General features: G+C 45.1%; 117 protein-coding genes, 1 tRNA gene, 1 pseudogene and 1 riboswitch (2 of these 120 only partly in view). Of the genes and pseudogenes, 77 read left to right on the top strand and 42 right to left on the bottom strand.

The annotated features are described in order from the left end of the window. The 6 genes and pseudogenes from rnpA to mnmC all read left to right on the top strand — a co-directional run. Positions 1-125, top strand: partial view of a ribonuclease P protein component gene (gene rnpA, locus AOC21_RS10090; RefSeq protein ID WP_251371513.1) — the 3' portion only. It extends 130 nt beyond the left edge of the window; 125 of the gene's 255 nt are visible here — the last part of the coding sequence; its start codon lies beyond the left edge, outside the window; its stop codon occupies positions 123-125. Beyond that, positions 22-360 carry a membrane protein insertion efficiency factor YidD gene (gene yidD / locus AOC21_RS10175; RefSeq protein WP_256437820.1) on the top strand — a complete coding sequence of 113 codons (339 nt, stop codon included), beginning with the start codon at positions 22-24 and terminating at the stop codon, positions 358-360. Before rnpA ends, yidD begins: the two co-directional genes overlap by 104 nt. Positions 361-375: 15 nt before the next feature. After that, positions 376-2046 (top strand): membrane protein insertase YidC, encoded by a 1671-nt coding sequence (gene yidC, locus AOC21_RS10080; RefSeq protein WP_215391834.1) that lies wholly within the window; start codon positions 376-378, stop codon positions 2044-2046. Positions 2047-2088: 42 nt separating this feature from the next. Continuing rightward, entirely contained in the window at positions 2089-3450 is a 1362-nt protein-coding gene (gene mnmE / locus AOC21_RS10075) for a tRNA uridine-5-carboxymethylaminomethyl(34) synthesis GTPase MnmE (protein ID WP_215392819.1), read from the top strand. An 89-nt stretch (positions 3451-3539) separates the two neighbouring features. Continuing rightward, positions 3540-5405 carry a phosphoenolpyruvate carboxykinase (GTP) gene (locus tag AOC21_RS10070; protein ID WP_215391833.1) on the top strand — a complete coding sequence of 622 codons (1866 nt, stop codon included), beginning with the start codon at positions 3540-3542 and terminating at the stop codon, positions 5403-5405. A 38-nt stretch (positions 5406-5443) separates the two neighbouring features. Further along, positions 5444-6532, top strand: a pseudogene (mnmC, locus tag AOC21_RS10165) (FAD-dependent 5-carboxymethylaminomethyl-2-thiouridine(34) oxidoreductase MnmC); the annotation flags it as partial. Here the strand turns inward: mnmC and AOC21_RS10065 are convergent. Both AOC21_RS10065 and dprA read right to left on the bottom strand, forming a co-directional pair. Then, the gene (locus AOC21_RS10065) at positions 6505-9177 is read right to left on the bottom strand and encodes a DNA topoisomerase III (RefSeq protein WP_251371511.1); all 2673 of its coding nucleotides are present in this window, start codon (positions 9175-9177) and stop codon (positions 6505-6507) included. The pseudogene mnmC and the gene AOC21_RS10065 overlap by 28 nt on opposite strands. A 221-nt stretch (positions 9178-9398) precedes the next feature. Beyond that, on the bottom strand, positions 9399-10073 hold the full coding sequence (gene dprA / locus AOC21_RS10060; RefSeq protein ID WP_215391832.1) for a DNA-processing protein DprA: 675 nt from the start codon (positions 10071-10073) through the stop codon (positions 9399-9401). 71 nt (positions 10074-10144) lie between these two features. On the opposite strand from dprA, the gene def reads away from it, so the two are divergent. From def to AOC21_RS09965, 19 genes are all read left to right on the top strand, one after another. Next, entirely contained in the window at positions 10145-10660 is a 516-nt protein-coding gene (gene def, locus AOC21_RS10055) for a peptide deformylase (protein WP_215391831.1), read from the top strand. 8 nt (positions 10661-10668) lie between these two features. After that, positions 10669-11667, top strand: a complete 999-nt coding sequence (gene fmt / locus AOC21_RS10050; RefSeq protein WP_215391830.1) for a methionyl-tRNA formyltransferase — start codon at positions 10669-10671, stop codon at positions 11665-11667. A 2-nt stretch (positions 11668-11669) separates the two neighbouring features. Then, on the top strand, positions 11670-12536 hold the full coding sequence (gene htpX / locus AOC21_RS10045) for a zinc metalloprotease HtpX (RefSeq protein ID WP_215391829.1): 867 nt from the start codon (positions 11670-11672) through the stop codon (positions 12534-12536). Position 12537: 1 nt separating this feature from the next. Beyond that, positions 12538-13854, top strand: coding sequence for a 16S rRNA (cytosine(967)-C(5))-methyltransferase RsmB (rsmB, locus tag AOC21_RS10040; protein ID WP_215391828.1), 1317 nt, complete (start codon positions 12538-12540; stop codon positions 13852-13854). Then, the gene (locus AOC21_RS10035) at positions 13851-14432 is read left to right on the top strand and encodes a DUF4390 domain-containing protein (RefSeq protein ID WP_251371509.1); all 582 of its coding nucleotides are present in this window, start codon (positions 13851-13853) and stop codon (positions 14430-14432) included. The genes rsmB and AOC21_RS10035 overlap by 4 nt, the downstream gene beginning before the upstream one ends. Positions 14433-14437: 5 nt before the next feature. Continuing rightward, positions 14438-16735, top strand: coding sequence for an ATP-binding protein (locus AOC21_RS10030; protein ID WP_251371508.1), 2298 nt, complete (start codon positions 14438-14440; stop codon positions 16733-16735). A gap of 2 nt (positions 16736-16737) precedes the next feature. Further along, positions 16738-17421 (top strand): response regulator, encoded by a 684-nt coding sequence (locus tag AOC21_RS10025; protein WP_215391826.1) that lies wholly within the window; start codon positions 16738-16740, stop codon positions 17419-17421. An 87-nt stretch (positions 17422-17508) separates the two neighbouring features. Then, positions 17509-18468 carry a tripartite tricarboxylate transporter substrate binding protein gene (locus AOC21_RS10020; protein WP_215391825.1) on the top strand — a complete coding sequence of 320 codons (960 nt, stop codon included), beginning with the start codon at positions 17509-17511 and terminating at the stop codon, positions 18466-18468. A 112-nt stretch (positions 18469-18580) separates the two neighbouring features. Further along, positions 18581-18656 (top strand) — tRNA-Phe (locus tag AOC21_RS10015). 191 nt (positions 18657-18847) lie between these two features. Beyond that, complete coding sequence (locus tag AOC21_RS10010) at positions 18848-19228, top strand: hypothetical protein (protein WP_215391824.1); 381 nt, start codon at positions 18848-18850, stop codon at positions 19226-19228. 531 nt (positions 19229-19759) lie between these two features. Next, positions 19760-20725, top strand: coding sequence for a tripartite tricarboxylate transporter substrate binding protein (locus tag AOC21_RS10005; protein ID WP_215391823.1), 966 nt, complete (start codon positions 19760-19762; stop codon positions 20723-20725). A gap of 136 nt (positions 20726-20861) precedes the next feature. Next, on the top strand, positions 20862-22319 hold the full coding sequence (locus AOC21_RS10000; protein WP_215391822.1) for an alkaline phosphatase: 1458 nt from the start codon (positions 20862-20864) through the stop codon (positions 22317-22319). Positions 22320-22462: 143 nt separating this feature from the next. Continuing rightward, positions 22463-22852, top strand: coding sequence for a tautomerase family protein (locus AOC21_RS09995; protein ID WP_215391821.1), 390 nt, complete (start codon positions 22463-22465; stop codon positions 22850-22852). Next, the gene (locus AOC21_RS09990; RefSeq protein ID WP_215391820.1) at positions 22836-23528 is read left to right on the top strand and encodes a DUF2461 domain-containing protein; all 693 of its coding nucleotides are present in this window, start codon (positions 22836-22838) and stop codon (positions 23526-23528) included. The genes AOC21_RS09995 and AOC21_RS09990 overlap by 17 nt, the downstream gene beginning before the upstream one ends. A gap of 143 nt (positions 23529-23671) precedes the next feature. Then, positions 23672-24631 carry a tripartite tricarboxylate transporter substrate binding protein gene (locus AOC21_RS09985; protein WP_215391819.1) on the top strand — a complete coding sequence of 320 codons (960 nt, stop codon included), beginning with the start codon at positions 23672-23674 and terminating at the stop codon, positions 24629-24631. 27 nt (positions 24632-24658) lie between these two features. Then, positions 24659-25324 (top strand): RraA family protein, encoded by a 666-nt coding sequence (locus AOC21_RS09980; protein WP_215391818.1) that lies wholly within the window; start codon positions 24659-24661, stop codon positions 25322-25324. 314 nt (positions 25325-25638) lie between these two features. Continuing rightward, positions 25639-26322 (top strand): haloacid dehalogenase type II, encoded by a 684-nt coding sequence (locus AOC21_RS09975; protein WP_215391817.1) that lies wholly within the window; start codon positions 25639-25641, stop codon positions 26320-26322. Between the two features lie 10 nt (positions 26323-26332). Then, entirely contained in the window at positions 26333-26731 is a 399-nt protein-coding gene (locus AOC21_RS09970) for an MAPEG family protein (RefSeq protein ID WP_215391816.1), read from the top strand. A 34-nt stretch (positions 26732-26765) separates the two neighbouring features. Then, positions 26766-27500 carry a sulfite exporter TauE/SafE family protein gene (locus tag AOC21_RS09965; protein ID WP_215391815.1) on the top strand — a complete coding sequence of 245 codons (735 nt, stop codon included), beginning with the start codon at positions 26766-26768 and terminating at the stop codon, positions 27498-27500. Between the two features lie 27 nt (positions 27501-27527). On the opposite strand, the gene AOC21_RS09960 is transcribed toward AOC21_RS09965, so the two are convergent. The 4 genes from AOC21_RS09960 to AOC21_RS09945 are packed head-to-tail and all read right to left on the bottom strand — an operon-like array spanning position 27528 to position 29899. Further along, on the bottom strand, positions 27528-28301 hold the full coding sequence (locus AOC21_RS09960; RefSeq protein WP_215391814.1) for a MipA/OmpV family protein: 774 nt from the start codon (positions 28299-28301) through the stop codon (positions 27528-27530). A gap of 16 nt (positions 28302-28317) precedes the next feature. After that, positions 28318-28962 carry a histidine phosphatase family protein gene (locus tag AOC21_RS09955; RefSeq protein ID WP_215391813.1) on the bottom strand — a complete coding sequence of 215 codons (645 nt, stop codon included), beginning with the start codon at positions 28960-28962 and terminating at the stop codon, positions 28318-28320. A 21-nt stretch (positions 28963-28983) separates the two neighbouring features. After that, on the bottom strand, positions 28984-29379 hold the full coding sequence (locus AOC21_RS09950; protein ID WP_215391812.1) for a GNAT family N-acetyltransferase: 396 nt from the start codon (positions 29377-29379) through the stop codon (positions 28984-28986). A 1-nt stretch (position 29380) separates the two neighbouring features. Beyond that, positions 29381-29899, bottom strand: a complete 519-nt coding sequence (locus AOC21_RS09945) for an MOSC domain-containing protein (RefSeq protein ID WP_251371507.1) — start codon at positions 29897-29899, stop codon at positions 29381-29383. A gap of 62 nt (positions 29900-29961) precedes the next feature. Here AOC21_RS09945 and AOC21_RS09940 point away from each other — a divergent pair, with 62 nt between their 5' ends. Then, positions 29962-30834 carry a DMT family transporter gene (locus AOC21_RS09940; protein ID WP_251371506.1) on the top strand — a complete coding sequence of 291 codons (873 nt, stop codon included), beginning with the start codon at positions 29962-29964 and terminating at the stop codon, positions 30832-30834. A gap of 369 nt (positions 30835-31203) precedes the next feature. Beyond that, the gene (locus tag AOC21_RS09935) at positions 31204-31440 is read left to right on the top strand and encodes a DUF2798 domain-containing protein (protein WP_215391811.1); all 237 of its coding nucleotides are present in this window, start codon (positions 31204-31206) and stop codon (positions 31438-31440) included. A gap of 266 nt (positions 31441-31706) precedes the next feature. Here the strand turns inward: AOC21_RS09935 and AOC21_RS09930 are convergent, their stop codons facing one another. Both AOC21_RS09930 and AOC21_RS09925 read right to left on the bottom strand, forming a co-directional pair. Continuing rightward, positions 31707-33335 (bottom strand): peptide chain release factor 3, encoded by a 1629-nt coding sequence (locus AOC21_RS09930; RefSeq protein ID WP_215392814.1) that lies wholly within the window; start codon positions 33333-33335, stop codon positions 31707-31709. 57 nt (positions 33336-33392) lie between these two features. Next, positions 33393-34130, bottom strand: coding sequence for a pseudouridine synthase (locus tag AOC21_RS09925; RefSeq protein ID WP_215392813.1), 738 nt, complete (start codon positions 34128-34130; stop codon positions 33393-33395). A gap of 335 nt (positions 34131-34465) precedes the next feature. Between AOC21_RS09925 and AOC21_RS09920 the strand changes: the two genes are divergently transcribed. Beyond that, entirely contained in the window at positions 34466-35089 is a 624-nt protein-coding gene (locus AOC21_RS09920) for a carboxymuconolactone decarboxylase family protein (RefSeq protein ID WP_251371505.1), read from the top strand. A 3-nt stretch (positions 35090-35092) separates the two neighbouring features. Here AOC21_RS09920 and AOC21_RS09915 read toward each other — a convergent pair whose 3' ends face one another. The 4 genes from AOC21_RS09915 to can are packed head-to-tail and all read right to left on the bottom strand — an operon-like array spanning position 35093 to position 38867. Continuing rightward, a complete protein-coding gene (locus AOC21_RS09915; RefSeq protein WP_215391810.1) occupies positions 35093-36511 on the bottom strand; it encodes a protein kinase in 1419 nt (472 codons plus the stop codon). A gap of 5 nt (positions 36512-36516) precedes the next feature. After that, positions 36517-37269, bottom strand: coding sequence for a metallophosphoesterase (locus tag AOC21_RS09910; RefSeq protein WP_215391809.1), 753 nt, complete (start codon positions 37267-37269; stop codon positions 36517-36519). Between the two features lie 25 nt (positions 37270-37294). Then, positions 37295-38194: a lipid A biosynthesis acyltransferase gene (locus tag AOC21_RS09905; protein WP_215391808.1), complete on the bottom strand. Its 900-nt coding sequence runs from the start codon at positions 38192-38194 to the stop codon at positions 37295-37297. Position 38195: 1 nt separating this feature from the next. Continuing rightward, a complete protein-coding gene (gene can, locus AOC21_RS09900) occupies positions 38196-38867 on the bottom strand; it encodes a carbonate dehydratase (protein WP_215391807.1) in 672 nt (223 codons plus the stop codon). 22 nt (positions 38868-38889) lie between these two features. On the opposite strand from can, the gene AOC21_RS09895 reads away from it, so the two are divergent. Continuing rightward, positions 38890-39186, top strand: coding sequence for a DUF167 domain-containing protein (locus tag AOC21_RS09895; protein WP_256437819.1), 297 nt, complete (start codon positions 38890-38892; stop codon positions 39184-39186). Between the two features lie 15 nt (positions 39187-39201). Here the strand turns inward: AOC21_RS09895 and AOC21_RS09890 are convergent, their stop codons facing one another. Further along, a complete protein-coding gene (locus tag AOC21_RS09890; RefSeq protein WP_215392811.1) occupies positions 39202-40098 on the bottom strand; it encodes an aspartyl/asparaginyl beta-hydroxylase domain-containing protein in 897 nt (298 codons plus the stop codon). Positions 40099-40255: 157 nt separating this feature from the next. Here AOC21_RS09890 and AOC21_RS09885 point away from each other — a divergent pair, with 157 nt between their 5' ends. Further along, the gene (locus AOC21_RS09885) at positions 40256-40621 is read left to right on the top strand and encodes a hypothetical protein (RefSeq protein ID WP_215360481.1); all 366 of its coding nucleotides are present in this window, start codon (positions 40256-40258) and stop codon (positions 40619-40621) included. Positions 40622-40698: 77 nt separating this feature from the next. Then, the gene (locus tag AOC21_RS09880) at positions 40699-41019 is read left to right on the top strand and encodes an HU family DNA-binding protein (protein ID WP_150114176.1); all 321 of its coding nucleotides are present in this window, start codon (positions 40699-40701) and stop codon (positions 41017-41019) included. A 90-nt stretch (positions 41020-41109) separates the two neighbouring features. On the opposite strand, the gene rodA is transcribed toward AOC21_RS09880, so the two are convergent. From rodA to AOC21_RS09855, 5 genes are read right to left on the bottom strand one after another with little or no spacing between them, the layout of a single operon-like run. Continuing rightward, complete coding sequence (rodA, locus tag AOC21_RS09875; protein ID WP_215391805.1) at positions 41110-42261, bottom strand: rod shape-determining protein RodA; 1152 nt, start codon at positions 42259-42261, stop codon at positions 41110-41112. Continuing rightward, on the bottom strand, positions 42243-44150 hold the full coding sequence (gene mrdA, locus AOC21_RS09870) for a penicillin-binding protein 2 (protein ID WP_215391804.1): 1908 nt from the start codon (positions 44148-44150) through the stop codon (positions 42243-42245). Before mrdA ends, rodA begins: the two co-directional genes overlap by 19 nt. An 8-nt stretch (positions 44151-44158) precedes the next feature. After that, positions 44159-44683, bottom strand: coding sequence for a rod shape-determining protein MreD (mreD, locus tag AOC21_RS09865; protein ID WP_215391803.1), 525 nt, complete (start codon positions 44681-44683; stop codon positions 44159-44161). Continuing rightward, positions 44680-45612 (bottom strand): rod shape-determining protein MreC, encoded by a 933-nt coding sequence (gene mreC / locus AOC21_RS09860; protein WP_215391802.1) that lies wholly within the window; start codon positions 45610-45612, stop codon positions 44680-44682. The genes mreD and mreC overlap by 4 nt, the downstream gene beginning before the upstream one ends. Positions 45613-45636: 24 nt before the next feature. Further along, complete coding sequence (locus tag AOC21_RS09855) at positions 45637-46680, bottom strand: rod shape-determining protein (protein ID WP_068319852.1); 1044 nt, start codon at positions 46678-46680, stop codon at positions 45637-45639. Between the two features lie 59 nt (positions 46681-46739). On the opposite strand from AOC21_RS09855, the gene gatC reads away from it, so the two are divergent. The 12 genes from gatC (at position 46740) to AOC21_RS09795 (ending at position 58107) form a co-directional block, all read left to right on the top strand. Further along, entirely contained in the window at positions 46740-47033 is a 294-nt protein-coding gene (gene gatC, locus AOC21_RS09850; protein ID WP_215391801.1) for an Asp-tRNA(Asn)/Glu-tRNA(Gln) amidotransferase subunit GatC, read from the top strand. Next, entirely contained in the window at positions 47030-48547 is a 1518-nt protein-coding gene (gatA, locus tag AOC21_RS09845) for an Asp-tRNA(Asn)/Glu-tRNA(Gln) amidotransferase subunit GatA (RefSeq protein WP_215391800.1), read from the top strand. Before gatC ends, gatA begins: the two co-directional genes overlap by 4 nt. Continuing rightward, positions 48544-50016 (top strand): Asp-tRNA(Asn)/Glu-tRNA(Gln) amidotransferase subunit GatB, encoded by a 1473-nt coding sequence (gatB, locus tag AOC21_RS09840; protein WP_215391799.1) that lies wholly within the window; start codon positions 48544-48546, stop codon positions 50014-50016. The genes gatA and gatB overlap by 4 nt, the downstream gene beginning before the upstream one ends. A gap of 49 nt (positions 50017-50065) precedes the next feature. Further along, positions 50066-50740: a DUF484 family protein gene (locus AOC21_RS09835; protein ID WP_215391798.1), complete on the top strand. Its 675-nt coding sequence runs from the start codon at positions 50066-50068 to the stop codon at positions 50738-50740. Continuing rightward, a complete protein-coding gene (locus tag AOC21_RS09830; RefSeq protein WP_215391797.1) occupies positions 50721-51722 on the top strand; it encodes a tyrosine recombinase XerC in 1002 nt (333 codons plus the stop codon). Before AOC21_RS09835 ends, AOC21_RS09830 begins: the two co-directional genes overlap by 20 nt. 69 nt (positions 51723-51791) lie before the next feature. Then, the gene (locus AOC21_RS09825; protein ID WP_215391796.1) at positions 51792-52862 is read left to right on the top strand and encodes a GTP-binding protein; all 1071 of its coding nucleotides are present in this window, start codon (positions 51792-51794) and stop codon (positions 52860-52862) included. Between the two features lie 222 nt (positions 52863-53084). Further along, the gene (gene dksA, locus AOC21_RS09820; RefSeq protein WP_215392810.1) at positions 53085-53462 is read left to right on the top strand and encodes an RNA polymerase-binding protein DksA; all 378 of its coding nucleotides are present in this window, start codon (positions 53085-53087) and stop codon (positions 53460-53462) included. Positions 53463-53474: 12 nt separating this feature from the next. Next, entirely contained in the window at positions 53475-54377 is a 903-nt protein-coding gene (gene argB, locus AOC21_RS09815) for an acetylglutamate kinase (RefSeq protein ID WP_215391795.1), read from the top strand. Between the two features lie 18 nt (positions 54378-54395). Further along, a complete protein-coding gene (slmA, locus tag AOC21_RS09810; RefSeq protein ID WP_215391794.1) occupies positions 54396-55046 on the top strand; it encodes a nucleoid occlusion factor SlmA in 651 nt (216 codons plus the stop codon). Then, a complete protein-coding gene (locus tag AOC21_RS09805; RefSeq protein ID WP_215391793.1) occupies positions 55043-56182 on the top strand; it encodes a homoserine O-acetyltransferase in 1140 nt (379 codons plus the stop codon). Before slmA ends, AOC21_RS09805 begins: the two co-directional genes overlap by 4 nt. Further along, positions 56179-56772, top strand: a complete 594-nt coding sequence (gene metW, locus AOC21_RS09800) for a methionine biosynthesis protein MetW (RefSeq protein WP_215391792.1) — start codon at positions 56179-56181, stop codon at positions 56770-56772. Before AOC21_RS09805 ends, metW begins: the two co-directional genes overlap by 4 nt. A gap of 15 nt (positions 56773-56787) precedes the next feature. Continuing rightward, a complete protein-coding gene (locus tag AOC21_RS09795; protein WP_215391791.1) occupies positions 56788-58107 on the top strand; it encodes an MFS transporter in 1320 nt (439 codons plus the stop codon). A 35-nt stretch (positions 58108-58142) separates the two neighbouring features. Here AOC21_RS09795 and AOC21_RS09790 read toward each other — a convergent pair whose 3' ends face one another. Continuing rightward, positions 58143-58925, bottom strand: a complete 783-nt coding sequence (locus tag AOC21_RS09790; protein WP_215391790.1) for an exodeoxyribonuclease III — start codon at positions 58923-58925, stop codon at positions 58143-58145. An 8-nt stretch (positions 58926-58933) separates the two neighbouring features. Here AOC21_RS09790 and pyrE point away from each other — a divergent pair, with 8 nt between their 5' ends. Continuing rightward, the gene (gene pyrE / locus AOC21_RS09785) at positions 58934-59602 is read left to right on the top strand and encodes an orotate phosphoribosyltransferase (protein ID WP_215391789.1); all 669 of its coding nucleotides are present in this window, start codon (positions 58934-58936) and stop codon (positions 59600-59602) included. 12 nt (positions 59603-59614) lie between these two features. Here the strand turns inward: pyrE and dapF are convergent, their stop codons facing one another. Genes dapF through AOC21_RS09770 form a run of 3 tightly spaced genes read right to left on the bottom strand, consistent with a single transcriptional unit; the run spans position 59615 to position 62312 of the window. After that, complete coding sequence (gene dapF, locus AOC21_RS09780) at positions 59615-60469, bottom strand: diaminopimelate epimerase (protein ID WP_215392809.1); 855 nt, start codon at positions 60467-60469, stop codon at positions 59615-59617. Between the two features lie 59 nt (positions 60470-60528). After that, the gene (locus tag AOC21_RS09775) at positions 60529-61428 is read right to left on the bottom strand and encodes a lipid A biosynthesis acyltransferase (RefSeq protein WP_215391788.1); all 900 of its coding nucleotides are present in this window, start codon (positions 61426-61428) and stop codon (positions 60529-60531) included. Between the two features lie 23 nt (positions 61429-61451). Continuing rightward, positions 61452-62312 (bottom strand): lysophospholipid acyltransferase family protein, encoded by an 861-nt coding sequence (locus AOC21_RS09770; RefSeq protein ID WP_251371504.1) that lies wholly within the window; start codon positions 62310-62312, stop codon positions 61452-61454. Positions 62313-62515: 203 nt separating this feature from the next. Here AOC21_RS09770 and metK point away from each other — a divergent pair, with 203 nt between their 5' ends. The 3 genes from metK to metF all read left to right on the top strand — a co-directional run bounded on the left by metK (position 62516) and on the right by metF (position 66243). Further along, on the top strand, positions 62516-63682 hold the full coding sequence (metK, locus tag AOC21_RS09765; protein ID WP_068319810.1) for a methionine adenosyltransferase: 1167 nt from the start codon (positions 62516-62518) through the stop codon (positions 63680-63682). Between the two features lie 67 nt (positions 63683-63749). Next, a riboswitch (S-adenosyl-L-homocysteine riboswitch) is annotated at positions 63750-63862 on the top strand. 61 nt (positions 63863-63923) lie between these two features. Beyond that, positions 63924-65369 (top strand): adenosylhomocysteinase, encoded by a 1446-nt coding sequence (gene ahcY / locus AOC21_RS09760; RefSeq protein ID WP_215391787.1) that lies wholly within the window; start codon positions 63924-63926, stop codon positions 65367-65369. Positions 65370-65406: 37 nt separating this feature from the next. Then, positions 65407-66243 (top strand): methylenetetrahydrofolate reductase [NAD(P)H], encoded by an 837-nt coding sequence (metF, locus tag AOC21_RS09755; protein WP_215391786.1) that lies wholly within the window; start codon positions 65407-65409, stop codon positions 66241-66243. 9 nt (positions 66244-66252) lie between these two features. Here the strand turns inward: metF and AOC21_RS09750 are convergent, their stop codons facing one another. Further along, complete coding sequence (locus tag AOC21_RS09750) at positions 66253-66870, bottom strand: 5-formyltetrahydrofolate cyclo-ligase (RefSeq protein ID WP_251371503.1); 618 nt, start codon at positions 66868-66870, stop codon at positions 66253-66255. Between the two features lie 92 nt (positions 66871-66962). On the opposite strand from AOC21_RS09750, the gene AOC21_RS09745 reads away from it, so the two are divergent. The 3 genes from AOC21_RS09745 to AOC21_RS09735 are packed head-to-tail and all read left to right on the top strand — an operon-like array spanning position 66963 to position 70993. After that, positions 66963-68921, top strand: coding sequence for a lytic transglycosylase domain-containing protein (locus tag AOC21_RS09745; protein WP_215391784.1), 1959 nt, complete (start codon positions 66963-66965; stop codon positions 68919-68921). A gap of 33 nt (positions 68922-68954) precedes the next feature. Then, the gene (locus tag AOC21_RS09740) at positions 68955-69863 is read left to right on the top strand and encodes a complex I NDUFA9 subunit family protein (protein ID WP_215391783.1); all 909 of its coding nucleotides are present in this window, start codon (positions 68955-68957) and stop codon (positions 69861-69863) included. Then, on the top strand, positions 69863-70993 hold the full coding sequence (locus AOC21_RS09735; RefSeq protein WP_215391782.1) for a polynucleotide adenylyltransferase: 1131 nt from the start codon (positions 69863-69865) through the stop codon (positions 70991-70993). Before AOC21_RS09740 ends, AOC21_RS09735 begins: the two co-directional genes overlap by 1 nt. Positions 70994-71002: 9 nt before the next feature. Here AOC21_RS09735 and AOC21_RS09730 read toward each other — a convergent pair whose 3' ends face one another. Then, a complete protein-coding gene (locus AOC21_RS09730; RefSeq protein ID WP_215391781.1) occupies positions 71003-72190 on the bottom strand; it encodes a class I SAM-dependent methyltransferase in 1188 nt (395 codons plus the stop codon). 25 nt (positions 72191-72215) lie between these two features. Here AOC21_RS09730 and AOC21_RS09725 point away from each other — a divergent pair, with 25 nt between their 5' ends. The 5 genes from AOC21_RS09725 to glmS are packed head-to-tail and all read left to right on the top strand — an operon-like array spanning position 72216 to position 77674. Continuing rightward, on the top strand, positions 72216-73025 hold the full coding sequence (locus AOC21_RS09725; protein WP_215391780.1) for an SDR family oxidoreductase: 810 nt from the start codon (positions 72216-72218) through the stop codon (positions 73023-73025). A gap of 23 nt (positions 73026-73048) precedes the next feature. Next, positions 73049-73444 (top strand): dihydroneopterin aldolase, encoded by a 396-nt coding sequence (locus AOC21_RS09720; protein ID WP_215391779.1) that lies wholly within the window; start codon positions 73049-73051, stop codon positions 73442-73444. Positions 73445-73467: 23 nt separating this feature from the next. Further along, positions 73468-74376 (top strand): tRNA 2-thiocytidine(32) synthetase TtcA, encoded by a 909-nt coding sequence (gene ttcA, locus AOC21_RS09715; protein WP_215391778.1) that lies wholly within the window; start codon positions 73468-73470, stop codon positions 74374-74376. Continuing rightward, on the top strand, positions 74373-75842 hold the full coding sequence (gene glmU, locus AOC21_RS09710; RefSeq protein ID WP_215391777.1) for a bifunctional UDP-N-acetylglucosamine diphosphorylase/glucosamine-1-phosphate N-acetyltransferase GlmU: 1470 nt from the start codon (positions 74373-74375) through the stop codon (positions 75840-75842). The genes ttcA and glmU overlap by 4 nt, the downstream gene beginning before the upstream one ends. Next, a complete protein-coding gene (glmS, locus tag AOC21_RS09705) occupies positions 75842-77674 on the top strand; it encodes a glutamine--fructose-6-phosphate transaminase (isomerizing) (RefSeq protein ID WP_215391776.1) in 1833 nt (610 codons plus the stop codon). Before glmU ends, glmS begins: the two co-directional genes overlap by 1 nt. A 316-nt stretch (positions 77675-77990) precedes the next feature. On the opposite strand, the gene AOC21_RS09700 is transcribed toward glmS, so the two are convergent. Genes AOC21_RS09700 through AOC21_RS09690 form a run of 3 tightly spaced genes read right to left on the bottom strand, consistent with a single transcriptional unit; the run spans position 77991 to position 78841 of the window. Beyond that, entirely contained in the window at positions 77991-78311 is a 321-nt protein-coding gene (locus AOC21_RS09700; RefSeq protein ID WP_215391775.1) for a hypothetical protein, read from the bottom strand. A 13-nt stretch (positions 78312-78324) separates the two neighbouring features. Then, on the bottom strand, positions 78325-78528 hold the full coding sequence (locus AOC21_RS09695; RefSeq protein WP_215391774.1) for a hypothetical protein: 204 nt from the start codon (positions 78526-78528) through the stop codon (positions 78325-78327). Between the two features lie 16 nt (positions 78529-78544). Then, on the bottom strand, positions 78545-78841 hold the full coding sequence (locus AOC21_RS09690) for a hypothetical protein (protein ID WP_215391773.1): 297 nt from the start codon (positions 78839-78841) through the stop codon (positions 78545-78547). A 109-nt stretch (positions 78842-78950) separates the two neighbouring features. On the opposite strand from AOC21_RS09690, the gene AOC21_RS09685 reads away from it, so the two are divergent. From AOC21_RS09685 to AOC21_RS09650, 8 genes are all read left to right on the top strand, one after another. Then, positions 78951-79913, top strand: coding sequence for a YafY family protein (locus tag AOC21_RS09685; protein WP_215391772.1), 963 nt, complete (start codon positions 78951-78953; stop codon positions 79911-79913). 350 nt (positions 79914-80263) lie between these two features. Then, the gene (locus AOC21_RS09680) at positions 80264-80647 is read left to right on the top strand and encodes a hypothetical protein (protein WP_215391771.1); all 384 of its coding nucleotides are present in this window, start codon (positions 80264-80266) and stop codon (positions 80645-80647) included. Between the two features lie 10 nt (positions 80648-80657). Continuing rightward, the gene (locus tag AOC21_RS09675; protein WP_215391770.1) at positions 80658-81119 is read left to right on the top strand and encodes a hypothetical protein; all 462 of its coding nucleotides are present in this window, start codon (positions 80658-80660) and stop codon (positions 81117-81119) included. A 76-nt stretch (positions 81120-81195) separates the two neighbouring features. Beyond that, complete coding sequence (locus tag AOC21_RS09670; protein ID WP_215391769.1) at positions 81196-82110, top strand: DUF5655 domain-containing protein; 915 nt, start codon at positions 81196-81198, stop codon at positions 82108-82110. 9 nt (positions 82111-82119) lie between these two features. After that, positions 82120-82311: a hypothetical protein gene (locus AOC21_RS09665; protein WP_215391768.1), complete on the top strand. Its 192-nt coding sequence runs from the start codon at positions 82120-82122 to the stop codon at positions 82309-82311. Further along, a complete protein-coding gene (locus tag AOC21_RS09660) occupies positions 82308-82754 on the top strand; it encodes a hypothetical protein (protein WP_215391767.1) in 447 nt (148 codons plus the stop codon). Before AOC21_RS09665 ends, AOC21_RS09660 begins: the two co-directional genes overlap by 4 nt. Before the next feature lie 21 nt (positions 82755-82775). Beyond that, the gene (locus tag AOC21_RS09655; RefSeq protein WP_371817788.1) at positions 82776-83480 is read left to right on the top strand and encodes a hypothetical protein; all 705 of its coding nucleotides are present in this window, start codon (positions 82776-82778) and stop codon (positions 83478-83480) included. A gap of 85 nt (positions 83481-83565) precedes the next feature. After that, positions 83566-83850, top strand: a complete 285-nt coding sequence (locus AOC21_RS09650; protein ID WP_215391765.1) for a hypothetical protein — start codon at positions 83566-83568, stop codon at positions 83848-83850. 52 nt (positions 83851-83902) lie between these two features. On the opposite strand, the gene AOC21_RS09645 is transcribed toward AOC21_RS09650, so the two are convergent. The 7 genes from AOC21_RS09645 to AOC21_RS09615 form a co-directional block, all read right to left on the bottom strand. Beyond that, the gene (locus AOC21_RS09645; protein WP_215391764.1) at positions 83903-84082 is read right to left on the bottom strand and encodes a hypothetical protein; all 180 of its coding nucleotides are present in this window, start codon (positions 84080-84082) and stop codon (positions 83903-83905) included. 241 nt (positions 84083-84323) lie between these two features. Further along, positions 84324-84911, bottom strand: a complete 588-nt coding sequence (locus AOC21_RS09640) for a hypothetical protein (RefSeq protein ID WP_215391763.1) — start codon at positions 84909-84911, stop codon at positions 84324-84326. A 178-nt stretch (positions 84912-85089) separates the two neighbouring features. After that, on the bottom strand, positions 85090-85743 hold the full coding sequence (locus tag AOC21_RS09635; protein WP_215391762.1) for a hypothetical protein: 654 nt from the start codon (positions 85741-85743) through the stop codon (positions 85090-85092). Positions 85744-85752: 9 nt separating this feature from the next. Beyond that, the gene (locus AOC21_RS09630; protein WP_215391761.1) at positions 85753-86166 is read right to left on the bottom strand and encodes a hypothetical protein; all 414 of its coding nucleotides are present in this window, start codon (positions 86164-86166) and stop codon (positions 85753-85755) included. Beyond that, the gene (locus AOC21_RS09625; RefSeq protein WP_215391760.1) at positions 86153-86803 is read right to left on the bottom strand and encodes an AAA family ATPase; all 651 of its coding nucleotides are present in this window, start codon (positions 86801-86803) and stop codon (positions 86153-86155) included. Before AOC21_RS09625 ends, AOC21_RS09630 begins: the two co-directional genes overlap by 14 nt. A gap of 8 nt (positions 86804-86811) precedes the next feature. Continuing rightward, the gene (locus AOC21_RS09620) at positions 86812-87453 is read right to left on the bottom strand and encodes a hypothetical protein (protein ID WP_215391759.1); all 642 of its coding nucleotides are present in this window, start codon (positions 87451-87453) and stop codon (positions 86812-86814) included. Between the two features lie 128 nt (positions 87454-87581). After that, positions 87582-87887, bottom strand: coding sequence for a hypothetical protein (locus tag AOC21_RS09615; RefSeq protein ID WP_215391758.1), 306 nt, complete (start codon positions 87885-87887; stop codon positions 87582-87584). A 141-nt stretch (positions 87888-88028) separates the two neighbouring features. On the opposite strand from AOC21_RS09615, the gene AOC21_RS09610 reads away from it, so the two are divergent. Next, positions 88029-88778, top strand: a complete 750-nt coding sequence (locus AOC21_RS09610; protein WP_215391757.1) for a hypothetical protein — start codon at positions 88029-88031, stop codon at positions 88776-88778. A 22-nt stretch (positions 88779-88800) separates the two neighbouring features. On the opposite strand, the gene AOC21_RS09605 is transcribed toward AOC21_RS09610, so the two are convergent. Next, positions 88801-89253 (bottom strand): hypothetical protein, encoded by a 453-nt coding sequence (locus AOC21_RS09605; RefSeq protein ID WP_215391756.1) that lies wholly within the window; start codon positions 89251-89253, stop codon positions 88801-88803. Between the two features lie 111 nt (positions 89254-89364). Between AOC21_RS09605 and AOC21_RS09600 the strand changes: the two genes are divergently transcribed. From AOC21_RS09600 to AOC21_RS09590, 3 genes are all read left to right on the top strand, one after another. Then, positions 89365-94179, top strand: coding sequence for a type ISP restriction/modification enzyme (locus AOC21_RS09600; protein WP_215391755.1), 4815 nt, complete (start codon positions 89365-89367; stop codon positions 94177-94179). Positions 94180-94335: 156 nt separating this feature from the next. Continuing rightward, a complete protein-coding gene (locus AOC21_RS09595) occupies positions 94336-94989 on the top strand; it encodes a recombinase family protein (protein ID WP_215391754.1) in 654 nt (217 codons plus the stop codon). An 8-nt stretch (positions 94990-94997) separates the two neighbouring features. Beyond that, complete coding sequence (locus AOC21_RS09590; protein ID WP_215391753.1) at positions 94998-95285, top strand: hypothetical protein; 288 nt, start codon at positions 94998-95000, stop codon at positions 95283-95285. Here AOC21_RS09590 and AOC21_RS09585 read toward each other — a convergent pair. Then, positions 95282-95962, bottom strand: coding sequence for a hypothetical protein (locus AOC21_RS09585; protein ID WP_215391752.1), 681 nt, complete (start codon positions 95960-95962; stop codon positions 95282-95284). The genes AOC21_RS09590 and AOC21_RS09585 overlap by 4 nt on opposite strands. A gap of 70 nt (positions 95963-96032) precedes the next feature. Between AOC21_RS09585 and AOC21_RS09580 the strand changes: the two genes are divergently transcribed. From AOC21_RS09580 to AOC21_RS09565, 4 genes are all read left to right on the top strand, one after another. Continuing rightward, a complete protein-coding gene (locus AOC21_RS09580) occupies positions 96033-97757 on the top strand; it encodes a recombinase family protein (protein WP_215391751.1) in 1725 nt (574 codons plus the stop codon). Positions 97758-97886: 129 nt separating this feature from the next. Beyond that, positions 97887-99425: an efflux transporter outer membrane subunit gene (locus AOC21_RS09575; protein ID WP_215391750.1), complete on the top strand. Its 1539-nt coding sequence runs from the start codon at positions 97887-97889 to the stop codon at positions 99423-99425. 169 nt (positions 99426-99594) lie between these two features. Further along, the gene (locus AOC21_RS09570) at positions 99595-100734 is read left to right on the top strand and encodes an efflux RND transporter periplasmic adaptor subunit (protein ID WP_215392808.1); all 1140 of its coding nucleotides are present in this window, start codon (positions 99595-99597) and stop codon (positions 100732-100734) included. A 7-nt stretch (positions 100735-100741) separates the two neighbouring features. Then, entirely contained in the window at positions 100742-103777 is a 3036-nt protein-coding gene (locus AOC21_RS09565) for an efflux RND transporter permease subunit (RefSeq protein WP_215391749.1), read from the top strand. Positions 103778-103795: 18 nt separating this feature from the next. On the opposite strand, the gene AOC21_RS09560 is transcribed toward AOC21_RS09565, so the two are convergent. Genes AOC21_RS09560 through AOC21_RS09550 form a run of 3 tightly spaced genes read right to left on the bottom strand, consistent with a single transcriptional unit; the run spans position 103796 to position 105292 of the window. Continuing rightward, positions 103796-104458 carry a glutathione S-transferase family protein gene (locus AOC21_RS09560; protein WP_215391748.1) on the bottom strand — a complete coding sequence of 221 codons (663 nt, stop codon included), beginning with the start codon at positions 104456-104458 and terminating at the stop codon, positions 103796-103798. Between the two features lie 26 nt (positions 104459-104484). Next, positions 104485-104985, bottom strand: a complete 501-nt coding sequence (locus tag AOC21_RS09555; RefSeq protein ID WP_215391747.1) for a flavin reductase family protein — start codon at positions 104983-104985, stop codon at positions 104485-104487. Between the two features lie 10 nt (positions 104986-104995). Then, a complete protein-coding gene (locus AOC21_RS09550; protein WP_215391746.1) occupies positions 104996-105292 on the bottom strand; it encodes a hypothetical protein in 297 nt (98 codons plus the stop codon). Positions 105293-105379: 87 nt separating this feature from the next. Here AOC21_RS09550 and AOC21_RS09545 point away from each other — a divergent pair, with 87 nt between their 5' ends. Then, entirely contained in the window at positions 105380-106363 is a 984-nt protein-coding gene (locus AOC21_RS09545) for an MDR family oxidoreductase (protein WP_215391745.1), read from the top strand. Between the two features lie 25 nt (positions 106364-106388). Here AOC21_RS09545 and AOC21_RS09540 read toward each other — a convergent pair whose 3' ends face one another. Beyond that, positions 106389-106565 (bottom strand): DUF1289 domain-containing protein, encoded by a 177-nt coding sequence (locus tag AOC21_RS09540; RefSeq protein ID WP_215391744.1) that lies wholly within the window; start codon positions 106563-106565, stop codon positions 106389-106391. 51 nt (positions 106566-106616) lie between these two features. Here AOC21_RS09540 and AOC21_RS09535 point away from each other — a divergent pair, with 51 nt between their 5' ends. Further along, complete coding sequence (locus tag AOC21_RS09535; RefSeq protein ID WP_215391743.1) at positions 106617-107702, top strand: MBL fold metallo-hydrolase; 1086 nt, start codon at positions 106617-106619, stop codon at positions 107700-107702. Here the strand turns inward: AOC21_RS09535 and AOC21_RS09530 are convergent. Beyond that, positions 107614-108072, bottom strand: a complete 459-nt coding sequence (locus AOC21_RS09530; protein WP_072582636.1) for a PhaM family polyhydroxyalkanoate granule multifunctional regulatory protein — start codon at positions 108070-108072, stop codon at positions 107614-107616. The genes AOC21_RS09535 and AOC21_RS09530 overlap by 89 nt on opposite strands. A gap of 75 nt (positions 108073-108147) precedes the next feature. Here AOC21_RS09530 and AOC21_RS09525 point away from each other — a divergent pair, with 75 nt between their 5' ends. Both AOC21_RS09525 and metH read left to right on the top strand, forming a co-directional pair. Further along, a complete protein-coding gene (locus AOC21_RS09525; protein WP_215391742.1) occupies positions 108148-109212 on the top strand; it encodes a homocysteine S-methyltransferase family protein in 1065 nt (354 codons plus the stop codon). Continuing rightward, a complete protein-coding gene (metH, locus tag AOC21_RS09520; protein WP_215391741.1) occupies positions 109209-111959 on the top strand; it encodes a methionine synthase in 2751 nt (916 codons plus the stop codon). The genes AOC21_RS09525 and metH overlap by 4 nt, the downstream gene beginning before the upstream one ends. Here metH and AOC21_RS09515 read toward each other — a convergent pair. Then, positions 111956-112273 carry a DUF1840 domain-containing protein gene (locus AOC21_RS09515; protein WP_215391740.1) on the bottom strand — a complete coding sequence of 106 codons (318 nt, stop codon included), beginning with the start codon at positions 112271-112273 and terminating at the stop codon, positions 111956-111958. The two genes, metH and AOC21_RS09515, sit on opposite strands and share 4 nt — an antisense overlap. A 35-nt stretch (positions 112274-112308) precedes the next feature. Here AOC21_RS09515 and argS point away from each other — a divergent pair, with 35 nt between their 5' ends. Together argS and AOC21_RS09505 are read left to right on the top strand one after the other, a co-directional pair. Beyond that, complete coding sequence (gene argS / locus AOC21_RS09510; RefSeq protein WP_215391739.1) at positions 112309-114036, top strand: arginine--tRNA ligase; 1728 nt, start codon at positions 112309-112311, stop codon at positions 114034-114036. A gap of 35 nt (positions 114037-114071) precedes the next feature. Beyond that, a protein-coding gene (locus AOC21_RS09505; RefSeq protein WP_215391738.1) for an SPOR domain-containing protein crosses the window boundary here: on the top strand, positions 114072-114104 show its 5' end (the start). 561 nt of this gene lie beyond the right edge of the window; the window shows 33 of its 594 coding nt (coding positions 1-33); its start codon is at positions 114072-114074; its stop codon lies beyond the right edge, outside the window.

The raw sequence follows: 114104 nt of genomic DNA, 5'->3' as shown, positions 1-114104 counted from the left end.
AAGCCAACACATTGGATAAAGATGTCGTGGTTAAGCTCAAAAAACCAATTGGTCGCGAGACTCGTGGCAGGCTTAGAAAAAAAGAAAAAGAAACTTTGCGCTCCCAGATTTCGGGGCTGCTTTAAGGTGCGTGTTTTAAATACTGTGGCAATAAGGCTGGTAAAAATATATCAACTAACCTTAAGCCCGTATTTGGGTATGCACTGCAAATATGTGCCCAGTTGTTCGCAATATGCTTGTGACTGCTTTAGTCATTACGGATTCATTAAAAGCTTTAGGCTGACGGTGTGGCGCATTTTGCGCTGTAACCCATGGTCACACGGCGGTTATGATCCTGCGTTAAAAGATACAAAACATTAACTTAAGTGAACGTAAATGGACTTTAAAAAAACAATTCTTTGGGCAGTATTCTCGATGTCGGGTCTCATGCTCTACAACAATTGGCAGGTTCATGAAGGCAAGCCATCCTTGTTTGGCGGCGCCCCAGCGAGTGTTTCAGCGCCAGCCGACAAGGCTGCGGCAGTAAATAAGGTTGATGTCCCCGCTCAAATATCGGGCGCTCCAGTTGTAGCGGCCACGCCAGCTGTTAATAGTGGCGCAATAGAGGGCGCAGAAAAATTCACCCTACAAAACGATGTTCTCGTTTTAGAGATCAGCACAAGTGGCGCAAATGTTATTGATGCGAAATTGCTGAAAGCCTTAACCGCAGAAAATAAACCGGTTGAGCTATTTCAATACACACCAACACATAAATATTTTGCACGTTCCGGTTTGATTTCTTTAAACAGCGATCTTCCAAACCACACAAGTCCATTTAAATTAATTCAGTCTGGCAAAGATGGATCTGGTAGACCATTTGCTGTTTTTGCTAGCGAGCGCAACGGCGTGAAGTTAGAAAAAACATTCATGCTTAATCCCGGCAGCTATGTTGTGGATGTTGGGCACCGCGTAACCCAAAGCAGTAACAATCCAAATCCACTAGTTCTTTACACAGAAATTGTGCGCGATGCTTCGCAAGAGCAAAAAATTGGCCCCTTCGGCGGCGCCTTCTCCGCGAGCACCTTTACAGGGCCCGCGGCCTATACCGATAAAGAAAAATTTAATAAGCTGGAATTCACAGCAATCGATAAAAACAAGATCACCATTCCAACACAGGTTGCTGCTGGGGAGCCTGCTTGGATTGCAATGGTTCAGCACTACTTTGCAAGCGCATGGATTCCGGGCGATAAGGTTGCGCGCGATATTTATGCGGGCAGAATCGATAACAACTTGTATCGAATTGGTATGCAAACTCCGCTTGGGGTGATGGCTTCTGGCTCTACAGTTGTTGAAAAGGCTAAATTATTTGTAGGCCCACAAGAAGAGCGTGTTTTAGAAACGATTGCCCCTGGATTTGAGTTATTAAAAGACTACGGCTATTTAACTATCCTTGCTAAACCTATTTTCTGGCTCTTGGATAACATCCACTCTTACGTTGGCAACTGGGGTTGGTCAATCATTCTATTGACCATCTTGATTAAGTTGGTGTTCTTCCCCCTTTCTGCCGCTAGCTACAAATCTATGGCGCGCATGAAGGAAGTGCAGCCACGCTTGGTTGCCATGAAAGAGCAGTACAAGGGCGAGCCACAAAAACTGAATCAAGCCATGATGGAGATGTATCGCAAGGAAAAGATCAACCCATTGGGCGGTTGCTTGCCTGTAGTCATTCAGATTCCAGTATTTATTTCCCTGTATTGGGTTTTGTTGTCATCCGTTGAAATGCGTGGCGCGCCATGGGTTTTGTGGATTCACGACCTCTCAGTGCCAGACCCGTATTACATTTTGCCGGTCATCATGGCTGTTTCGATGTTTGTACAAACTAAGTTGAACCCAACACCACCGGACCCAATTCAGGCAAAAGTCATGATGTATATGCCGATTGTTTTCTCGGTCATGTTCTTCTTTTTCCCTGCCGGCTTGGTTTTGTACTGGGTGGTAAACAATCTATTGTCAATTGCACAGCAGTGGCAGATTAATCAAATGTTTGGAAAAAAGCCCGCTAAGTAATTTGCGTGCCGCATAAAAGCTTGCAATAAGAAGATAGCAATGATGACAAGAAAGCTGCCCATCATTGCTGTCGCAACTGCGCCAGGCAGGGCCGGCGTGGGCGTAATACGTATCAGCGGACAAAATTTGAGCCCTCTTGCGAGCGCCCTATTTCAAAAAAAACTTTCCCCAAGACAGGCGAATCTTTTAACGCTATGTGATGAGCATGGCCAGGCTATTGATCAGCTCATTGCAATTTACTTTGTTGGCCCCGCGTCATTTACTGGTGAAGATGTTTTAGAGCTTCAGTGTCATGGCGGCCCACAACTACTCGAGTTAGTAATGAAGCGCTGTCTCCAATTGGGGAAGGGTGAGGGTCTTGTTATTGCTGAGCCGGGTGAGTTCACTCTGCGGGCTTACTTAAACAACAAGATTGATTTGACCCAGGCCGAGGCAATCGCAGATTTAATCGATGCGCAAAGTGAGGCTGCAGTCCGTGGCGCAGCCCGTTCTTTGCAGGGCGCTTTTTCTGATGACATCAACAATTTGATAGAAGAAATCACCCAGCTAAGGATATTGGTTGAGTCGACTTTAGATTTTCCTGAAGAAGAGATTGAGTTTTTGGAAAATGCTCAGGCACGCCAGCGTTTAGCTGCTGTCAAAGAAAAATTACAAGACTTACGTGCTGGCGCCAAACAGGGAAAAATTTTGCGCGATGGCATTCAGCTGGTGCTGGCTGGTGCGCCGAACGTTGGAAAAAGCTCTTTGCTTAATCGCTTGGCTGGCGAAGAGGTGGCTATTGTTACCCCTATTGCGGGAACCACCCGAGATCGGGTCAAAGAAAGCATCACGATTGACGGCGTACCAATGCATATCATTGACACGGCAGGCCTGCGTGATACAACAGATGTCGTAGAGGCAAAAGGTATTGAGCGTTCTTGGGATTCGATCCGCCTGGCCGATTTGGTGATTTTTCTAACTGATGCCCAGTCAGACCCCCAGCAGGATGACCTAAAAACCCGGATTTTGAAAGAATTGCCCCCTAAATGTGCCGTCCTTGAGCTCGTGAATAAGGCGGATTTGCTCCAAGAGCCATCAAAAACAGTCCCTGGCGAAGCCTTATTGATTTCTGCTAAAACGGGCGCTGGAATAGAGCAGCTAAAACAGAAGATTCTGGAGCTCGTAGGTTGGGATGGCCCTCAAGAGGGCGCAATTTTGGCTCGTAGAAGGCATTTAGATTGCATAGAGCGAGCTGCCGAACATATTGAAAAATCAGAACAATTCGCCGCAAATGGCAACAATTCACTAGAATTATTCGCCGAAGAGCTTTCTTTAGCTCAAAGGCATCTTGGTGAAATTACTGGAAAACTGCTTCCAGACGATCTTTTGGGCAAAATCTTCAGTCAATTCTGTATTGGCAAGTAAAGGGTTTGTGCTGTGTGGGCCCAGGGGTAAAAATTCACCCAAAATGTTAAAATTGTCGGATTAAATATTTAATCTTCATAGGGAAATATATGACTTCAACTACCAGCGGCCAAATCAATGTAAATGCGCCGGCTTACGTAAAAAACAAGCGTTTAATTGAGTGGGTTGGCGAAGTTGCCGCTCTCACAAAGCCTGATGCGATTCGTTGGTGTGATGGTTCGCAAGCTGAGTACGATGAACTTTGTGAATTGTTGGTTAAAGCAGGTGTATTTAAGCGCCTCAATCCAGCAAAGCGTAAAAACTCATTCTTGGCTTTATCCGATCCAGATGACGTTGCGCGCGTAGAAGATCGCACATATATCTGCTCTGCCAAACAAGAAGATGCTGGCCCAACTAATAATTGGGTTGAACCAAAAGAAATGCGTGCCACTCTACAGCCATTGTTCGATGGTTCCATGCGCGGCAGAACGATGTACGTCGTACCGTTTTCTATGGGCCCGATCGGTTCACCGATTGCACACATTGGCGTTGAGTTGTCTGACAGCCCTTACGTAGCGATCAACATGCGCCTCATGACCCGCATGGGCAGAGCGGTAATTGATCAGTTGGGCGCAGATGGTGAATTTGTTCCGTGCGTTCACACAGTTGGCAAGCCTTTGACCCCGGGCGAAAAGGATATGGCTTGGCCAAACAACAAAACCAAATATATTGTTCACTACCCAGAAACTCGTGAAATTTGGTCATTTGGCTCTGGTTACGGCGGCAATGCATTGTTAGGTAAAAAATGTTTTGCCTTACGCATTGCTTCCAATATGGGACGTGAGCAAGGATGGCTCGCAGAGCATATGTTGATCTTGGGTGTTACATCACCTGAGGGAAAAAAATACCACGTAGCTGCAGCGTTCCCATCGGCTTGTGGCAAAACCAATTTCTCAATGATGATTCCACCAGCAGGATTTGACGGCTGGAAGGTAACAACCATTGGTGACGATATTGCATGGATTAAGCCGCGTAAGGACCCTGTTACAGGTAAAACCCGTTTGTTTGCGATTAACCCTGAGTCTGGTTACTTCGGCGTTGCTCCTGGAACAAACCGCCAAACAAATCCAAATTGCATCGACTCATTAAATGAAGATGTGATCTTTACAAACGTCGGCTTGACTGATGATGGTGATGTTTGGTGGGAAGGTTTGACAGATACACCGCCAGCGCATTTGATCGACTGGCAAGGTAAGGACTGGACTCCGGCTGATGGTGCTGCAGGTCGTAAAGCCGCTCATGCAAATTCTCGCTTCACAATGGCAGCCACAAATAACCCGGCTGTTGATCCTAAGTGGGATGACCCAGAAGGCGTTCCAATCGATGCATTCTTATTCGGCGGTCGTCGTTCAACGACTGTGCCCCTCGTTAGCGAAGCGCGTGATTGGGTAGAGGGTGTTTACATGGCCGCAACTATGGGTTCTGAAACCACTGCTGCTATTACAGGTCAAGTTGGTGTTGTTCGTCGTGATCCATTTGCAATGATTGCATTTGCTGGTTACAACATGAGCGACTACTTCCAGCATTGGCTCAATATTGGCAAGAAGCTTGAAGCCGAGGGCGCTGTATTGCCTAAGATCTATTGCGTGAACTGGTTCCGCAAAGGCGACGACGGCAAGTTTGTTTGGCCTGGATACGGTGAAAACATGCGCGTTCTGGCATGGATCTTGGGCCGTGCAGACGGCACTGCAAAAGGCGTTGAAACTGTATTTGGTATTTCACCAGAGCACGGTGATATGAACTGGAAGGGCTTAGACTTCTCGCTTGAGAAGTTTGAGAAAGTGATTACCGCTAAGGTAGATGACTGGAAAAACGAACTCAAGCTGCATACAGAGTTGTTTGAGCACCTTGGTGAGCGCCTGCCTAAGGAATTAGCAGAGATGCGCACCAAAATTGAAAAACGCTTGAACGCTTAAGCTTTCAGCAACACCGATATCTATCTAGATTTATTTAAATGACCAAACCCCAACACCATGAAATAGTGGTGATTGGGGCAGGCATTTGCGGAGCAACCATTGCAAATGAGTTGCTCGAGCGTGGCAAAGCAGTTTGCATTGTTGATGCCGCCGCATCCCCAGCCACAGCTTGCTCAAGTCATGCTTATGCCATTGCACATCCACATATTGGCAAGGGATCCCCTCGTTTATTGCGACTAACGCGCATAGCATTCTTGCTTGCAGAAGCCCGCTGGAAAGATATTTGGGGGCAACATGGAATATTTCAGCCAAGCAAAAAAGACAAAACGTTTGATCGCTCTGAAACGACTGGGCATCTCCATTCTTTGAATCTTGATCAAGATATGGCCATTGCTATGGATGCACAAGAGGCTAATAAGATTTGTGGAATTGAGCAAAGCGGCGTTTGGTTGCCGCGAGGCGCCGGCTTAAATTTGTTCGAAGCAAGTACGCAGTTGCTACAAGATCGCGAGGGCCTGACTTGTCTTTGGAGTGTGCGGGTTGCACGCTTAGAAGAGCGTGAGAGTCAGTGGTGTTTATTGGATGCCTCAAACCAACCCATCATTACTGCAAACAAAGTTATTGTTGCTTGTGCCATAGAGGCCAAGCCATTAATGGCTAGTGTTGGCATTCGTTTGCCTTTAAGGCCAGTAAGGGGCCAGCTCAGCATTTTCAAGGTGAACGAAGGAGATGCTTGGGTTAAAAAGTTGCCCCGGGTTGGCATCACCGGTGATGGGTATTGTCTGCCTGCCAAGCGGCTTGAAGACGGCAGCTATGAATGGATTGTAGGTTCGAGTTTTGATGAGGGTGAAGACGATCTCACTCCAAGAGAAGCAAGCGATGATTTCAATCGCGAGCAAGCGAGAGGTTTAGTGAATTATCCAGAAGGCGATCTTCGTGCATTAATAAAGACTGGAGAATTTGTTGGTGTTCGCTGTGTTGCCGGAGATCGTTTGCCAATCATTGGCGCGCTCACTCAGCGCCCAGGAATATTTCTCGCTACAGCCCTGGGCTCGAGAGGAATTTTATGGTCCGCCCTAGCGGCCAAGCTAATTACCGCTCAGCTACTAGAAGATGATTTTGCTTTGCTTGCGCGCTTTGGCTTTGCTGCTGACTTGGTCGCCGCACTAGCGCCAGCCCGCTTCTTCGCCGGAGCCGCGCCTTCAGCCTTAGGAGCTTTGGCCTCAAATTCAAAACCAATTTTGCCTGCGGAATCCAAAGCCAAATAGGCTTTAAAGCCACGCCCAGTGCGGTTCGACTTAAAGTTGGTTAGAAGATCAGTCTTACCTTCTTTTAATAATTTTTGAACTTGTTCGGCTGAAACTTCTTGTTGCAACACCACTTTTCCGGTTTTGAAATCACATGATTTACTAGGGCCGGTATTGTTTTCGCACACATAACGCATGCCATCTTCATACACTGCGCCAGAGCACTTTGGACAAACGCCCAGCGCTTGTCGACCTGTAAAATCTACCGCTTCAGTTTCATCATCTTGTGTATTACCAAAATCAAATTCGAGTTTGAAGCCAGCGTTTGGATAATCTTTATCGTCTTCTGGAATTTCGCTTAACTTAATAATGGCAGCGAATGGGCGCCCCATTTTGCTGCGGAATCCTTGTAGTGGTCCGATCGTTTTCTCGCGCAACAACTCTTCTACTTCAGGGTATTCAAATGCACGTCCACCCGGTGTTTTACTGATCGTAAAGCCACACTTCTCACAGGCAAAACGGCGATAGTTTTCTTTAACAGGACCCTTACAGTGTGGGCACGGCGTGGTCATCGTGGCGTAATCGCCTGGAATGGTATCGCTGTCATATTCTTTGGCACGCTTGACGATGCGTTGAGTCATTTGTGCAATTTCTTGCATAAACGTATCGCGATTCATCTTGCCTTGCTCGATAAGCGATAGCTTATTTTCCCAACTACCAGTTAAGTCAGGACGCGTTAATTCTTCAACATCTAGACCGCGGAGCAAAGTCATTAACTGAAAAGCTTTTGCTGTTGGTATCAGCTCGCGCGCTTCACGCACCATGTATTTTTCTGCGAGCAAGCCTTCGATGATGGCAGCGCGTGTTGCTGGCGTGCCTAAGCCTTTTTCAGCCATAGCTTCACGCATTTCATCGTCATCAACCCATTTGCCGGCGCTCTCCATTGCGGAGAGCAAAGTTGCTTCTGTATAGCGTGCAGGCGGCTTTGTTTTTAAAGGCACGGCAGCAATAGATTCCGTTTGTACCGACTCGCCCTCTTGAACTGCAACTAGCTCATCATCTGCCTGATTAGATTTGCCATAAACCGTTAACCAGCCTGGATTTACAAGGACTCGCCCTTCAGTCTTGAAGTGGTGTCCAGATACCTCGGTAATGCGAGTGGTAACGCGGAATTCTGCAGCAGGATAAAACACCGCCAAGAAACGACGTACGACTAAGTCATATAGCTTAGCCTCAGGCTCGCTTAAGCTCTTAGGCGTTTCTAATGTTGGAATGATCGCAAAGTGATCAGAAATTTTTGAGTTATCAAAAATGCGTTTGTTTGGCTTGACCCAACCGTAGCCTGCTTTAGCTTTTGGATCTTTTGGGTCGCCCTTGAGAATTTGCTTAGCAAAAGCACGATAGTCTTGCGAATTCTCAGCAAGATTCTCCATGGTCTGCTTAACAGTATCGAGGTAGTCCTCTGGCAGTGCTTTTGCATCAGTACGCGGATACGTTAATACTTTGTGGCGCTCATATAAGGCTTGTGCAAGACCCAATGTATTTTTTGCAGAGAAACCAAAGCGTGCATTTGCTTCGCGTTGCAAGCTTGTTAAATCAAACAATTGGGGGGCAAGTTGTGTTGCAGGCTTGGCTTCTTCAGAGACATTGGCTTTTTTGCCGCGACATGCAGCCACAATGCTTTGTGCTGCTGCCTCGCTCCATAAGCGATTCTCGCGAGCATCAGGTTCAGCAACATCTTTCTTAAACTTCGGATCGAACCAACGGCCTTCATAGATGCCGGCTGCAGCGATAAATTCAGCCTTCACCTCCCAATAGTCTTTGGAGATGAACTTGCGAATGAGCTCTTCACGCTCCACGACAATAGATAGTGTTGGGGTCTGTACACGACCTACAGTTGTTAAGAAGAAACCACCGCTCTTACTATTAAATGCCGTCATGGCACGCGTGCCATTGATGCCGACCAACCAGTCCGCTTCAGAGCGGCAGCGAGCCGCATCAGCGAGTGGTTTCATATCTTCATCTGTGCGTAAGTTCGTAAATCCCTCGCGAATGGCGGCCGGGGTCATCGATTGCAGCCATAAACGTTTAATCGATTGCGATGCTTTTGCATGTTGTGCAATCAAGCGGAAAATCAATTCACCTTCTCGCCCCGCGTCACAAGCATTAATCAGTGCAGTGACATCTTTACGCTTAATCAGTTTTTGCAAAACCTTGAGACGTGATTCTGTTTTGGCAATTGGGCGCAAATCAAAATAAGGAGGCACTACTGGCAAATTTGCGAAGGACCATTTGCCGCGCTTAACGTCAAATTCTTCGGGGGCGGCAATTTCTAATAAATGGCCAACCGCAGAAGAAATTAGAAATTCATCGCTCTCAAAATAATCTTCGTATTTCGTAAAGCCGCCCAAAGCCTTTGCAATGTCATTGGCAACAGAAGGCTTTTCCGCAATGATGAGCGCCTTGGGATGGTCCCCGGCGGCAGTCTTCGAGATGCTTTTTTTGGTAGTTGCTTTAGTTGCCACGCGTTTTGCCTAAATTTGAGCTAGAAATGATGTTTTTTGGGTAAAACGGATGGCCAATTTAAACCAAAATCGGGCTTGGCCAATTGCATACCCCTTTTTTATTATTAACCGATAAATTAGAAAAAGTCCAAAAACCCCTATTTTTGACTTGTTTTCGCCCGGTTAAAACCCCAAGTTTTTGAACAAAACCTCCTTTTAAGCCCCTTAAATACAGGTTTTAGTTAAAAATGCAGCTCCTCAAGGACATCATCGGGCTTAAAAGCCAGCTTTGCCCCTTGTTGGATCAATCGGTGGCAGCCAGCAGAATTGGCACTATGAATGGAGCCCGGAAGAGCAAAGACCTCTCTTCCAAGGTCTGCGGCTAAGCGAGCCGTAATCAGTGAGCCTGACCTTTCGGCCGCCTCTATCACCACTACGCCAAGTGCTAGGGCCGCAATAATCCGATTTCGCCTTGGAAAATGGCGCGCTTGGGGCCCTACCCCTAAAGGGAGCTCGGATACCAATAGGCCTTGCCGACTAATCGCCTGGGATAGGGGGATATTTTGGCGAGGGTAGACAAGGTCTATGCCCGTACCTAATACCGCCGCAGTTCGGTGCCTAGGCCCCAGCTTAATCGTTGCCTGGTGGGCGGCACTGTCGACCCCCTTTGCTAGGCCAGAAAGGATCAGAGCGCCTGCGTTTGATAATGCTTGAGCAAAGAGGGCTGCGTTCTTTAGGCCCTCCAGGCTAGCGCTTCTAGAGCCCACGATGGCGATCATCGGCATTTTCAGAAGGCTGATATCACCATCTATATAGAGTGACTCAGGGGGGTCATATAGATCATAGAGTCGAGGTGGGTAAAGGGGGCTGCCGTGATCGATTCGAGTAAAGGGGTTTAACGCGCGCGATATTTGCATAATCCAATTTTGTTCTTTAGGGGAATTGCAACAATCAGGACAGACTGATAGCTCTGTTGGATAATTCTTATATGGCTTTATTAACCGTCCTTTGCTACCCAGACCCACGCTTGCACAAGGTTGCTAAACCTGTGGCGCAGGTCGATGCCCGTATTAAAAAAATTGTTGCCGACATGGCGGACACAATGTATGAAGCACCCGGCGTTGGCCTAGCGGCAACACAGGTGGATGTTCATGAGCGCATTGTGGTGATTGATGTATCTGATGAACAAAACGAATTGATGGTTTTTATTAACCCAGAAATTATTTGGGCAAGCTCTGAAACCAAATCTTGGCGCGAGGGTTGTTTATCTGTTCCAGAGTTTTATGACGAGGTTGAAAGACCCGCACAGATTCGTGTGAAGGCCTTAGATATCGATGGCAAAGAATTTGAGATTGATGCTGATGGCTTGTTGGCAGTGTGCTTGCAACATGAGTTAGATCATTTGCAAGGAAAAGTGTTTGTTGAGTATTTATCTATTCTCAAGCGAACTCGTATCTCACAAAAAATGAAGAAGCGCGCTAAAGAATTAGTAGGTCAGCGCTAAGCGCACCAATGAAAATCGTCTTTGCTGGAACCCCTGAGTTTGCTGCGCAAGCGATGCGCGCAATCTATGACGCTGGACATGAAATCGTTTTAGCTTTAACCCAGCCCGATCGTCGCGCCGGCAGGGGAATGCACCTGCAAGCTAGCCCTGTTAAAGAGTTCGCCTTAAAACACAATATTCCGGTGCTTCAGCCCGAGACATTGAGACGCAACAGTATTGACCCACAAAAACAAGCCCAGGCACAGGCGGCTTACGAGCTTTTATCCTCTATCCAGTTTGATGCCATGGTAGTGGTTGCTTATGGGTTGATCTTGCCCCAAGAAATTTTAGATATTAGCGAGAGAACGGATAGACACGGCAGCTTCAATATTCATGCCTCATTGTTGCCTCGTTGGCGAGGTGCAGCACCGATCCAGCGAGCGATTGAAGCGGGTGATGCCAAGACGGGTGTTTGCATTATGCAAATGGATGCGGGCTTAGATACTGGAGACACCCTTTTAGTTGCTGATCTTGATATGACTAGCGATGAGACTAGTACGAGTTTGCATGATCGATTGGCGCAGCTTGGCGCAAAATCAATTGTTGATGTTTTAAATGACTTGCAACAAGGGAAATCTTTGGCTCGGGCGCCACAAGTAAACACAGGCATTACTTACGCTGAAAAAATACTGAAGACCGAAGCAGAAATTGACTGGTCATTAAGCGCTCAAGAAATTGATCGACGCATTCGTGCCTTTAACCCGTTTCCGGGGGCAGCTAGCCATCTCGATGGGCAGGCAATCAAGCTTTGGAACTCAAGGCCAGCAGCTGTGCAAGCTACTAGTTCTGTTGGCAACCCAGGCGACATCCTTGGTTTTAGTGCTAGCGGCGCATATATTCAGTGTGGCGAAGGGGTTCTTGAGGTTTTGGAAATGCAAAAACCTGGTGGTAAAAAAATAGATGCCAAAGCATGTCTGCATTCGATAGGCGTTGGTGAAAAATTGTTGCGCTTTCAAGCAAAGGAGTAGGAATGTTTAATTTTGCAAAGACTGCTGTTTTGATGGCAGCAATTACTGCCCTCTTTATTGTTGTTGGCGGCATGCTAGGCGGCGAGCAAGGCATGTTGATGGCCTTGCTGATGGCAGTTGGTATGAACTTTTTCAGCTATTGGTTTTCTGACACCATGGTGTTGAAAATGACTAATGCGCAGCAAGTTGACGAGAGATCTGCGCCCCAGTTTTACGGCGTAGTGAAAGAGTTGGCAGATAAAGCTGGCTTGCCAATGCCCAAGGTATTTTTGATTAACGAGGATGCACCCAATGCTTTTGCAACTGGGCGAAACCCAGAGAATGCTTCTGTTGCTGCAACAACTGGCATTCTAAAAATTCTCTCCAATCGTGAATTGCGTGGCGTGATGGCCCATGAGCTTGCTCATGTTCGTCATCGGGATATTTTGATTTCGACTGTTGCCGCCACCATGGCCGGAGCTATTTCGGCATTGGCAAACTTCGCTATGTTCTTTGGTGGGCGGGATTCTGAAGGCAGGCCCAATAATCCAATTGCCAGCTTAATGGTTGCAATCTTGGCCCCCATTGCAGCAAGCTTGATTCAGATGAGTATCTCTCGCGCAAGAGAATACGAGGCCGATCGTGGCGGCGCAGAAATTAGTTCTGATCCAGAAGCGCTTGCGCATGCATTGGAAAAAATTCATAACTACGCTCAAGGCATTCCGTTCCAAGCGGTTGAACAGCATCCTGAAACAGCGCAGATGATGATTCTTAACCCTTTGAGTGCTGGCGGTCTTGCACAGCTTTTTTCAACCCACCCGCCTACTGAAGAGCGGGTGGCACGCTTAATGAGTATGGCTAAAAACGGGACATATCCCGGAGTAAATTAATTTGACTGATCAAAAAACACCACGCAGCCTCCCGCTTTCTGAAGCAATTACGATTGCTGCACAAGCAATTAGCGAGGTCATGGATGGGAGATCACTCACAGAAGTTTTAGATCAACTAGAGCCTCATGAACGCCCAATTGTGCAGAGCCTTAGTTTTGATGCTCTACGTAAATGGGTGCGTTCTCATGAATTGATAAAGCAATTTATTCCAAAGACTCCGCCTCCTGAGGTTGATCATTTGTTAAGCGTTGCAATTGCCTTGTTTTTGCAAGAGACAAGCGAGAGCAAGGGTTATCCAGCGCACACGATTGTTGATCAGTCGGTAAAGGCTTGCGGTGAATATGACCCAACCATGTATGCCAAGGGTTTGGTGAATGCAGTCCTGCGTAAGGTAAGCCTCCTAGTTCAGCCACCAGAAGGTGAGAAACGCTTTCCACCTGATCCAATTCCAATGTATGTGCCCGCTTGGTGGCGAGCAAATTTGAAGCGCAATTACTCGAAGGCGTGGCAATCTATTTTGTTTCAGCAGGCCAAGCGTGCTCCGTTGATTCTGCGCGTAAACCAAAAGCAATATACGCGCGAGCAATATCAAGCTTTATTGTCTGAGGCTGGAATTTCATCTAAACCAATAGAGGCATTGGCAGGCATTCAATTGCCTTCTGCCCTTTTACTTCCAGAGGCGGTGCCGGTATCTGATCTGCCTGGTTTTTACAGTGGCGCCGTATCTGTGCAAGATGCGGGTGCACAGCTGGCAGCGGTTTTGTTAAATCCTCAGGAGGGCGAGTTAGTGCTCGATGCTTGTGCTGCTCCCGGTGGAAAAACAGCGCACCTATTAGAGCTGGCGGATTGTTCAATGCGGGCTTTGGAATTAGATGGTGAGCGAATAGGCAAAATTGGGGGCAACCTAGATCGTCTTCGCTTGCATTCTGACAAGGTTCGAGTGTTGCGTGGCGATGCCTCAAAAGCTGCATGGTGGGATGGCGTTCTGTTTGACAAGATTCTGCTCGATGCACCTTGTTCGGCTTCGGGAATCGTGTCTCGTCATCCTGACATCCCATTTCTCAGGCGAGAGGCGGATATCAAAGCCCTTCAGGAAAGACAGCGTTCGATTTTGAACCAAGCGTGGAAGATGCTCAAAGCAGGAGGTACGCTTTTGTACGTTACCTGCTCAATATTCCCCGAGGAGGGCGATGGGCAGGCAATTTGGTTTGCTGATCAACACCCCGATGCGTTACGATTAGACGCTCCAGGCCAGATTTTGCCTGGCGAACTAAATGACGGTTTTTACTATGCTTTGTTTAAGAAAAATGGGCCATGAGCCGAAGAATTAAACAATTCCTTTTTTTGTCCTTGATGGTTTTGGGAGTGCTCTCCACTACCGTTAGCGCAGAAGGTATCAAGATCAAATCCTTTGAGTTGGAGAAGGTGGATAACGACTGGCTTCTGAACGCTACCTTCCAGATTGAATTATCTCCAGGATTAGAAGACGCAGTACAAAGAGGTGTGGTCTTATATTTTCAAACTGATTTCGACTTAATTCGATCTCGTTGGTATTGGTTTGATGAAAAATCCGCGCTGGTACAAAGGCAAACACGTTTGTCTTATCAGCCGCTGACACAGCAGTATCGAATAGCTTCAGAAGGCTTTACCTTTTCCGCTAAAACTATTGCTGAGGCATTGCAGGCAGTTGGCAGTGTCGGTGGATGGCGTGTGATAGATGGCTCTCAACTAGACTCTAGCAAATCTTATACAGCAAGCATGCGTATGACCTTGGACCTTAGTAAGCTGCCCAAGCCATTTCAAGTAAACGCCTTGAATAACCGTGATTGGAATGTTTCCAGTGACTGGTATCGCTTTCCATTTACCTCAAATGGCCCCAACCTAATTAAGCGATGAGATCTATGGCAACTCTGCTGAGCTCAGACTTTTTTGCATCAAAAGCTTGGGGCAAAAAAGTAGTACCAATTACGATCGGCTTAATCGGCGCGTTCGCTTTACTGCTTTTGGTCCTGCTGGCAATTGCCTCATCCAACACAGAATTTTTTGATAACTACTTTATTTGGCTATACGCGGCCAATGTGGTGATTGGAATTTGCTTAACTTTAGTCATTCTGATTTTGGTGGCCGTTATTGCTGTCCGATGGTATCGAGGACACTTTGGTACCCGTTTGATTGCAAAGCTAGCAATGATTTTTGCTTTGGTTGGAATTGTTCCGGGCTTAATTTTGTATGGTGTTTCACTGCAGTTTGTGTCGCGCAGCATTGAGACATGGTTTGACGTCAAAGTAGAGACGGCGTTGAATTCTGGCCTAGAGCTGGGGCGCGTTACTTTGCGGGTGGCCCAAGAAGAAATTTTGGGCGAGGGAAACTTCATTGCCGAACAGATTGTGCAAATTCCTTCGGGCACGACGTCTGAGCAGGTTGCCGCCAATGTTATGAAAATTCGCAATCAATTTGGCATTCAGGAGGTCAGCCTCTTTAATATGCAGCGTAATTTGATCTTAACTAGCGAGGTAAAGCCAAAAAAATACTTCCCTGCGCCGAGCGCTGATGTCATTGCAGAAGCATTTAAGAAGAAAGGGCTTACCTTTCTGGATCAAATTGAGATGGATGGTGGACAGCGCGGCTATCGAATTAGAGCCATTGTCCCGATTATTCGGAAAAAGCCCATCAATAGCAAATTAGATTCTGGCAAAGATGTAGAAGATAAATATTTCTTGCAGTTGGTGCGCTATATCCCAACCCCATTGGCTAAGAATATCTTTGCAGTGGAATCTGCTTATAGCGAATATCAAGAGAAGGCCTTGGGGCGCACTGGTCTTCGTAAGATGTTTGTGGGTACATTAACGCTCACCCTATTCTTTGCAGTATTTGTGGCAATTACTTTGGCTCTGATGTTGGGCAGGCAGCTTGCCCGCCCTCTTTTAATGCTTCTAAGGGGCACACAAGCAGTTGCCCAGGGAGACTTGTCGCCCAAGCCTGAGCTCGACACTGGTGATGAGCTAGGCATGCTGACGCGGCAATTTAATGTCATGACCAGGCAGTTGGCTGACACCCGCACTTCTTTACAAGAGTCCAAAGCGTTCTTAGAGCGTGTATTAGGAAACCTTACTGCAGGCGTATGTATTTTTGATAAAAATTACAACGTTGTTTCCAGCAATGCGGGTGCAGACAGAATCTTTAAACAAGACCTTACTCAGCTTGATGGCAAGCCCCTGAGCAGTAATCCTGCTTTGCAGGAATTCGAGGGGGCCATTAGAGAGGGCTTTGCAACTATGAAGCTTGCGGTGCTTGATGAGGGTGGAGTTGAAAAACCTGCGCAAAATAACGCGCCGGTGTGGCAAAAACAAATTCAATTACATAGCACGAATGAATTTGAGAATGAATTGGGCGTAACTTTATTTGTGCGCGGTACTCAGCTTACTGGTGACCTGCGTATGGTTGTTTTTGATGATATTACTGACGTAGTGAGCGCACAAAGATCGATTGCATGGAGTGAGGTTGCGAGACGCCTTGCCCATGAAATTAAGAACCCCTTAACGCCAATTCAGCTCTCGGCGGAAAGATTGCAACATAAGCTTGCTGGCAAGTTGAGCCCCGAACAAGAAGAGATGATGAATCGCAGCACTGAAACCATTATTGGCCAGGTGCAGGCCATGAAAGAAATGGTGAATGATTTTAGGGATTTTGCTAAGACGCCGACACCGCAATTAAAGTCAGTGTCGATTAATACGCTTACCTCTGAAATTTTGGGTCTTTATGAGGGAAGCCCGCTAAAAACGAAGCTGGATCCAGGTTGCCCAGCAATCATGGGCGACCCTACGCAGTTAAGGCAAGTTATTCATAACTTGTTACAAAATGCTCAGGATGCCACCCTTGAGGGCCCTAATCCTGCAAGTCCAGTAGAGGTAAAAACAGAGTTAGTGCCTTATGGTGAGCACAATGGAGTAGTTCAAAACGCAGTTCGATTAACAATAAGTGATTGCGGAGTTGGATTTCCAGCTAAGATATTGGCAAGAGCCTTTGAGCCGTATGTAACAACAAAGAGCAAGGGCACGGGATTGGGTTTGGCGGTCGTGAAGAAAATAATTGACGATCACGCTGCAAAGATTGAAATCCGAAACCGTATGCAGGGTGAAGAAGTGGTTGGTGCGCAAGTATCAATATTGTTTATGAATCTAGCAAAAGAGGCAGCCTAAGCATGGCTAGTATTTTGGTTGTTGATGACGAGATGGGAATTCGTGAGCTTCTCAATGAGATTCTGACGGATGAAGGCCATACCGTATACGCTGCAGAGAGCGCAATTCAGGCGCGCACTATTCGTGAACAAATGCGACCCGATCTAGTCTTGCTAGATATTTGGATGCCCGATACCGATGGCATTACGTTATTAAAAGAATGGTCTAACACCGGCCAGCTCACAATGCCGGTAGTCATGATGTCTGGTCATGCAACGATTGATACTGCTGTTGAGGCAACCCGTATTGGCGCTCTTAACTTTTTAGAAAAGCCGATTGCTTTGCAAAAGCTTCTCAAGACAGTTAGTAAGGCCCTTGAAAGCTCGCCTAAATATGTCGAGCCAGAGCAAGAACGTGCCGTTCAGTCCAGCATAAGCTCAGCAACAACACCAAAGCAAGTCGTTGCCGAATCAGCCCCCGCTCCCGCTGAGGGCGAATACATCAGTGGTATTGCAAAAACATATTTTGATCTGCCATTAAGAGAAGCAAGAGATCTTTTTGAGAAAGCATACTTCGAGCACCAAATGCAGATCATGGGCGGTAGCATGACAAAAATTTCAGAGTACACCGGTTTAGAGCGCACACACTTGTATCGCAAACTTAAAGCATTGGGGATTGATACCTCTCGCAATAAAGGCGAAAGCTAAGCGACTATTTTTTAATGGCGCGTATCTCACAAAACTAAATCTAGCCAATAAGTATGGGGCAGTTAGTACAAACTAGAAGGGCTTAATGTGTTTAAATTTTTTGTAGCTTTATCCGTCTTGGCGGTTTCGCAAATGACATTTGCGGCCTACCCAGATCGCTCGATTCGCTTGATCGTTCCATTTGCAACCGGCGGCACCTCTGAGATCGTTGCCAGGTCTGTGGCCAATAGCCTTAGTACTAGCTTAGGGCAATCTGTTTATGTTGAAAACAAACCAGGTGGTGCAGGCAATATCGCAATGGAAGAGGCTAAGAGAGCCAATCCAGACGGCTACACCTTAATGCTTGGTCACGTTGGAACGCTGGCAGTTAATCCAGCCCTATTCGGTAAAAAACTACCTTACGACCCTAATAAAGATTTTGCTCCCGTCACGCTAGTAGCAAAAGTGCCTAATGTGATTGCTGTAAGTGAAAAGAGCCCGTATAAGACGCTTGCTGATTTAGTGATCGATGCCAAAAAGAATCCTGGAAAAATTAATTATGGTTCGGCCGGCAATGGAAGCGCCGGACATTTGGCGATGGAATATTTTTCTGCCGAAGCTGGAATTGATTTAGTTCATGTGCCATATAAAGGATCTGGCCCCATGTTGACCGATTTGATTGGCGGACAAATTCAAGCTACGTTTAATGGGCTGCCATCATTGATTGGGCAAATTAAGGGCGGCACTTTGAATCCGTTGGCTGTTGGTTCTGCGGAGCGTTCAAAAGTCTTGCCTAAAGTTCCAACATTGTCAGAGTCTGGCTATAAAGGTTTTGAAACCTCGCAGTGGTATGGAATTATTGTTCCAGCAGGAACACCACAAGCAATTATCGACAAGCTTCAAAAAGAAATTGCCAAAGGCTTAAAGTCCAAGGAAGACTCGAAGAGGATGCTTGAGGATGGCGCAGTATTGGTCGGAGATACGCCAACTCAATTTGGAGCCTTTATTAGATCAGAGCAAGTTCGCTGGGCCAAGGTGGTAGAAAAAGCAAAGATCACTGTTGATTGATTTCATGGCCCATAGCGCCACAAGCCAGAAATCAGATGGTTTCTAGCGGAGAACATGCGGTTTTTGGTAATTAGAGGGCCAAGGTGCGGTTTCATTTATAATTCCAAGTCTTGGCCTGGTAGCTCAGTCGGTAGAGCAGAGGATTGAAAATCCTTGTGTCGGTGGTTCGATTCCGCCCCGGGCCACCAAGAATCTCAATAGCCCACTTGTTGGGCTATTTTCTTTTAAGGCTTTGCAGAGGTGGGCGCCATGAGTCTTCAATATCCTCAGCATGAAGCGTCCTTTAAAGAGACGCCCCCATGTCGGTCAATATCGTATTAAATGACTAAAAGTTGATAAAAGTATTTAGAATCATCCGCATACTCGCAAACAAAAAGTCATGAATCTTAAAAAGCTTGCTGTCCTACCTCTCCTCTTATTTGCCACCTTTTGTTGTGCCGATGAGTATGCTGGCCTCGCAGAATATGATGGAGGCAAAGAGGTTGGCCTTATCTACACTTTTGATGCTTCAGATAAAGCCAATTTAAAAGGTTCCGTTCAGTTTATAAAGACTAAAAGTGTGCCCTGCCTGCATTTAAGATCTATTGACGGGTCATATATTGAGGGGGATAAGATCTACCTAACCAGCACGGTAAGTCCTGAGCTTCAGTCAATTGGATGTGGGCCCTTTAACTTAATAGGCAAAATTGATGACAATAAGATTGTGGGCTCCTTTCATCTTCATGGCGAGAAGTACCCGGTAACACTCACGAGACAATAGGCGGTAGTTTTCATTCGATGCCCATTCGCCAAGAGCGGCCGAGGATGTGTGGGGAATGGAGATTTGACGATTGCTAGCTGCAAGTTGGAAAGCAGAAAAACTTCTCACTTATCGTTTCCTCTAATGTCTGCTTGACCATCCCTTAATGCACTTTAAAGGTTTTATTTCACAAGAAATGTTCTGCAGCACACATAGTGTTTTATCAGTTGGGCCTGAGAGTGGAGTGGCATATTGAGGTTCGTTCAGCCGGCGGCTTGATACCCCTTGCTACCATGAAACACCAAAACTACCTTCGGACGGTTTTTCTTTCCTGTGCTTTAGTAATGAAGCAACTCTAACGGGTAGGCATAAGGCTCTAAATAGCCTCATAGCACCGCATATGATATTGTTGGTCGAAGCGATGCATATTTTGGGGTGATAGACGCAAAATTAGCGCAATTCAGTATCTTGTTGAAGTGAAAAAATCTTTAATAAAGTTTCATGTGCATTAAATTGACGTGAAATTTACCAATGTTTTATTTGGAAGAAATTATGAGCAATCGAAATTACTTGCGTCAGCTGGCACTCGGTTTTTTCTTAATATTTACAGCGCTGAATTTATCGGCTTCGGTTTTTCCTTCCAAGCCCATAAAAATCATCGTGCCTTTTTCGCCTGGCGGTGGCTCAGATGTTATTACAAGGTTGTTAGCAGAGAAGATGGCGGGAGATTTGGGAGTTTCCGTGCTTGTGGAAAATAAGCCTGGAGCCTCAAGCATTATCGGTACGGATGTAATGGCTAAGTCTGCGCCAGATGGTTATACGATTCTGATGACCAATCGTGCAATTACAGTTAATCCTTGGCTATTCAAGCTTCCTTACGATACGGCAAAACTAACCCCGGTAATGCAATTAGTAGGCTCCCCGCTGCTTTTAGTGTCAAGTACTAAAGCCCCGTTCAAAAATTTAAATGAACTGATTACGTATGCAAAGGCTTATCCGGGCAAGGTCAGCATTGGGAATTCAGGGGTCGGTCAATTGCCACATTTAGCCGCTGTTTTATTTGAGAAATCCAGTGGCGTAGAGTTAACAATGGTCAATTACAAGGGTAGCGGAAGCTCCACTACGGATTTAATTGGCGGCCAGATCGACCTTTCATTTGGCACTGTCCCATCTTTCATGCAGCAAATTAAGAATAAAACTCTTATACCTCTGGGCGTTTCTAGCACCACGCGAAATCCGGCCTTGCCATCCGTGCCGAGCATTAGTGAGGTACTGCCAGGATATGATTTGATAAGCTGGTTTGGATTCTTTGCTCCACCAAGCACACCAAAACCTATTGTTGATAAGCTTTATCAATCAATTAGTAGAGCTTTAGCAAGTCCCGATTTAAAAGCAAGACTGAATGACGAGGGCCTAGATGTGACAGCGTTAGATCCCGAGAAATTTAAGAAAGTATTTGCAGCAGACCTTATTTTTTGGCAAAAATTCATCAAAGACAACAATATAAAGATTGAATAAAGCCCTACCAGTAGAACTCCTAACTTAAGGGTAAAAAACGGCGTCACCAGTTGGGGCTGATTTCCCCGCGCCACTAAGAAACACCAAAACCACCTTCGGGTGGTTTTTCATTTAAGGCCGGGCGTATAGTTGCGTTATGAATAAATTAAGAACGCTTACTTACGCCTGTTTTGTTATATGTGGAATTGCCATTTCCAATTTCGCGCTTGCCCAACACAGCCATGGAAATGGGGCGGCACCCGCCAATTCAACCCCCAAAAATATCATTATTTTGTTTGCGGATGGCACTACCAGTAGTCAATACGAGTTTGGTCGTTATTCCAGCGCGCTACTGCGACAACAATCATTTGCCGTAACCGATGTCGTAATGGCAAGGGGGCAGTATCAGTTGATGAAAACAGAATCGGCAAATTACTTTGTAACCGATTCGGCCGCTGCCGCCTCTGCTATGTCTACTGGCTATAAAGTAAATAATGGTGCCATATCAATCACCCCAAACGGCAATACGCCCCCTACAATTATGAGGGTAGCCAAAGACAGGGGCAAGAGAATTGGACTACTCAGCACTGCGCCAATCTATGATGCCAGCCCTGCAGCTTTTAGTGTTCATGCCAAATCTAGACGCGATAATGAATTGATCGTGAATCAGTACCTAGAGCTGGCTCCAGAGGTCTTAATGGGTGGAGGCTCAAACTATTTCCTACCAAACGCACTTGCTGGTGGCAAACGTCAAGACGGCAAGAACATCATTGAAGCCTTTCAAGCAAAAGGTTATCAATACATCAATACACCAGAGCAACTAAATCAAATCAAGTCATCTAAGCTTTTAGGCCTATTTGCCGAAGAAGATTTGGATTATGAAATTGATCGCAATCCCCAAGAGACGCCAACTTTATCGCAGATGATGACAGGGGCACTCCAAGTTCTTAATCAGGATTCTAAGAAAGCTAAAAACAAAGGATTTGTATTGTTTGTTGAGAATGAAAATACAGATTCTGCAGGCCACCAAAATGATGTCGCCGCTTTAATGCGGGACCTTTGGGCTTTTGACGATGCAGTAAAAGTTGCGCTAGAGTTTCAAAAGCAAAACCCAGATACCCTGGTAATCGTTACTGGAGATCATGAGACGGGTGGCTTTTCGCCTACTTATGGCCGTAAAAATTTAGGGCCCGCAGGAAGTGCAAACTATTTGAATGTGAAGCTCGAACAGCTTAAGCTAATTGAACGCTACACGATGTCGCTCAATGAGTTCTCACAAAAGCTCAAAGCCAAGGCGATGCAAACAACTAGCAATTCTGACTTGAATGCCTATTTGAATGCTTTGTTACAAGATAATTTTCCTGGCCTTGTTTTGGAGGATGACTTGCGGGAAAAAATTCTGAGCCAAGGGCAGCTGAATCCCAATTCGAATTACTTGCCATCTAACATCCTTGCCTTGGCAATTGCAAGACAAACTGGTTTTTATTGGGGAAGCTCTGGGCATACCCCAGCACCTATTACAGTAGCAGCCATTGGGCCTGGGGCACAACTCTTCAAGGGGTTTGATGACAATACCGCTTTTGCGTTAAAGCTGAGGCGATTAATAGGTCCGTAGCTACCCCTAACGCCCAGCCTTTTGCCTTAGAGTTATTAAGGACCAGTAAAACCACCTTCGGGTGGTTTTAAATTTGGCGCTTACTCAACATGGGTGCAATTAAATGAATATGTATAAGATGGGTCTAAATAGGGGGAATAGCAATGCCATTAGTCAGAATTGATTTAAGCAAAAAATACTCTGAAGACTTTGCTCGACAAGTCGGAGATATTGTTTATAACGTGATGCGAGAGCAAATCAACGTTCCTGAGGATGACAAGTTTCAGATAATTACTAGGCATGATTCAACGGGGCTCAATGTTCCTAAAAGCTATTTAGGGATTGACTATTCGGATGGGCTCATTTTTATCCAGGCAACCATCAGCTTTGGTAGATCTACAGAGCTTAAAAAGAATTTGTATAAAGCAATTTGTGATGGTTTAGTGCAAGGCCTTCAAATTAGGCCGCAAGATATCTTCATCAATTTGCTTGAAGTTAGTAAAGAAAATTGGTCGTTTGGTAACGGCGAGATGCAATATGCCGACAAAGATTAATCATTCTGGGTTTAGTCCGAAAGCCTTCAAATTCTTTGAAGAGTTAACCGGCAATCAAAATAGAGTCTGGTTTGCAGAACACCGTTCTGAGTATGAAGAATTTGTGCGTGAACCCATGAAGTCCTTTACAGAGGCGCTATCTGAAAATCTTGCTAAGGAGCAGATTCCGCTGTGGGGCGATCCCAAAAGATCTCTATTTAGAATTAATAGAGATGCCCGTTTTTCAAAAGCAAAACATCCATATAACATGCATGCCAGCGGTCTATTTACTCGCACCGGCGATAAGCATTCACCGGGCGTCCTGTATTTTCGTTTAGATCCCTTGGGGAGCAGGTGTGCAGCAGGCTATTTACAGCCCGAGACTCATATCCTGAAAAGGCTTAGACAGGGCATTCTAGAAAATCCAAAAGCATGGATTGCTTTAGAAAAAGCATTAAAACGAAAAGGCTATGAGCTAGATTATTCACATACATTAGCGCGCATACCGAGAGGCTTCAATAATGTGCCGCCAGAGGTCGAGAGGGCAATGAAGCTGAAGGGTTGGATTATCAGAAGGCCGCTAACCCGATCTACGGTTTGTTCAAAAGAGTTAATTAAGGAGATCACGGGCTTTGCTAAAGATATGCTTCCCCTGCTTAGCTTTGGTTGGCATGCCTTAGAAAATTTCCCCGATTAATCAATACGCTGATGAAATTCGTAATTTGATATATGCTGTATTCACATTCCGAAAGTTGATACAAAACAATACAACTAAGAATGGTAGTGGGTAGCAAGATTTCCTTTAACAGGAATTTATAAATTATAAAAATGAGACAAAAAATGAAATTAAATAAGCTTTTGCTGATTGGGCTGGCTGTAATTTCAATGCATGTATCGGCAGCATATCCGGATAAGCCAATTACTTTGGTTGTACCCGTTCCTCCCGGAGGAATCCTAGATGCAGTTGCCAGAATGATCGTGCCTGAGATGAGCAAAATTTTAGGGCAACCCATTGTTGTGGAAAATAAAGCTGGCGCCGGTGGAAATATCGCCGCTACTGCAGTTGCTAAATCACCCGCAGATGGCTACACATTACTTTTGGGATATTCCATGTTCCATGTGGGCAATCCCTCCATGTATGCAAATCTTGCATGGGATCCCATTAGAGACTTTTCACCAGTAAGCATGCTAGTAGTCTCCCCGCATGTCTTAGCGGTGAATCCTTCGGTGCCAGTAAATACTTTGCAAGAGCTAGTGGCATACGCTAAGGCTAATCCGACAAAATTAAATTACGCAACCTCAGGTAATGGCTCTGTTCCTCATATCGGCATGGAGCTCTTTAAACAACAAAACCATTTGAGCATCACTCATGTTCCCTATCGTGGAGCTGGCCCAGCTATGTTGGATGTCATTGCTGGGAACGTGCAGATGACGGTTGCTACCCCGCCTTCTTTGATGCAATTTGTTCAGCAGGGAAAGATGAAGGCATTGGCCGTTGCTGCCAAAAAGCGGATTCCGCAAATGCCTGATGTTCCAACCTCTGCAGAGGCCGGCTTCCCAGGTTTTGAATTAGAGGCTTGGATCGGGATATTTGCTCCGAGCGCAACTCCTCCCGACATAGTCTCAGCTCTAAATGATGCGGCTCGAGTGAGCTTGCAAAACCCACAAGTGAAGTCGGCGCTTGAAAAATCAGGCGTTGAATTGCGTTACATGAATTCAGCTCAACTTGATTCTGTGGTGCGCAAGGATATTCAGTACTGGTCGAAGGTCATCAAGACCGCAAATATTACGGTTGATTAAATTTAAAAAAGGTAATCGCTTATGAAGATGGCGAATCAGTTTATTGATAGGGCCAAGAAGCTTGATTGTGCCGCTATTAGTGATGCTCTCGATCGATCAGGAATTCCCGGCCAGTGCTACAAAATTTCAGCCTGCGATCCAAACTTTCGCATGGTTGGCCATGCCTATACAGTGCTATACCGCCCAGCAAATTTTGATGAGGATGGTAATGTTGGCGAGTACATTGATGATGTTCCACCGGGTAGCGTGATCGCGATCGATAATCGTGGGCGAGATGATGTGACTACGTGGGGAAACATCCTCACAGAGATGGCGCACCAAAGGAAAGTGGCGGGAACAGTAATCGATGGCATCAATCGAGATGTCTCTTTATGTCGTCAATTAAATTACCCCATCTTTAGTTCTGGGTATTGGATGAGAACTGGCAAGGGTCGCATCCAGCTGGCCGGTTTGCAGGTTCCCATTCAGATTGGTGGCGTGAATGTGATGCCCGGCGATCTAATTTGTGGCGATCCTGATGGCGTCGTCGTTGTCCCCAGTCAAATGCAGGAGCAAGTTTTGACCTATGCGGAAGAAATTACGGCCAGGGAAAATATTGTCAGGAAAAACATCCGAGAAGGCATGCGAATGGATGAAGCAAGAAAGTTGCAGAACTATCATTTTTTGCAGAGCAAGGACTTTGACAAGAAATAAGCTAGGACTCGATTTCATTCGGAGCTATCAAGAAATACCAAAACCACCTTCGGGTGGTTTTTTCATTTCGATGCTTAGATTGGCTCTCTAGCCCTTGGTCGATTGCGATCCGCACCAGTCAGTTAAACTAAATTCGCTATTTATCTTAGGAGCAAAATAGAAGCGTGAAAAAATTAAATTATTTTGAATCCAGCAGAGGGTTGCTTCAGTCAACCGCCAATCACAATCCGCAGCCCCGTTCCAGTCGCCCAGAAATAGGCCCCAATCTTATTTTATAAGCCAAGCTATGGTGTTACTAAAAAACAGGAAACAAAATGTATAAGCTCATAGCCTTTGATGCCTATGGAACGTTATTTGATGTGTATTCCATGGGCCAGTTGGCAGAAGAACTTTTTCCGGGTCATGGACAAGCTTTTGCTTTGATGTGGCGCGATCGCCAAATTGAATACACTCGCTTGGTAACGATGAGCGATCCGAGTCCTGGAGGAAGTAGGCACTATCTTCCGTTTTGGGAATTAACAATTCGGTCGCTACGTTATGTCTGTAAGAGGATGGCTTTAAATCTCACAGTTGAATCTGAAAAGCGGCTTATGGATCAGTACGCCAAACTTATTGGGTTTGAAGACAGCTTACATGTTCTTAAGACCATTAAAGATAAGGGAATTGCAACGGCGATTTTATCTAATGGTAGTAGAGAGATGTTAGCTACGGTAGTTGAGAGTAATGGCTTAAAGCCTTACTTAGACAAGGTTGTTACTATCGAAGATGTGCGATTATTTAAAACTGCTCCACAAGCTTATGAGCTTTTATTAAAAGCATTTCCCGTGAAAAAGGAAGAGATCCTATTTGTTTCTAGTAATGCCTGGGATGCACTAGCGGCTAAATGGTATGGATTCGATGTATTTTGGGTAAATCGTCTGGGACATCCTTTTGAAGAAATTGGCGAAAAACCAAACTTCGAAGGCGATTCCTTAAGCAAGGTGTTGGAAGTTATCTAAGGAGAAATGCATGCTACTAATTACTTCAATCATCGCAGCAATCCTAACCTTGATCTTTATAAAGCTGTCTTTTGCCGTTATTGGCTTAAGAAGAAAAAATAAGGTTGGCCTGGGTAACGGAGGGCATGATGATTTAGAGAGGGCCATTCGGGCCCAGGGTAACTTTGCTGAATATGTTCCATTTGGTCTTATTTTGATTGCCTGCCTTGAGTTGAATGGCGCGCCTTGGTGGTTAGTTGCCATTCCGGGCCTAACTCTCATCATTGGGCGCTTAATTCATGCCAGAGGAATTAATGAGCCACCGCCTAATTTCAATAAACGTGTATTGGGTATGAAATTTACTTTTGGAACACTTATTAGCTTGGCTGTTTTGAACTTGGCTTGGGCTTTATATGTCCTCGCTCTATAAATTAGTTCTAACCTTAAATGCAAAATGAGCTTGCGTGTCTGATCTAATTCTTCAGGCCTGCGTCCTTGGTGTTTTGGGCTTGGGCGCCGGCGTATTGGGCGGCGTTATTGGTTTTGGTACCACCGTTATCTTGATGCCTGCACTGGTCTATTTTTATGGGCCTATTCAGGCTATTCCTGTCATTGCTTTAGTTGCCACCGTAGCGAATCTCTCTCGTATATTTTTGTGGTGGAGCGTAATTCGCTGGAGGGTTTGTTTTGTCTATAGCCTGACAGCAATGCCATTCACAGTATTGGGCGTAAATACTTTGGTACAGCTTGATGAGCGATTAATTGAAGTTACCTTAGGAATATTTTTAATAGCATTGATCCCTATTCGTCGCTGGATGCGAAAAAAGAATTTTTACTTGAAGCTTTGGCAGATGGCTTTGGTTGGTGCGGTCATTGGGTATTTAACGGGCATTGTTGCCACTACAGGCGCGATTAATACCCCATTCTTTTTGGCTTATGGCTTAACTAAGGGCGCTTTTTTGGGTACAGAGGCAGCCAGTACTTTATCAATCCTGATTACCAAAGGCGTGACATTTCACCAGTTAGGTTTTTTAAATACAATGGCCCTAATTCAAGGACTTCTTATTGGAAGCTGTGTTTTGGTTGGTTCCATCTTCTCCAAAAAAATTGTCTTAGCATTACCCGAGAAGAAATTTTTGTTGCTGATGGAATTGGTAATGTTGATCTCAGGCCTTGCCATTCTGGCAATGTCTTTTTAAGGACACATCAGCATAAATTATTGTTGCCTACTTAAAGCGATACGCTAGAGCCATAAAAATATTATCTTGAAATGAGCGATTCATAACGGGGCTGTTGTTGATGCCGCCACCCATCCATTTGCGCTTGCCATATATATTGATGTACCAGTTATCCACCACTGGAATCTCCACCATTAAGCCTGCTAAAAGATTATTTGTTGCCGGGGCGCTATAGGCTGCATAGCCTGTCAGGCTGGATTCTCCAGAACTGATGCCATAGTAATAATTAGCATATTGACTCGACTGCCGTTCTACACCGATTTGGGGGTAGACCACTATTTTCTTGTAAGTTTCAATTTCGGCGAAGTACAAAAATTCATAGAGGGCGCCTTTGGATTTTCCAAAGTCATGATATGCATTTACAAAAAAGCCGCCGATGGGCGTCTCTTGAAAAGTTCCAAGCCCTAGAGGAATTGGATCGCTACGGTTAATCGAATTGCCATTGATAGAGGACTTTACTTTGTAGGTGTCTAAATTAATTTTGCCGATGACTTCAAAATAACCATAGCCCATCTTGAAGGTCTTAATGCCCACTTCATCTATGCGAGCAAAGAAGCGTTGGTAGTCAAAAAAAGCGTAGGGCAGGACTAAGGATTGAGTGCCTTCAGTGCCAATATGTAAGTTAGACGTATAAACGGCTGCACCAATATCCCCAACGATGCGATCTGGCAGTTGATCTGGGATGTCGCTTGTTGCCTGTGCCGCATAAGGCATCGAAAGCGCAATCAAGAGGGCGATTGCAATGACATAAATAGGTCTCATTGCATCATCATAAACTCTAGAGGTCTAGATTATCTAGTGCCAAACTTTCAAGGTGACTTGTGTCTGCCCACGCATCAACCGTCCACGTCAGCCCATCATGACTGATCCAGTTTAGCGAGGCGTTGGGTACTGCAACAGCTTTTGCGGCATCCAGAGGCTGTTTGCTCGCAATCCTGTACATCATATCTAATGCTCCACCATGGCTAACCAACAAAATGGTTTTGCCTAAGTGCTGCAATCGAATTTGTTCTAGTGCAGATTGAATGCGATCTGCAAACCTCTGAATGCTTTCACCGTCACGCAAGTTCTCATTAATATTTCTGCTGAGATGGGATTGCCAGAGCTCTGGCTCACGGATTGGTGCTTCATCGGTCGTTAACCCTTGTAGTGCGCCGAGATGCCGCTCTCTTAGTGAAGCATTACTGATTGCGGATGTTTTGAATAACGCTTCGATTGCCTGTGCGGTCTTAGCTGCGCGCTGTAGATCGCTGGTATACAAGACATCAAATTGAAGATCAATTTTTTGGAGAGCACGCGCCATTTGTTTGGCTTGAGCGAAGCCTCTGGCATTAAGGTCAATATCGGTATGGCCCTGTAGGCGGCGCGCGGCATTCCAGTCAGTCTCGCCGTGCCGAACCAAACAAAATCGAGTAATAGTCATGCGTCAATGATAAAGACTTAATTACTTTTTAAGAGTCCAGGCGCGCGGGTTGTGTTCAAACCCAATGTGCTCATAGTATTCATTAGCCTTGGGCGCTGCTAAAAGCACAATCATGCATTCCGAGCCAAGTCGTACTTTGGTTTCTTCAATCAGCTGCTTGCCAATACCCGAGCGTTGATATTGTTGATCAACTGCTAAATCCGCAAGATAGGCTACATAAGCAAAGTCAGTGAGTGAGCGGGAAATTCCCACCAGCTTCTGGCCATTCCAGGCGGTAATAGTGAGATTTGCATTCTTGAGCATGGCTTCAAAAGTTTGAATATTGTGAATAGGGCGACGTTCTCCAAGCGTGGAGCGCCTGTAGAGATCTATCGCTTCCTCAGCTGTTATGGTCGCGTTATCGCGGTATTCAATCATGTCATTTCACATTCTCTAGAAGGAGTTTGTCGCCAACAGCAAGCATTCCAGAATTGAGAACTTCAGCTCGAATGCCGCCGCGCCCTTCAAATGCCTCCATGAAGCTAGGTCTACTCAGCAGTTGTGCAGGCCTTTCACAGGGAGTGCAGAGCTCTGTTCCCAAAAGCTGCAGGCTACCCAACTGAAATTGCTGACCTACTAGCTTATTCAGTTCGGTTGCTGTGATCCCTTCAAGCACGACATTGCGGCGTGTTTCGGCCGCATCAAAAGTAGGCTCATCACCCGCTTTTAACCACTCATTTGCAGTCTCAATGCCGGATAGGGCAATTAGGCTGATATGGCGAACCTTTATAGGTTCAATGGCTGAATATGCACCCATACCCAGGGCATAACGGTCGCCCTCAATGCCTGAGCCAGCATTGACTCTAGCTTGGCCAATGGTTTGCATCTGTGCCCCCGCGGCAGGCGCAAGATAGATAGCTTGAATATGAGCGTTCAATTTCATAAGAAGTGCTGACATATTACAACCCACCTCTTAAAGATTGTTAATACAATCAATCCAACATTAAATAAAGGGCGATAGTGAATAGAGAAAGCAAAGGCATGCTGATTGGCTTTATCGGCATCCTCATTTTTAGCTTAACGCTGCCAGTTAGCAAGATTGCCGTCTTAAGCTTTAACCCTTATTTCATTGCTTTTGGTAGGGCGACTTTAGCGGGGTTGGTAGCGCTCGCCTATCTTGTTTATAAAAAAGAAGCCACACCTAGCAAAGTTGATTTTGTGAAATTCGTGGTCATAGCATTAGGGGTGGTATTTGGGTTTCCTATCTTTACTACTGTTGCAATGGCCCACGGCTCATCCTCCCATGGCGCAGTAATTCTGGGAATGATGCCGCTAGCCACAACCGTGATTGGAGTCCTACGCTTTAAAGAGCGTCCTTCACTAGGGTTCTGGCTGGTATCTCTATTAGGTGCTGGCTTAGTTGTTCTATACGCCTTGCTTAAGAGCTCTGGAAGTTTTACTTACATTGACGGCCTGCTAGTCCTTGGCGGGATCAGTGCTTGTATTGGTTATGTAGAGGGCGGTGAACTCTCCAGAAAGATGAATCCTCGCGCCGTCATTTCTTGGGCCTTGGTGATTTCATTACCTTTGAATATTTTGATGGCTTGGCTCACATATAGCTCAGAGTACATCGATGCTGGAGCGGTGGCTTGGACTAGCTTTATTTATCTGAGCTTATTCCCGATGTTCCTTGGGTTCTTCTTTTGGTATGAAGGCCTTGCAGTTGGCGGCATTGCAAGAGTAAGCCAGGTGCAGTTGATACAGCCTTTTTGTACGCTTGTGGCAGCGAGCGTTTTACTTGGCGATTCGCTCACCTTGATGAATTTAATCTTTGCTGTATTGGTCGTGTCTACTGTCATCCTCGGAAAGAGAATGTTGGTAAAAAGAGCTTAGGCTTTTAACTGACAATGAAAATAAAAAGCCCCGCTCATTTGATTGACGGGGCCTTTTAATTATTTGACAACAGTTGAATGTTTGCTGAGTGCCCGTAAAATTTTGCCTTTTTCTTTGGGTTTGGTGCTTGCTTCTAATAGCTTGGTAAGTTGTGCTGTGTTCAGGGGGCCTAAGCGTGCCTTGCCTGTTTTAGTGAGCATAGAGTCGTTTTTTCTGGTTCTTTGATTTTGGCCTACAGCCATGGAGTTTTCCTAGAGTAATGGAATGATGAATCTCAAAGACTGCATAAGAGATTCCCCTGTCTAGGGCGCACAATAGTGATCACAGTCCAGAATAACAGTTAACCAGCCCAGAAGATATGATGTATTCATGACCAATTTACCGAACTTCGTTTTTGCTCTGCTAATGGGCTTCTTAATGTCTGCAACGATTACATTTGCTACTACATTTGCACGCATCGGCTTTGCAGAAGACTTTCTTTGGGTTTGGTTTGGGGTATGGTTGGTAGCCTATCCGGTAGCGATCGTCGGTATTTTGGTGTACAAACCTCTCGCTAGCAAATTGACTGTAACGCTTATAAAAAAATTAAGACCGAATGAACCCTAAATTACTTACGAAAGATCTTTGATGATTGCTCGATTAATATTGTCTGCATTGAGTATTGCTTGTATTTCTTTGTTATGGGGATGTGCTGCGGTATATACCGATGCGTCAGATTCAAATCACGTTACTTTTTAAATAGTAGTGGCGAATCGCTTCAACAATTAACTCAGAAAGCCAGTAATTATTGTGCGCAGTACGGCAAAGTAGCGTCATTCAGGAGCAGTGACACCCAGCTAGTCGCTGTCTTTGATTGCAAAACAATGCGTTGATTAGCCCGCTAAATCTGATTGGTAGATTAAGCCAGCGTGCTCTCTGAGGGCGTGGAATTGAATAGATTCCCAGCGTTGTTGAGCAACATCGAGTTCTGATTTGTGGGACGCCAAGAAGACGGATGCACCCACAACGTCTTCAGCCATGCGGTGGATATTTTCTTGTGTAAATTTTTTCAGTGCCACGGGATCATCTGAGCTAACCCAGCGGGCCAGGCTATAGCGGGCAGGCAATAGACGTACCTCTGCGCCATATTCAGTCTGAAGGCGATGGCTTACTACTTCAAATTGAAGTTGGCCAAATGCACCGAGCAGCATGGTGCCGCCTGACATTGGCCGAAAGACCTGAATTGCACCCTCTTCACCTAATTGCATGAGTCCAGTGCGTAATTGTTTTGAGCGCAGCGGATCGGCAGACTCAACCATGCGAAAAATTTCTGGAGCAAAGAATGGCAAGCCAGTAAATTGCAATTGCTCACCCTCAGTCAGCGTATCACCAAGACGTAGCAGACCATGATTTGGCAAACCAATGATGTCGCCCGGGAAGGCTTCATCCAAAATATCGCGTCGTTGTGAAAGGAAAGAGAGTGCATTATTCGTGCGCACCTCTTTGCCATTACGACAAATCTTGAGTTTCATGCCGCGCTGAAAGTGTCCGGAGCAGATGCGCAAAAAGGCAACGCGATCGCGATGTGCTGGATCCATATTTGCCTGAATCTTGAACACTACTGCAGAGAATTTATTTTCTGCAGGACTTACTTCTCGCTGCAACGCTTTGCGAGAGCCTGGAGATGGCGCAAGCTCAACCAATGTATTGAGAATCTCGCGCACACCAAAGTTATTGATCGCTGAGCCAAAGAAAACTGGCGACTGACGTCCAGCCAAGAAGGCTTCGAGATCAAATGCTGGCATCGCATCTTTAATTAATGCTACTTCAGCTATAGCGTTTTCTAGGTCGGTACCAAGGCGCTCCTTAAGAGCTGGGTCATTGACATCAACCACCGCATGAGAATCTTCGGTAACTCGGTCTTCGCCTGCTTTGAACATACGCATACGAGAGTTGGCGATATCGATCACACCAGCAAAAGATTTGCCCATGCCAACCGGCCAAGTGAAAGGAACCACTTCTATGCCAAGTGCAGTTTCAATTTCATCCATGAGCTCCATGGGGGGCTTAACCTCGCGGTCCATCTTGTTGATGAAGGTCACGATAGGTGTATTGCGTGCACGACAAACTTCTAGGAGGCGTAAGGTTTGAGATTCAACGCCGTTAGCAGCATCAATCACCATGAGAGCAGAGTCAACCGCTGTCAATACTCGATAGGTATCTTCGGAGAAGTCCTGGTGGCCAGGGGTATCTAGCAAGTTAATAATGCAATCACGGTATTCCATCTGCATCACCGAGCTTGCTACCGAGATGCCCCGTTGCTTTTCAATTTCCATCCAGTCAGATGTTGCATGACGACTCGCTTTACGGGCCTTAACGCTTCCCGCAATTTGAATCGCTCCCGCATAAAGCAATAGTTTTTCTGTAAGCGTGGTTTTGCCTGCATCCGGGTGAGAGATGATGGCAAAGCTGCGACGTCTAAGTACTTCTGCGCCTGGAGTGCTGGAGTTAGGAGTTTCGATGGTAATTCTGCGTTGATTAATCTATGTTCGGACGCAATTATAAGCGCGCAAAGCCCTTCAGAACTGCTCTTCGGGCCTTACATAGCGCCATTTGCCTGGAGGTAAGGGGCCTAAAGAGATGCGACCCATTCTGACGCGTTTGAGCCCTATCACTTTGAGGCCTACCATCTCACACATTCGACGAATCTGACGTTTGCGTCCCTCGCGCAGTACAAAGCGAAGCTGATCTTCATTTTGCCAGCTGACTTGTGCAGGCTTGAGCTCCACTCCATCAAGCGATAGACCATGACGCAAGCGGTCTAAGTCTTCAAATGAAAGCAATCCCTCAACGCGTACTAAATACTCTTTTTCTATAGGACTGTTTTCACCAATTAATAATTTGGCAATACGACCATCTTGAGTGAGTACCAGCATACCTGTAGAGTCAATGTCTAGTCTTCCTGCAGGTGCTAGACCTTTTGTATTGAAGCGTGGATTTCTGCCTTTGTCCAGCGGGCTGGCAAAGTAGTTTTCAGGAGTAATTAAAGAAGCCGCTGGTTGGTATTCTTGTTCATCGTCATAGTGAGAGATGTAACCAACGGGCTTATTGAGGATAACGGTGATGCGAGATGCTTGTTGTACTTTCGCGCCAGATTGCAGCTCAATCTTTTGATGACGGAACGCGCGCGTGCCCAATTCATTCACTACCTCACCATCTACAGTCACTAAGCCTTGCTCAATATATGAGTCTGCTTCGCGACGTGAGCAAAGACCTAGCTCAGAGAGTAATTTTGAGACGCGTACTTTTTCTTCCATGCCTGCATTATCGGGCATCCATGAGTACCAGTAGGATCGAGGTACTATCTCATTTCAGCAGTAGCCGATTTGCTAGCGCGTGACTCAATAAAGGAAGCCCTAATGACTAAGACTTTAAAAAGCCACTACTCTATAAAATCCTTTATATTCAAGTACTTAAAGCTGTTGTCATTGGTTTGGCCACGATTATTGTTGCAGGCTAGACCGGCGAGCTTGACCAAAAACAGTTAACTAGCGCCCTTAATCGCGACAATTGGATTGAGGCACAAGAGCCCGAGGTAATCTTGGATCAACGACAAGAGAAAATGAAAAAATTTTTGAATCTGGAGACCCCAATGAAAAGAAATCAAATGTATTTGTTGTTCATCGCAACGCTAGTATTTAGTCAAGCCGTGTTTGCGCAAACACGGCTTCCAGAAATTCCAGTAGATCAATACACAATAGAGCAGAAAAACGCTGCAAAGGAATTTGAGGCCGCACGCAAAAAGGCCCCCTGGGGACCTTTTGCTATGTTGATGTACAGCCCACAGCTGATGAATAATGCCCGCGCAATGGGTGATTATCTGCGCTATAACTCCGCATTCGATAGCCTCTTGAGTGAGTTTGCAATTCTGATTACTGCGCGTGAGTGGACGCAAGATTATGAGTGGTATGTTCATTATCCAATCGCCATTAAAGCTGGATTAAAGCCGGCAATTGCTCAGGCCCTAAAAGAAGGTAGAAGACCCGAAGGCATGAGCGAAGATGAAGCGATAGTCTACGATTTCACTACTGAACTGCAAAGGTATAAACGCGTTTCAGATGCTACATTTGCAAAAACAGAGAAGCGTTTTGGCAAAAAAGGCGCGATCGATTTAGCGGGGATTGCAGGGTATTACACCTTTTTGGCCATGGAGATGAATATGGCCAGGCATCAGATACCAGCCGGCGCCGAGCGCCTGCCCCGTTTTCCTGAATAAACTTTAAGTGCGAACAATGTGAACACTACAGGGAGCCTCTTCGACAATCTTGGTCATCGAGGTTCTCCAGGGCGTTACCTTATTAGGTAACTTATGCGATGCCCCAATCAGAATTAGGGACGCATCATTGTCCTTGGCGAATTCAACAATACGCGAGGCGGGATCAAGGGCCTCTAGTACGTGATAAGAAATTCTTTCAGGTGGCAACTTCAGTGGTTTTGCCCAATCCATCAATTGCACTAAATGGCCGCGCACAATTCCACTGGCGGTTTCATTTTCTTGGTTGCCTTCAAAAGTTGGCGTGCTACTGATGGTGCTTATACAAATTAGGCGACTTTCAGGATAAGCCTGCAATAAATTTTTTGCAGTGCTTTGCATGCGTTCGCGAAGATCTTCATCTGACTGGCGCGTATCAATCGCAGCAATCATCAGTGGCGCATCAAAATTGCCCATGCTGGGGCGAGGGCTTGGTGAGGGTTCGTAGCCCGCAGCCTTAAACATGCCCTTAAGGTTTTGCCAAAAACTAGGCGGCTCAACTCGATCAGCACGTTCAGTGAGCGTAACACCCTCCGGATCTCTTAATACTTGTCGTAGGCGTGCAGCACTTTGATAGCGGTCTGCAGCCCTTGGCTCTAGACATCTAAGAACTACCTCTTGTAACCAGCGGGGGATTTCTTTGCGAATAGCGCGCAGGGGGAATGGTTCGGCCCACATCCGTCTTCGCAGACCACTCATGGTTTGCGGGTTGCCAAACGGCAGTTCGCCAGTGAGCAATTCATACATGATCGCGCCGATAGAGAAAATATCGCTACGTGAATCAGACCGTATCCCAGCCACTTGCTCTGGAGAAATATATGGCGCAGATCCAACCCCTTTACGCATTGCTTCTGCAAGCAAGTCGGGATATCGAGCATGGTGCGATAAACCAAAATCAATGAGGGTTAGTTTGCCTTGGTCATCGAGCAATATATTTTCAGGCTTGATATCTAAGTGGATAGCATCTTGTGAGTGTAGAGATTGAACGGCTTGCGCTAGGTCTGCGCCAATACGCACCACTTCATCAATCGTAAATACTTTACCTTCTTTAATGTAATCCTCTAGTGGACGACCTTCAACTCTTTCCATTGCAATATATGGGCGCGTAGCCATATTGCCAGAGCCTAAATATTTAGGAACATAGGGACTTTTAAGTGAGCGCAAGATCGTCAGTTCAGTTTCAAAGCCGATCAAGCTTTCTACAGGCTGATCTCTACCTACGCGCGGTATCTTTAGCAGAATGGGTACATCGACACCTTCTTTGGTGGCAGAAAACAGGCTGGCCATACCTCCGCGATGCACCTCCTTGCCTAAGACAAAGCCATCTACTACTTTGCCCTCTTGAAATATGTCGTCTACTGCTTCAATGTCTTTGTTAATTGGCATCGAGTTTACTTGCCGGTAATGAGGCGATTTGCCAGGTCTTCTGGCAGGCCGGCACGACGCACTTTATCTGCAGCAGTAAAGTGATCATAGGGTACGCGATGAAATGTGAGAACTTCAGAGCTAGGTTCAAATACTGCAAAGCAAGCTTCGGGGTTGCCATCTCTAGGTTGACCAAGTGAGCCTACAACGCCCACCCATTGCCGATGATGGAGTACTGGAATTTCTTCACCAGGATGCGGGGCAAAGCGAATGAGTTTTCCAACTGCGCTTTGATAAAAAAGGGCCTGCTCATGTGCATGTCCAACAAAGGTGTAATTCTTGCCAGAGTTTTGTACGCAGCGCCACGCACTCATACTGTCAGTGATGTAATTCCAGTCAGCAGGATTATGTGCAGAAGCATGTACAAAGCAGATTTTTTCTTCTTGAATAATGAGGGGTAGATTTTTTAGGAAATCTACATGACTATTTTTTAGTTGAGACTTAGTCCATTCAATAGCAGCGTTAGCGCTAGCATTCATTTGATCGCGACTATCTTTAAAAACAGCTTCATCATGATTGCCTAGGATAGCAATCGCTTTTTTATTTTCAACCAGGGTAGAGATACGATCAATAATTGCCGCTGGGTCAGCGTTATAACCTACGAGATCGCCTAAGAAAACCATCCGCGTTACCCCAAGCTCCTCGGCACGAGCCATGCATGCCTCAAAGGCTTCTAAATTACTGTGGAGATCGGCAAAGAGCCCAATACGTTCGGTCATTCCTTAATGATAGGACAAACGCCCTTTATTTAGAAGGGTTATAGGGGCTTGGACCGTTATCGGGGCGGTTTTTAAAGCGTTTATGAACCCAGTAGTACTCAGCCGGCCGCAGTCGAATTTCAGCTTCAAAATATTGATTCAGGCGAGCAGTATCTGATTTGGAATCCGCCCCCGGAAAGTTTTCTAATGGAGCGCCAATTTCACAAAGATAGCCTGATTCATCGGCCTTCAATGTGGTGGTCATCATGCAAACATCGGCGCCAGTAATTTTGGCTAAACGGGAGATGGTAGTGATGGTATTGGTTTGAATTCCAAAAAAAGGGACAAATTCAGAATCTTTAAGACCCAGGTCAATATCGGGCGCAATGATGATGAAGTCCCCATTGCGTATTTCTCGAATGATGGCTTTGGCATTACCTTGTCGATCAATAGAGTTGCCCCCAAAACGGTTACGCCAGTCCACAATCTTTTTGTTAAAGAATGGATTTTTCATTCGTTGAAAAAATCCTGAGGTCCGTGGCCAGTGCTTTTCTCTAGAGAGGGCGCTCAAAATAATGCTGCCCTCAATTCCCGTGAAATGCATATTGACGAGAATGCGTGGTTTTTTACTAGAAAGATCGACTGCTGATTTCACCTCAATCATATTGCTCAGTTGTTTAGAGCTGCCACACCAGATGATGCTTTTCTCAACCAAGCTACGTCCCAGCAAGCGCCAATGCTCCTTAGCAAGCGCATCAATTTCAGCCGCGCTTAAATTAGGAAAGCACAACTGAAGATTTGTTTTGACCACGCGATTTCTGTCGCTGGGAATACGAGCGGCAATGTATCCAAGGCCGTAACCAATTGCGACTAACAGCCTATACGGCAGAAGGGCAAGAATTCTAAGTAGGACGACGCTTGCTTGATTGGAAATGGATTTGAGCAAATTAGTTTTGTTCTGATTCGTAACGCTTTACGGATTTGGCATAGCGCTCTGTCATTTCTTCAATAGATTTGCTGGACATGCCTAAGTCATTCACTAAACCAGTCTCAAGGCGATAGGCCCATCCGTGCACAGTCAAATCTTGTCCTCGTGCCCACGCATCTTGCACGATGGTTGTCTCACATACATTAACAACCTGTTCAATGACATTAAGTTCGCACAGTCGATCTTGACGTTTGGGAGTTGGAAGCATATCGCCCAAATAACGCTCGTGTTTTTGGTGTACGTCCTTTACATGACGCAACCAATTGTCGGCTAAGCCAACCCGTTTATCAGCTAAAGCGGCATGTACACCAGAGCATCCGTAGTGCCCTACTACCAATATATGTTTAACTTTAAGTAGATCAATAGCAAACTGAATTACAGATAAGCAATTTAAATCAGTGTGAACAACTACGTTTGCAACATTTCGATGCACAAATAATTCACCAGGCAGAAGATTCACAATGTCATTTGCCGGCACTCGGCTATCTGAGCAGCCGATCCAAAGATATTCAGGGGCCTGCTGCGAAACAAGGCGCTTAAAGAAGTTGGCATCCTTTGCCACCATGCTTTCGGCCCAGGCACGATTATTGGCAAATAGCTGTTCTAAAGCTTGAGAATTCTTCATCGTCATGCTTTCAGTTTAAAGTACTTTAATGACGCCTATTTGGTTAAAACAAACCCCCGCCGGAATTATCTTAAATTTGCATTGCCAACCAGGCGCAAAGGTGACTAAAGTCGTTGGCCTACATGATGGCTGCTTAAAAATTTCTCTGCAGGCGCCAGCCCTTGAAAACAAGGCCAATGAGCTCTTACTGGCGTGGCTTTCTAAGCAATTAAGGGTGCCTCAAAAACAGATTCAATTTGTTTCTGGTCAAAATAGCCGCAAGAAACGAGTGGAAATTTGGGGGTCTATCAGCCCCGAGCAAATTGCTCAGCTGTTAAGCCCCTAAAGCCCAACTTTAGATTTACCAAAAAATAGCCCACAAAATTCCCAGAATGAGAACCCATTTGCCTACGTAATAAATGGAGCGATGTTTTGCTTTTAACTTTTTGGCTTGTGCGCGCAGATGATAGAAATAAGTAAATAGAACATTTACAAAGCCTACTTTTTCCCCTTCAACGTTTTGAGATGAGGCGGCACTCATGACATATCTTCCAAACCAACGATTGAATAGCTCAACCACCTTAGTGTGAACTGGACGCTCTACGTCGCAAAATAAAATGATTCTTTGCTGGTCTGTTTCATTGGCGGCGAAGTGAATGTAAGTTTCATCAAACATGACTGCTTCGCCGTCTTTCCAGAAATAACGCTCCCCATCCACATCGATAAAGCATTTTGGATCGTTGGGCGTCACCAGTCCAATGTGATAGCGCAGGGAGCCCGCATAGGGGTCGCGATGCCGCACAAGCGTTGCCCCAGGCGGTAGCGAGGCGAACATGGCGGCTTTAACAGAGGGAATGGATTTAAGCAGGGCAACCGTTTTAGGGCATTTTGCTAGGGCAGACGGCACCTCTTTTCCATACCAGCAGAGGTGAAAACGTTTCCAGCCAGTGCGAAAGAAGGAGTTAAAGCCAATATCGTTATATCCGGTGGCCGCTGCAATCGAGCCACCTTCCTGCAAAGAAAGCGCTTCCTGACGAATCATTTCCCAGTTATCTTGAATAGGCTTCATCTCGGGAAATTGACTTACTGGAATAAAGGCGCCGGGTTTTACTTTTGAAAACAAATATAAAAGCGTATTTACGGGTGCCAAAAGCACTTGGTAGTCGGTAAGAGATCTAACGGCCCCAAAACGAACCTTGCCCCTGAAATAAACATAGACCGCTGATGCTACAAAAATAAAAAAGATGATGTGGCGAATTTCCATGGGTTTTGTCTAAGTGAGGTAATTGTCTGTATTTTAATTTGGATGTCGCCGCTAAATAGACTATTTCTTCTAGTGGGATGCCCATATACTGCTTACAGAAGATATCAGGACCCGCTTAGGGTTTGTGTGTAGATTTACCAAGGAAATTCTGATGAATAGCTTTATAAAGTGGCTCTTAAGCCTTGTTTTAATTGGGTTAGTAGGTATTTCGGTCTATACATGGGGGATGCTCACTTGGAGCTATGGAAGTGGAGAGCGCGCAGGATATGTGCAGAAATTCTCTAATCGTGGCTACATATGCAAAACCTGGGAAGGTGAACTAGCGATGGTTTCCATGCCAGGCACGATGTCTGAAAAATTCCTCTTTACGGTGCGTGAAGATGCTGTGGCGCAAAAAATTAATGCTAATTTAGGCAAAAAGGTTGCCCTAAAGTATGAGCAGCACATTGGTTTGCCAACTACCTGTTTTGGAGATACCGAGTACTTTGTTTCTGATATCACCGTTTTGGATGAGTAATTTGTAGTCGTAGTAAAAAATTGCTGTAACGCAACTTTATTTTTGTAATTTTTTGTGGTTAAAATCATGTAAGCGTAATGTGCGCTGACATCAATATCTATAAGGAGCTTCACTTGAACAAAGCCGAACTAATCGCAGCGATTGCTGACGACGCGGAGATCTCTAAAGCCAAAGCAGAATTTGCATTGAATTCTGCTATCGAGACAATCATTAAAGCTGTTACTAAAGGTGACTCAGTACAACTGATCGGCTTTGGTACTTTTGCTTCTGGCAAACGCGCTGCACGTATGGGTCGTAACCCAAAAACTGGCGAGCCACTCAAAATTGCTGCAGCAAAAACTGTTAAGTTTTCTGCTGGTAAGGCATTTAAAGATTCAGTTAACAAGCGTAAGAAGTAATTCTTCCTTTGTTGATAAAAAAGCCCGGCATGCCGGGCTTTTTTATTTCCTCAAGAATCTAAACAAACAAAAACACAGCACCTCTTTGCGTTAGCTTTGCACTAATCGACGATGACGATGAATACTCATGAGTATTCCAGCCCCAAAGCCTAAAGTTACAAGCGCAGTGCCACCGTAGCTAATGAATGGCAGTGGGACACCAACAACTGGTAATAGGCCGCTCACCATGCCGATGTTCACAAATGCATAGGTAAAGAAAATTAAGGTGACCGCTGCGCCGAGTAATCGTGTGAATAAGTTTGGAGCACTTGCGGAGATAGTAAGACCCCGCTTAATCAATGCAAAGAAAAGTGCTAGCAATACCAGGTTACCCAATAAGCCAAACTCTTCCGAAAAAACAGCAAACACAAAGTCGGTATGTTTTTCTGGAATGAATTCCAGGTGCGCTTGAGTTCCTTGGAACCAGCCTTTGCCAAAGAAGCCACCTGAACCAATTGCAATCATCGATTGAATCGTGTGAAAACCTTTTCCTAATGGATCGCTAGTGGGATCAAGCAAAGTGCAGATGCGATGCTTTTGATAGTCGTGAACAAATGGCCAAACCACATCATGTGCACAAATAGTGCCGCCGAAAATAATGATTAACAAAATACCAATAACGCCTAGCCCTACAAATGGCAGGATCCATTTCCAGGGTAGCCCCGCCAAAATAATGACATACATCCCTGCGGCAAAAACAAGTAACGCAGTACCCAAGTCTGGTTGGCGGGCAATTAAGAACACGGGAATTGCTAAGATGATTGCGGCAACTCCATAGTCCCAAGATTTTTGAATGCCCTCACGCTTTTGAAAGTACCAGGCGAGCATGAGTGGCATTGCAATCTTCATGATCTCAGATGGCTGAATCACAATACCAATATTGAGCCAACGACGCGCACCTTTTTTAATTAATCCAAATGCAGCCACTGCAATCAAAAGGGCAACACCAAATCCATAAATCCAAACTGCACCCATCTCCAACCACTTTGGTGGAATGCGTGAGACAAGCCACATCACCACAAATGAGAGCGCAAGATTGCGTAACTCATCTGCAATTTGTACAGGTGTATTTTGACTGGCAGATAAAAAAGTAAAAAAGCCAACAGCCGCTAAGCCAAGCAAAATAAGGCCTAGCTGGCGGTCTAAGCCAGCAAAGATACCAAAGAAAAATCCTTTAACTTTTATTAAGGGGCTCTTTTCCATTCAGGAATCTCCTTAGGCCACTTGCCTTCTATGTAGAAGTCCAATGCTTTGCGTGCAATTGGAGCAGCATATTGCGCACCGAAGCCTGCATTCTCTACAACCATTGCAATCACAATAGTTGGCTTCTCCGCTGGTGCAAAAGCAATGTACAAGGCATGGTCGCGTAAAAACTCTGCGGTTGAGCCATGCTTATATTCTTTTGAGTTCAAACTAAAGACTTGGGCAGTTCCGGTCTTGCCGCCAACTTGGTAACCAGTTCCTTTAAACGCCGCCGCTGAAGTGCCTGAAATATTTACTTCAAGCATGGCTTTCTTAATCACTTCAATATTCTCAGCATTGAGATCAATGCGATAACTTTCTTTTGGAGTCGTAAGAACTCTATTACGTGTAAATGGATCTTCAATGGCTTTTACTAAATGCGGCTTCATGACGATGCCATTGTTGGCAACGTTAGCCATGGCATGTGCCAATTGCAAAATAGTGAAGGCGTTATAGCCCTGTCCAATGCCCAAGGAAATCGTTTCACCTTCGTACCATTTTTGTTGCTCTGGTTTTTTGAAAGTATTTTTCTTCCACTCGGTAGATGGCAGAACACCTCTTGCCTCACCTTGCAAATCAATTCCAGTAATTTGGCCAAAACCCAATGGCTTCATAAAGTCATGCATCATATTTACACCCATATCGCGCGCAAGCATGTAGTAGTAGGTGTCACAAGACTCAACAATCGACTTTTGCATATCGACAATACCGTGACCACCTTTTTTATCATCGCGGAAGGTGTGATTACCAAAATCAAAGTAACCAGGATCGGAAATGGATTGCGATGGGGTGCGCTTTTTATTTTCTAAAGCAGCTAGCGCCATGAATGGTTTGTAAGTTGATCCAGGTGGGTAGATGCCTTTGAGTGGGCGGTTATATAGTGGCTTCTGCGGAGAGTCATTGAGCTCTTTCCAGGTAACCGAATCAATACCTTCAACAAAGTCGTTTGGATTGAAGTTAGGCTTAGAGACAAACGCCAATACATCGCCCGTCTCCGGTTCAATCGCTACAAACGCACCGCGAAAATTGCCATACAGTTGCTCTACTAAATATTGCAACTTGATATCCACCGAGAGAACCACATTCTTGCCCGGCACCGATGGTGCACTAGAAAGTGTTCGCACTGGTTTGCCGCCCGCAGTAATTTCTACTTGATCGTATCCAGGCACACCGCGCAAAACAGTTTCATAACTTTGCTCTAAACCAATCTTTCCTACATACTGAATACCGGGCAAGAAGGAGGCTTGTAATGCATCGGGGTCATCTGCTTTAGCGCCCTCAATTTCAGCCTGCATGCGCTCTTTGTCGCGCTGAGAAACGCGCCCAATATAGCCAATTAGGTGGGAGGCTAATTCGTTGTACGGGTACTCCCGAAAGCTTCTGGCACGGATTTCGACCCCAGGAAAACGGTAGCGATTGGCCATAAAACGGGCTGTTTCGGTCTCATTGAGCATGGATCGCAGGGGAAAAGTGCCCATATTCCGGGAATCTTCTAAGGATCGCTTGAAATTACGGCGATCTCTAGGGGAGATTGCAATGATTTCAGAAAGATCATTGATTAGCTGATCAACATTGCCTTTAACTTCTTCCGCATTTACATCCAGGGTGAGAGCTGAGTAATTTCTACCAATGACGATGCCATTGCGATCAATTAAAAGACCACGATTTGCTGGTGCGGGAACTAAGGCGATGCGATTACTCTCTGCAAGCAAGGCATATTTGCCATGACTAACCAGTTGCAACCATACCAGTCGAGTAATGAGTAGTAAAAAGCAAAACGTGACAAAGAGAGTCGCAATATGAATGCGCTCTTGGAATGAGTCGAGATCCGGTTTTTTAAATGAAACCATCTTGCTTCTTAGAGCGGTCGATTGTGATCAACGTCTATAGGGCGACGCTGCGGCGCAAGCAAGATGCGCGTGGCCAACGGCCAGAGCATGGCCTCAATCAGTGCTTGAATGGCGCCTGTTAAGGCCCACCAATAGAGTTCGCCACTCAGAAGCCAATGGGCCAGTACGGGGAATAGCGATACCAATAAGAAAATAGGAAGTAGATGTAATGCCTGTGAGAGAACCGTGAGAGCCACAATGCGTCTATGCCAGGAGATGGCGACGTATGCAACGAGCGAATAGCTAAATGCATGCAAGCCCAGCAAATCTGAATTGTGTACATCCATCATCAAACCAAGAATGAAGGCGGTGATCACGCTCACATAGCGATGCTGATGAATGTTCCAAAACACAATGCACAGAATTAACCAATCGGGCACCCAGCCATAATTACCAATGGGCAATAGGTTTAATAGCAGCGCACAAAACAAACTGAAATAAATGAAGACCGGATTTACCGGGCGCAGGATGTAGCCGCTCTGGAAATCGATCATTGCATTCCTCGCGCACGAGTTTGGCGTCTGCCTGGCGTGTTTGTTAAGGGCGCCCCAGTGGCGGACTTGTTACTCACTGGCGCCTTGGCATCAAACTGCGGGTCATATAAAAGCGCAAGCGCTTGACGATAGCGATTGACTGCTGCAACCGGTACGCAAAATACATTGGAAGAATTTTTATCGGCATTACGCTCAATTTTGCTAATGACGGCTACCGCAAACCCTGGGGGATAAACACCATCAATTCCGGAGGTTAGCAAGATATCGCCGACCTCCAAATCGCTAGCTACCGGTAAATAGCGCAGCTCTAGGGGGTTGCCGCGCCCTGCGCCAAATACGGCAGCACGAAGTCCATTGCGTGCAACTTGGACCGGAACCGCAAAATCGCGATCCTCCAGCAGGGAAACCTCGGCAGAACGTTCATATAGACGAACGACTTGGCCCAAGATGCCAGAATCATTGGCAATTGGGTTCCCAAGCTTCAAGCCATCATTGCTGCCGCGATTAATCACAATGCGCTGTGAAATTGGATTTGGCGGATTAAACAAAATTTCTACTGGCAATGTTTTGAATGGCACCTGTTTTTGCAAAGTCATGAGCTCGCGCAGGTTTTGGTTTTCCACCATCAAAAATTCGGATTGATTTGCCAACAATGAAAGCTCTGCTTGACGCACTTTCATGACTTGGTTTTCTTGGTCAAGCGTAGATCTTGTGGTGAAGTATTCAGATGTTGCTTCGAGTGCATTGCGCGGCGCCATCATGACGTATTCGAGGGGACGCAAAATCCAATTCACATTATTGCGAATGGGATCGAGTGCTTTAAAACGAAAATCGATCAGCATCAGAGCGATGCTGATCGACAGACAGACAATCAGTTTGAGTAAGGCCGGAATGCCCTGTCTGAAAAGTGGTGGAGCGCTATGTTGCAATTCCCTGGTCGACGTGTATGTCGCTTACTCGTGCGAGAACACTCCGCCTAACTTATCCATGCGCTCAAGTGCGATACCGCAACCACGAGCCACGCAGGTTAATGGATCTTCTGCAACATGAATCGGCAAACCAGTTTCTTCCAACAAGAGGCGATCGAGGTCGCGCAATAAGGCGCCGCCGCCTGTAAGCATCATGCCGCGCTCAGCAATGTCGGATGCCAACTCAGGTGGAATCTGCTCGAGAGCCGCTTTAACTGCAGTCACGATTTGATTCAATGGATCAGTTAATGCTTCAAGGATTTCATTGCTAGTAACTGTGAAGCTACGTGGAATACCTTCAGAAAGATTGCGACCTTTAACTTCCATCTCGCGCACTTCGGCGCCAGGGAAAGCAGAGCCAATTGTTTTCTTGATCAACTCAGCAGTTTGCTCACCAATCAACATGCCGTAGTTACGACGAATGTAATTGGTAATGGCTTCATCAAACTTATCGCCACCAACACGAACAGAGCCTTTGTAAACCATGCCGCCTAATGACATCACGCCAACTTCAGTTGTGCCACCGCCGATGTCAACAACCATTGAACCTGCTGCTTCAGAAACTGGCAAGCCAGAACCAATTGCAGCTGCCATTGGTTCTTCAATCAAAAATACTTGCGATGCACCAGCGCCTAATGCAGATTCGCGAATCGCGCGACGCTCAACTTGGGTAGATCCACAAGGAACACAAATGATGATGCGTGGGCTTGGCTTTAATAATTTGCTTTCGTGCACAAGCTTGATAAATTGCTTGAGCATTTGTTCGGTAATCGTGAAGTCGGCAATAACGCCGTCTTTCATTGGGCGAATCGCCTCAATATTCCCCGGAACGCGCCCTAACATCGCTTTTGCCTCTTTGCCGACAGCCAAAATGGTCTTTTTGCCGTTTGGACCACCTTCTTGGCGAATTGCCACAACAGAAGGTTCATCAAGGACAATACCCCGCTCACGCATATAAATTAAGGTGTTGGCGGTTCCTAGGTCGATGGCTAGGTCATTAGAAAAGTAGCTGCGGAAAAAACCAAACATGATGTAGTGGGAAAATAGAAAGTGTTAATGAAAATATATAGGAATGATACTCTCGTCCCATGAAACTTGATGATGTCCAGCGCATTGCGCACCTATCCAGGCTTGAATTAAATCAGGCAGAAGCAGAGGCAGTTTTGCCTCAATTGCAGGCCATTTTTTCCTTGGTTGAGGAAATGCAGGCAGTTGATACAACCGGTCTTGAACCTTTGGCTCACCCAATCCTCTTTTTGCGTGATTTGGCCCAACCTATGCGAGTTGACCAAGTCACCGAGTCAGATCATCGTGCCGAAAACATGCAATCTGCCCCTGCTCAGCATGAGGGCTACTTCTTGGTGCCAAAGGTGATCGAATGAGCTGGCACAACACCCCTATTGCCTTAATGGCAAAAGCGCTTGCTGCAAAAGAGGTCTCCAGTACCGAATTAACCCAGTACTTTTTGGACCGGATTGAAGCTGGAAAACAGTGGAATGCCTATCTTGATGTGAATGCTCACTTAAGCTTAGAGCAAGCAAATAAAGCAGATAAGCTTATTTCTTCGGGCAAAGCCAGTAAGTTAACTGGTATCCCTGTTGCGCATAAGGATGTCTTTGTAACGCGTGGCTGGAAGTCGACTGCGGCCTCCAAAATCTTGGAGGGATACCAAAGTCCTTTCGACGCTACGGTAGTTGCTAATCTGGGGATCCCAGATGAAAACAATCCCCATGGTGCTGGCATGGTTTGCTTGGGCAAAACCAATATGGACGAGTTCGCCATGGGCTCATCCAATGAAAACTCCGCCTTTGGACCAGTCTTAAATCCCTGGAATTCTGCTCACGTAGCCGGCGGATCCTCCGGTGGTTCTGCTGCAGCTGTTGCTGCTGGCTTAGCCCCGATCGCCACTGGCACTGATACTGGTGGCTCGATTCGTCAACCAGCGGCATTCTGTGGTCTCACTGGAATTAAGCCTAGTTATGGGCGCGTATCTCGTTACGGCATGATTGCCTACGCCTCTTCACTTGATCAGGCTGGCCCGATGGGTAAGACTGCCGAAGACTGTGCTTTGCTGCTGACTGCAATGTCTTCGCATGATCCACGTGACTCCACCTCTTTGGCTGACTCAGGAGAGGACTATGGTCGCTATCTCAACCAGAGCTGGAAAGAAGGCAATGCAAATTCTGCGAAACCATTAGAGGGTTTACGTGTCGGTTTGCCAAAAGAATTTTTTGCTGAGGGATTAGCAAGTGATGTTGCTAAATCCGTTAACGAGGCAGCCAAGCAGTTAGAAAGCTTGGGCGCGACATTAGTTGAAGTGAGTCTGCCAAAAACCAAGTTATCTATCCCGGTGTATTACGTTTTAGCACCAGCAGAAGCATCAAGTAACCTGAGTCGCTTTGATGGTGTGCGTTATGGATATCGCGCGAACGAATATCGTGACCTTAATGATATGTATGCAAAGTCACGTACTGAAGGTTTTGGTGCAGAGGTGAAGCGCCGCATCATGATTGGCACTTATGTTCTTTGCCATGGTTACTATGATGCGTACTATCTGCAAGCGCAAAAAATTCGCCGGATTATTGCGGCTGATTTTCAAGCGGCTTTCAATCAGTGTAATGTCATCCTCGGGCCCGTAGCCCCTGATGTGGCTTGGCGTTTGGGTGAGAAGTCAAAAGATCCCGTGCAAATGTACTTAGAAGATATTTACACGCTCTCAACAAACCTAGCAGGATTGCCAGCGATGAGCGTTCCTTGTGGATTTAATGGAAATAACTTACCTATTGGTATGCAATTGATTGGTAATTATTTTTCTGAAGCGCGTTTGTTGCAAGTGGCTCACCAATATCAGCAGGCCAGTGATTGGCATTTGCGTCCAGCAAGCGAGGTGGCATGATGCAATGGGAAGTCGTTATTGGTCTAGAGACCCACGCACAACTACAAACGCAGTCCAAAATTTTTAGTGGTGCAAGTACGCGCTTTGGTGCTGAGCCCAATACACAAGCATGCGCAGTGGATCTGGCATTACCTGGTGTATTGCCAGTACTGAATCGTCAAGCCGTTGAGCATGCCATTCGTTTTGGTTTGGCAGTGAATGCCAAGATTTCTCCAGCGAGCATCTTTGCGCGCAAAAACTATTTCTATCCCGATCTACCTAAGGGTTATCAAATTAGCCAGATGGAAATACCGGTTGTTGTTGGTGGGCATCTCGAAATCTTGGTGGGCGAAGAAGTGAAAGTGGTTGAACTCACTCGTGCCCATATGGAAGAAGACGCTGGCAAGTCTGTGCATGAAGAGGGCTTCACAGGCCCCCATGGCGAACCCTCTAGTGGCATTGACTTAAATCGCGCCGGTACGCCACTCCTCGAGATCGTGACCGAACCGGTCATGCGTAGTGCTGCTGAGGCAGTCGCCTACGCTAAAGCCTTGCATGGCCTGGTCGTTTGGCTCGGTGTTTGTGACGGCAATATGCAAGAAGGCTCTTTCCGCTGCGATGCCAACGTTTCAGTGCGCCCTAAAGGTCAGGCTGAGTTTGGTACCCGCTGCGAAATCAAGAACTTGAACTCCTTCCGCTTTTTGGAAGAAGCCATTCAATATGAAGTCCGTCGTCAAATTGAGTTAATCGAAGACGGTGGCACTGTTGTTCAAGAAACCCGTTTGTACGATCCCGATCGCGGCGAAACGCGTAGCATGCGTAGCAAAGAAGATGCGAATGACTACCGCTACTTCCCCGATCCTGACTTACTTCCTGTTGTGATTGATGATGCGTGGATTGCAGATGTTCACAGCAAGATGCCTGCATTGCCTGCGCAATTACGTGAGCAGTGGCAAAGTGAATTTGGATTAAGCGCCTACGATGCGCAGCTTCTCACGCAAGATCGTGACACCGCAAAAGTATTTGAAGAGCTGTTGGTAATTGTCGGTAAGCCATTAGCAAAAGCGGCTGCCAATTTAATTGCTGGCGAGTTCGCCTCATCCTTAAAACGTGCAGGTATTGCAACAGCAGATGCACCATTAAAGGCAGAGCATTTGGCGCCATTGTTGACGCGTGTAGCTGACGGCACAATTTCTAACAAGATTGCTAAAGACATCTTTGCCATTCTTTGGGAAGAAGCCATTGCAGGTAAAGCCATCAGCACGGTTGATCAGGTGATTGACGCCAAAGGCTTGAAACAGATTAGTGATAGCGGCGCCATTGAAGCCATCATCGATCAAGTATTAGCTGCCAACCAGAAGTCTGTTGAAGAGTTCCGCTCTGGCAAAGAGAAAGCGTTTAATGCATTGGTAGGGCGGATCATGAAAGCCTCCCAAGGTAAGGCTAACCCAGGTCAGGTAAATGAGCTTTTACGCAAGAAGCTTGGCTAACTAAGTCTATAAAACAAGTAAATAAAAAAGTAATTAGAGAAAGAAATTCATGAGCGCAATCGATCCAAAGCAAGCCGAGCAAGAAGAATTAGTTGCTGAGTGGTTGCGTGCAACCCCAGGGTTTTTTGAGCGTTACGCCGATCTATTTAATGAGATTCGGATCAAGCACCCACATGAAGATCGCGCAATCTCATTGCAAGAGCGTCAGATGACGGTATTGCGTACACAAAATCAAGAACTCAATCGTCGCTTAAGTGAGATGCTGCACTTTGGTAGTCGCAACGACAAAACCCAACAAAGTTTGGTTGCCTGGTTATTGCGCCTGATGAAGGCGAACAATAAGGCTGATGTTGAGGCTGCCATTACTTCGGGTTTAGCTGAGGTCTTTGAGGTCGAGTCTGCACAATTGTTGTCGCCTAATTCAGCATTTGGTCCTTGGATCGATACCCCTTTGTGTGGTTCGGCAAAAGAGTTGGCCGCTGCTAGCGTAGACCTCTTAGCAAGCCAAACCACCATTGATCCTGAATGGCAAAGCATGGTGGCTATTGGTTTGCCGCTTGGCAAAAGTGTTGGCGCTACTCAATCACCAGCGGTGTTATTGCTAGCAAGTAAAGATGAGTCACGCTTTACAGCGGATATGGGTGCTTTCTATTTGCGTCAGATTGCTGAACTAACAGCTGCAGCTTTGGATCGTATCCAGGCTTATGAAATTAAAGGCGACTGATCTCCACCCCCTCATGCAAGAGTATTTGCATGAGCTTCATGTATTGCGTCAACTCTCGCCGCATACGCTCAAAGCGTACGGCATGGATCTGAGTGATCTCCAAAATTTTGCGCTTGAAGACTCTGTTGAATTATTAAAAGTTAGCAATGGCCATGTGCGCCGTTGGGCGGGACGCTTGCATTCCAAAGGTAAATCCTCGAGAAGTATTGCAAGAGCGTTGTCAGCATGGCGTGGTTGGTATGACTGGCTTACAGAAAAAGATGCCAGGCGTGATGCACGCGCAGGCAAGGTCACTAGTAACCTTGCCGCTAATCCAGTGGATGATGTGAAGGCGCCTAAGCGTTTAAAGTCTTTGCCTAAGGCGTTATCAGTTGAGCAGGCACTCGCCTTAGTGAATCAAGCAGTTAAAGAGGCTGAAGAAAAAAAGGATTTGGAATCAATTCGTGATGCAGCGATTATTGATTTGCTCTACTCCTCGGGTTTACGTCTATCTGAACTCTTGGGCATTGATGTGATGCAAAGTAAGGACCGTCAGCATGAATCTGCTGGCTGGTTAGATTGGGATGCGGCGGAAGTGACTGTTTTAGGTAAGGGCGGTAAACGACGTTCAGTACCTGTTGGTATGCCCGCAATGAAATCACTTACTGCATGGCGACAGTTGCGGGATGCTGGAAGTTACTCAGAAGAATCGATTGCCTTATTTTTGTCAGCCACCGGCAAGCGCTTATCACCGCGTACGGTGCAAGCCAGATTGCGTACTTTGGCTATGCGCGCTGGCTTACCAACCCATGTGCACCCTCATATGATGCGCCACAGTTTTGCAAGTCATGTACTGCAATCCTCACAAGATTTACGTGCAGTGCAGGAGATGTTGGGGCATGCCAGCATTGCCAGTACCCAGATTTATACCTCCTTAGATTTTCAGCACCTCGCTCAGGCATACGATAAAGCGCATCCACGCGCAAAGGCTGGCAAAGACTGAGGAACTCGGTAAGATAGAAGGTTTCCCGCTTTGGGAATGGTTGGCTTATAGATTTAGATTGGAACATCCATGGCATTAATTCCGGTAACAATTTTGACGGGCTTCTTAGGGAGCGGCAAAACCACCTTGCTCAAACACATTCTGACTGAGGAACACGGTAAAAAAATTGCCGTGATCGAGAACGAGTTCGGCGAAGAAAATATTGATAACGATATCTTGGTACAAGATAACCAAGAGAATATTGTGCAAATGAGTAACGGTTGTATTTGCTGCACGATTCGTGGCGACTTGGTGGATGCGCTAAATGAGCTCTGGGAGCAGCGCAAAGATAAGAAGATTAGCTTTGATCGCGTCGTCATTGAAACGACAGGCGTTGCCAATCCAGGCCCTGTAGCGCAGACTTTCTTTATGGATGATGACGTTGCTGATCACTATGTATTGGATGCTGTGGTGACCTTGGTAGATGCTAAGCATGGTCAGCAACAACTTAATGAGCACGAAGAAGCTCAGCGCCAGGTGGGCTTTGCAGATCAGATCTTTATTACTAAGACTGATTTGGTTACTCCTGCCCAAGTAGATGCTTTGCGTAATCGTTTGATGCACATGAACCCAAGAGCGCCGATTGCAGGCATTTCTAAGGGCATAGTGCCTTTAAATGCAGTTTTGGACCTCAAAGGCTTCAATCTCAATGCCAAGCTAGATATAGACCCACATTTCTTGGAGCAGGACGACCACGATCATGCTGATTGCGGTCATGACCATAGCCATGACCACGACCATGATCACAGCACCTGCGGCCATGATCATAGTCATGACCATCATCACCATGGCCATGCAGGCCATACGGATCGCATCCAATCCTTCGTTTTTCGTAGTGATAAACCCTTTAATCACAAAAAGTTGGAAGACTTCCTTGGCGGCATTTTGGAGGTCTTTGGCGAGAAGATGCTGCGCTATAAAGGCGTACTCTATGTCAAGGGAAGTAGTCGAAAAGTGGTGTTTCAGGGGGTGCATCAGATGATGGGCAGCGATTTAGCGGGTCCATGGGGTGCAGAACCCAAGCAAACCCGTATGGTCTTCATAGGCATCGATTTGCCTAAAGACACCCTACTGGCTGGGCTTGAGGGATGTTTGGCCTAGAAAGATTCGGGTACAATCCGCCGCCACGGTCAATATTGATGAATATTAATAAAAGGGCCGTAAAAGTTTGGCAGAATGAGGCAATAATGCTTTAAACCAGGAAAGAATGAGATGACGGTAAAAACAGCAACAAAAACAGCAACTGCTGCAAAAGCCAGTAGTAAAGCTGCGAGCACGAAAGTTGCAAAAGGTGCCCCACTAACTGAAGCAGAATTACTCAAGATGTCCGATAAGGACTATATGAGTGCTGCGCAGTTAGATTTTTTCCGTCAAAAATTACTCGTTCTCAAAAATGACATTCTCAAGAATGCATCCGAGACAACAGAACATCTGCGTGAAAATATTTTGGTTCCCGATCCTGCCGATCGCGCAACCATCGAAGAAGAGCATGCATTGGAATTGCGTACGCGCGATCGTGAGCGTAAGTTGCTCAAAAAAGTAGAGCAAGCATTGGCGCGCATTGAATCTGGCGATTATGGTTGGTGTGAAGAAACAGGCGAGCCAATCGGCTTGAACCGTTTAATTGCAAGGCCTACAGCCAATTTATCTCTTGAGGCTCAAGAGCGTCGCGAACTCCGCCAAAAATTATTTGGCGAATAAATTAGGTTTGTGATGACTAAGCCTTTGCCTACTCTAAGTGATATCTCACCTTTATTAAAGGCGGAGATTCTTGCTGAAGCGCTGCCTTACATTCGCGCCTATCACGGCAAGACTATTGTGATTAAGTACGGCGGAAACGCCATGGTTGAAGAGCGCCTCAAAGAAAGTTTTGCGCGCGATGTCATTTTGTTGAAGTTAGTTGGCATGAACCCAGTGGTAGTTCATGGCGGCGGCCCTCAAATTGATGAAGCTCTCAAGAAAATTGGCAAGACTGGAACCTTTATTCAGGGAATGCGCGTTACCGATGAAGAAACCATGGAAGTGGTGGAGTGGGTTCTGGGCGGCGAAGTGCAGCAGGACATTGTGATGTTGATCAACCACTTTGGCGGCCAAGCTGTTGGCTTGACTGGCAAAGACGGTGGCTTGATTCACGCTAAGAAAATGAAGATTCCTAGCGATACTGATCCAAGTAAGATGATTGATATCGGTTTTGTTGGTGAAATCGAGGCAATTAATCCTGCTGTGGTTAAGGCCTTGCAAGACGATGCGTTTATTCCGGTGATTTCTCCGATTGGCTTTAGCGCTGAAGGCCAGGCTTACAACATTAATGCGGATTTAGTAGCCGGCAAGATGGCTGAGATTCTCCATGCAGAGAAGTTAGTCATGATGACTAATATTCCCGGCGTGATGGATAAAGACGGCAAGTTGCTAACAGATTTAACTGCGCGAGAAATTGATGGACTGTTTGCTGATGGCACCATTTCCGGTGGCATGTTGCCAAAAATTTCTTCTGCACTAGATGCTGCTAAGAGTGGCGTCAATTCAGTGCACATCATCGACGGCCGTATTGAACATTCTTTATTGTTAGAAATTCTGACCGAGCAAGCGTTCGGAACGATGATCCGTTCTAGATAAGTAGACAAGTAAATAAGCATGCGTGAATCTATAGAGCCAGCAGACATCAACGACAGCACCGCTGACGCTGGTAAAGCTCGTAAACGCCCTCGCCCAGGCGAGCGCCGATTGCAGATTTTGCAAGTGCTTGCGGAGATGTTACAAAACCCTAAGGGTGAGCGCGTTACTACTGCCGCTCTAGCCGCCAAGATCGAGGTATCAGAAGCAGCCCTGTATCGCCATTTTGCGAGTAAGGCGCAGATGTTCGAGGGCTTGATTTCTTTTATTGAGCAAACTGTTTTTGGGTTGATTAATCAAATTAATCAAAAAGAAGAGTCTGGTCTTGCTCAAGCGCGCGGCATTTTGCAAATGCTTTTATTTTTTGCTGAAAAGAATCCCGGTATGACTCGCGTTTTATTGGGCGATGCTTTGTTGCAAGAAGATGATCGCTTGCAAGAGCGTATTACTCAAGTGCTAGATCGTGTCGAAGCATCTCTGAAGCAAGCGCTGCGTATTGCTCAAACCCAAGGCGGTAACTGGGCGCAACTGGGTCAAGAAGAGGTTAGTATTCGCGCTGCCATGTTGATGAGTTTTGTTTTGGGTCGTTGGCATCGCTTTGCCCGAAGTGGATTTAAGAAGCTGCCAACAGAAGCCTCCGATGTTAGTCTGCGCCTTCTCCTGTCAGAATGAGCGAGCTACACCTCTCTAGAAACACCATTCATTTTGCCGAGCCCCTGCCTTTGCAGAGTGGTGCCATGTTGTCTGGCTACGATTTAGTCATTGAAACCTACGGCAAGCTCAATGCCGACAAAAGCAACGCTGTACTCGTTTGCCATGCGTTGAATGCATCTCACCACGTAGCTGGACCAAGCCCAGAAGACCCACAGGATATTGGTTGGTGGGACAACATGATTGGTCCTGGCAAGCCGGTAGATACAAATCACTTTTTTGTCATTGGCGTTAATAATTTGGGCTCTTGTTTTGGTTCAACAGGGCCGATGAGCATTAATCCTGCAACTGGCAAGCCCTATGGCGCCGACTTTCCTGTCGTCACTGTTGAGGATTGGGTAAACACCCAAGCTCGTTTGGCAGACAAGTTAGGTATTCGAAAGTTTGCTGCCGTAATGGGCGGCAGCCTGGGTGGTATGCAGGCTATGGCTTGGGCTATTCAGTTTCCTAAGCGCTTAGATCATTGCGTTGTAGTTGCATCTACTCCAAAGCTTAGTGCGCAAAATATTGCTTTTAATGAAGTAGCACGCAATGCTATTTTGTCGGACCCAGATTTTCATGGTGGCAACTATTATGAGCATGGTGTTGTGCCAAAGCGCGGCTTGCGTTTAGCCCGTATGGTCGGTCACATCACCTATTTATCTGATGATGACATGGCAGAAAAATTTGGGCGTGAATTACAACGCCCCAATGGCGAGTCTCATGATTACCGCTTTAGCTTTGATGTTGAGTTTGAGGTTGAAAGTTATTTGCGCCATCAAGGCGATAAGTTTTCAACTTATTTTGACGCTAACACCTACTTACTCATTACACGTGCCTTAGATTATTTCGATCCTGCACGTCGTTACGATGGTAGTCTGAATCGCGCGCTAGCAGAGGTTCAGGCAAAGTTCTTAGTTGTGAGCTTTTCAACCGATTGGCGTTTTCCGCCTAACCGTAGCCGTGAAATCGTTCAGTCATTGCTCAGTAACAAGAGCGAAGTCACCTATGCCGAGATTGATGCGCCACATGGTCACGACGCTTTCCTTTTGGATGATGAGCGTTATCACAACCTCGTGAGAGCTTACTTTAAGCAAATGCGTGAGGCTCAAGCATGAGTAATTTCACAAAGCGCGCTGACTTTGCTGCCATAGCTAATTGGATTGCACCAAACACACAAGTGTTGGATCTCGGTTGTGGTGACGGTAGTTTTCTAGAGTTTTTGCAGAAACAAAAACCGGTTCATGCCTATGGCGTTGAAATTGATGATGCGCGCGTACTCTCTTGCGTGCAAAAAGGCTTGAATACAATCCAGCAGGATCTTGAAGGCGGTCTAGCGCTTTTTGAAGACAATAGTTTTGATACGGTTGTACTTTCACAGACTTTACAAACGATTCATCAGACAGAGAAGATTTTGCGTGAAGTAGTGCGCGTAGGAAAAGAATCCATCATTTCATTTCCGAACTTTGGTCACTGGTCGCATCGCCTCGCCGTTGGCCTTGGACGCATGCCAGTATCTAAGAGCTTGCCTTACCAGTGGTACAACACGCCCAACGTACGGGTGCTGACTGTTGCAGACTTTGAGAAGTTGGCATCAAGCCTTGGGTTAAAGGTGGTCGATCAATGCATCTTGCATGAGGGTCGACAGGTAACGTTGATGCCAAATCTCTTTGGCAGCCTCGCCTTGTTCCGCATTCGTCGCGCGTAGAATAAAAATTCACAGGTGTTCACTGCAGTCCAATCTTGGTTAAAAGACTTTCGGGTTTATCTCGAATGGCCTTGTTTGCGTATGCTGTTCTTGGGCTTCTCCGCAGGCCTTCCTTTATTGCTCATCCTTGGAACGCTTAGTTTTTGGTTGCGTGAGGCTGGCATTGATCGCAGCACCATTGGTTATTTAACTTGGGTAGGTTTGATCTATGCCTTTAAGTGGGTTTGGGCGCCTCTCGTAGACCGTTTGCAAATTCCACTCCTTACCAAATTATTTGGTCGCCGCCGTAGCTGGTTACTTTTTGCGCAAGCACTCATTATTTTGGGCTTGGTTGGTATGTCGACCTTAGATCCAAAGCTTGCACTCAATTCCATTGTTTGGTGTGCACTGTTAGTGGCCTTTGGATCTGCTACTCAGGATATTGCCTTAGATGCATTTCGGATTGAGTCTGCCAATAGCGATCATCAGGCAGCCTTAGCGGCTACTTATCAAACTGGTTATCGACTGGCTTTGATTTGGGCTGGTGCTGGGGTTCTATGGCTTGCTGCTCGTGCTGAAACAGGCAGTGGTTACGATGCGGGTGCATGGCAATTTGCCTATCTCTGTATGGCGGCATCTATTGGGGTTGGTGTGATTACAACCCTTTTAAGTAAAGAGCCTGTGAAGTATGAGTTAGCAAAGGTGCGGACTGCTAAAGCATGGCTGTATCAAACTCTGGTTGAGCCTTTTGCAGAATTTATTAGCCGCTATCGCTGGCATGCAGTGCTGATTTTGTCTTTAATTGCTGTCTATCGTATTAGCGATGTCGTGATGGGCATTATGGCCAACCCATTTTATGTAGACATGGGTTACACCAAAGATGAAGTTGCCGCAGTAAGCAAAGTATTTGGTGTGGTGATGACTTTAGTAGGCGCCTTTGTTGGTGGCGTGCTCACGCTGCGCTTTGGTGTGCTCCGAATTCTATTTGTAGGCGCTGTTCTTTCGGCAGTCAGTAATTTATTATTTGCGTGGTTGGCAACCCAAGGTCACGATTTGCATGGTTTGATTTGGGTGATCTCCGCAGATAACTTAAGCTCTGGCATTGCTAGTGCAGCCTTTATTGCCTTCTTATCTTCGCTTACTAATATCCGCTATTCAGCAACGCAGTACGCCTTGTTTAGCTCGATGATGTTGCTGCTACCCAAATGGTTGGCGGGCTTCTCCGGAGTGTTCGTTGATAACTTTGGATACCAAGCATTCTTCTACGGCACCGCCATTATTGGCGCTCCCGTTTTACTTCTCATTTGGGCAACGATTCATTTCAAGATCGTTCAGATCAAAAAAGAAGGGGAGTAACTCCCCTTTCATTTTTTATTTACATTTACGACTGCTTAAATTTTCCAGTCGTAGTCCACAGTGAGTGGCGCGTGATCTGAAAACTTTTCATCTTTGTAGACAGCAGTTTTCTTAGCGGTAGCAGCAATACCGGGTGTAGTGATGTGATAGTCAATGCGCCATCCAACATTCTTAGTATAGGCTTGGCCACGATTGCTCCACCAGGTGTAGCAAGCATCAGTTGCCTCTGGCTCAAGCTGTCGATAGACATCGACGTAACCCACTTTGCTAAAGAGATTGGTAAGCCATGCGCGCTCTTCCGGTAAGAAGCCAGAATTCTTGAGATTGCCTTTCCAGTTCTTTAGATCAATTTCTTGATGGGCAATATTGACATCGCCGCATAGGACGATTTCACGCCCTGATTTTTTGAGGGCGACAAGGTGAGGCAGAAAACTATCGAGATAGCGGTATTTGGCCTCTTGGCGCTCCTCAGAGCTAGAGCCTGAGGGCATGTAAACAGAGATGACTGATAAGCCTTTAAAACGGGCCTCTACGTAGCGTCCTTCCGCATCAAACTCTTCATTGCCATACCCATATAAGACTTCGTCTGGCTTATGGGGCGTATAAATCCCGCAGCCGCTATAGCCCTTCTTCTCGGCGTGATGGAAAAACCCGTGCATGCCATCAGGGTTGAGAATGGCGTCTTCTAGGTCATCACGTTGGGCTTTAAGCTCTTGCATGCAAATGAAGTCGGCTTTTTGCTTCAATGCCCATGGCAGAAAGCCTTTTTTGACTGCAGAACGGATACCGTTGAGGTTCGCGGAAATGATGCGTAACATGTAGGCCTATGAGCTCAAATAATTCAAATCAAGATAACTTTATTCGTTTTGCCTTGGAGGCAAAGGTTTTGTCCTTCGGAGAGTTTAAAACTAAAGCCGGAAGACTCTCGCCTTATTTCTTTAATGCGGGTGAATTTAATGATGGTGCTCGCTTAAGTGCCTTGGGTCGCTACTACGCTAAAGCCTTGCAAGAATCTAAGCTGCAATTCGACATGCTTTATGGCCCTGCATATAAGGGAATCACGCTTGCAGCAGCCACGGCTATCGCTTTAGCCGATAACGGTGTCAACGTGCCTTATGCCTACAACCGCAAAGAAGCCAAAGATCATGGTGAAGGCGGTATGTTAGTTGGGGCACCAGTCAAAGGCCGAGTTGTCATTATTGATGACGTCATTTCTGCCGGTACTTCAGTCAGGGAATCTGTCGATCTCATTCGAAAAGCTGGAGCAGAGCCTGCGGCAGTATTAATTGCTTTAGATCGGATGGAGCGCTCAGGCAATGCGGTGGATATTGGCGAAAAATCTGCTGTGCAAGCAGTTGAGCAAGAGTTTGGTTTGCCAGTGATTACGATTGCCAACTTGACTGGATTAATGTCGTTCTTGATGGCCTCAAGTGACACTCAGCTCACAAATTATTTACCAGCAGTAAAAGCCTATCGCGATAAATATGGCATCTAAGAGCGACGACTCTTAGATTTCTGTTTCACCCTCAAAGACGGTAACCGCTGGACCAGTCATGATGACGGGTTGAGCAACCCCCTCAATGACTCCAGCCCAAGCAATCAGCAGGTCTCCGCCACGGGTATGTACTTTTACTGGTGAATCCAATAAGCCTCTGCGTATTCCTGAAACAACCGCCGCACAAGCGCCAGTTCCACAGGCTAAGGTTTCCCCAGCGCCACGTTCGAAAACGCGCAACTTGATTGCATTGCGATTGATCGCTTGCATATAACCGACGTTTACCTTTTTTGGAAACGCCACAAACCGTTCAATCTCAGGGCCTTCCTCTAGCACGGGTGCGCTATCAACATCACCAACCACTTGCACTGCATGTGGGTTGCCCATGGATAAAACGCCAACCAAACTGTCGTGGGTAGCAGGGTGGTTCAGAGGAAGTGCATAGAGCGTTTCTTGAAACTCTTGGACACTTGCCAAACCATTTGCGTTAAATGGAATATGACTATGTTCAAAAATAGGTGCACCCATATCTACCTCAACCTGGCCATCGGGATGGGATTTGAGGGTCAGAACGGTGTGTGCAACTTCAACCCGCAAAGGGTTCTTGTTAGATAAGCCTTGATCCAACACAAAACGCACGAAGCAACGTGAGCCGTTGCCGCATTGCTCGACTTCACCGCCGTCAGAATTGAAGATGCGATATCTAAAGTCCGCATCAGGACGCGTTGCTTTTTCAACTAAAAGAATTTGATCGGCGCCAATGCCAAATTGACGATGCGCTAACGCTTGCCATTGTTCCTTGCTAATGCCACTGAGATCTTGATTAATGCCATTGAGCACAATGAAATCATTGCCAGCACCATGCATCTTGGTGAAGCGTAGCTTACGTACTGGGTTGCTGGTATTGGTACTCAAAATATTTCCGTTTAATCGTAAAGACTAGCTTCGCCTTCGGGTCTGTGTTTAAAACGCTTATGTACCCAATAGTACTCTGCCGGTCTTTCGCGAACAAGCTCTTCGATATATTCATTTAAACGTGCCGTATCTTTTTCAACATCATCGCTTGGAAAGTTCGGCAAAGGTTCGCTGATGTGACAGGTGTAGGCTTTACGATCATTATTTAGTATGGTCGTCATTAAGCAGACCTCAGCACCGCTAAGCCTTGCCAGGCGAGATACGGAAGTGATGGTGTTGGTCTGAATGCCAAAGAAGGGCACGAAGACCGAGTCCCGCGGACCTAAATCAATATCGGGCGCAATGAAAATAAAGTTGCCCGTTTGAATTTCTCGGATGAGATCGCGTAAGCGACTTTGTCTTTCAATTGACTTTCCACCAAAACGATTTCTCCACTCAATCATTTTTTGATTGAAGAAAGGATTTTTCATATTTTGATAAAGCCCTGCGCCACGAGGCCAGTCGTGTTGAGTGGCCAAGACTGATAGGGCCATGAAGCCACCTTCAAGGCCAACAAAGTGTGGGTTAATGAGTAGGCGCGGCTTGCGATCCCCTAAGGTGATGGCTGATTTAATGGTGACAATGTCGGTAATTTGTTTGCCGCTACCAAGCCAGATTCGACTTCTCTCGAGTACGCTACGGCCAAATAGTTTCCAGTGCTCAATGGCGAGATCGTCAATTTCTTTTGCGCTTAGATTTGGAAAGCACAAACGTAAATTGGTTTTCACTACATGGGTGCGGCTATTCGGAATATGGGCGGCAAGCCAACCTAGGCCATAGCCCACATGGACGGTAATCGTATAAGGTAGAAAGGCGAAGAGGCGCAGAAGACTGAGCGCCAAGAAATTGAAAAGGTTTTGTAACCAGGTCATTCCAGAAATGATAACGAATTTATTTAATTGCTTGGAGGCAATTCTGCACCGGCGGGATGCTTGTAGCGGTTATATGACCAAATGAATTGTTCTGGCGCGACGAGAACTGCATTTTCAATAGCGACATTGAGTTCTGCAGCAGCAATGTTGGCATCTTCAGATAAAGGCGCAAGACGGGTTGCTTGCATGAGCCAGCCCTGGCCAAGGCCTTTGCGCTTAGCGGTAAACATCACTACTGGCGTGCTATTGCGATTGGCAAGACGCGCCGGTAATGGTGTTGTGTACGCGGGGCGCCCGAAGAACGGAACCCACACACCTTCACCGCCACTGGGTACCTGATCCGGAAGAATGCCAATAGCCTCGCCGCGTGTGAGCGCTCTAGTCATTTGGCGCACGCCATTGAGGTTGGTTGGAACGAAATGCATATTAGGGTAGGCGCGACCCTCTTCTACTACCTCATTAAGCCATTCTTGGCGTGAGGGTCGGTAAAGAATCGTTGCTGGGAAATGTTGGGCAAGTACGCGCGGGATGATTTCAAAGCCACCGAGGTGAGGTGTCAGCATCACCAAGCCATGCCCTTCGCCGATTGCTGCTTCAACTACATCCCAGTTTTGCACTTCTACTAATGAGAGGGCTTTTTGTGGATTCCGCCAAATCCACAAGCTGTCTGAAAACAACATTCCGGAGGCGCGCACCGCTTCCCATAGCTTGAGTGGCAAGCCACGTGTATTCACAACAGCTTCATATTGAGGGCGAAAAAGTGAGCGGTACTGTTTTGAGCCAACATATGCCAGCATGCCTAAAGAAGCCCCAATAAGCTGTACAAGCGCAAGTGGAAGCACGGCAATCGTATTGAGGCAGAGCTTAAGTAGGAGTTTTCTCACCCCCCAATGATATTCAATGCCGCTCTCAGTGTGTGGATTTCAGGTTGATTTGCTGAATTAGGCATTTTTCAGATAAAATTACCCTATCGCTGAGTTAAGGCAACTTGCAGGGCGATTCATAAATTCTGCTAAAGCGTCGCCGTTGTAGTTCCTGGCACGTCGAGTTGTCCCTATGATCGTGTTAATTATTAAAGGAATATGCAATGGCAAATGATTACTTCTTTACCTCAGAATCTGTTTCTGAAGGTCACCCGGATAAAGTAGCAGACCAAATCTCTGATTCGATTCTTGATGCCATCTTGGCTCAAGATCCAACTGCACGAGTTGCAGCAGAAACTTTGTGCAACACCGGCTTAGTAGTTTTGGCTGGTGAAATTACAACCAACGCTAACGTTGATTACATCCAAGTTGCCCGCAATACTTTGCGTGAAATTGGCTACGACAACACTGACTACGGTATCGACTACAAAGGTTGTGCAGTATTGGTTGCTTATGACAAGCAAAGTCCCGATATCGCTCAAGGCGTTGATAAGGCCCATGATGATGGCCTGGATCAGGGCGCTGGCGACCAAGGCCTCATGTTTGGTTACGCATGTGATGAGACTGCAGAGCTGATGCCTTTGCCGATTCACTTGTCACATCGTTTGGTTGAGCGTCAATCACAATTGCGTCGCGATGGCCGTTTGAACTGGTTGCGTCCTGATGCGAAGTCACAAGTGACATTGCGTTATGTAGATGGCAAGCCTGACTCGATCGATACAGTTGTTTTGTCTACTCAGCACGATGAAGACATCTCTCTCGAGAAATTGCGCGAAGCAGTGATCGAAGAAATTATCAAACCAGTATTGCCTAAGCATTTGATCAAAGGCGCGATTAACTTTTTGGTGAACCCAACAGGTCGTTTCGTTATCGGCGGCCCACAAGGCGATTGCGGCTTAACTGGGCGAAAAATTATTGTAGATACCTACGGCGGCGCAGCTCCTCACGGTGGTGGTGCTTTCTCTGGTAAAGATCCATCTAAGGTTGATCGCTCTGCTGCATACGCTGGTCGTTATGTTGCGAAGAACGTAGTTGCTGCTGGTTTGGCAAGCAAGTGCTTGATTCAGATCTCTTACGCGATTGGCGTTGCAAAGCCAACTTCAGTGATGGTGAGCACATTTGGCACAGGCAAGATCTCCGATGAGAAGATTGCTCAATTGGTTTCTGAGCATTTTGACTTGCGTCCAAAAGGTATCGTGAAGATGTTGAATCTCTTGCGCCCAATTTACAAGAAGACTGCTGCTTATGGCCACTTTGGTCGTGAAGAGCCAGAATTTACTTGGGAGCAAACAGACAAAGCGGCTGCATTACGTGCCGCAGCAGGTCTGTAAGTAGGAAAAACGCAGTTTGTAGGTGTATTGAGGCGAAATATGTCGTAATTGTTTACAATTACGACATACCTTCAAGGAGCGTTGCAAGGAATGCTGAGACCCAGCACTTCCCCAGGCTTGAAGGGAGTGGACTCTAAGGTAACCCCCGGAGTTTGCTAATTGCAACCGCGCTCGCTAACCCATGATTCAATGGCTAGCGAGTTTCTACTCCAGCATTGGATCGTATTTAGCTGGAGCATTAATGAATACCGTTTCTGATTTAAATAACTTTGTAGCAACTCGTTGCGCAATTGCTGATATTTCTTTAGCTGACTTTGGTCGTAAAGAAATCGCGATTGCTGAAACTGAGATGCCTGGCCTGATTGCCATTCGCGATGAATTTGCTGCACAACAGCCATTGCGTGGCGCACGTATTACGGGCTCTTTGCACATGACTATTCAAACTGCAGTATTAATCGAGACGCTTGAAGCGCTCGGCGCTGAAGTTCAGTGGGCATCTTGCAATATTTTCTCTACACAAGACCATGCTGCTGCGGCAATCGCTGCTAATGGCACACCAGTGTTTGCGATCAAAGGCGAAACCCTCGAGCAGTATTGGGACTTTACTCACCGCATTTTTGAGTGGGCTGACGGTGGTTACACCAATATGATTTTGGATGACGGTGGCGACGCTACTTTGTTGTTGCACCTTGGCGCACGCGCTGAGAAAGATCAAGCTTGCTTGAATCATCCGACTAGTGAAGAAGAAACTATTTTGTTTGCTGCCATCAAGAAAAAATTGGCACAAGACCCAACTTGGTATTCAACACGCTTAGAAAAAGTTAAGGGCGTTACTGAAGAAACTACTACAGGCGTACATCGCTTGTATCAAATGTTTGCTAAGGGTGATTTGAAGTTCCCTGCAATCAACGTAAACGATTCTGTTACTAAGAGCAAATTCGACAACCTCTATGGTTGCCGTGAGTCTTTAGTAGATGCGATCAAACGTGCTACTGACGTGATGGTGGCCGGTAAGGTTGCAGTAGTTTGTGGCTACGGCGATGTGGGTAAGGGTTCAGCTCAAGCCTTGCGCGCTTTGTCTGCTCAAGTTTGGGTTACTGAAGTAGATCCAATTTGTGCATTGCAAGCTGCAATGGAAGGCTATCGTGTTGTAACAATGGATTACGCTGCTGATAAAGCCGATATCTTTGTTTCTGCAACGGGCAATTACCACGTGATTACACATGACCACATGGCTAAGATGAAGAATCAAGCCATCGTTTGTAACATCGGCCACTTTGATAATGAGATCGATGTTGCTGGTATTGAAAAATACAAGTGGGAAGAAATCAAGCCACAAGTTGATCATGTGATTTTCCCAGCTGCCAATGGCAAGCCTGAGAAGCGCATCATCATTTTGGCTAAAGGCCGTCTGGTTAACTTGGGTTGCGGTACAGGACATCCTTCTTACGTAATGAGCTCTTCATTTGCTAACCAAGTGATTGCACAGATTGAACTGTGGAATGCAGTAGGTACAGATAAATACCCAGTCGGCGTTTACACATTGCCTAAGCATTTGGATGAGAAGGTTGCTCGTTTACAGCTCAAGACTCTGAATGCAGAGTTAACAGTGTTGTCAGACCAGCAAGCCTCTTACATTGGCGTAACGAAGCAAGGCCCTTACAAGGCTGACCACTATCGTTATTAATCCAATCACTGATCAATAGATACCTAGGCCCAAAATCATGGAATTAAGCGTTGAATTCTTTCCTCCAAAAACACCTGAAGGTGAGAGTAAGTTGCATCTTGTGCGCGAGCGTTTTAGCGAAGCACTCAAGCCAGCGTTTTATTCCGTGACCTTTGGAGCCGGTGGCTCTACTCAGTCTGGTACTTTAAAGGTAGTGAGCGACATTCATGCTGCCGGTGCAGCGGTTGCTCCCCACTTATCTTGTGTTGGTAGCTCACGTGAGAGCGTGCGCGAGATGCTCAAGCAATATCAAGCCTTAGGCGTGAAGCGCATTGTGGCCTTACGCGGAGATTTACCCTCTGGCATGGGCCAGTACGGTGAGTTTCATCATGCCAATGAATTAGTGGAATTTATTCGTGCAGAAACGGGTGACTGGTTTCATATTGATGTAGCCGCTTATCCAGAAACACACCCACAGGCAAAGTCGCCTGCTAGCGATGTTGATTTCTTTGTGCAAAAAATGAAGGCAGGTGCAAACTCTGCCGTAACCCAGTATTTTTATAACAGCGATGCTTACTTCCGCTTTGTGGATGAGGCTTATGACTTGGGTGTTACACAGCCGATCATTGCTGGCATTATGCCAATCACCAATAGTAGTCAGTTATTGCGATTCTCGGACGCGTGTGGCGCAGAGATTCCACGTTGGATTCGTTTGCGCCTTCAGTCTTATGGCGATGACATTGCTTCTATTCGTGCATTTGGCGAAGAGGTTGTCACGGACCTATGTGATCAGCTTCTGGCTGTTGGTGCCCCAGGAATTCATTTCTATTCGCTAAATCAGGCTGATGCAGTTTTGGCGATTGCAGATAACCTAGGTTTAACAAAGAAAAGCTAAGACATTCATTTAGCTGAGTAAACCAGACTCCGTCAGGAGCAAATCTAAAGGCTCATCATGTGTTTGAGCCGACCATTGAGAATCATCTAATTGTTGCCAATCAAATCCAATCCCCATGCAAATGAGGGTTGGATTATCTTTTCTAAGCTGTGCAAGAGTTCGATCAAAATACCCGCCGCCATAGCCCAGTCGCCAGTAGTGTGCTTTACCGCTCACAACAGAGCTAGACCAGCCTACGCAGGGAATTAGGATGCAGTCAGGAGTCAGTTGTGGCCTGGCAGTATTTTCTGGGCTGGGTTCAGGAACGCCATGTGCGCTGGGAATTAAAGTATCCCCTTCTTGCCACTCGAAAAAATCTAGGTGTTTGTCGGGGCGCGCATAAGGCAGCGCTAAGCGACGCTGGTCACCATTCTTCACCCAGCTGAGTAAGGGCGGGCGCAAGTCCATTTCATTCTGAATTGGCCAATACAGTGCAATTGAGCGTATGGACTTGCCTTGATTAGCCAAAAAATGATTAAGACCCGCAATCAAGCGCATCTCTGCAGCAGCATAGTCTTTCCCAGCGGCAAATTCTTTGCGTTGTTTTAATAAATCTTGGCGAAGAGTTTTTGGTGAATTACCGTGCATATCGACCATTATCAGGCGAAAATTAAAGGATATAGTAATCAAGTATTACAGGGCTCGAGCCTTGTAAATAAAGATAGGGTTAGATCGTAAGCATGAAGTCTGCAAGAGGAAACAGTAAATACCTTCAATTGGCCAAAATCCTGGTTTTGGGCCTAGCTTTAGGCATGTCTAATAGCTTTGCAGAAAAGCTGAAAAAGCCGTCTATGCCCAAGTCCTATGAAAGCAAGGCTGCCCCAGCTGAAATTACTGACACCGATCGGATGTTTATCGATTTGCGTGAAGCCGCCAAAAAGAATGATGTCTTTCGTACTCAGCAACTTTCATCTAATTTGGCGAATTACCCATTCGATGACTATGTAGCCTATTTCCGCATCAAGCCGCAATTGTTTGATAGTGCAGGTGGTGCGCGTAATGACTATAGTGCTGATGCTCAGGTTGTAGCGTTTCTAAATCAATATCAAGGCACTGCTTTAGCTGACCGTATGCGCAATGATTGGCTTTTGGTTTTAGGTAAACGTAAAGACTGGGCGCGCTTTGATGTGGAGTATGCCAAGTTTGTATTGGATGACGATACACAAGTGAAGTGCTATTCCTTGCTATCCAAATTATCTCAAGGTGAGAACCCCACTAAGCTAGCAATCGACTCCCGCTCTGTATTGTTAGACCCAAGTTATTTTGGTCAGGCGTGCCAAGAATTGGTTCCCTCATTGGTTGCCGCTGGTGGTATGTCTCCAAGTGAGGCTAAGGCCATTGGCCGTGCTGCTAGCGAGAGGGGTTACGACACCATGGCCCGTCGTCTTGGTGGCGAAGATCCCATTGCAGATATTGTCAAAGCAGCCAAGGCTGATCCAGTAAAAGCCTATCGTGATTTTTCTCAAAATGCATCTCGTTATAGCAAAGAGAATCAAGCTGTTGCCTGGGGTGTAATCGGGCAATTTCTAGCCAAGAAATTAGACCCCAATGCAGATGATGCATATCGCTTGCAGCAAGAGTTGGGCTATAACGAGCTCCTTTCGGTTGACTCACAAGAGTGGAAAGTGCGCGCAGGCTTACGTGCTAAAGATTGGGCTTTGGTTAAGAATGCAATTGATGGCATGAACCCAGCTGTGCGTAGCAAAGATCCTGCTTGGACGTATTGGTATGGTCGCGCATTAAAGGCTGAGGGCCAAGATGCAAAAGCCAAAGACAGCTTTGAGATGATTGCTGATCAATACAACTTCTATGGGCAGCTTGCGCGCGAAGAGTTGGGCAAGTCCAATAATGCGCCCGCTAAAACTAAAGTGACAGAGCAAGAGGTTGATGCGATGGCAAGCCGCAAAGGATTTATTCGCGGCGAACGTTTATATGCCATGAATCTTCGCTTCGAGGGCAATCGGGAGTGGAACTGGGAGCTGCGCAATATGACCGATAAGCAATTGTTGGCCGCCGCAGAGTATGCAAAGCGCGTCAATCTTTATGACCGCGTTGTTAATACTGCCGATCGTACAAAACAAGAGCATGACTTTAGTTTGCGCTACCCAACTCCGTATAAAGAAGAGCTATCTCCGATTGCGCGTCAAATTGATTTAAATCTGGCTTGGGCTTATGGCTTGATACGCCAAGAGTCGCGCTTCATTATGAACGCCGCCTCTTCTGTGGGCGCTTCAGGATTGATGCAGGTGATGCCGAATACTGCAAAGTACGTGGCTAAGAAAATTGGCATGACAAATTACACCAATGACAAGTTGAGCGATACGAATACCAATCTGACATTGGGCAGTAATTATTTGAATATGGTGCTTATTGATCTGGATGGTTCTTGGGTTTTAGCTTCTGCAGCTTATAACGCCGGCCCTTCTCGCTCAAAAGCTTGGCGCGAAAAATTATCTGGCCCCACTGAGGGCGCTATTTTTGCTGAAACTATTCCGTTTACAGAGACACGGGTTTATGTCAAGAACGTACTCTCTAATGCAAATTACTATTCATCGGTAATGAACGGCCAGACACAATCTTTAAAACAACGCTTAGGTGTGATTACACCTAAGGCTGCAACTCAATCCGAGCTTCCATAAATCACTAACTGCTCTAAGCAAAGAAAGCTCCTTATGAAATATGACATTCTTTTAATCGGCGGTAATGGATTTGTAGGGCGAGTGATTGCCGCGCAACTTCAATTGGCGGGATATTCCGTATTGGTTCCAACGAGCCACTTATCCGCCGCACGTGAATTGCGGATGTTGCCCAAGGTGCACTTGGAAGAGGCTGATATTCATGAGTTTGATGAGTTGCAGAATCTATGTGGGCGCGTTAAGCCAAATGGGGCTGTAATCAATTTAGTTGGTGTGCTACACGATAAGCCAGCTAAGCCTTACGGGGCAGTATTTAAGGCTGCGCATGTGGAGCTCCCTAAAAATATTATTACTGCGATGCAGATGCACGGCTTAAAACGCTACTTACATATGAGTGCATTGGGTGCCGACTCTCATGGCCCATCTATGTATCAGCGTAGCAAGGGTGATGGGGAGGCTGCCGTGAAAGCAAGCAATTTAGATTGGACCATCTTTAGGCCATCAGTCATCTTTGGCGCACAAGATCAGTTTATTAATTTGTTTTCTAAATTGACTAAGTTATTTCCAGCCATGCCTTTAGCGAATTCCCAAGCGCAATTTCAGCCGGTAAGCGTAGATGATGTCGCTACTGCATTTGTTCATTCTCTTTCTATGCCGAAAACAATTCATCATGCTTATGATTTAGTGGGCCCAACGGTTTACACCATGAAAGAGATTGTTGAGTTTGCTGCACGTAAGGCTAAAACTTCTTGCGCCATCATTCCTGTGCCAGCCTTTGTGGGCTATCTGCAGGCATTGGCCTTTGAATTTCTGCCAGGCCCAACATTGATGTCGCGCGATAACATTGCCTCTATGAAAGTGCCTAATATCTTGCCCCTAAATGGTCTCGATGCTTTGCCTCAAGTATTCAATATCAGCCGTCGAAGTCTCGAGGGCATGCAGTAATGAAAATCTACGCAGTAGGTGGAGCCATCAGGGACACCCTCATGGGTTTACCTGTGCACGACATTGATTATGTTGTGGTGGGATCTAGCGTAGAGGAGATGGTAGCTAAAGGTTTTCGGCCTGTTGGTAAAGATTTTCCAGTATTTTTGCATCCAGAGACTCAGGCTGAATATGCGCTTGCTCGAACTGAGCGTAAGACTGGCAAGGGCTATAAAGGTTTTAACTTCTATGCGGATCCTTCCATCACTCTAGAGCAAGATCTAGAGCGCCGTGATTTAACCATCAATGCGATGGCACAAGAAGTGGATGCTGATGGCAAACAATTCGGGCCAATCATTGATCCTTATAACGGACAAGAGGATTTGGCAGCCAAAGTATTTCGTCATGTTTCGGATGCATTTGCAGAGGATCCACTGCGCTTACTGCGTATTGCTCGCTTTGCCGCGCGCTTCCCAGAATTTAGAGTTGCCGATGAAACGCTAGATGCCTTAAAGGCAATTGTTCGGACTGGTGAGTTAAATGCATTATCAGCAGAACGCATTTGGCAAGAATTAGCTAGGGGCTTAGTGGCGCAAAAGCCGATGCATCTGTTTCAAGTCCTGCTAAATACTGGCGCGGCTAGCACTATATTGCCTCCTACGTTTGTTGCCAAGTTATCTGAAGAGCCATTTCGCGAAGAGTTGATTGCGCATTTTTCTAAGGCCGGCGATAGTCTGGAAGTTCGTTGCGCCATTAGTCTGATGGATTTACCTGCAAGTGAAATTCGTTCTTGGGCTGATTGCGTGCGCATGCCAATCGATGTGCGAGATTTCAGTGAGATATTGAGTGATCTCAGGGTTTTAGTAAACAAGTACCTAAATCATCCATATCAGGCGGTAGATGTTTTGGCTTGGTTCAATCGTGCCGATGTATGGCGCAAGCCAGATCGCGCTCAAGCAATTTTGAACCTTGCTGAAAAGTTAGCGCTCCCTATTTCATCCTTAATGAATGCAATGCGAAATGCCCAAGCAATCAATACTGCAGACATTATTGCTGGCATTGCAGCAGAAGACCGCTCTAATGGTGAGCGTATTGGCAGCGCATTTGAGTCTGCCAGGTTATCTGCAATTACTGCAGCTTTAGAGTCTTAAAGAAAGCTTCTACAGTCTATTTCTGCCGCGAAGGCCCGGTAGATCTTCCAGTACATGACCAGGCAGCAAGCTTTCTAAATTCTTAGAGAATGCAAAGGCTTTAAAGAGCTCACCCATCTCTGCTTCTGATAATAACTTTTGTAATGCGTTGGAGATTGGCAGAAATGTTTCAGGATCGCTTGGGTCGCCAATCTCTAGAGCAATGTCACCAATGCCTGCATCTAGTAGGTATGCGGCCTGATTAGTGAGATACACATCATCTACATTTTCGGCTAATGCACTACGGGCAATTTGCGACCACTCAACGTGCGTTGTTAAGTCGCAAAGACCGGGGAGATGAAAGGGGTCTTGGATTGCATGATGCCGATGGTGCGCCATGAGCGTGCCCTCAAGTCTTTGTGGGTGGTAGTACTCGCTTTCCGGAAAGCCATAATCAAAAGTAAGAAATAGACCTACATCTAAATGCTTAGCCACTTGCTGCATCCAAGCGTTTGCTGGTGCGTGTAATTCAGTGACATAGCCTTCTGAGAAATTGCCGCTGAGAAGGCTTTCGGGAAGTAGTTGTTGTGCAACCGGTGAGCCAGCTTTCCATATGAACTGATCATTCTCAATGGTCACCCCGTACCAATACCAAAATCCATCTTGATAGATGATGGCATCACAGGGAATGGCATCAATAACTTCATTTGCCAAAATGACGCCTTTGTAATTTTCGGGCAACTGTGCAAGCCAGCTACATTGCGTGCCGAGATTTAGTTGCTTAACTGCTGCACCTATTCTTTCTTGTTGGCGCTGTGCTAAGTCTGGAGAAATTTCAATAATGTCGTAGCGATCTAAATGAAATCCAAGATCATGGAGTCGAGTCAGGATGGATGTGGCCAACTTGCCAGTACCAGCGCCAAATTCCAAAATTTGCGTGGGCAGACCTTTTTGCTTGAGTCCCTCGAGAGCGGGTAGCAGGGTAGAGCAAATAGCTGCGCCAAAGAGGGGGCTTAATTCAGGGGCGGTAGTGAAATCACCGCCAGCACCTAGTTTGTGAGCTCCTGCACTGTAATAGCCCATGCCAGGCTCATAGAGCGCCATCTCCATATAGCGAGAAAAGGGCAGCCAGCCGCCTTGGGAGGCGATTTGAGAGGCTATTTTGGCCTTTAGAAGCGCACTATGCTCCGTTTCAAGGCTGGTCAAGGTAATATCCATAGCTCGCTAGTCTAAGAGAATTTAATTGAACCCCAGTTCAACATCCCCATCCCAGCAAAGAAAAGCAGTTTTAGTGACTGGCGCCGCCAAGCGCCTGGGTCGAGAAATTGCCTTGCAGTTTGCCCGTCAGGGCTGGGATGTTGCCGTTCATTATGGGCGATCTGAGCAAGAGGCCCAAGAAACCATCAGAGAAATTGACATGATGGGCGTGAAAGCCCAGGCTTTCCAGGCGGACTTGGCTGATGAGGCTGCCACCAAAGACCTTTTCTTAGCTGTGGGCGGAGCCTTTCCGAATTTGGCTTGCTTAGTAAATAGCGCATCGATATTTGAATACGATCGCTCAAACTCAACAACTCCTTTGGGTGGAAAAAACTTACAAGCGCATATGCAAGTCAATTTGACGGCACCTATTTTGTTGTCTCAACTGATGTTTGAGTTTCAAAAAAATAAGCCAAACACTGCTGGTGTAATTCCAGCAGTGATTCAATTGTTGGATCAAAAGTTGATTAACCCTAATCCAGATTATTTGTCTTACACATTGTCTAAGGCAGCATTGCTTTCTTCGGTTGAGTTGTTGGCAATGGACTTTGCGCCGCATCTACGAGTAGTTGGATTGGCCCCTGGAATCTCTTTGCCATCAGGCGATCAAACGATGGATGATTTTTCTAAAGCGCATCAAATGACACCGCTAGGAAGATCCTCAACGCCAGCAGATATTGCAAAGGCAGCCGTATTTTTGGCCGACTCTAGCGGTATCACCGGAACCACCTTATATGTAGATGGCGGACAACATTTATTGCCATCATCACGTGATGTGATGTTCAAAACGAATTAAGTATTTTTAAAAAGCAAATATTCATGCACGCAATTCTTTCTCATCCCGCTCTTGTTGACTGTCGCCGTTTATTTCTGCGCGACTACGAGATTTATATCAATATTGGTGTTCATGACTTTGAGAAAAAGGCAGAGCAGCGCGTCATTCTCAATGTAGATTTATATATTCCAATGGCAATGAATACCCCAACGAGCGATCAGTTAGAGGAAGTGGTGGATTACGACTTCATGCGTGAGACCATTAAGTCCAGGGCTTCTCAGGGCCATATTCATTTGCAAGAAACTTTTTGCGATGACATCGTGGCTGCCATGTTGCTACACCCTAAAGTTTTGGCTGCGCGTGTAAGCACCGCCAAGCCTGATGTATATCCAGACTGTCACTCAGTGGGTGTTGAAGTATTTCGTATTAAGGCTTCTTAAAAAGAAATTGGAAAAGAATTCTTATGGGCGATATTCGTAAAGTTGTCTTCGAAGAAAACAAGCTAGAGAAAAAACTCTGTCGCTTGGTAGGCCAGGCCATTGGTGACTTCGGCATGATTGAAGATGGCGATAAGGTGATGGTGTGCGTATCAGGCGGCAAGGATAGCTATGCCATGCTCGATATTCTGATGAAGTTGCGCGAACGTGCCCCCATCAATTTTGAGATTGTTGCGGTGAACTTAGATCAGAAGCAACCTAATTTCCCTGCCGAAATATTGCCCAATTATTTGAAGGGCTTGGGAGTTCAGTATCACATCGAAGAGCAAGACACTTACAGCATTGTGAAGCGCGTTATTCCGGAAGGTAAAACTACCTGTGGATTATGTTCACGTTTGCGTCGTGGCATTTTGTATCGTGTAGCGGATGAGTTAGGTGCAACAAAAATTGCCTTAGGGCATCATCGCGATGACATTTTAGAAACCTTGATGCTCAATATGTTTTATGCGGGAAAGCTGAAAGGTATGCCGCCAAAGTTGCGCTCAGATGATGGCAAACATATTGTGATTCGTCCTTTAGCGTATGTGCCCGAGAAACTGCTTGAGCGTTATGCGGCAGATATGAACTTCCCTATCATTCCTTGTGATTTGTGTGGCAGCCAGCCTAATCTTCAGCGCCAAGTCATGAAAGAAATGCTGCGTGAATGGGAAAAGAAGCATCCGGGTCGAGTCGAGAACCTATTTCGCTCGATGCACCATATCGTTCCGTCCCATTTAATGGACGGTGAAGCCTTTGATTTCAAAAACCTCGAGATTTCGACAGAGCTAGCCGGCATTGCCGCTAGATCCTCTGGCGACAGGGCAATTGATGAGGCGGAATTAGATGAATTAGCCTGTGGAACCATGATTCAGGGGACTTATAATCCCCCTTTATGAATATCGTCATTTTGGCTGCTGGGCAAGGAAAGCGGATGAAATCCGCCCTGCCCAAGGTCCTGCAAACTTTGGCAGGAAAACCCCTGCTCCAGCACGTTCTCAATACCGCTCTTTCGCTACAAGATAAGAAGGCTAAAACAGGCCCTGTTGTAGTTGTTGGTCATGGCGCAGCAGACGTTAAAACATTCTTGGTGAATGCTGCCAAAGAAGATTCCAGTTTTAGCAAAGTAGTAACCGCACTACAAGCCGAGCAAAAAGGTACAGGCCATGCGCTTTTGCAGGCCTTGCCTAAATTAGACACTCAAGAGCCCACACTAGTTTTGTATGGTGACGTTCCTCTCACAACAAAAAAGACTCTGGCTAAATTAGCAAAGTTAGCTGATGGTGTCCGCGGTCAAGACAGCGCTCTTGCGCTTCTCACGCAAAACCTTGCCAATCCAACAGGCTATGGCCGTATCGTGCGTGATGCTGACGGATCTGTAACGGAGATTGTTGAAGAGAAAGATGCAACGTCTTCACAAAAAACAATTCAAGAAATCAACACCGGCATCATGGTATTGCCAACGAACTCATTAAAGAAATGGTTGAAAGCTTTGCGTGCAAGTAATGCCCAAGGTGAGTATTACTTAACTGATGTAATCGCCATGGCAGTCAAGGATGGGGTGCCTATTCGTACAACGCAGGCTGATGACGAGTTTGAGACTGTAGGTGTTAATAGTCGTGACCAACTCGCTGCTCTAGAGCGCTTGCATCAGCTCAATATTGCCAACCAATTAATGGATGCGGGAGTTTCTCTTGCAGATCCAGCGCGTATAGATGTGCGCGGCTCCTTAGAGTGCGGTACAGATGTATCGATTGATGTTGGCTGTGTTTTTGAAGGTTGCGTTACTTTAGATGCTGGCACAAAGATTGGGCCTTATTGCGTGATTCGCAACAGCGTGATTGGCAAAGGCGTGACTATTCATGCATATAGTCATATAGATGGCGCAAAAGTAGGAGCTCAATCTCTGATTGGTCCTTATGCTCGCTTACGTCCTGGCGCAGATTTATCAAACGATGTGCATATTGGCAATTTCGTAGAAGTGAAGAACAGCAAAATTGCTGCCAATAGCAAAGCCAATCATTTGGCTTATGTTGGCGACTCGATTGTTGGTTCAAGAGTCAATATTGGTGCCGGCACGATCACTTGTAACTATGATGGCGTTAATAAGCATCAGACTATTATTGAAGATGATGTTTTCATTGGTTCTGATACCCAATTAGTTGCTCCAGTCCGCGTAGGTCGTGGCGCTACATTAGGTGCGGGCACTACGCTTACTAAAGATGCCCCTGCAAATCAGCTGACCGTATCCAGAGCAAAACAAATTTCATTGCAGTGGCAGCGTCCTGTGAAGCAGGAAAAAAAGGCAGCAGTGAAGAAGGTAGCAAAGAAAGCGGTAAAGAAAACCACAAAGGGTAAAAAATAATGTGCGGCATTGTTGGTGCAGCCTCCCATAAAAATATCGTTGATGTTTTGGTTGAAGGCTTGCGTCGCCTAGAGTATCGCGGCTATGACTCTTGTGGTTTCGCTGTGATTAATGGCGATGATGCTAAGCACCCTATCGAGCGTGCCCGCACCACTGCACGTGTGTCAGAGCTGGGCGAGCAAGGTAAAGACTTTTGCGGCACCTTGGGTATTGCCCACACACGCTGGGCCACTCATGGCAAACCAGATACCCAAAATGCGCATCCTCATATCTCTGATGGTCTGATCGCAGTGGTACATAACGGCATTATTGAAAACTATGAAGTACTTCGCGCTGAATTAAAAGCCGCCGGTTATGAATTCACTTCCGAAACAGATACTGAAGTAATTGCCCATTTAGTTCACCAGCAATATGTATCAAGCGGACAAAAAGATATTGCGGCATCTGTAAGGGCCGTGCTCCCTAAATTACATGGTGCATACGCGATTGGTGTAATTGCTCAAGATAATCCAGGCACCTTGGTAGGTGCGCGCGTTGGATCACCATTGGTAGTTGCCATTGGCGATCATGAGCACTTCTTGGCATCTGATGCTTTAGCTTTAGCCGGGCGCGCTCATTCCATGATGTATTTGGAAGAGGGCGATGTTGCAGTTCTTAAAGCGGATGGTGTTGAGGTTATTGATCAGGCAGGCAAGCATGCTCAAAGAGAGTTAAAGCCGATGCCAGCTCAGGCGGACTCGGTTGATTTGGGTCCGTATCAACACTACATGCAAAAAGAAATTTTTGAGCAGCCTAGGGCGATTGGTGACACGCTTGCCAATATTGCGCAGTTTGGACCCGAGTTATTTGAGGCTAAGCCAGAAGACTGGAAAGCATTTGATCAAATTTTGATCTTGGCGTGTGGCACAAGTTACTACTCTGCATGTGTTGCTAAATATTGGTTAGAAGATATTGCTGGCATTCCAACGCAAGTAGAAATTGCGAGCGAGTATCGCTATCGCACCACCGTGCCTAATCTAAAAACTTTAATTGTGGTGGTCTCGCAGTCTGGTGAGACAGCCGATACCTTGGCTGCATTACGTCATGCAAAGAGTTTGGGGCATAAGTACACCTTGGCAATCTGTAATGTGGCAAGCAGTGCAATGGTTCGCGAAACGGATTGGCATTTCTTGACCAAGGCTGGCGCTGAGATTGGTGTTGCATCAACTAAAGCATTTACTACACAGCTCTTGGCTCTGTATCTCTTGGCGGTTTCATTGGCAAAACGTGCTGGCAGACTTTCTGCTGAAAAAGAAAAAGACCTCTTGCGTGAATTGCGCCACCTACCTAAAGCACTCCATGCGGTTCTCGCTCTTGAGCCACAGATCATCGCTTGGAGTGATGCGTTTGCAAAGTGTGAGAATGCACTCTTCTTGGGTCGTGGCATGCATTACCCAATTGCACTTGAGGGTGCACTAAAGCTCAAAGAGATTTCTTATATTCATGCTGAAGCTTATCCTGCGGGTGAGTTAAAGCATGGACCGCTTGCCCTAGTAACCGACAAAATGCCAGTGGTAACAGTTGCTCCTAATGATGTTCTCTTGGAAAAGCTGAAATCGAATATGCAAGAAGTGAAAGCGCGCGGCGGCAAACTCTACGTTTTCGCTGATCAAGATACCGAGATCGTGAATAGCGATGGTATTAATGTCATCAAGCTCCCTGAGCACTACGGCAATCTTTCTCCAATATTGCACGTGGTCCCTCTGCAGCTATTGGCTTATCACACAGCTTGCGCACGCGGTACTGACGTTGATAAGCCTAGAAACTTAGCAAAGAGCGTTACGGTGGAGTAGTTTTCAACGGGGGTAGCTGTAATTCAAGGGTTACAGTCCGTTTTGAGCTTCAAGTAGAAACTAAGTCGCTAATGATTGGCGCATATTCTCCTTACCAAATAAAGCTTTCAGACCTCATCATTCATCTGCGGGACATTAAAAATCTCACATTCAAAGCTATAGCTGATTTACTAATTTCAAAAGGCTATCAGTCGCCGAGAGGCTTTAGTTTGGGCGCTGAAAGTGTGTTCTCAATTTACAAGAAACGTAAGATTAGGGACGCTAGGTTATTGGCGTCCCCGAAAGTTAGCATTAAGAATTTAGTAGTTTTCAACGACTATTGATTTCGTTTGTTTGGCGAATATCCAATTCGATTGCCATTGTTGTCAAAGACGTTAGTAACGCCTGATGGGGATTGTGTCTGGTATCCAATTCGATTGCCATTGTTGTCATAGACCCCGTTTGTAGAGTTGTAATTCAATGGACTATTCTGATAATTCAATGGACTGTTTTGATAGTTAAGCGGACTGTTCTGATAATTCAATGGGCTATTTTGATAATTGAGCGGGCTGCTTTCCCAGTTCGTTACTTGCGCTTCGGTATAGCGAGCATATATGGCTAATTGAGCTAATAAAAATAAAGTGATGAGATATTTCATTTTTAGCCCTTTGTTAAAGTTTCTTGGCGTACTTGTGGCGTGATGGAGTGTATTCAAGGCTCGTGTCTTTCCAGCAGTAATAACAGTTCTCACGCCCGCTCGGATTGTTATATTTCTGTGAGCTCTTTTTGTTATTGCCATTGTTACCACCATCAGATCTTGCGTAAGACGGTGAGATAAGACTAATGAGCATTACGATAAGGATTAAGTTTTTCATTTCTTGCTCCTGTTGGTTACCAACCTTTAACGCTAGGCGCTTGAGGTGCTTGTCTTGGTGTGTTGATTATTGTGTTTGGTTGTGAATAAATCGGCGTAGTTGATGTGCCTTGGTATTGACCTTGTGGACTATAAAAATTAGTTTGCCCGCTGTCTGTTTGATATGACTGAACATTTTGCCCGGACGGGCTATAAACATTTGTGACTCCGCTTGGACTAGTTTGCGAGTAGCCCAAATATTGACCTTGTGGACCATATATGGCTTGCGCAAAGATCGTTGATGAAAATAGTAATAAACAAATTCCAAGCTTCATAAGCCCTCCTATTTTGTCGATAAGTTAATATTGAGCTTCAATAGGCTCATATTGTGAGCTACCTAAGAAATACCATTTAACCGTGAAATGGGAGACTTAAATGGGCGATATGGAACGGCTTCATCGAATTAAATATTTAATTCAAGCACGTCAATGCGTACCTTTAGATGATTTTCTTGAGGAGCTTGAGATCTCAAAGGCTACATTTAAGCGAGATTTGGAATACTTACGCAGTCGTATGAATGCGAATATTGTTTATGACCGTATGGATGGCGGTTATAAGTTTGAGTCTACTAGTACGGCTGGTGAAAAGATTGAACTTCCCGGACTATGGTTTTCGGAGGAAGAGGCGACAGCATTAGTAATCACCCAATCTCTGCTGGCAGGTTTGGATCAAGGGGGCTTGCTTGGTCCCCACCTAGAACCGCTTCAAAATATTATTGATGGGATTCTAGGTCGCAGTGAAACAACTACAAAAGAACTGCGTAAGCGTTTAAAGGTATTCGGTATGTCTGCTCGAAAAAGCTCAGTAGAGCATTTCGAGGCGATAGGAAGCGCTTTATTAAAGCGCAATAGATTGAATGTTGAGTATTACGCCAAAGGCAGTAACGCAACCACTACAAGAGATGTTTCCCCCCAGCGCTTAATTTATTACAGAGATAACTGGTATTTGGATGCCTACTGTCATCTACGAAAAGAGTTACGTAGCTTCTCAATGGATGGAATACGGAAGGCAATTATCCTTAGTCAAAAGGCAGACGAAATTTCAGAAAAAGTATTGAATGAATATTTTGGCGAAAGTTATGGAATATTTTCAGGAAAGTCGACACAAAAAGCTAAGTTGCGTTTCTCGCCAGAGAGGGCTAGATGGGTTTCAGCAGAAACTTGGCATAAACACCAGAAGGCGAGCTTTGATGAAGATGGATATTACATTTTGGAGTTTGATTACAACCAAGATCCTGAATTAGTGATGGATATATTGAAGCACGGCTCAGAAGTAGAGGTCATCGCCCCCGCCAGCCTACGAAAACGCATCAAAGAAGAACTCCAAAAAACACTTCAAAGGTATTAGTTGGGTTTAAGGCTCATTTTATGAGCTTGTAAGCAAATAGCATTAACCCATATAAATGGGGGAAAGATGCTTATTGGTGCCGTTCTACTGACTATTGTTGTTCCAATGTCCATAACTCAAGGGGACATTGTTGAGTCAATTAGTAAGCCATACATCGTTCAGGCTGTAATTGATTCAGCACGTCTTATTGGTTTACCACCCTCGAAAGCGGCAAAGGCTTACGCAAAGAAGATACAAACTCCAGATCCAACGACTCAACAAATTATGTATACATCTGAGCCATTAGCACCTAGAAGACTATTTTTTAACAGTTACTTTCAACAGCGCACCTAATAACCTATACATAAATGATGAATTCAATTCTTTGGAAATGCTTAGGCGAATGCCAAGACTACTTCGCACAACTAGGTGGCTCAGGCAGGTATGAGAGCTATCGAGAGTGGCACTCACCTTGCTTGGTATTAATGATGTTTCTTGAATCTCATAATTCAGAAGAGTTCATTCGACGAAAGAGAATAGAGCTCGATTTACCTGAGCAACTTTGGGAAAAGACGGACGGGTTGCCTTTGAGGATTAAAGCTCTATTAAAGGATGAGCCAGTAACTCGGGAGATGCTTACTGAATTTATAGATCAAGTTAAAGAAAAAATGAAAATTCAAGTCAGAGAGCATTTTGGTTGGGTGAGTTTCGCAAATGCGATAAAGCTTGATCTAGCAGAAATAACACGGATTTAAAAGGATCAAAATGACTACTTACGCATATCCAATAACTCTTTACGAATACACATTTAATGAGCTTGAGATGTTTTTAAAAGAACTTTGTGAAGAGTGGGAAAAAGAAGGGCATTTAGTTTATGACCCCGTAACTAGAAGACCAGTCGGCACATTCGCAACAATTCTGGAAATTATGAAGGAGGCAAAGCAAAGCGCACCTACGAACGAAGAATCATTCACTCAAATACTGAGTTTCACCCTTACTGACTATCTTTTTATCCCCTTACAAAACTTGTTGAAAGAAAAGTGTCAGATGTATAAAGATAAAACTGGTAACGACCCCTTTAATTCAATCACGGGTGAGCCTCAATTCAGCTTCGCAACAATGCTAGAAGCGACTAGGCTTGCTATTAAAAGCGCCTCGCTTAATAGTTGGTCTTCATTTGGTGATAACGAGCCCGTAATAAAGCTTTGGTCGCCAAAGCGAACTTGAGACTCAACAAAAACTAATAATTAAGCTGAATCAGTTTAATATTAATAACGATATTAATTAAACGAAGGCTATAGAAATGCCAGTATTCAAAACAACTCAAGGCGATTTGCTCAAAAAGCTTAATGTTGTTCCGCTTTCCAAGGAAAGGGATTTACAGCGATTAGTTGAAAAGAACTTGATAGAGACCTTGGGGCTACAGTTTTTATCTACCGAATACACCACTACATCAGGAGGGCGAATTGACACCTTGGCTGTTGATGCTGATGGCGCCCCTGTAATTATTGAATATAAGAAGAATAGAAATGACGCTGTTATTAATCAGGCTCTTTCATATTTAAGGTGGTTAAAAACTCAAAAGCCTGAATTCTTTCAAAAATTAATGATTGATAAGCTAGGACAAAAGGCTTTTGATGAGATTGGTTTGGATTGGAAAAATCCTAGGGTAATCTGTATTGCTGAATCCTATAGTCGATTCGACCTAGACACCGTTCATTTTGTAAACACAAGGATAGAGCTCATTCGTTACCGAATGTACGAAGATGGTGTTTTCTCCCTTGAGGCATTAAATGTTCTAGAAGTACCAGGGCATATCGAGGGTGAGAAAGAACAACCAAAATTAACTCAAAAGACAGGGGAAGAGGCTGAGCCAGCAGTAGAGGATTTCATTCAAAAGAGTACGCCAGCAGTTAAAGAAATATTTGAAGAATTGAGGGAAAGAATCTTGGCTCTTGACGAAGCAATCATCGAAAAGCCAACAAGGAGTCTATACGTTGGTTACAAGATGGCTAATAACTTCACAGATGTTCACTTTCAAAAAGGCGGACTTAAAGTCTTCCTTAGACCCATCGAATATGTTGATCCAAAAGGAATGGTTAAGCAAATCCCCGATGGGTATAACTGGAAATTGAACAAATTCTTCCAGCTAACAAGTTCAGAGGATATTGACTATCTAATGGGGTTGATTGAACAAAGCTATAAAGATGTTTTATAGGCATCCAAAATGGGCGAACTAGAGTTTGTGGGACGTATGAATCCTCAAAGACTTACTTCGCTTGCCGAAGATTTTAAAAGAGAGCAAGCAGAGTTTAGAAGTGATGAGGCTAAAAGAAAGGTTGGAAGGACTATCCTTAAACCAGCATTGGAGCCAACTTATGAACGATTCCTCGATTCAAATAATGGGAGCACTTTATGAAACCTAATACCTTATCTTTAGGAGAAGTATTAAGTTCATCAGCCTTGGGGAGTCTACAGAATGAGATGGCTCTTGTGTATTGGAGGCTTAATCATTTCAATGCTTATGAAAAGGCTGGCAATAAATTTGATGAAGGTGATTGGGGTTTATATATCTGCCTATTCAGCCTTGGATATTTAAACGGCTATATTAAAAATAGACTTGATGAAGTCGAGTTAGACCAATTTGAAGATATTTTTAAAGCTGCTCAAAATAAGTATTTCAGAGGTTTTGGTGGCGATGATTACCAAAGCCTTATTTCTCGTTGCTGGGGCGATATTCAAAAAGGTGGAGAAGCCGAGCTTTTTTATAATACCGGAATTCTTTCAAGTCAGAGGGCAAATGGCATCGTAAAAGATGTTGTTACGATGTTTGTAATGAAATACGACTTATTCCAGAAATAAAAAATTCTGAGGACAGGAACTGTGTCTAGTCTTATTGATATAACCTTCGACTTCAGAACCGATACACCCTCAGGGAAAGACCCTGACAGCTTCAGCCCAACTCTACGTACCTATCACAAGATCCTTTGGAGTAAGCCCCTGCCGAACGGGGTTCTTTTTAGTCTTATTGATACGAGAGCTGGGGCTTATCTCTATCACCAATCGGAATTGGGCGAATTTTTCTTATCGAGCGACTCTGCCGTACATACCTTTAGCAAGTGGGTGAGTATGTCTCACATCATTAGCCAATTTAAGAAAGGCGAAGTTGAGGCATTCCGTAGCATCGGTTATACGATGGGTGGAATGATGATTTTCCCTGGAAATCGTGTTGATGGAAAAAGCACTATCAATGGGGCAAGAGGATTTCACCCGCTAATAAAGGATCGAATAGATCTCACTCTGGAATGTATAAGAAGACATTACGTTAATGAGGCAAGCCCTTTGGATGAAGTTCTTGAGCGCTACACCGATTTTTTTGCCTTATTTGAAAGTTTTCACGGGTATGTAGAGTTTTTCCTATTACAAGACCTAGTGACTTCAGATTCTTCGGCAATTAATTTTTTTATGCCATTTGAGAACTTTAAAACGCCAGCAGTTCCTAAGACGCTTGAAGGCTATATCTCATACAAAGATCAAGTTGTTAATTTTGTTAACAAGCGTAATCAACGCATTCTCAAGTCAATTTAAGTGTCGACTAATGTTTAGTGGCTCAGATCTTGAGCTTTTGACTGAGTAGTCTGGTGGGAATTAATCTATTGTTAAAGGAAATTAGATGAAACTCCTCCTTTTCTTCGTGACTTTAATTTCAGTTCCAGCACTAGCCCAGTCAGACTATTACGAGAACCGATATTCTGGTCGTGCCACACAAATCACACCAAGCAATCAGGCTGGCTTTAATACCGTGAATGGGTATTACTACAACACCAATACTAAAACCTATTACAAAGGAAAAAATATCAATAGGGATGCTGGTGCGCAACCAACTCCTCAAGGGAGCCTATCTTTTACATATGATAGAAATCAATATGCGCCTACAAACTTAAGCCTGTCTCGTTAGGATCTAAAGGGAGTTCTTTCACCCACCTATAACAACTACGGATGTTTTTGAATTAGGGTTCTGGGAAAACGTGAATGTTGTTTGATTGGACTTCTTGATTAGCTCTATCAACTTGTCCTTGGTGATTGTCATCCCCGACTTTTCCACTTCCTTGATTACCGTGTTGCTCGCCATTTTTCTTCCTTTTCTTTTTTAGTGCTTCTTCGTGAAGCCAATTAACAAAGCTCAGCATCAGAACATCTCCTTTCGTGCCCTTTGAAAGTTCTCTGAATTATTGAAATGTTCATTAAAGAACCTTTTGAGGCAATATCGAATAACTTCAGAACGGTTGTAGCCTAGCCTCTCGCATAGCCCGTCGAATTTATTGACAAAGTCATCTGTAGTTCGTATTCCTAGAAATTGATTTCTTCCGACCTTCTTCATCGCCCAAACCTCCTTTTTTAAGTGTTTTTCTATTTAGGCATTTTTTTACGTTAGACAAACCAGTCGGTCTCGGGGTTCTTCCCCTTTGTCATATAGTTAACCCAGTTTTTAGCCTCATCCAGCCTTATGGGTTCGATTTTGAAGGTAGATACCGTAGAAATTGACTTTAGATCCTTGTAGAGCCTCTTATCGAGCTCTCTAAGCCAAAAATTGTAGATACGGTAGGCGTGCTCCCGTTTTACAGAAATCAAACCGTGTATATGGTGTGGAGAGTTTCCCTTTGGGGTGGGTTTAAAGAAGCTCCCTTGTTCCTTTTCATAGATCGCTAGGAAATCTATTGGTAAAACGGTTGTCCACAAGTCTTGTGACCTAGACAGTCTTTTCCTGACCTTGTTTAGAACCCGTTTTTCATACTCGTACTTAGTTGCTTTCTTCATAGAAGATGAAGCTTCATAACCAACGAGATTCTTAAAGGTAACTGTAGCGGTGAATGTAATTAACTCGTCAGTAGAGATCATCCAATCAATCATTCGAATCAGTTTAGATTTTTCAGTATTTCTAATCTTTTCAATAATTTCACTTCCATACCTTTGATTAAAGAATGTATCGGGTAGTGTTTCTAAGTCAGTAATGGTCATTTCAAATCCTTTAGGTGTGATTAGGCTTATCACCAAACCAGATCCATCACAAATTAGGCGCAAACAAGGCGACTATCACTCAATTCATCAGGTACTACATCGACGAGATCACGTTTAGCGTTCGTAATACTATTTAGGCATTAAAAAACCACCCCGAAGGATGGTTAGTTAATTCAAGTTATTGAGGTTTTGGTTTCTCTACGGCTATGTAGGAAATGTAATCGGAACTTTTCGACTGAAATCTCGCTATTCCTTTTCTGCTTATTGAAACTTTGTAGTCATCAATGGGGCATATGAGGTTGGAAACAACAAATCTAAATGAAAACTTTTTATCTGTTTTTCCTATGTTTTGCTCGAATACATAGTCTTCTCTATGTGAACCGTTAGTCTTAATAACGATAGCTTTACCATCGCCCTTGAAAATTACATCATAAAAATGATGCTTTTTTAATGAGTTGATAAGAGTTGAAAATTGATCTCTGCCAATATCAAATTCAATGTCAGTCTCCGGGAAGGCTATTTTCTTACTCGGAAGTACTAGATTCTTCGGATCACTTTTCTTGAAATAAATTTTCCCGTCTTTCCCTTTGAGGGTTAATTTCGACTTACTAAACTCAATGTCAGGGTCATTCAGGCTTGAAACGGCTTTCAAAAAGATTCCCAAATCCCTAATTGGGAAATTCAATGGAAAGCTTGTATCCAAGGTTGTTGCTACTACTCGACCCCTTGACCCAGCGATTGTGGATTGCTCAGCCCCTTTTCTAAATAGAAAATTGGGATTAATGGTTGAAAAGTGCTTCAAATGATCGAATGTATTTTTTGATAACTTCATAAGTGCCTTTCAATGTGTTGAATTTGTTTCATCTGCTTCAAAGAAGTACAGATGGTTCTCAAGATCGCCTGCTCTAAATGGGTTTTCTACTGAAAGCGCCTTTATGTAAAAACAAAGATGTAAGTTGTCACAATTAGCGCAAATGTAGGGAACCATAGACATCACCAAAGGCGTATTGGATTTATTGACCAAAAGGTCATAGTTCTCTTCAACCAACCTCATTTTTGCTTCGTCTGTCGTTCCTACGTGAAACTCAAAAAACTGATGCCCATCATCACGCCCTAAATCAAATTTATCGGGAGTTAGTCCAAGCTCGATAAGGGTGGATTCGATGTACGCAACCTGATCCCTGAACTTCATTAACTTAGTTTTTAGATGCTTTGAGCAGTAACTTTTGAACACGCCATTACTAGTTGAGATCATTGGTTTCCTCCGATTCAAGTAGCTCGAATTGAAGTGCCTTCAACATATTCCTTATATCGGGGAAGGAGCGCTTAATGATTGTTTTTAGTAAGGCGCTGGAGGGTCGTTCAAAACCCTCCTTAATAGCGATATCACCTAAAAACATCACTATTCGATCTCGCATTTCTTCAGAGTCCATAAACTCAAAATTCACCGAAAGAAACCTTGACCGAATAGCGTCAAGCAGGCGATCCGGATAGTTCGCAGTCATCACGAAATCATTAGCGGAGGCAAACTCTTCAGTTAACCCCCTTAAAGCTGCCTGAGCATCTTTACTGAGGTAATCAGCCTCATCCAGCAGAACCAATCGTCTTTGCCCCGTTAAGGTCAAGCTTGAGCAAGTCCGTTGAAGTTGACGAATGTCTTCAATAGAGTTGTTAATCGTACAGTTGATGAAGTAGGTGTTATCAGGATTTATTAACTTGGCTACAGTGGTTTTTCCACAGCCCGGAGAGCCGTGGAAAAGCACCGAAAAGCCACCTGAGCTTTTTGAAAACGCCCGAAGGCGATTTTCAATTTGCTTGGGCAGGATTACATCGCCTATACAAGCAGGACGATATTTAATTGCCCAATCAGAAGTGGTGGTTAAGGAGCTCATATTCCCCCTTAAGCAGCTACAGCTTCAGCTTCAATCACTTCAGGCTTCAAGAACTCTTCTAAAGAGGTACATTCAACTTCAGCAGACTGGATTAACCTACATTCCGCAATAATTTTGCGTAACTTATCAATAGTCTTCTTATCGGGGGATGAGCTTAGGCGAACTGTGAGTCGATATCCTGAATCCTTATCTTCATTGGTTCCATTTGGAGCTTTTGATCCTGAAGCTTTTGGGGCGCTAGCATTATCAGTGAGTGCCTTTACGTCTCTACCCAATACATTAGGTGTGATTACACCCTTATCAATTGCGGCAATGAACTTATCCTCCGGAAGCTGAGCAATTTCATAAAGGGTAGTCCAGTTGGCTGGCAGAGCTGAAATGTTCTTACTTAGCACTTCATAGTTCTTACCAATCCCTTGAAGCTTCTTTAGAGTGCTACTTGTTGGGTCAAAGCCAATTAAATATGAAAATTCACGAAATTGGTTCTTTCCCAGCTTTTCTTTGGCGGTAAAAACCACCTTAGCCATTTCAAGAATGTTTTCTGCTGTTTTGATGAAGTAGGTCTTGAACGTATCAGCATAGCCAATAACTTCTGGGCTATTGATAACTAGTTCATTTGGTTGTTGTGTGTTAACAATATTGCTATTCATATAATATCCTTTTGAGTTAATTATTAAATGTAAAACCACGACCTAATAAGCCTTTTGAGCTGTTCAACCGATACCTCTATTTTAAAATTTATTGCTATAAATGTAGACTCTAAATTTAATTTAATTATTTAAACTGTTAACATATCTTCAGAAATATCAAATACTTCGCCCTGCTCAATCTGATCAACACGGATAAAAAGGAGGGAACTGTAGACCTCATAGTCTTCAACGAAAGGGTCTCCAGAGTAAGCCTCTCTGAGAGCCGCAAGAGCGTCCACAAATGCCTCGCCAATTTCATCCTCAGAAGCCACGTACTCCAATACAAACTCTCTTACTACCTGTTCATACCTACGCTTTGCCGCTAACATTTCGTTATACGACTGGTTAGTCTTAGCGTTAAAAAATAGCTCTAAATTTGTTTTATTACGCAACATATAAACCTCCAAGTGTTAACATTAAAAAGTGGCTAAATCGCCTTTTAAACATTGATTTCTCAATAACATAAGTTTGACAGGTATCCCTATATTTGTAGACTCTAGAGTTAAATAGATTATTTAAAGTGTTAACATTTTGATATGAAAAAGATACGTACAACCCCTCCTCGTCATTTCCCGTATCAGCACCCAACATTTGGAACTGATAAAAAACCTAAAACTCCAAGGCATTGGGAGGACACCGTTTATTACTGGTGGTGGGCTTACTTGAAGCGCAGTGAGAAATACTTGAAGACTTGCGAATTGGGTGGCAAGGGAGAGTTGGCAAAACTCTACAAAGACTTCGGTGACGTGAGGGGGGATAGTTTTAAAACGTGGTGGAATGAAAAGCTGTCCGATGACAATAGTCGTGGAGCACACCTTTTTGCCAACCCTATTAAGGCGGATAGGCTAACTCTTCTTGAAGATGGCGAGATAGCCGTTGTAAATAAAAGCAAACTTGTTATTAGCGTTCCTCTGAATCTGCCCCAAAAATTCCTTGTAGATCGGTTTAGAAAGCTTGTAGAAGAGAACCACAGCGGGGCTAAAGGAATGAAATACGCCAAGGCAAGTGAGGCAACCTATAAATTCAGCGGTCAACCAAACATAAAGGCTTTAAGAATTGGGCTGAAGATATATGACTTAGCCAAGGCTAATCCCGATTTAACACTTTGGGAGCTTGGGCTTGATTTACCCCAGTTCCAAGAGGAACTAAGTCAATATAAAAAAGATAGCATTCCTTTTGACTTGAGGCGGACAATATCCTCAACAGTCAGCAGATACAAAAAACGTGTAGCTGAATCTATTCGCAATACAGAACTTGGATACTTCCCGAATAAGGATGAAATGTAATTAAACGCAGTAGGTTGAAGGATCAAGCTTGTTCTTTGGGCTTAGTCCTAAACTCCTCAATCATTGAGGAATACAACTCTCCATTATAGACAACCTCATCACCATATTGCTTATCTCGCATTGTGACAATTAAGGGTTTACCAATACCCCCATTAAATTCCCAGTAGTCCCATTTAAAGAATTGATCATCTGATACTTCATCAAAGTAATCATTAAAGCGCCAACCTTGTCCTCTAATTTTCAAGGGAATTCCTGATTTAATCTTTTTCCAATTAGCAGGGCTGATCCTGATGGTTGGCGTTCCCCATTCATACGATGTACCTATATGAACATAGGCTCCAATCGGTACTGGTTTTGCTTTATTTACAAGGATTGACTTAATTTGCTCAAGTTCAGCTTGGTTCTGAAGTACGAGCCGCTTTAAGAATCGCACTTCTGTAAATAACTTGTCAAAATTCTTATCGTTGAGTAGCACGAAATTTAACCCTTAAGCTCATTAGATGCGCTTGTTAATTCAGTATTATTAACAAAATACCATTTTTTATTAATTTAATAAGAAATAACAAATAAGCAGGATTAATTCAATATGTCAGCACTTCAAGAGCTACTTGAGCATTATCGTAAAACAGCCAAAAATGAGCGTGATAAAGGTGACAAGTTCGAGCGACTTACAAAATTCTTCCTAGAAAACGATACAAGGTTTTCCGATAGATTTTCTGATGTTTGGATTTGGAATAAATTTCCCGGAAATGAGGGTAAGGTAGACACGGGAATTGACCTAGTAGCAAAAGAAAAGTACTCGGAAGGCTACTGCGCTGTTCAATGTAAGTTCTATGGCGATAAAACAACTGTCGATAAATCAAACATCGATAGCTTCTTCACAGCATCAGGCAAAGAGATTTATACAAGCCGTCTAATCTTCGCTACAACAGATAACTGGACAAAGCACGCTGAAGACGCTCTAAAGAATCAGAAAATTCCAATTAATCGGATGACTACCGACGATATGGAGAGTGGCTCTATTGACTGGGAGCAATTCAATACAGATTCATTTACTGCTCCACAGCGCAGAAAAAATGGAATAAGAGAGCATCAGAAGAAAGCCCTAGAGAACGTAATTAAGGGATTCAAATCAGGCGAGCGGGGCAAGCTAATAATGGCTTGCGGAACGGGTAAGACATTTACAAGTTTAAAAATAGCCGAGGAAATTGGCGGGACTATTTTATTCTTAGCCCCATCTATTTCATTGGTGAGTCAGACCTTTAATGAGTGGATTAATCAAGCTAATATTCCCGTCAGTAGCATTATTGTTTGTTCAGATATTTCTATCAGGGCTGAAGAAAGCGATGACATTCACACTTATGATTTAGCTTGCCCACCAACAACTGATCCCGAGATTCTGGCAAAGGTGGCTTCAGTAGAGTTTCAGCCCAATAAATTGAACGTCATTTTCTGTACGTATCAATCTATTCAAGTGGTAATTGATGCCCAAGAAAAAGGACTTCCAGAATTTGATCTAGTCGTTTGTGATGAAGCGCATAGAACAACTGGTGTAACTTTGTCTGATAGAGAGGATAGTCATTTCACTCGAATTCATAATGGCGATTTATTAAAAGCTAAGCGTCGTCTTTATATGACAGCTACGCCTAAGATCTATGCTGACAGTATGGTTTCCAAGGCTAATCAAGAAGATGCTGAAGTATTTTCTATGGATAACGAAGCGTTATATGGAACCGAGTTTCATAGATTAGGATTTGGTGAGGCGGTTGAAAAGGGCTTGTTATCAGATTACAAGGTAATGGTTCTTGGTGTTGAAGAAGCGTACGCAAGTAAGTTTCTTCAACAGGATAATGAGCTCCAAATTGATGATGATGAAATAAAAATTATCGGTTGCTGGAATGGGCTCTCAAAGAAGTTAATTGAAGGGCATAACGAAGGTAACCCAATGAGAAGGGCTGTAGCTTTCTCAAGATCAATCAAGGATAGTAAGAACTTCAAAGATTTATTCTCTAAAACTGTTAAGCAGTTCGTAGAGCAGTCAGGTCAGGAAGGCGATCTGCTTGAATGTGAAGTTGATCACGTTGATGGAAAGATGAGCTCTCTAGAGCGCCAAGCAAAATTAAAGTGGTTAAAGGCTGATACATCGCAAGAGGGTAATGTTTGCCGAATCCTTTCAAATGCCAAGTGTCTATCTGAAGGCGTTGATGTTCCTACTCTTGATGCGGTTTTATTTTTAAACCCAAGAAATTCGATGGTCGACGTAGTTCAGTCTGTCGGTAGAGCTATGCGTAAGGCAGAGGGAAAGCAATATGGATACATCATCATCCCTATTTCCATCCCTGCTGATGTTGATCCTGAAAAGGCATTAAATGATAACAAGCGCTACAAAGTTGTATGGGACGTATGTCAGGCTCTACGTGCCCACGATGATCGGTTTGAAGCAACGGTTAATAAGATTAAGTTCAACGTCAATAAACCAGATCAAATTGATGTAACCATTATTGGTGAAGGCAAAGGTGCTGGTAAAGAGCCTCAAGACAAAAAAACAGATCCAAATAAAAAGCCAGATATTGCCGCTCCATCGGTCACGCAATTAAAATTAGACCTACCCACGGCTGAAACTTGGCAAAACGCTATCCTTGGAAAGATCGCCAAGAAGTGTGGATCAAGGGACTATTGGGAAAACTGGGCTAAAGATGTTTCGGAGATTGCCGAGAGTCATATTGATCGTATTAAGTTGTTATTGCGTGGCTCAGATCAAGAACACCAAAAGGCATTTGAGCAATTTGTTAAGGGGCTAAGAAAAAATCTTAATCCATCAGTTACCGAAAAAGATGCGATCGAAATGCTTGCGCAGCATTTAATAACAAAGCCTGTATTTGATGCCTTGTTTGAGGGTTATGAGTTTGCTAAAAATAACCCAGTCTCCAAGTCGTTCAAAAAAATGATTGATTTGCTGGAAGATCGAACGTTCGAGAAAGATCAGAAAAAACTCGATGAATTCTATGACAGCGTAAGAAGAAAAGTTGTTGGGATTGATAACGCAGCCGCTAAACAGACAATCATTAAGGAGCTTTACGATAAGTTCTTTAATCTAGCTTTTCCTGGGATGGCTGATAGGCTCGGAATTGTCTACACGCCAATCGAAGTTGTTGATTTTATAATTAATAGCGCAGACGTAGCCCTAAAAAAAGAGTTTGGGTTAAATCTAACTGATAGAAACGTTCATATCCTAGATCCATTTACTGGCACGGGAACATTTATGGTTCGCCTACTTCAAAGTGGGCATATTAAGCCGGAAGATCTTGAATACAAGTATCTCAATGACTTACACGCAAATGAGATTGTGTTGCTTGCTTATTACATTGCGGCAATTAATATTGAAGAAACGTATCACGATCTTAGTGTTAACCGTAAGTATGTTCCATTTGATGGAATGGTTCTTGCGGATACATTTCAAATCGGTGAATCTAAGAGTGATCTCGAGGAAGTTATGTTCCCCGAAAATAATAAGCGTGTAAAAAAACTTACTGAAACGCCTATTCAAGTTGTAATTGGGAATCCCCCGTATTCGGCTGGACAGGATAGCGAAAATGAGGGCAATAAGAATCTTAAGTACGATTATTTAGACCAGCGCATTAGGGAGACATACGCAGAGAAGTCAAATGCTGGTCTTTTGATGAACCTGTACGACAGTTATATTCGGGCAATCAGATGGGCTACTGACAGAATTAAAGATAAGGGAATTATTTGTTATGTGACAAATAATTCTTTTATTGATAAAAATTCTATGGATGGGTTTAGAGCGTCTCTTTCCGATGAATTTTCTAGCATTTACGTGTTCAACCTTCGTGGTGGAATTCGTGGGATGTCTAAGGAGTTGGCTAAAAAAGAAGGTCAAAACGTATTCGACATTATGACGGGCGTGGCAGTATTCATCTTTGTAAAAAATCCCGAGCAACAAAGTCCTTGTGAAATTTATTACCACGACATTGGGGATTCATTAAATAGAGCTGAAAAATTAGAGAAGATTTCAAGTGCTATTTCAATAGACGGTCTAAAGTGGGATAGGCTGAATCCAAATGATAGTCACGATTGGATTAATCAGAGAGACCCTGCTTTTTCTAAGTTCATTTCTATTGGCAACAAGAGTGATACCAGCGAGGAGTCAATTTTTAATAATTATTCACTAGGCGTGGTTACAAATAGAGATTCTTGGGCTTATAACTTTTCTTCAAAAAAATTGTCCTCAAATATGAAATCGATGATCGATTTTTATAATGAGCAAGTAACAGAATTCAAAAAAGCAACAGAAAAAGATAAATTCCCTAGCGCAATAGAGCGTCAAAAAATTGTTGAAAAATTTATTGACACAGACCCTAAGAAAATTAGTTGGACTAGGGCAATTAAGAATACTTTAGGTAGATACACGGCGCACTCGTATCGTAAGGATGCTTTAGTGAAGTCTGTTTACAGACCATTTTGTAAGTTGAATATGTATTTTGATAGAACGTTCAACGAAATGGTTTATCAGATGCCAAAGATATTCCCTAACAATGAGCTTGAGAACTTGGCTATATGCGTACCTAATACAGGAGCTAGAAGACCATTTACAGCCCTAATGGTAAACAAATTACCTGATTTAAATCTTCAGGATGCTGGCGCTCAATCCTTCCCATTATTTACTTATGAAAAGGTAGAAGAAGAATCTCATTCAGAAGATTTATTTGCCGTAAAGGTAGAGAAAGACAGGTTTGGGGGCTATACGAGAAATGAAAATATATCTGATTTGACGTTGGAAAAATTTCGCAAAGCTTATGAAAGTAGCAAAGGTAAGTCAATTACCAAGGAAGACATTTTTTATTACGTTTACGGTATATTCCACTCCCCTGAATATAAAAAGAGATTTGATTCAGATTTGAAAAAGATGTTGCCTAGAATTCCGTTGGCGAAGGATTTTTGGGTATTTAGCAAGGCTGGCAGAGAGTTGTCTAATTGGCACGTAAATTACGAGTCAGTTGAGCCATACGATTTAATTCAGGATGGGGAAATTGGCTTGGGCGACTCTAAGCTATTTGAGATCACCAAAGTACATTTTCCCAAGGTAAACGGCAAGGAAGATAGGACAACGATCATCTATAACAATCGGATTAAATTAGGCGGCATACCACTAGAGGCTTACGAGTACGTCGTGAATGGTAAGTCGGCTCTTGAGTGGGTAATGGAGCGTTATCAAGTTTCTCTTGATAAGGATTCTGGAATTACTAACAATCCTAACGAGTGGTGTCTGGAAGCCGAAGATCCTGAATACATTCTCAATTTGATTAAGCGTTTAGTGAGAGTCAGCATTGAAAGCGTCAAGATTATTAATTCGCTTCCTAAATTGGATGAGGTGAAATAGCTTTGAGTTCGTAAGGCTCGCTGTAGCGAGTCGAACGACCGTAAATTACGCCTCAAGACAAGTCTTACGAATTTGACCCTAAGTCCTTGATTTAGCTTTACTTTAATTCACTAAAAAAGTAAAATTATCATATAAATCATACACTTAGGGGGATTTATGGGAATTTACGGCTATGTACGAGTTAGCACCCTTCAACAGGCGAACGAGGGCGAAAGCCTAGAGACTCAGCTAAGGCAAATTCAGTCATATTCAGTTCTAAAAGGCTTCGAAATTCCGCCAGAGAACTTCATTACAGAAAAAGGTGTGAGTGGGAGCCTAGAGTTTGAAAGGCGTCCGGAGGGCTCTAAGCTCTTTAATCAACTCACATCAGGCGACATCCTAATATTTTCAAAACTAGATAGGGCATTCAGAAACACTAGAAATGCGCTCAATACCCTTCACGAATTAAAGCAACGGGGTATTTCAGTCCACTTTATTGATCTTGGTGGGGATGTGACTAATGACGGGATTGGCTCTGTTATCTTCACGATCCTTTCAGCCTTCGCTACTTTTGAGCGTGAGCGTATAGCTACACGAATCAGGGAGGTGAAGCAGGTTCAAAAGTCCGAAGGAAAGTTTCTTGGAGGCTTTACTCGTTTCGGCTACAGGGTGGTTGATGAAAAATTAGAAAAGAATCCTGACGAGCAGTTAATCATTCAGTCGATGAAAGATATGAAGCGTAGGGGAATGAGCCTTAGGAGAATTTCTTGCTGGCTAGGGAAGGAGTACGGTATTCATATGTCTCATTCAACTGTCTCAACGCTGGTTTAGGGGGAGCAATGAATCTCTCACCGTTTACTAAAAAAATTGAGGTAGAAGCTGGCTACAAAGGCTTCTACAGGGCTGGCAATGAAAAATGTACTGTTACGGTTAATGAATTCGGAATCAAGTTAGTTTCAGATAGTCGGACAGGAATTCCAAATGGAACTGGTGTCGTGAAACAGCTATTTAAGCCAATGTTGAATATCTATGAGGGTAAGAGGTATGCCGAGACAATGCCTCTAGTCTGCGCTGAGGAGGCAGTTCTTAATGGATTTTGTTTGGTGGCTGAATGCTTGGCGAACTAACCCTTTTTTGGCGCTACTCGATCAATGATTGATATGAATAGTGCTGCGGCATCATCAAAATTGTTGAAACTCTCTCCACCGTGGACAAGACCAATTTCATCAGTTTCTTCGAGGCTAGGTAGTAACTCAGCCCTAGAGACGAAATGGTTTACGTACTCCTTTGGTGCCAAAACCATAAAAGACATTTCTTCGGCAGGTTGGTTGTGCTCAAGCACTCCAGCAAGCCCAAAGATATCTGTTTTTAAGCGGTATGAAATAAAACAATTAACAGCAACCCGACCTTTTCTTTTTGCGCCTCCAACTTTTGCCTTACCTGTTTTAGAAAGGAACGAATGCGCTCTAAATTTAGACCCTTTAGACAGGTTTCTAGCGGTTTCTTTAGATAAGTCATACTGCTCTAAAAGAGAGCGCCCAAGCTTTTCAAGTTGTGAGTTAAGTTCTTTTTCAGCGGCAACTATGGAAGGGGCTCGACCATTCTTTCTTGTACCCGAGGCTCGAGGTTTTCTAGCACTAGGATCAACTGGAGCTGGGACTGGGCGCTTCGATAATTCGAAATCACACCACTCTAAAACATCTTTATGGTCATTACTGATAGCCCTTTGCTTCATATCCAGTAAACCAGAATATGAAAATTCGGCAATGATTTCTGGCGTCAACTTATGAGTAAATTTAGGCATATCAAATTAATTGTTATGAAGTCAATATAACAATAAACTAGTTCAAAACAATTACCAATAAAAATTAACGATGATTAAAAAGGCGACAACTGAAAAGGATCCGAAAAAGATACTTCATATCTACACTCGGGTTTCTACTGTTGCCCAAAGAGATAAGGGTACGTCCCTAGACACTCAACTAGCCTTAGGAATAAAAAGATCCAAGGAATTAAAGCTCGGATATAAACATTGGGATGAGGGTGGGAAAAGCTCTCACCACGAGGATATTAAAGATAGACCCGTTCTATCTGCGTTATATGACTCAATCGTTAATGGTGAAGTTAAACATCTATGGGTCTATGACCAATCCCGTTTATCAAGAAACGATTTTGTAGCTTCAAGTTTCAGATACATCTGCGATAAAAATCAAGTTACTGTTTATACAAAAGATGGGCAGTTTAATTTATCAAATCCAACTGATAAATTGCTAAAGCAGATGTTAGATGCCCTTGCGCAATTTGATAATGCTGCCAGAGCAGAAAGATCAAGGCTTGGAAAAATTAGCAAGGTTAAGGCTGGTTATTGGCACGGTGGTCCAGCGCCTTTTGGATACAAGATAGTAGACAAGAGATTAGTCGTTGAATCTTCCGAGGCTAAGTGGGTGAAAAAGATCTTTGCTGATAGTCTTGCTGGAAAGAGTACTGCGGATGTAAAGCGATTACTTGATTCAAAGGGTGTAATTCCAAGGCGAGCGAAGGGCTTATGGACTATTGGATCACTTCAGGCTTTAATCAAAAATACCCACTACATCGGAAAGTATCAATACACCGATAACAAGAGTGGAACAGTTGTAAAAATAAGTTGCCCTGCCATACTTGATGAGCCTACTTGGAAGTCAGTTCAGCAGTTAAAGAAAAGAGAGATAGCTAGAACACCACAAAAGAATAGAACGAAGAAGTTTTATTTGTTGCGGGATTTAATGTTCTGTGGACATTGTGGGCGTCCGTTTGGAGCTAGATCCAAAGAAAGTAAAAACGAGAATCTTTATTACTGCCCCAATAAAGAAAGAGCTTGGGCTAAAGAAGGTGGAACTAAAACACCTTGGGCTAGGGGTACAGGTTGTGGAATGGCTCGTTCTTTAAATATTCCAGAAACAGATGCTTTGGTATGGGAATTGGTTGGAAAGATCCACTCTAAATCCAGTCTATTAAAAGAGGATGTGAAAAGAAGAATTCTCAAGGAACAGGGAGTTGGCTCGATTCGATCAGAGGCAGAAATTAAAGCCCTAGAAGTGAAAATTAAGAAACTTCAAAAAGAGTTAGCTCAGGCTCAAGAAGCTCAAGGGGGCTTAGAGGCGAATTTCCGCTTGAAGGAAATTACCAAGAAGGTTTATGAATTTGGAGTTCAACGGGTTAAAGAAAAGATTGTCGTTATTGAGACTGAGTTAACTAATACCCAAATGGAACTACTCGGGAATACTACAAACAAGAAGTGGGTTGATTGGGTCGCTAGGTTTGGCGAGGAATTGATCGAAATTGATAAATTAAGTGACGAAGATAAGAAAATCTATCTGAATGGTCTGATTGAAAAGATTGTTGTTATGTATCTTCCAGAGGTAAACGAACACCAGCTAACTGCTCATTTCCACTTGCCAATAGTGAATGACGGAATCCGATATAAAGACCCTAAGCAGAAGTCAAAAGGATATACATTGGTTAAAGGGGGTAAAGAGGCTGGCGTCAGGATCAAAAAAAAAGATCCTCGGTGGAGCAAACTAGTGACCCCCGTTCAGAACTCGGACGTTACGGTCGAATAAATTTTCATCCGTTTGACATTCACCTAAAGTTGTGAACAAAATTCATTAGATAAATCAGGGCTTTACGGAGCCCTGATTGCATTTATGTGTTCAAATAACTCTTGTAAAAGAGGATATTTGTTGCAACCCATGTTTTTGTCGATACACCCACTTTCCCGTTTGCATTTGCTTGTGCTGATTTGTGCAGGCGCACTTTCTGCGTGCGCTGTTGGCCCAGACTTTAAGCAACCCGAAGCACCCAAGACCTCGTCTTATACAGAAACCCCCTTATCTAAGAAATTGACTACCGCTCCTGGAGTTCCGGGCGGCACTGATCAAGAATTTGTTGAGGGTGCTGATATTGAAGCGCAATGGTGGGAGCTTTATAAATCTCCTGAGCTTGATGCCCTGATTAAAAGAGCGCTTGAGCAAAATCCGAACTTAGGTGCTGCTGATGCAGCATTGCGTGCTGCCCAAGAAAATGTCAATGCACAAATTGGCGGTCAATACTTTCCGGCAATTGGCGTTGGTGCAAATACCATAAGACAAAAACAACCGTCAGCCGTATATGGCATGAACTACGGTACTGATACATACAACCTCTATAACGCTACGGTCAATGTGACGTATAAATTAGATGTCTTTGGTGGTGCACGAAGAGCGGTTGAAGGCGCTCGTGCACAAGCAGAGATTGCGCAGTTTCAGTTAGAGGGTGCCTATCTGTCATTAACAGCCAATGTGGTAACTAGCGCAGTGAAAGAAGCGGCACTACGTGCGCAGATGCAGGCTACTGAAGAAATTCTGAAAGCGCAAACCAATCTCGCTGAGGTAACTGAGAAGCAGTTGGTTATTGGTACGGTTTCTAAAGTAGATGTCACATCACAACGCACATTGGTTTCAAACTCTCAAGTAGATTTATTTAACTACGAACGGAATCTTGCCTTTGCGCGCAATCAATTGGCGGTACTGGTAGGAGAGATTCCAAGCAACGCCAATGTTGCCAAGTTTGATTTGGCTAATTTGCATTTGCCAGAGAAGCTACCCTTATCCGTGCCTTCCAGCTTGGTGCGTCAGCGCCCTGATGTGCGTGCCGCAGAGGCTCAGCTTAAAGCGCAGAACGCTTTTGTGGGCGTTGCCACGGCAAACTTATTGCCACAATTTAATATCACGGGATCGATCGGTGCAGCTGCATTAACTTCAAATGGACTGTTTGGACCTAACTCTGCTTTATGGACTTTGGGTGGCGGTATCTTGCAGCCTTTGTTTCAGGGTGGGCAACTATTGGCACAGCGTCGTGGTGCGATTGCAAACTATGAGCAAGCTGCTTTTCAATACCAGGCAACCGTATTAAATGCATTTCAAGAAGTAGCCAATGCATTGCGCGCACTCGAGACAGGTGCTCAAGCGCTTAAGGCCGCATCAGATGCAGAGCGCTATGCATACGAAACTTTAGATCTAGTGCAGCAGCAATATAAGTTGGGTACAGCAAGTTATTTGGCTGTGCTCTATTACCAAAATCAGTATCAGCAAGCCAAAGTGAAATCAGTTGCAGCACAAGCTACTCGTTTTTCTGATACAGCGGCTTTATTTGCAGCATTGGGCGGCGGCTGGTGGAATCGTGAAGGCCCTGCCTTTAAACCAAAAGACATAGCGAACAAAGATCAAAATGAAACTTCTGGAAAAAATTAAGAATAAGCTCGTCGCTTTAGTGCTTGCCGTGTGGGCATGGATGCAGCGCAAAGCGATTGAATGGAAATTGCGCGAGCGAGTGATTGCCCTCTGGGAAAAAGCAAAAGCTTTTTGGGCTCGCATGGGTCAAAAATGGCGCGGTACTAGAGCTCACGCAAAGTTAATGGCAATGGAGCCATTGCAGCGTCGCATGACCATCATGCTCTGCGGCGTATTTTTATTATTAGGCTTGATCTTTGCCTTTAATCAACTCAAGACTTCCTTAATTAAGCATTTCATTGCGGGTATGGGCTTGCCTCCTGCAACAGTCTCCACAATGGTGGTCGCCACTTCCGAATGGCAGCCTAAGTTAACTAGCGTCGGTAATGTACGTGCATTTAGAGGTGTTGAGCTTAGTACAGAACTTGGAGGCCTCGTACAAACGGTTCCCGTAAAGTCTGGGCAAGATGTTAAAGAAGGCGAACTCCTCATCAAGTTAAATGATGCGTCTGATGTTGCGCAGCTAAATTCTTTAAAAGCAATGGCTGATCTAGCCAAGGTAATTAATGAGCGTGATAGACAGCAGTTGGCGATCCAGGCAATTAGTAAGAACGTATTTGATACGAGCGCTGCTGATTCCAAATCCAAACAAGCGCAGGTCGAGCAGCAAACGGCTCTGGTAGCGAAGAAAAACCTCAAAGCACCATTTAGTGGTCGCGTAGGTATTGTGTCGATTAATCCAGGGCAGTATGTAAACCCTGGTGATAAGTTATTAACACTACAAACCTTAGATCCTATTTTTGTAGATTTCAACTTACCGCAAAATAATGCCGAGCTTATTCAGGTTGGACAAGAAGTTATTGTTACAACCGATGCATTCAAAGATGCGAGCTTTGCTGGCAAGATTACAGCGATAAGTCCGAAGGTGGATACCAATACTCGCAATATTCAGGTTGAGGCACAACTTGCGAATCCGGATAAGAAAATTCTTCCTGGCATGTTCGCCAATGTAAATATCAAGCTTGGTGATCAAGTGAAGTATTTAACCTTGCCTCAGACGGCAGTTACATACAACCCGTATGGCTCGACTGTTTTTATTGCTAAGCCAACTGGTAAAAAAGACAAACAAGGTAATCCTGCTCTTGAGGCGCAACAGGTATTTGTGACTACTGGATCTACCCGTGGCGATCAGGTGGCTATTCTCAAAGGTGTTGATGAGGGCGCGACAGTTGTTACTAGTGGCCAGCTGAAGTTGAAGAACGGCACACCATTGATTATTAATAACAAGGTGCAGCCAGCAAACTCACCTGATCCAAAGCCGCAGGAATAAATAGCAGATGAATTGGACTGACATATTCATCCGCCGACCAGTGCTCTCCATGGTGGTGAGCGCGCTAGTATTGATCTTTGGCTTGAAGGCAATTGGTTCTTTGCCAGTAAACCAATATCCACAAACGCAAAATGCGATTGTGACAATCACCACTGCTTACTATGGTGCCGATCCAGAAACCATTGCAGGTTTTATTACCCAGCCACTAGAGGCTTCTATAGCCCAGGCGCAAGGCATTGATTACTTGTCATCAGCTAGCGTGAGCGGAGTCTCGACGATTGTTGCAACGCTGAAGTTGAACTACGATTCAAACGCAGCTTTAACGCAGATACAGACTCAAATTAGCGCAGTGAAGAATCAATTGCCGCCTCAAGCGCAGCAACCCATTTTGACTGTGCAGGTAGGTCAATCTACTGCAGCGATGTATATGGGTTTCTATAGTGATGAAATCCCCAACAATGCTATTACCGATTACTTATTGCGCGTTGTAAAGCCAAAATTAGACTCAGTTGAGGGCGTGCAAAACGCTGAAATTACTGGCGGCAGAAAATTCGCCTTACGTGCTTGGTTAGATCGCGAAAAGATGGCTGGTCTGGGAGTGGGAGCTGATGATGTCTATAGCGCCATGTCAGCCAACAATTACCTTTCTGCAGTTGGCAGCACTAAAGGTGAGATGGTGTCGGTTGACTTGGTTGCCGGTACTGACTTGCATACGCTTGATGAGTTTCGTAAATTAGTCATTAAAAAAGATGGCGTGAATATTGTCTACTTAGATCAAGTAGCTACTGTCACTTTAGGATCTGAGGACTACAACACGAACGTTGCCTTTAGTGGCAAGAAGTCGGTATTCATTGCAATTAAGGTTGCACCTCAAGCCAATCTATTAGATGTAGCGCAACGTGTACGCGATGTTGTTCCTGATATTCAAAAGCAATTGCCAATTGGTATGACTGGCAAGATTGTGTATGACTCCACTAAATTTATTACTAGCTCTATTGATGAGGTGGTATCTACCTTGCTGGAAGCTTTGGTCATTGTGACGGTGGTGATTTATCTGTTCTTAGGTAGCGCTCGTGCCGTTGCCGTTCCAGTGATTGCAATGCCTTTGTCATTGATTGGCACTTTTTTCCTAATGCAGGTTCTGGGTTATTCAATTAACTTACTAACCTTATTGGCACTGGTATTGGCGATTGGATTGGTCGTGGACGATGCCATCATTGTGGTGGAAAACGTTGACCGCCATATGAAAGAGGGTAAGTCGCCGTTAGAGGCCTCTCTAATTGCTGCCCGTGAATTAGGCGGGCCAATTTTGGCAATGACAGTAGTGCTGATTGCGGTGTATATCCCAATTGGCTTCCAGGGTGGGCTAACGGGAGCGCTATTTACGGAATTCGCCTTTACTTTGGCAAGTGCGGTAGCAGTTTCTGGATTGATTGCATTAACACTCTCTCCAATGATGTGCTCGCGCATCTTCACCGAAGAGCAAGAGGCTTCACCATTTGTGCAAAAGATTGATCGTATTTTTGATAAGGTACATCACAGTTATCAGACTACTTTGCGTGATTTGCTAAGTACTTGGCAAGTCATCATCGTGATGGGCGTCATTTTATTAGGCGGCGTTGCTTATTTGTATGCAACTGCGCGTGCCGAGTTGGCGCCAACGGAGGACCAAGGAATTGTCTTGATGCAAGCATCTGGACCTCCAAATAGTACGGTCACACAAATGCAAACTTATGCGGATCAAATCTATGCGATTGCTGCTGCAGAGCCAGAATACGAACAAGCGTTTCAGATTACGAGTCCAACATCAAGTTTTGGCGGTATCTTGCTTAAAGATTGGGGTGAGCGGAGCCGTAATGCAACCAAGTTCCAGGAAGATATGCAGCAAAAGTGGAATAGCATTGCAGGTGCACGCGTTGCAGCTTTCCAGTTCCCAGCCTTACCTGGCGCGCAAGGCTTGCCAGTGCAAGTGGTCATCAATACTACAGAGTCTTATGCCGCGTTAAACGAAGTCTCCCAAGCGGTCCTTGATAAAGCGCGTCGTAGTGGCAATTTCTTCTTCGTAGACTCCGATCTAAAGATTGATAAGCCACAAGACGTCTTGGAGATTGATCGGGAAAAAGTAGCAGCATTAGGCATGACTCAGCAACAAGTTGGCGCAGCACTCTCTGCAGCATTGGGGGGTGGATACGTTAATTACTTCTCAGTAGCTGGACGATCTTATCGTGTGATTCCACAAGTGAAGCAGGTTGATCGCTTGAATCCTGATCAAATTTTGGACTATTACATTCGCACTCCAAGTGGCGCAATGGTTCAAGCGCGCACTATTGCAACGATTAAACAAAGGGTGGTTCCGCAATCGATTAATCACTTCCAGCAATTGAATTCAGCAACAATTTCTGGTGTGAGCACGCCATTTATTTCTCAAGCAGATTTATTGGAGTACATGCGTCAGACCTTGAAAGAGGTTGCGCCAAATGGTTACACCATGGACTACGCAGGTCCTTCACGCCAATTTATGGCGGAGTCTGGTGGTTTCTTGGTCACCATGTTCTTTGCAATCTTGATTGTGTTCTTGGTGCTTGCTGCGCAGTTTGAGAGCTTCCGTGACCCGATTGTGATTTTGGTTTCAGTGCCACTGGCTTTATTCGGTGCCTTGATCTTTATTAATTTGGGATTCACTACCTTGAACGTCTATACCCAAGTCGGCCTAGTCACGCTCATGGGATTAATTAGTAAGCATGGTATTTTGATAGTGGAATTTGCCAATGAACTTCAAGAGGCTGGACGCAGCAAGCTTGATGCGATTGTGGAGGCAAGCAGCGTACGTTTGCGCCCCATTCTGATGACAACTGCTGCAATGGTGCTGGGTGTACTGCCTTTGGTGATCGCCTCGGGAGCTGGTGCTGCAGGGCGTAAATCAATGGGCATTGTGATCTTCACAGGCCTATCGATCGGTACTTTGTTCACGCTCTTTGTGGTGCCGGCGATGTACCTATTTATTGGTGCCGATCACCACGCTAAGAAATTTAAACAACAGTAAAAAATAAAATTGGAGAGACTACTTAACGATATTGAGCTCTTTTTCAATAATTTCGTTAACGCAAGTCTCTTCTTCTAAACGCTTTAGCCAAGCATCAATGTTCTTGAGGTTGGCGCGTTCCCCCGTTTGCTGCGGGAAGCTATTGTGTAGCAAAATCCAGCGGCTGACGCAAAGAGCCAAAACAATATCTCCAATCTGAAATTGATTGCCCGAGCAGTAGCTTTGATTTGCTAATGTTTGATCTAGCAATCCGAGCAGTCGATTGGTTTCTTGATAGCTATTCAAAATCGCTTGGTAGTTACGCTCGGCTTCAGGGGTTCTGGTCAGACCAAGAAACACAACTCGCAGTACTGGCCACATTGTGCCCAATTGCCAATCCATCCACTTTTCTGATTCATATTGCGTCTTGATGTCTGTAGAGAAGCGCCCTACTTTATCGTGTTGACGTGCCAAGTAGCGCAGAATGGTATTGGATTCCCAAAGTACTGTGTCGCCATCTTCGAGAGTAGGCACAAGCCCATTTGGATTCATTTTGAGAAACTCAGGCGTATTATTTTTGCCAAACTGTAGTCCGGCATCAATTCGCTCAAAGTCCTTGCCCTCTTTAAGCCCAAGCTCAGCAAGACACCACAAAACTTTTTGAACGTTAATAGAACTTGCACGACCCCATAAACGCATCATGGTATTTCCCTTGGAAGTTAATTGGATTAGCTGGTTTTGGCTTCTGTGAAATCAAGCCCAACAAATTTGCTGCGGGCAAAAATGAGGGGCTCGCGTTCAGGATGATTTTTTAATTGAACAACTTTGGCAACAATAATGTTGTGATCACCGCCAATGTGAACGCAAACAGTTTCGCATTCGTAATAAGCCACGCAATGATCAATTTGGGTGAGGCCACTGGCAGCTATCTTGTGGTCAACGTCTTTAAACTGATCGGTCTTCACGGTAGCAAAATGCATTGCTAAATCTTCTTGTGAGCGCTCTAAAACATGAATGAGATGTTTCTTGCCAAGCTCGACCCAGGGCATCAGTCGCGAATGCTTTTTAAGACTCCACAAAATAAGTGGTGGCTCTAGTGAGACAGTATTAAACGAGCTAATCGTAATGCCGTGTGGATTATTTTCTTCATCCAAACAGGTGATGACAGTGACCCCAGTTGCAAATGAAGCAAAACCTTTGCGTAGTTCTTGTGAAGTAAATGGGGTCATTAGTCTTTGCTTACTTAGCTTCAGCTTTTGCTGGGGCGGCAATGGTTGTGCCGGGAATGGGAATCAAGATTTCGTTTTCTTCGGCTTTAACGCACTTAAAGCGGTACTCTTTGCCTGCCTTCGATATAAAGCTTGCGCCCTCATAAAAATCATCTTTACAGGTCTTGGTAGCGAAATCCATTACATCCTGTGGTGCTGCGCTAGAGCTAATGAGACGCATATTTCCCATAGACATGTTGATCTGCGTTGAATAGCATCCCGCAAGCAGAAAGCCAGAAATCGTAGTTAATAGTAGAATTTTTTTCATGGAAACCCCCATAATTAGCAATGCTCGTTAGGATAAACCTATTAAGCAATTGCTGCGAGGAAATACCTCGTTCTAAAAGGAAGAGACATGTTTAAAGCAATACTGGTAAATAAAGACGATCAAGGCTATCGCGCAGAATTGTCCCAAGTGGATGAAGCCAGCCTCCCTCAGGGCGATGTTCGAGTAAAGGTCCTGTATTCCACTCTGAATTACAAGGATGGCTTGGCTATCACCGGCAAAGGCCCAGTGGTTCGAAGCTTTCCCATGGTTCCTGGAATCGATTTTGCTGGTGAGGTACTAGAGAGTACTAGCCCTGATTTCAAGGCTGGCGATATGGTGCTCCTCAATGGCTGGGGAGTGGGTGAGGGACATTGGGGTGGATTGGGTCAGCAAGCTCGTGTAAAGGCTGAATGGTTGATTCCTCTGCCAAAAGGCTTTACTGCTAAACAAGCATTAGCTATAGGTACCGCAGGCTATACCGCCATGCTGTGCGTCATGGCACTCCAAAAGCATGGGCTTAAGCCTAGCGATGGAGAAGTTTTGGTAACCGGTGCTGCAGGTGGTGTGGGTAGCTTTGCGATTACGCTCCTTAGCAAGCTAGGTTTCACTGTAGTTGCCAGCACTGGTCGTATAGCCGAAGCGGATTACTTGAAAAAATTGGGTGCCACTGAGGTGGTTGATCGTGCCACTTTATCTGCGCCTGGTAAGCCATTGGCTAAAGAGCGTTGGGCTGCAGTGGTTGATAGCGTGGGTAGCCATACTCTGGCAAATGCTTGCGCTCAGACTAAGAGCGATGGCGCTGTAGCGGCCTGTGGACTGGCTCAAGGTATGGATTTCCCATCTAGCGTCGCGCCATTTATTTTGCGTGGCGTTACTTTGTACGGCATTAATAGTGTCACGGTGCCACGTGCAAAACGGATTGCTGCTTATGAGCAACTGAGCAAGTTAGTGGACTTGAAAACTTTAGATGAAATCTCTCATGAGATTACGCTTGAGGAGTCGATCAAGTACGCGCAAGAATTAATGGCAGGGAATGTTCGTGGACGCTTGATTGTCGACGTAAATAAATAAAGCAATCAAGATTGAGAGATCCGTTTTACTGTGGCGCTTGAGGTTTGCGAGTAGTGAGTTCTGCCCAAACCTTGAGCTTCTCGGAATTACTCAGATCTGACCAATCAGCAATTTCAGTCAGGGTACGATAGCAGCCACGACAGTAACCATTTTCAGGATTAATGTCACACCAATTAATGCAAGGCGATGGAACTGTTGTCAAAGTAAACCCAGAAACAAAAGATAAAAAAGATAAAAGAAATCACGTAAAGCTATGAGCACTCAAAACCAAGCAAGCGCTGAAGCCGTAGTTCATTATCCATTAGGAGATGCGCTTCCGGAAGTGGGTAGCAGTATGGAGGTTGCTCCAGGTGTTCGCTGGATCAGAATGCGCCTGCCTTTTGCTTTAGATCACATCAATCTTTGGTTGCTCCGTGATGAAATTGATGGCGTATCGGGCTGGACGATTGTGGATTGCGGTATCGCCAATGAAGAGACCAAGGCTGCTTGGGATCAGGTCTTTGCCACCCAGCTTGAAGGTATGCCAGTCTTGCGTGTCATCGTGACTCACATGCATCCCGATCATGTAGGTTTATCGCAATGGCTATGCGACAAGTGGAATGTTCCTATGTGGATTTCCATGACGGATTATTTAACGGCTCAATGGTTAAGCTGCAAAGAAGGTGGTGCTGCAGTGGGTTCACGTGCAGGTAGTGGAGGTTCTGCAGATCACTTTCAAAGACATGGCTTAACAACCCCCGAGGACTTAGAAAAAATTCGGGGACGTTCAAATTACTACAGCAATATGGTTCCCGGAGTGCCGCGTCAATATCGCCGCATTATTGATGGTGAATTCATTTTGATTGGCGGTCGTGCGTGGCAGGTCATCATGGGTTATGGACATGCGCCTGAGCATGCTTCTCTGTTTTGTAAAGATCTTGGGGTGTTGATTTCTGGGGATATGTTGTTGCCACGTATCTCTACTAATGTCAGCGTTTATGATGCGGATCCAGATGCAGATCCGCTAGGCTTGTATCTTGACTCTATCGAAAAGTATTTAGCATTGCCTGAGGATGCATTAGTGCTCCCTTCGCATGGCAAACCGTTTACTGGCATCAGGCCGCGTGTTGCGCAACTGAAAGCGCATCATGATGATCGTTTGGCAGATACCTTGGGCGCATGTAAAAAACCGGCACATGCTAGGGAGATTGTGCCGGTCTTGTTTAAGCGTGAATTAGATATTCATCAACTCACATTTGCAATGGGTGAGGCTATTGCTCATCTGAATTACCTACTTCGTCGAGGAAAGTTGCATCGCCGGCTTTGCGAGGACGGCGTGTTGCGGTTTTCCGTGGTTTAGCGCTAGTCGTTTTAGTCTTAGATTCTTCCTTTGGGGCGCTAGTTGAGCTGGCTGCTGAGCTAGCTGCTGAAACAGCATCGCCAAAGGACTTGAGGGCCATCATGGTGGCATGCTGGACTTCAAGACCCTGAATGGTGGACTTCAGGATGTTGAGGTTCAAATTGAGCCAGTTTTCAACGCTTTTAAGGTCTTTGATGCGCTTTTCAAGCTCATCCACATCTAAACCCGGGAAAGCGGATGCAAAGCCGCCAGCAGCTTTAGAGGCATCTGCCGTGAAGGGGAACTGCCCCGCTTGACCTGCAGCACCTTGTCCCCACATGGTCTTAAACATATCTAGGCTTTGATTAAATTCTGGAATGGTTCCAAACATAAGGGGCTCCGGGGTGAATGAAAAGTGGCTTTTCCAATAGAATAAGGGATTCTAGAGATTAATCCCGGTTTAACAATGCAATCTAATGGTTTGTCCCAGCCCTATACCCGCGGTCAAAAGCTTCCTGAGCTTTTAAAGCAGCGCATCCTGATTTTGGATGGCGCCATGGGGACAATGATTCAGCAATACAAATTAACTGAGGCCGACTATCGTGGTTTGCCGAGTAATACCCGTTTTGCTGACCATCCAGGTGATATCAAAGGTAACAATGAGCTGTTGGTTTTGACTCAGCCGCAAATTATTAGCAAGATTCATGAGCAGTATTTAGATGCTGGTGCAGACATTATTGAGACCAATACTTTTGGCGCCACTTCAGTCGCGCAAGAAGACTACAAAATGGCTGGCTTAGCGCGCGAGATGAATGAAGTCTCCGCTAGATTGGCACGTGCCGCTTGTGAAAAATACAGCACCCCAGATAAGCCACGTTTTGCAGCTGGCGCAATTGGACCAACACCGAAGACGGCTAGCATTTCACCTGATGTAAATGATCCGGGCGCGCGTAATGTGACCTTTGATGCTTTACGTGCTTCATATCGTGAACAGATTGAAGGTTTATTTGCTGGTGGTGTAGATTTATTTTTAGTCGAAACAATTTTTGACACACTCAATGCCAAAGCAGCATTGTTTGCGCTTGATGAATTTTTTGAAGAGACTGGTGAGCGTTTGCCAGTCATGATTTCTGGAACGGTAACTGATGCATCAGGACGTATTTTGTCTGGTCAAACAGTTGAGGCCTTCTGGAATAGCTTACGCCACATTAAGCCTCTGACCTTTGGCTTGAATTGCGCCTTAGGTGCTGCACTGATGCGCCCCTACATCGCAGAGCTGGCAAGGATTTGCGATGCTGCAGTGTCTTGCTACCCTAATGCAGGCCTGCCTAATCCAATGAGCGATACAGGTTTTGATGAGACACCAGAAATTACCTCTAGCCTAGTGGATGGCTTTGCAAAAGATGGCTTAGTCAATTTAGTGGGTGGCTGCTGCGGTACTACGCCTGACCATATACGTGCAATTGCAAATGCCGTTGCGAAACGTAAGCCACGCGCTTTCTATAAAGAGAATGCAGAGGCGGCAGCATGAGCAAGATTGAGAAAAAAGTCATGCCTGCGATGAAGCTTTCCGGTCTTGAGCCTTTTAACGTTACTGCTGATGTTGGCTTCGTCAATATTGGTGAGCGCACTAACGTCACAGGCTCAAAAGCATTTTCCCGCATGATTTTGAATAATCAATTTGATGAGGCGCTTGTAGTGGCGCGTCAGCAGGTTGAGAACGGTGCGCAAGTCATCGACATCAATATGGATGAAGCAATGCTTGATTCTGAGGCGGCAATGATGCGCTTCTTAAACTTGATTGCCTCTGAGCCTGATATTGCCCGTGTGCCTATCATGATCGACTCCTCTAAGTGGAGCGTCATTGAGGCGGGCTTAAAGTGTATTCAGGGCAAACCCATTGTTAACTCGATCTCCCTGAAAGAGGGCGAAGAGTCTTTTAGAAAACAAGCACGCTTGATTCGTCGTTATGGCGCCGCTTCTGTAGTGATGGCTTTTGATGAAGTGGGGCAAGCCGATACATTTAAGCGTAAGACTGAAATCTGCCAGCGTTGCTATGAGATTTTGGTAAATGAAATTGGCTTCCCGGCAGAAGACATTATTTTTGATCCAAACATTTTTGCAATTGCTACTGGCATTGAAGAACACGACAACTATGCCGTTGACTTTATTGATGCCACTCGCTGGATTAAAGAAAATCTGCCAGGCGCCAAGGTAAGTGGCGGAGTTTCCAATGTGAGCTTCTCATTCCGCGGCAATGATCGTGTCCGCGAAGCGATTCATACTGTGTTTCTGTATCACGCCATTCAAGCTGGCATGGACATGGGTATTGTGAACGCCGGTCAATTAGGTGTGTATGCAGATTTAGATCCAGAATTGCGTGAGCGCGTTGAGGATGTTGTTCTCAATCGCTTCAAAGAAAAAGATGGCAAAACTCCGACAGAGCGACTGTTGGATATTGCTGATCAATTTAAGGGCGGTGGCGCTAAACAGGTGGAGAACTTGGTTTGGCGTGAGGCTCCAGTGCGCGAGCGCTTAACCCACGCCCTGGTTCACGGCATCACTACTTTTATTGAAGAAGATACTGAAGAATTGCGCGCTGAAATCATGGGTGCAGGCGGTAGACCAATCGAAGTGATTGAAGGCCCGCTCATGGATGGCATGAACGTCGTTGGTGACTTGTTTGGCGCCGGCAAAATGTTCTTGCCGCAAGTGGTTAAGAGTGCACGTGTAATGAAGCAGGCGGTTGCCATCTTGATTCCGTATATCGAAGAAGAGAAGCGTCAACATATTGCTGCTGGTGGCGAAGCGAAGGCCAAAGGCAAGATTGTGATGGCTACTGTGAAGGGTGATGTACACGATATTGGTAAAAATATTGTGACCGTAGTTCTGCAATGTAATAACTTTGAAGTAGCCAATATGGGCGTGATGGTGCCTTGCGCAGAGATCCTCAAGCGTGCCAAAGAAGAAAATGCTGACATTGTTGGTTTATCTGGATTGATTACACCTTCTCTAGAAGAGATGACCTACGTGGCGCAAGAGATGCAGCGTGATGATTGGTTCCGCGAACGTCAAATTCCTTTGATGATTGGTGGCGCAACTACTTCGCGTGTCCATACTGCTGTGAAGATTGCCCCGCACTACGATGGCCCAGTGGTGTACGTGCCCGATGCATCGCGCTCAGTATCTGTCGCCTCTAGTTTGCTTTCAGATGAGAGCGCCAAGAAATTTATTCAAGATTTACGTGATGACTATGTACGCATTCGGGAGCAACACGCGAATAAGAAAGCGGCGCCTACGATTTCTTTAGAAGCGGCTCGCAAGAATCGCGAGATGATCGATTGGTCTTCCTATGTTCCTGAGAAGCCAAAGTTCATTGGTCGCCGTGTATTTAAAAACTTTGCACTGAGTGATATTGCAAAGTACATCGACTGGACACCATTCTTCCAGACCTGGGACTTGGCAGGTAAATTTCCTGCAATCTTGGATGACGAGATTGTGGGTGTTGAAGCGCGCAAGGTGTATGCAGATGCGCAAGCGTTGCTCGACAAGTTGATTAAAGGCCAATGGTTACAAGCTGATGCTGTAGTGGCTTTCTATCCCGCTAATACCGTTGGTGATGACATCGTTCTCTATAGCGATGAGGCTCGCGAACATCCTTTGTTTGTTTGGCATAACTTGCGTCAACAGTCCGAGCGCCCAGTGATCGATGGCGTACGTAGACCGAATCGATGTTTGGCTGATTACGTTGCGCCAAAAGATGTTGGTGTTGCTGATTACCTTGGTTGCTTTGCTGTGACAACCGGTCACGGCGTTGAAAAGAAGGTTGCTGAGTTTCAGGCGAAGCATGACGATTACAGCGCGATTATGTTGAAGGCTTTGGCAGATCGCTTAGCAGAAGCCTTTGCAGAATTAATGCACCATCGCGTTCGAACTGACCTTTGGGGTTATGCAAGCGATGAGATTCTGACAAATGATCAGATGATTAATGAGGAATATCGCGGCATACGTCCAGCGCCTGGCTATCCGGCCTGTCCTGCGCATGAGGTCAAGGAAGATTTGTTGCGCGTCATTGGTTCTGAAGATATTGGCATGACCTTAACTGAGTCGATGGCCATGAATCCAGCGTCAAGTGTGAGCGGCTTCTATTTGGCTCATCCGGATGCGCGTTACTTCAATGTAGGCAAACTATCTGATGATCAGGTTGAAGACTTAGCAAAACGCCGCGGTCAAACTGTTGAAGACACCCGTCGCCAGCTAGCGAGCTTGATAGACTAAACGCCCCACATGACGGGTTCGTCTTTGGCTTTAGCCTGTTTCATCAGCTCGAGGAATGGGTAAGCGCGCTGTCCAAGGCGATCAGTTAACTTGGGTTTCTCGGCACCTTTATCGGCATCCTCATTTGCTTTAGCCCGCTCTTCAAGATCTTTGAGAATGGCAGTTTCTAGTGCGGTAATGAGATTTGGGAGTTGTTCCACCGTCAGGATGCCCCGAGGCTCTAGGGGGCGCCCTAAAATGTCAAAAATTCGCTTAGTCAGATCCGCCAGCATGATGACATCTGGACCAGCCTTGGAGCGAAATTGATAGATCATTTCGATAGCTTACCACCTGATAAACTCACTTATCTATGTTGTCGACCAATAAAAATCGTTTAATTGAAATGCTGAGCGCTGCCCTTGCAGCCTTGGCTCAGGAGCGCGGCTTAAGCGAAGCTCCTGCCCCGCGTCTAGAGCGTCCTAAGGCTGTTGATCATGGAGATGTCGCCTGTAATATCGCTCTCCAGCTTTCGAAGGCCTGGAAGCTTAACCCACGCGAGTTGGCGCAAGCCTTGGTGGAGCGCTTGCAGCAACAAGCCGGCTTTAATGAACTCATTGCATCTTGTGAAATTGCTGGTCCTGGATTTATTAATTTCCGCCTTAGTAATGCTGCCAAGACTGCGGTAGTGAGTGAGATCATCTCTGCTGGTGCCGATTTTGGGAAGTCCGCGCCAAGTGATGGGGCTGCCCAAAGGGCCATGATTGAGTTTGTTTCTGCCAATCCAACCGGCCCATTGCATGTTGGTCACGGTAGACAGGCCGCACTCGGCGATGCCTTGGCTAATTTATTAGCAACTCAAGGAATTCAAGTACATCGTGAGTTTTATTACAACGATGCTGGCGTACAAATTGCGAATTTAGCCTTATCAGTACAAGCGCGCTTACAAGGCTTAAAACCTGGTGATGCCAAGTGGCCTGAACAAGCTTATAACGGTGAATATATTGCAGAGATTGCTGAAGCGTTTAAAGCTTCCGCAGAATTTAAAGATGACATCGAAGCGATTCGTCAGTTTGCAGTTGCCTATTTACGCAATGAGCAGGATATTGACTTAAAAACTTTCGGCGTTAAATTTGATTGCTATTACTTGGAATCTTCTTTGTATACCGATGGCAGCGTTGCACAAATTGTTGGTGATTTGCAAAGTATCGGCAAGACTTATGAATCTGAAGGCGCCTTGTGGCTCAAGAGCACGGATGACGGGGATGATAAAGACCGCGTGATGCGTAAGTCGGATGGCAGTTTCACCTACTTTGTACCTGACGTTGCGTACCACACCAGTAAGTGGAATCGCGGTTTTCAAAAAGTCATCAACGTTCAAGGTAGCGACCACCATGGAACCATTGCCCGTGTTCGCTCAGGCCTGCAAGGCGTAGCGCAGAAGCGTGGCTGGGATATTCCTAAAACGTATCCAGAATATGTCTTGCACAAGATGGTTACGGTGATGCGCCATGGTGAAGAAGTAAAAATTTCTAAGCGCGCTGGTTCATATGTGACTGTGCGTGATTTGGTTGAATGGTCTGGTGGCGTGACGCCAGAGATGACGCCTGAAGAAAGAGAGTTAGCATTGCAACGTGGTCGTGATGCGGTGCGCTTTTTCTTGATCTCTCGCAAAGCAGATACAGAATTTGTATTTGATATTGATTTAGCTTTGCAGCAGAACGATGAGAACCCTGTGTTCTATGTTCAATATGCATATGCGCGAATCAGCTCAATCCTGCAGCAGTGGGGTGGACAAGCATCAGATTTGGCTAAAGCGGATTTATCCCTCTTACAAAGCAAAGCGTCTGATCACTTGTTGCGTCGCTTGGCAGAATATCCGGAGATGTTAACGACTGCTGCAGAAGAGTTGGCTCCCCACGCATTAGCTTTTTATCTACGTGACTTGGCGGGCGATTTCCACACTTTCTATAACGCCGATCGCGTATTGGTCGACGATCAAAATTTAAAATTGGCTCGTCTTGCTTTGCTTTTGGCAACCCGCCAAGTTTTGCAAAATGGCCTAAAAGTACTCGGGGTATCCGCACCAGCAAAGATGTAATGGCGGGGTATGAGGCGTAGATGTAAGATGAGGAAATGATGAAAACACCGAATCAACAAAATTCCCAA

It is taken from the genome of Polynucleobacter sp. VK25 (genome assembly GCF_018687355.1).
In the GTDB taxonomy this organism is placed as follows: Bacteria; Pseudomonadota; Gammaproteobacteria; order Burkholderiales; family Burkholderiaceae; genus Polynucleobacter.
The sequence above is the reverse complement of the archived record's forward strand: the minus strand, read 5'-3'. Positions and strand labels throughout refer to the sequence as shown.

Bases quoted from the DNA above. Each gene is read 5' to 3' on its own strand.
- mnmE (WP_215392819.1), top strand. From the start codon at position 2,089: ATGACAAGAAAGCTGCCCATCATTGCTGTCGCAACTGCGCCAGGCAGG.
- AOC21_RS09585 (WP_215391752.1), bottom strand. From the start codon at position 95,962: ATGCCTAAATTTACTCATAAGTTGACGCCAGAAATCATTGCCGAATTT.
- AOC21_RS09945 (WP_251371507.1), bottom strand. From the start codon at position 29,899: ATGTCAGCACTTCTTATGAAATTGAACGCTCATATTCAAGCTATCTAT.
- AOC21_RS09975 (WP_215391817.1), top strand. From the start codon at position 25,639: ATGTATAAGCTCATAGCCTTTGATGCCTATGGAACGTTATTTGATGTG.
- AOC21_RS09990 (WP_215391820.1), top strand. From the start codon at position 22,836: ATGCCGACAAAGATTAATCATTCTGGGTTTAGTCCGAAAGCCTTCAAA.
- AOC21_RS09635 (WP_215391762.1), bottom strand. From the start codon at position 85,743: ATGAAGTTATCAAAAAATACATTCGATCATTTGAAGCACTTTTCAACC.
- metH (WP_215391741.1), top strand. From the start codon at position 109,209: ATGAGCAAGATTGAGAAAAAAGTCATGCCTGCGATGAAGCTTTCCGGT.
- AOC21_RS09545 (WP_215391745.1), top strand. From the start codon at position 105,380: ATGTTTAAAGCAATACTGGTAAATAAAGACGATCAAGGCTATCGCGCA.
- AOC21_RS09595 (WP_215391754.1), top strand. From the start codon at position 94,336: ATGGGAATTTACGGCTATGTACGAGTTAGCACCCTTCAACAGGCGAAC.
- AOC21_RS09910 (WP_215391809.1), bottom strand. From the start codon at position 37,269: ATGACCGAACGTATTGGGCTCTTTGCCGATCTCCACAGTAATTTAGAA.
- AOC21_RS09560 (WP_215391748.1), bottom strand. From the start codon at position 104,458: ATGATGCGTTTATGGGGTCGTGCAAGTTCTATTAACGTTCAAAAAGTT.
- AOC21_RS09830 (WP_215391797.1), top strand. From the start codon at position 50,721: ATGAAATTAAAGGCGACTGATCTCCACCCCCTCATGCAAGAGTATTTG.
- argS (WP_215391739.1), top strand. From the start codon at position 112,309: ATGTTGTCGACCAATAAAAATCGTTTAATTGAAATGCTGAGCGCTGCC.
- AOC21_RS09700 (WP_215391775.1), bottom strand. From the start codon at position 78,311: ATGAAATATCTCATCACTTTATTTTTATTAGCTCAATTAGCCATATAT.
- AOC21_RS09960 (WP_215391814.1), bottom strand. From the start codon at position 28,301: ATGAGACCTATTTATGTCATTGCAATCGCCCTCTTGATTGCGCTTTCG.
- dprA (WP_215391832.1), bottom strand. From the start codon at position 10,073: ATGCAAATATCGCGCGCGTTAAACCCCTTTACTCGAATCGATCACGGC.
- AOC21_RS09935 (WP_215391811.1), top strand. From the start codon at position 31,204: ATGACCAATTTACCGAACTTCGTTTTTGCTCTGCTAATGGGCTTCTTA.
- AOC21_RS09735 (WP_215391782.1), top strand. From the start codon at position 69,863: ATGAAAATCTACGCAGTAGGTGGAGCCATCAGGGACACCCTCATGGGT.
- AOC21_RS09625 (WP_215391760.1), bottom strand. From the start codon at position 86,803: ATGAGCTCCTTAACCACCACTTCTGATTGGGCAATTAAATATCGTCCT.
- AOC21_RS09920 (WP_251371505.1), top strand. From the start codon at position 34,466: ATGAAAAGAAATCAAATGTATTTGTTGTTCATCGCAACGCTAGTATTT.
- AOC21_RS09995 (WP_215391821.1), top strand. From the start codon at position 22,463: ATGCCATTAGTCAGAATTGATTTAAGCAAAAAATACTCTGAAGACTTT.
- AOC21_RS09695 (WP_215391774.1), bottom strand. From the start codon at position 78,528: ATGAAAAACTTAATCCTTATCGTAATGCTCATTAGTCTTATCTCACCG.
- AOC21_RS10070 (WP_215391833.1), top strand. From the start codon at position 3,540: ATGACTTCAACTACCAGCGGCCAAATCAATGTAAATGCGCCGGCTTAC.
- argB (WP_215391795.1), top strand. From the start codon at position 53,475: ATGACTAAGCCTTTGCCTACTCTAAGTGATATCTCACCTTTATTAAAG.
- yidC (WP_215391834.1), top strand. From the start codon at position 376: ATGGACTTTAAAAAAACAATTCTTTGGGCAGTATTCTCGATGTCGGGT.
- gatA (WP_215391800.1), top strand. From the start codon at position 47,030: ATGAGCTGGCACAACACCCCTATTGCCTTAATGGCAAAAGCGCTTGCT.
- AOC21_RS09515 (WP_215391740.1), bottom strand. From the start codon at position 112,273: ATGATCTATCAATTTCGCTCCAAGGCTGGTCCAGATGTCATCATGCTG.
- AOC21_RS09640 (WP_215391763.1), bottom strand. From the start codon at position 84,911: ATGACCATTACTGACTTAGAAACACTACCCGATACATTCTTTAATCAA.
- AOC21_RS10010 (WP_215391824.1), top strand. From the start codon at position 18,848: ATGAATCTTAAAAAGCTTGCTGTCCTACCTCTCCTCTTATTTGCCACC.
- AOC21_RS09580 (WP_215391751.1), top strand. From the start codon at position 96,033: ATGATTAAAAAGGCGACAACTGAAAAGGATCCGAAAAAGATACTTCAT.
- AOC21_RS09690 (WP_215391773.1), bottom strand. From the start codon at position 78,841: ATGAAGCTTGGAATTTGTTTATTACTATTTTCATCAACGATCTTTGCG.
- AOC21_RS09590 (WP_215391753.1), top strand. From the start codon at position 94,998: ATGAATCTCTCACCGTTTACTAAAAAAATTGAGGTAGAAGCTGGCTAC.
- AOC21_RS10035 (WP_251371509.1), top strand. From the start codon at position 13,851: ATGAGCCGAAGAATTAAACAATTCCTTTTTTTGTCCTTGATGGTTTTG.
- AOC21_RS09685 (WP_215391772.1), top strand. From the start codon at position 78,951: ATGGAACGGCTTCATCGAATTAAATATTTAATTCAAGCACGTCAATGC.
- AOC21_RS09835 (WP_215391798.1), top strand. From the start codon at position 50,066: ATGAGCGCAATCGATCCAAAGCAAGCCGAGCAAGAAGAATTAGTTGCT.
- metK (WP_068319810.1), top strand. From the start codon at position 62,516: ATGGCAAATGATTACTTCTTTACCTCAGAATCTGTTTCTGAAGGTCAC.
- AOC21_RS09720 (WP_215391779.1), top strand. From the start codon at position 73,049: ATGCACGCAATTCTTTCTCATCCCGCTCTTGTTGACTGTCGCCGTTTA.
- AOC21_RS09525 (WP_215391742.1), top strand. From the start codon at position 108,148: ATGCAATCTAATGGTTTGTCCCAGCCCTATACCCGCGGTCAAAAGCTT.
- gatB (WP_215391799.1), top strand. From the start codon at position 48,544: ATGATGCAATGGGAAGTCGTTATTGGTCTAGAGACCCACGCACAACTA.
- ttcA (WP_215391778.1), top strand. From the start codon at position 73,468: ATGGGCGATATTCGTAAAGTTGTCTTCGAAGAAAACAAGCTAGAGAAA.
- yidD (WP_256437820.1), top strand. From the start codon at position 22: ATGTCGTGGTTAAGCTCAAAAAACCAATTGGTCGCGAGACTCGTGGCA.
- AOC21_RS09660 (WP_215391767.1), top strand. From the start codon at position 82,308: ATGAAACCTAATACCTTATCTTTAGGAGAAGTATTAAGTTCATCAGCC.
- AOC21_RS09790 (WP_215391790.1), bottom strand. From the start codon at position 58,925: ATGTTACGCATCATTTCCGCGAACCTCAACGGTATCCGTTCTGCAGTC.
- AOC21_RS09950 (WP_215391812.1), bottom strand. From the start codon at position 29,379: ATGATTGAATACCGCGATAACGCGACCATAACAGCTGAGGAAGCGATA.
- htpX (WP_215391829.1), top strand. From the start codon at position 11,670: ATGTTTAATTTTGCAAAGACTGCTGTTTTGATGGCAGCAATTACTGCC.
- glmU (WP_215391777.1), top strand. From the start codon at position 74,373: ATGAATATCGTCATTTTGGCTGCTGGGCAAGGAAAGCGGATGAAATCC.
- AOC21_RS09750 (WP_251371503.1), bottom strand. From the start codon at position 66,870: ATGCACGGTAATTCACCAAAAACTCTTCGCCAAGATTTATTAAAACAA.
- AOC21_RS09675 (WP_215391770.1), top strand. From the start codon at position 80,658: ATGACTACTTACGCATATCCAATAACTCTTTACGAATACACATTTAAT.
- AOC21_RS09565 (WP_215391749.1), top strand. From the start codon at position 100,742: ATGAATTGGACTGACATATTCATCCGCCGACCAGTGCTCTCCATGGTG.
- AOC21_RS09555 (WP_215391747.1), bottom strand. From the start codon at position 104,985: ATGACCCCATTTACTTCACAAGAACTACGCAAAGGTTTTGCTTCATTT.
- rodA (WP_215391805.1), bottom strand. From the start codon at position 42,261: ATGGAAAAGAGCCCCTTAATAAAAGTTAAAGGATTTTTCTTTGGTATC.
- AOC21_RS09880 (WP_150114176.1), top strand. From the start codon at position 40,699: ATGTGCGCTGACATCAATATCTATAAGGAGCTTCACTTGAACAAAGCC.
- AOC21_RS09745 (WP_215391784.1), top strand. From the start codon at position 66,963: ATGAAGTCTGCAAGAGGAAACAGTAAATACCTTCAATTGGCCAAAATC.
- dksA (WP_215392810.1), top strand. From the start codon at position 53,085: ATGTCCGATAAGGACTATATGAGTGCTGCGCAGTTAGATTTTTTCCGT.
- AOC21_RS09550 (WP_215391746.1), bottom strand. From the start codon at position 105,292: ATGAAAAAAATTCTACTATTAACTACGATTTCTGGCTTTCTGCTTGCG.
- AOC21_RS10005 (WP_215391823.1), top strand. From the start codon at position 19,760: ATGAGCAATCGAAATTACTTGCGTCAGCTGGCACTCGGTTTTTTCTTA.
- can (WP_215391807.1), bottom strand. From the start codon at position 38,867: ATGACGATGAAGAATTCTCAAGCTTTAGAACAGCTATTTGCCAATAAT.
- AOC21_RS09775 (WP_215391788.1), bottom strand. From the start codon at position 61,428: ATGACCTGGTTACAAAACCTTTTCAATTTCTTGGCGCTCAGTCTTCTG.
- AOC21_RS09915 (WP_215391810.1), bottom strand. From the start codon at position 36,511: ATGCCAATTAACAAAGACATTGAAGCAGTAGACGACATATTTCAAGAG.
- AOC21_RS09570 (WP_215392808.1), top strand. From the start codon at position 99,595: ATGGAGCCATTGCAGCGTCGCATGACCATCATGCTCTGCGGCGTATTT.
- AOC21_RS09925 (WP_215392813.1), bottom strand. From the start codon at position 34,130: ATGGAAGAAAAAGTACGCGTCTCAAAATTACTCTCTGAGCTAGGTCTT.
- AOC21_RS10000 (WP_215391822.1), top strand. From the start codon at position 20,862: ATGAATAAATTAAGAACGCTTACTTACGCCTGTTTTGTTATATGTGGA.
- AOC21_RS09630 (WP_215391761.1), bottom strand. From the start codon at position 86,166: ATGATCTCAACTAGTAATGGCGTGTTCAAAAGTTACTGCTCAAAGCAT.
- metW (WP_215391792.1), top strand. From the start codon at position 56,179: ATGAGTAATTTCACAAAGCGCGCTGACTTTGCTGCCATAGCTAATTGG.
- AOC21_RS09885 (WP_215360481.1), top strand. From the start codon at position 40,256: ATGAATAGCTTTATAAAGTGGCTCTTAAGCCTTGTTTTAATTGGGTTA.
- AOC21_RS09620 (WP_215391759.1), bottom strand. From the start codon at position 87,453: ATGAATAGCAATATTGTTAACACACAACAACCAAATGAACTAGTTATC.
- AOC21_RS09825 (WP_215391796.1), top strand. From the start codon at position 51,792: ATGGCATTAATTCCGGTAACAATTTTGACGGGCTTCTTAGGGAGCGGC.
- AOC21_RS09530 (WP_072582636.1), bottom strand. From the start codon at position 108,072: ATGTTTGGAACCATTCCAGAATTTAATCAAAGCCTAGATATGTTTAAG.
- AOC21_RS09670 (WP_215391769.1), top strand. From the start codon at position 81,196: ATGCCAGTATTCAAAACAACTCAAGGCGATTTGCTCAAAAAGCTTAAT.
- AOC21_RS09740 (WP_215391783.1), top strand. From the start codon at position 68,955: ATGAAATATGACATTCTTTTAATCGGCGGTAATGGATTTGTAGGGCGA.
- AOC21_RS09575 (WP_215391750.1), top strand. From the start codon at position 97,887: ATGTTTTTGTCGATACACCCACTTTCCCGTTTGCATTTGCTTGTGCTG.
- AOC21_RS09805 (WP_215391793.1), top strand. From the start codon at position 55,043: ATGAGCGAGCTACACCTCTCTAGAAACACCATTCATTTTGCCGAGCCC.
- gatC (WP_215391801.1), top strand. From the start codon at position 46,740: ATGAAACTTGATGATGTCCAGCGCATTGCGCACCTATCCAGGCTTGAA.
- AOC21_RS09970 (WP_215391816.1), top strand. From the start codon at position 26,333: ATGCTACTAATTACTTCAATCATCGCAGCAATCCTAACCTTGATCTTT.
- mrdA (WP_215391804.1), bottom strand. From the start codon at position 44,150: ATGGTTTCATTTAAAAAACCGGATCTCGACTCATTCCAAGAGCGCATT.
- AOC21_RS09650 (WP_215391765.1), top strand. From the start codon at position 83,566: ATGAAACTCCTCCTTTTCTTCGTGACTTTAATTTCAGTTCCAGCACTA.
- glmS (WP_215391776.1), top strand. From the start codon at position 75,842: ATGTGCGGCATTGTTGGTGCAGCCTCCCATAAAAATATCGTTGATGTT.
- AOC21_RS10025 (WP_215391826.1), top strand. From the start codon at position 16,738: ATGGCTAGTATTTTGGTTGTTGATGACGAGATGGGAATTCGTGAGCTT.
- AOC21_RS09615 (WP_215391758.1), bottom strand. From the start codon at position 87,887: ATGTTGCGTAATAAAACAAATTTAGAGCTATTTTTTAACGCTAAGACT.
- AOC21_RS09665 (WP_215391768.1), top strand. From the start codon at position 82,120: ATGGGCGAACTAGAGTTTGTGGGACGTATGAATCCTCAAAGACTTACT.
- AOC21_RS09955 (WP_215391813.1), bottom strand. From the start codon at position 28,962: ATGACTATTACTCGATTTTGTTTGGTTCGGCACGGCGAGACTGACTGG.
- ahcY (WP_215391787.1), top strand. From the start codon at position 63,924: ATGAATACCGTTTCTGATTTAAATAACTTTGTAGCAACTCGTTGCGCA.
- AOC21_RS10030 (WP_251371508.1), top strand. From the start codon at position 14,438: ATGGCAACTCTGCTGAGCTCAGACTTTTTTGCATCAAAAGCTTGGGGC.
- AOC21_RS09645 (WP_215391764.1), bottom strand. From the start codon at position 84,082: ATGCTGAGCTTTGTTAATTGGCTTCACGAAGAAGCACTAAAAAAGAAA.
- slmA (WP_215391794.1), top strand. From the start codon at position 54,396: ATGCGTGAATCTATAGAGCCAGCAGACATCAACGACAGCACCGCTGAC.
- AOC21_RS09600 (WP_215391755.1), top strand. From the start codon at position 89,365: ATGTCAGCACTTCAAGAGCTACTTGAGCATTATCGTAAAACAGCCAAA.
- AOC21_RS09680 (WP_215391771.1), top strand. From the start codon at position 80,264: ATGAATTCAATTCTTTGGAAATGCTTAGGCGAATGCCAAGACTACTTC.
- fmt (WP_215391830.1), top strand. From the start codon at position 10,669: ATGAAAATCGTCTTTGCTGGAACCCCTGAGTTTGCTGCGCAAGCGATG.
- AOC21_RS09980 (WP_215391818.1), top strand. From the start codon at position 24,659: ATGGCGAATCAGTTTATTGATAGGGCCAAGAAGCTTGATTGTGCCGCT.
- AOC21_RS09730 (WP_215391781.1), bottom strand. From the start codon at position 72,190: ATGGATATTACCTTGACCAGCCTTGAAACGGAGCATAGTGCGCTTCTA.
- pyrE (WP_215391789.1), top strand. From the start codon at position 58,934: ATGAGCTCAAATAATTCAAATCAAGATAACTTTATTCGTTTTGCCTTG.
- dapF (WP_215392809.1), bottom strand. From the start codon at position 60,469: ATGCATGGTGCTGGCAATGATTTCATTGTGCTCAATGGCATTAATCAA.
- def (WP_215391831.1), top strand. From the start codon at position 10,145: ATGGCTTTATTAACCGTCCTTTGCTACCCAGACCCACGCTTGCACAAG.
- AOC21_RS09610 (WP_215391757.1), top strand. From the start codon at position 88,029: ATGAAAAAGATACGTACAACCCCTCCTCGTCATTTCCCGTATCAGCAC.
- AOC21_RS09535 (WP_215391743.1), top strand. From the start codon at position 106,617: ATGAGCACTCAAAACCAAGCAAGCGCTGAAGCCGTAGTTCATTATCCA.
- mreD (WP_215391803.1), bottom strand. From the start codon at position 44,683: ATGATCGATTTCCAGAGCGGCTACATCCTGCGCCCGGTAAATCCGGTC.
- metF (WP_215391786.1), top strand. From the start codon at position 65,407: ATGGAATTAAGCGTTGAATTCTTTCCTCCAAAAACACCTGAAGGTGAG.
- AOC21_RS09855 (WP_068319852.1), bottom strand. From the start codon at position 46,680: ATGTTTGGTTTTTTCCGCAGCTACTTTTCTAATGACCTAGCCATCGAC.
- AOC21_RS09985 (WP_215391819.1), top strand. From the start codon at position 23,672: ATGAAATTAAATAAGCTTTTGCTGATTGGGCTGGCTGTAATTTCAATG.
- AOC21_RS09895 (WP_256437819.1), top strand. From the start codon at position 38,890: ATGACGCCTATTTGGTTAAAACAAACCCCCGCCGGAATTATCTTAAAT.